The sequence below is a fragment of the Vibrio sp. 1731 genome, assembly GCF_033339955.1.
Lineage (GTDB): Bacteria > Pseudomonadota > Gammaproteobacteria > Enterobacterales > Vibrionaceae > Vibrio > Vibrio alginolyticus.
Window position 1 is genome coordinate 461,371 of the sequence record NZ_JAWOVO010000001.1, and the last position, 115,343, is coordinate 576,713.

The window sequence follows — 115,343 nt, forward strand, 5'->3', positions numbered from 1 at the left end:
AGATCGGGAGTCGCGAAAAAGGCTATTACTTTGCCAACATCTTGTGGCGTACACGTGAATGGCTCGATATCTTTTTTGGTGGCGGAAAACCGATTCGCGTTTCTCCTCCTGGACCAGAGCTTAAAGTCAGTGATTTTATTGACTCTTGGAAAGTGATTCGCTGCGATAATAATCAGTTTCTTTCACTGTTTTTTGGTATGAAAGGCCCAGGCCTTGGGCGTTTAGAAATTACCATCAAAGATCTCGGTGACGAACGAGAGCTGGATATTACCGCCTGGTGGCACCCGCAAGGGTTTCTTGGGCTGCTTTATTGGTTTGCAATGATGCCAGCCCATCTCTTCATATTTAAAGGCATGGTCAAAGCCATCGCGAAAGAAGCAAACCGTTTAGAAAACAAAAAGCCCCAATAACAGGGGCTTCTAAAAACTCAAAATGTCACTTTAGTCAGCTTTGAACGAGAGTGGAATTTCGGCTAACTGGTTGCCTTCGTTTGCTGGAAAAATAAGGTACTCGCCATGGTATTTCACCATCGATTTGTAGTCTGTTACCTTATGTACCATAAAGCCCGCTTGCGCTGCTTTCTCAACAAACTCAGCATGATTGCCACGTACAAACCAACTCATTGGCTTTACGAGCAACTCGCCATCAAAACAGCTTTCGCATTGGTCTGCACATAACGCTAAAGAGTTTTGACCTTCAGTGAAGATTTGTACTTTGCCGCACCCAATCAGTTGCTCAGACGTCGAGACTTCCCAGCCTGCTTGCTCCATCAAATCAAGAAAAGACTCAATATCTGAATCTTTGAACACTCTGGAGTCTTCACCTTCAGGGAAGAATTGCGCATAAAAAGCAGAAATACGCTTGAAGATAAACAACAAACCAGCATCGTTCCCCTTTGAGCGACCTGCTTTTTGCCAACGCGTTAAGTCATCGCCTACCGTACGTCCGAAACGTTGTGATTTTAGCGCCTTTGTTACCCAACGCACTAAATAATGGTTATTCGCAACAGGGGCATTGGCTAACTTACCTGAGCGATGCTCTTGATCTAACTCTTCAAGTGCTGAGTTAACCAAGTTTTGAATTTCTTTGGTGTAATTCGACATTACGCCTTTCTTCCTAAAGTCCAATAAAACAGTGCTGAAAGCACAGAACAAGCAAACATTACGATGATCATCGGCCAAGCAACATTCCCGGGCAGTGATGCCACCAGCGCACCAACCAATGAACCGATACCGAATCTTAATGTCCCCGCTAGAGACGACGCCGTACCCGCCATTGATGGGTAACCACTTAAAAGCAGCGCCATCGCGTTACTACCTATCGTCGACAATGTACCGATAAACAGCACAACAAAAGGTACAATGCCCCATAATCCGAAGTCCATTAACCAACTTACGAATAAACCAATCCCCGCCAAAAGTTGCACGAACAACCCAAAACGAAGCATGGCATGGGAACCAACTTTCTTCACCAAGCGACCATTAATACTGGTCATGATGATCATCGCCACAATGTTCAAACCAAATAGGTAACCAAAGTGGTCTGGTCGAACACCATATAAATCAATATAAACAAACGAACCCGCCGTCAAAAATGCAAACATTCCGGAAAATGAAAACGCACCTGAGAGCATCAAACCGATCGCTTCAGGATTGGAGCATAATCTGGCGTAGTTTCTCAGCGTCGTGCGGAAACGAAGAGGCTGACGATTTTCAGGCTGTAACGTTTCAGGGATTTTCCAAAGTACGAGAAAAATCACAACTACAGCGAAAATAGCTAGTACCCAAAAAATGGAACGCCAACCAAACCAAATCGCGAGATGGCCACCGATCATCGGTGCCACCAAGGGTGCCATTGTGATCACCAAGGTGACGAAAGACATTGCACGGGCAAAGTCTTCACGGTCAAACATGTCACGCACCACTGCTTGGATAATGACCGCCGCTGCCGCGCCAGCAAAACCTTGTGCCGTACGTACATAGGTCAGCGCATCAATGCCATTTGTTGTCGCACTCACAACAGCAGCCAAGCCGAAGAAAAGTACGCCTAAAATCAACACAGGTCTGCGACCAAAGCTATCGGCAAGCGGCCCGTGAATTAACTGGCCGATCGCAAAACCCGCGGTATAAGCCGTCAACGTAATCTGAACCGCGCCAGGCGCGACCCCCAAATCTTTCGCAATTGTCGGCATCGCAGGCAAATACATATCGATCGCCAAAGGCGTCAAAGCACCAATCGCTCCTAGTACCAGAAACAATAGAAAACTGATTTGGGATTGCGGAGCACTTTGAGCTTTTTCTGTCATTCTTTTACCTCTTGTTGGAGCCCTACCGTCAATACTTGCAGAACAAAGTGAAAATAACGGAAGTTCTCATATCGCTGAATGTAGAAGCCAAAAACCTGTTCTATCCAACGTTCGAGAATCATAAGGGCAAATATGTACCAAGGTGTGACCTTGACGAACTCGACATAGAAAAGCATGTGAAAGCGAAATGTGTTTATGGGAAACAAACACAATGCAGTAAAAATGATGGCGTTGACACCATCATTCCATTCACCGTAGCCGAAGGCTTTGCAATAAGAGTATGCATGCATCAGCTAAATGCAAAGGCATATCACTGAGATGAGTAAGCACACCGGAATTGTCTAGGCACTAATTTTGGTAGGAAAATTTATTTTGAGCCAATTCCTACCAAAAGACTAGTTCCTATTAGGAACTAAAGAATTTCCCATGCCGACAACTAATTCCAAATAGAATCAATTTCTTCTTGCGTGAGGTAGCGATAATCACCTGGTTCTAGTGCCTCATCAAGTTCGATAGAACCAATACGCTCACGATGTAAGTACTCAACTTTATTTCCTAACGCCGCGAACATACGTTTCACTTGGTGATACTTACCTTCCACGATAGTTAACAATACTTCATTCTCGGCCTCGTTCACGATTTCCAAACGAGCGGGCAATGTTGCTTCTGATTCATTGCGCAAAATGATGCCTTGTTCGAGCTTTTCCGCGTAATCTGGCTGAATAGCATCGACGAGCCAAACACGGTACGTTTTCTCACACTTATGCTTAGGTGAGGTAATACGGTGAGACCACTTACCATCATCCGTAATCAACACTAAACCAGTTGTGTCGACATCTAATCGGCCCGCAAAGTGAAGGTTTTCAATTTTAGGCTCATCAAGCAATGCGAATGCAGTTTGGTTGTAGCCATCTTCATGTGAACAAACAAAGTCAGCAGGCTTATACAACATAATGTAACGAGGACCAGGAGCACCAATAACACGGTCTTCCCACATCACTTCCGCACCTTTGGGTACTTTAAATGCACCACTTTTTTGAACCTCACCGTCAACGGTGATGTCTCCACTTTTGATGATCTTTGTTGCCTGTTTGCGTGTTGCACCCAGAGCGTCACACAAATATTTATCTAAACGCATGAATACCTCATTGAATTATACCCAAGTGATCTCTAAATCTTGGTTTAAAGGTCACTTGGGTATAAAAGTCAGGTATTATAGCGTTCCTCGTTCGAATAGTTGAGCAATTTCACATATTTTCATGTACACACTTCGTCCTTATCAAGCCGACTCGGTTAAAGCCGTTATTCATTACTTTCGTAAACACTCGACACCAGCAGTGATCGTGCTGCCAACCGGTGCCGGGAAAAGCTTGGTGATCGCAGAACTTGCTCGCCTTGCGAAAGGACGAGTGTTAGTCCTCGCCCACGTAAAAGAACTGGTCGAGCAAAACCACGCGAAGTATGAAGGTTATGGTTTAAAAGGTTCTATCTTCTCAGCAGGATTGGGACGAAAAGAAACTGACCAGCAAGTCGTGTTTGCTTCGGTTCAATCGGTCGTACGTAACTTAGATTCGTTCAAAAACCAGTTTTCTCTGCTCGTTATTGATGAGTGCCATCGTGTGCCAGATGACAAAAACAGCAGCTACCAAAAAGTTATTACTCACTTACGAGAACTGAACCCTGGTATTAAGGTGCTGGGACTAACTGCAACGCCCTATCGTTTAGGAATGGGCTGGATTTATCAGTATCACACCCGAGGTCAAGTGCGAACCGAAGAGCCTCGATTCTTCCGCGATTGTATTTTCGAACTGCCGATCCGTTACTTGCTCGACGAAAACTTCCTCACTCCAGCCCGCATGATGGATGCGCCCGTTTTGTCTTACGACTTCTCTCAGCTGAAGCCCGCTAACACCGGACGCTACAAAGAAGCAGAAATGGACATGGTGATCGATAAAGCCAAACGTGCGACTCCACAAATTGTTGAGCAAATCATGCAATATGCGAAAGAGCGTCAAGGTGTCATGATCTTCGCTGCAACTGTCCGACACGCACAGGAGATCCACAGTTTATTGCCAGAAGGCGAAACTGAAATCGTCATTGGTGATACACCTACGCCGGAGCGCGATGCGATCATCCAAGCGTTCAAGAATCGCCAAATAAAATACTTGGTCAATGTTTCGGTACTGACAACCGGTTTTGATGCGCCGCATGTCGATTTAATCGCGATTTTGCGACCAACAGAGTCAGTCAGTCTGTACCAACAGATAGTAGGACGAGGATTACGCTTATCAGACGGAAAATCAGAATGTTTAGTGCTTGATTACGCAGGCAACAGCTACGATTTATACCAACCTGAAGTCGGTGATCCCAAACCAGACTCTGACAGTGAAATTATCACGATTCCTTGCCCGGCTTGCGGATTCAATAACAACTTCTGGGGTAAGTTGGATAGTAACGGTTTCTTGGTTGAACATTTTGGCAGACGTTGCCAAGGTTACTTTGAAGATGAAGACACAGGCGAACGTGAACACTGTGGCTACCGTTTTCGTGCCAAATACTGCGGTGAATGTGGTGCGGACAACGATATCGCTGCACGAATTTGTCATGAGTGTGATGCGACGCTCGTAGACCCAGATAAAAAGCTAAAAGAAGCCCTTAATCTCAAAGATGCATTAATCTTTGAATGCACAGAAATGGACCTATCTGTATTTAAGTCCAGTGATGGTAAATCTCAGCTAAAGGTGACGTATTCTGGTGAACCATACCAAGGCGAAGGCAATGCGTTAGTTCATGAGTTTTGGTCATTGAGTACCAAAAAACAAAAACAAACGTTTAAAGATCAGTTCGTACGCCCCCACTTAGCAGACAAGCATCGCCCTTTTGAAGAGGCTTCACCGACACGCGTTGTCGCTAATCAACATCGTTTCCGTTTGCCTCAGTTTGTTATTGCTAGAAAATCTGGTCGCTTTTGGAAGCTGCGAGATAAAATTTTTGAAGATGAGTTGAAATAACATCCACAACACATGGCAAAACTTAATTAGCTGATTCACTCTCTGTTCATCTATATCCGATATACTGCGGCTAACGCTCCAGAAAAGGTTTGACTATGTATAAAGCAACGACTTCTCTACATTCTGCGTTACTTTTCGGCCTTATTGCGACATTCATTTGTGCACCAAGTTTTGCCAAGCATGACAACGAGTACACATCACAAAATGGCCACGCCATCGTGCAAGATGTCGAAAAGCCAGGAACACGCATCGAATTCGATGAAGATCAAGATGAGGTCTATCGCGCGGTTCAACAAGGATATATACGACCATTTTCGGAACTTTACGCCGCAGTAGAAAACGACTTATACGGCCGCATCATCAAGGTCGAGCTTGAAGAAGATGATGATGCTTGGGTGTATGAATTGAAAATTCTGTACAACAATAGCGTCCTGAAAGTTGAGTACGACGCCGCCACGCTGGAAATGCTTGAGATCAAAGGTCGCAGCTTTAACAAAGCGTTAAAGCCGCAAAACAACTAAACTTGTCTAATGCGTAATCCAGACGCGATGCGTAGCTTACTTCGATAAAAATCCAAACATAATAAGAATCATCAATATGAAAATACTTGTTGTTGAAGATGATCCTCGTTTAGGCGAGCAAATCATCGAAACATTAGAAAGTACCGGCTGGGTACCAGAATTGTCCCAAGATGGCATAGACGCTCTGTATCGCGCGACTTCGGAAGAATGGGACGCCATTGTTCTTGACCTCGGCTTGCCAAAACTGGATGGTCTTACCGTCCTAAAAGGCATCAGAGATGAAAACATTAATACTCCTGTCGTGATTCTAAGCGCTCGCGACACCCTAACGCAGCGAGTTGAAGGCTTAAACGCAGGTGCAGACGATTACCTAACTAAACCATTTGAAATGGTTGAGCTTATCGCTCGTATTCGTGCACAGCTTCGAAGAGCCTCTGGTAATGCCTCTCCTGTGATGCAAATTGGCGACTTGAGCTTGGATACACGCACTTCTAAAGTCATGTGGCAAGGTCAAGCGGTAAGCTTGACGGCGCTAGAGTATAAAGTGGTCGCTTACTTTATGCATAACCCGGAAAAAGTGATTTCTCGAACCGAACTAGTCGAGCACATTTACAAACAAGACTTTGATCGTGACTCCAACACAATCGAAGTTTTTATCGGCCGAATTCGCAAAAAAATCGCACCAAAGATCATCAAAACTGTCCGAGGGTTAGGATACCAATTAAATGCCGAATAGAAACAGGCTACCGTTGAACGCAATAAAACGACTGAGTATCAAAAGTCGCCTCGTTTTAGCGGCGATCGTTTGGTTAACGGCAATGATCCTCGCCGCTGGTGTGACGATACCGACGCAGGTCTACAACTATATGGTTGATGACACTCGCTCACAGCTCAGCATTTTTATGGATGAAGTCGCAGCACAGTTAGAAGTCGATAACACCGGGCATCTTTCACTCGCAGCTCAGCTATCAGACCCTCGATTTAACCGACCTTACAGTGGTTTGTATTGGAGTGCCTCTACAGAGGCAAGCCTCGAACGTTCTCGTTCGTTGTGGGACAAAAAAATCGAATACAAAGGTTTGGATAAAGATGCGTATGGAGCAAGAGGCGAAAAACTAATTACGCTAGAAAAAGCACTGTATCTTCCTGATTACGATGGTCCTATTCACATTATTATTGGTATTGACGAAGAGCCCATTAAAAATACCCTTCAAACGTTAATCGGCCAACTTTGGCTTATTTTGGGTTTATTATTCGCGGGCGTACTTACCGTCATTTTACTGCAAATTGCTTGGTCATTGAGTCCGCTTACAAAGCTACAAAAAGAATTAGCCGAGCTGAAGTCTGGTAATAAAAAGAGTCTAGAAGAAACCTACCCAAAAGAGATTTCTCCTCTAATCTTCGACCTCAACGCTCTGCTGTTCCATTACCAAGAATTACTAGAGAGAGCTCGCAATCATGCAGGTAACCTATCTCATGCACTTAAAACGCCACTTTCTGTTCTAAAAAATGAAGTTCAGACGTTAGAACCTGAGGCACAATCCCGTCTACGAGCTCCAATCAATCAAATACAAGACCATATCGATTACCATTTGGGTCGTGCCCGTATGGCCGGATCGATGAACATATTATCAGTGAAGTCGAACCCAGCAGATCGTGTGGATGCTATCTCAATGGCGTTTGATAAAGTGTATGCGAGCCGAAGCATTACCTTAATTAATGAACTTGATTCAGAGCTGAATGTAGCAGTAGAGCAGACCGATCTCGATGAAATGCTAGGTAACTTGCTAGAAAATGGCTATAAGTGGGCCAACAGCATGATTCGTGTGCACTCCTCTCAGGATAAGGAAAATATACACATCATTATTGAAGATGATGGGCCAGGCATCCCTAAAGAGAAACTGAGTCAAGTAATCAAGAGAGGAGTTAGATTGGATGAAACAACCCCTGGCTCAGGTCTTGGTCTAAACATAGTCAGTGAAATGGCACACAGTTACCGAGGTCAATTAACATTGGATACAAGCGCTTTAGGTGGATTAAAAGCATCTTTAGTCTTACATCTCAGCCGAACATAAAGCATATAACACATAAACTTTGTTTTTCGGACCATGATCAGTAAACCGATGAAAATGAAGTCGATGTGAACAAAATCCAAGCAAAGCGTTAAAAGGGATAGCCTTCCACCCCGCTAAATCATACCTTTTTGTTGATTTGGATACGATTTGGGTTGCCCATTTATAAGTGGAATGATAGTATCCGCGCTCGCTTGAACAGTTCCTGTTTCAAGCTTTACCACGAACAACAAGGTCGCATTGTTGATTGTGAACATTTGATTTTTACTAATTTGAGAGTAAATACTATGAAATTCGAAGCAGTAGTACGTACTGAACTAGGTAAAGGTGCGAGCCGCCGCCTACGTCACGCTGGCAAATTCCCTGCAGTTGTATACGGCGGTGAAGAAGCAGCAGTAGCTATCGTTCTTAACCACGACGACATCGTAAACCAAATGGACAAGCCTGAATTCTACGAAGGCATCGTTCTAGTTATCGATGGCAAAGAAGTTAAAGTTAAGCCACAAGACGTTCAACGTCACGCGTTCAAGCCAAAAGTTGAACACATGGACTTCATCCGTATCTAATTCCCTACCAAGGAATTAATCGGATTAAATCCAAACCTTTTGCATAAAAGATAATCGGACTTACCAACCGAGACATCTAAAAAATTTCAAAACCCCGGAGTCTTACCACCTCCGGGGTTTTACTATATTTGGCATATAGCATTTGATTTATGAGCGGGTAATATACTTCACTAAAGTGAGATCGGTCAGCGTCATACTCTCAATCACTTCCGACTCTTCCTCTCCAGTACGCACAAAACCACACTTCTTGTAAAAGTTAAGCCCCTGTTGATTAGTATCCAGTGCTTTCAAACTGATCTGCATAACTGACGTAGAGAGCAAACGTGTCTCTAACTCATCTAACAGTGCACTTCCTGCTCCTTGCCCATAATCATAATGTAGCGGCGTAACGTAGCAACATGTCACTAATGCCGTTTTATCTTCGCTGGTGTGGTTAGGTAACTCGTAACTTAAAAAGCCAACAATTTCTCCTTGCCTCTCAACTACGATCAATTGGGCCAGTTGCTCCGTCATCACTCGTGCCCACATCCTTTCTCGACGCTCAATCGTAAACTGCTCTATGTAGCTCTTTGGCATTAATCCTTTATACGCCACCTGCCAAGAATCAACGTGTATCTTGGCGATTTGGGCTGCTTCCTTTTTGAGTGCGTCCCTTACTGTGTATCTCATAAGCATCCTTTATTAGCGTTCACCACTTACAAATTCTTTTAACCCTACCCTTTAAACCAAAGCTCAAAGATAACGGCTACAGTCGCAACGCTTTACATTAATCTATTTCATTTTCATTAATTAAATGATAGTTCACATCATAATATTCGAAGAAGAACGATCCATTATTTACTTTTCATTTTGACTCATTAGGTTGAATCTATTTGTTTAAACACTCGAGTGTCAAATGCGGAATAAGCACGATAAGGTATCGGATGAGGATAAATAAACGATGCCTAAAGCATAAGGTTTCTAAACGATCGCAATTATAGTAAAGAGATAAATACAATTTTTGATAGAGTTTGGCAGAATAAAGCCATGATCAAATGAGTTTAAGCTCTGTGCTGTTCATTATGCATACAAACCGAACCCCTCATCATTAGAGCGAAAATTTATAACGATTTGTGTCATACCTATTAGGAAAAACATAAACTTGGCAAAATAATCACCAAAATCAGCGTAATACTTCGCAAAAATGCGCATTGATTCACACAAACAACACACATTCAATTAACTACCTCACAAAAAATAGAGCTAGCGATACAAAATAAATACTAAATACCAATTCTGTTTATTTATAGACGTAGTTTGCAGGCTTATTAATTCATTTCTCCGATAGAAGTATAAATAAGAGATAGATCACTAAAGTTTCACATTAATTCCGTATATTTCACGCCGTAACAATAACAAAATCACAAAGAAAGGATCCCTTATGAAGTTTTCCAAATCTCTTTTGGTAGTGGCAGTAGGCGCTGCGCTAGCAGGATGCGGCTCAGACAGCGACAATTCTCCAGTAACCTGCGAGACTGCAGATTCTTGTACTAAGTTCACCGTTCTCCACACTAACGATAACCATGGTCGCTTTTGGCATAACAGCGACGGCGAATACGGCATGGCTGCGCGTCACACTTTAATCGAATCTATCCGCGCAGAAGTCGAAGCAAAAGGCGGTGAAACCATTCTGCTATCTGGCGGTGATATTAATACCGGCGTACCAGAATCAGACATGCAAGATGCGGTTCCAGACTTCGTAGGGATGAACCTACTTGGTTACGATGCAATGGCTGTCGGTAACCACGAATTTGATAACTCACTAGATATTCTCGATATGCAAGCCGAGCTAGCTGACTTCCCTATGCTGGCTGCGAATATCTATAAAAAAGATACAAACGAGCGTTACTTCGACCCTTACAAAGTATTTACTATCAACGGCCTTAAGATCGCTGTTATTGGTCTAACAACGCAAGACACTGCGAAGCTAGTCAATCCAGACAACGTATCAAACATCCACTTCGAAGACCCTCAAGTAGAAATCAAAAAGGTACTGAAAGAAATCGAAGAGAACGAAAAGGTAGACCTAGTATTTGCAACGACGCACATGGGTCACTACGAAGATGGCAAAAACGGTAGTGAAGCACCAGGTGACGTTAAACTCGCTCGCTCTCTTGAAGAAGGACAGCTAAACGCTATCATCGGTGGTCACTCACAAAACCCTGTATGTATGGAACCAGGTACCAATGAGTATGCTGATTTCAAACCTGGGGATGATTGTGCCCCAGACCAACAAAAAGGCACTTGGATTATGCAAGCGCATGAGTGGGGTAAATATGTGGGTCGTGCAGACTTCGAATACTACGACGGCAAGCTTCACTTAGCGAATTACGCACTGATTCCTGTAAACCTTCTAGACGAAAACGATGAAGTTATCGGTGAACGAATTCAACAAGATGCAACGGTAAAAGCGTTACTACTGCCATACCAACAACAAGGTCAAGAGTTATTAGATGAGAAGATTTCTAATACGACGGGTAAGTTAGAAGGTGATCGTAACGTAGTTCGCTCTCAACAAACTAACCTAGGTCACCTACTCGGCGAGGCATACCGTACTTACAAAACGGTAAATGCTGACTTTGGTGTGATGAACTCTGGCGGCGTGCGTGATTCAATCCAAGATGGTGATATCACTTACCGTGACGTACTAACGGTTCAGCCATTTGGTAACTTCGTGACTAAAGCAACTATGACAGGTAAAGAAGTTAAAGAATACTTAGATGTGGTTGCGACGAAATCTGCAGGCTCTGGTGCTTACGCTCAACTAGATAACATCACTTTAGATGTAAATTGTGATGCTGGCTCAGTAACCATTACCGATATTAACAATAAAGGCTTCGATCTAGACGCAACGTACACATTCTCTGTAATCAGCTTCAGTGCTGCTGGTGGCGATAACTATCCAATCATCGATGTTCAATCTACACAGCTAACCGATGCATACGTTTTGCGCGAGTTCTTCGTAAACAACCCACAAATCTCTGCGGATAACTACAACAAGAACTTAGAGAACATCAAGTACTTCAGTAATGGCCAACCAGTAAAAGGCTGTCCTGCATCTGGTAGCTAATACTCAACACCTTACCCCTGGCACTAAGAGCTTTTACAAGCAATTTCGTCAGGGCTTTCCTCAAAACCGAAGCTTTGTGCTTCGGTTTTTTATTTTCGATAAATTACTGAAAACTCTCCACCTTCACAATATGTTCAAAAATTGTTCATTTGTGTTATTGACGCCCCTGTGTTGGGCTTCTATGTTTGATAAGGTCTTTTAAATATGCAGGTTCATCGGCTAAATTTCGCGAAACATTTTTAATCGCTTAGTCAATGATTCTGAGAAAGATGTGAATGGCGTTACAAACACTGCTCTCAAACAATTTGTCTTTGGACTTCAAACGATGGTGATGTGCCTCCACGCGCACACTAATGAGCAGCGATCTGGACGTCAATGTGTTCAAACTGCTGCCATCGAGTTCTGGAGGTCAAAAATGAAACGAGCCAGCAATAGCTACAGACTCCAAATGATCAAAGAAGTAGTTACCCGTAGAGAGCGTGAAGCTTGTACGGATCCTATGGCGAGATACATTCATCAACTCATGGATGAACGCCCAACAAGTAAATTAGATGTTGAATTCAATCATCGATTTTCAGGAAATCACTTCGACGAACAAGCGGGAGGCTGGGTTAGCGACCGTTGGTCGATGAAATAACGCCAATTACCGCTTTATAGGGAAAATGGATAGGAGATTCCCGGTTCTTAAAGGACACCTTGCCGGACCGGGAATATGTAAAAGCCTAATCAGAACCGAAAGCGAAGGCGTAACCCCACAGACTGAACAAGAGTTCTAGAATAAGTCTTGTTGAGGCGATGACTCATCTTGAAGCTGTTCTGGCTTCGTCTTCCCTGCCAACATCTTTCTTCTGTACCTTTGACGACACAACTTAATAACGTGCAACTGCTGAGCGGGGGTTAAGTTAAGCCAATTAAACCTTTCCTCTCTCTTTCTCATACACCCCTTGCAATACCCTTTTTCATCGGAGGTACATACTCCAACACAAGGGCTTGGGACAGTAAAAAACTCCAGTTGCTCCATACTAAAACCGCTCTTTCCATATTAGGGCGTATTGGCCTAGTTTAAATAATGAGAAGATTAGTCAGCAACAAAACTTGCTATATACTTCGTTATGTCAAAAACATACGAAACCATAACCTTATGCTGACAAAAACAGTGTTTTATTACTTATACTTACCGCGTTTATAAAAACGGAGTCTATAAAATGAAGCTTAGCCTAAAAACGTTAGTTACAGCAATCTCTCTCCCTGTTCTTATGACTGCTTGTGCTAGCAACGGTGATGATGTGAAAGAAATAACGGCTCAAGATTTGCAGCACCACAACTGGGAACTTGTTCAAGTTGATGGCAAAAATATCGTTCTAGACGAACACCAAAAAGCGGCTCGCCTAGAAATTGGTGAAAATCTAACCGCAAACGGCAACGCAGGTTGCAACAACTTCTTCGGTCAAGCCGAGCTGAAAAACAACCAACTACGCATCGAAAAAATGGGCATGACCATGAAGATGTGTATGGAAGATCAAATGAAGATCGAAAACGCAATGACACAAACACTATCTAACTGGAGCGATATCACGCTAACTAAAGATGGTCTTGTTCTGAAAAGTGCCGATCACGAATTGACGTTTACACTACGTGACTGGGTAAACAATCCCAACTAAGTAAACCAGATAGTATTTTGAAAGCAGCCAGACGGCTGCTTTTTTTATGTCCACGAGTCATTGGTCGTGCATGCCAAAGTCATTTAAGTGACAAACTTTCTTTCTCTTTTGCCCTCAATTCCATGCTTTAAACATCAATTTTGCTCTGTAAAACAACCTATTCATATCTCTGGGGACAATAATTTTCAATTACTTGAAAGAATATCCTCAAACAAACGGTCCGCTCCTAAAATGACACCAAATTTGTCCTTTCTTCGTTTTGCTTCACATTGAGAGTAATTCTTTGAATCAATGAGTGATTCCGTTTGGGATTGGCATTGATAATAGAGAGAGATGAATTACTATCCTTGTAACAGAGCGGAACGACTTGCGAAAACGTCAATAGAAACGAAAGCAAGAACCAAAAGACATAACACGGAATAGATATGAAAAAGCTACTCAGCAGCATTGGCATTTTAGCCACGACTTTTGCGACACCTTCTTTTGCCGATTCATCAGTGAATAGCGAATGGCAAAAAATCGAACATCAAGCCGACGGGCAATCCGTCTACTTTCATGCTTGGGGCGGAAGCCAAGAAATTAATCGCTACATACAGTGGGCGAGTAGAGAGCTAAAATCACGTTATAACGTGACGCTAAACCACGTTAAAGTAACTGATATTTCTGAGACCACTACTCGACTTATCGCAGAAAAAGCGGCAGGCAAAAACAGCGGTGGCAGTGTTGATATGGTTTGGATCAATGGCGAAAACTTCAAATCAATGAAGGATAACCAATTGCTATTTGGTCCTTTTGTCGAAGGTTTGCCAAGCTGGCAATATGTGGATAAATCTCTACCAATTGATGTGGACTTCTCCGAGCCAACAGAAGGTCTAGAAGCACCTTGGGGAGTAGGACAATTAGTGTTTATCCATGACGAGCAAACCCTCCATAACCCTCCAAAATCATTCGCAGAAATGCTGAGCTATGCAAAAGCGTTCCCGAATCGCCTGACTTACCCTCGACCACCAGAGTTTCATGGCACAAGCTTTATCAAAGCATTACTCATTGAACTGTCTAACAACGCCCCTGAGCTGCAACAACCAGTTACCGATAACACGTTTGAGCAAGTCACTCAACCGCTGTGGTCTTATCTAGATGAGTTCCATAAAGTCGCTTGGCGCGGTGGTAAGCAGTTTCCAGGTGGTACAGCAGAAACCCTTCAGCTACTAGATGATGGTCAGACTGACCTGGCGATTACCTTTAACCCGAACGCGGTTTTCTCTGCGCAGTCGAGCGGTAATCTTGCAGAGAGCACCAAAGCGTACGCAATGGACGCAGGAGCACTCTCAAATATCCACTTTTTAGCGATTCCTTGGAACGCAAATGCCAGTGCTGGTGCACAAGTTGCGATAAACTTTTTATTGAGCCCTGAAGCACAGTCTCGCAAAGGTAACCTAAACATCTGGGGCGACCCTTCGGTACTAAGCAACCAATACCTAACTGGTTCGGCCAAAAACACTCAACAATTCAAATCTATCGCTGAGCCACATCCAAGTTGGCAAGCGGCGTTAGAAAAAGAATGGTTGAAACGCTACGGGAATTAGTAAGAATCCATGTTAAGAGCGCTGTATTTAGTCATTATCGCAGTTTGTATTTTGCCTACCATTCCGGGACTACTTGGAGTGGTGGTCTCTGCGCTCGGTTATGTGCCTCCTATCGGCTTGCACCACTTTTCTTTAGATGGCTTTAACGCTGTTTTTGATTGGGAGGGTGTTTGGACATCCATCGGGCTTACTTTCTACTCTGCCATTTTCAGTAGCTACTTGGCTTGCTTGATCACATTTGCGATTTTGCAAGCCTCTTGGGGCAGTAAGTTTTGGCGAAAAATTGAAGTAAGCCTCTCGCCACTTCTTGCCATGCCGCACGTAGCGTTTGCGATTGGCTTTGCGTTCTTGTTTGCCCCAACTGGTATGGGCGTTAGGGTTCTCAACCAACTGTTTGGTTACGACCCGAATGCACAAACGGTGAATGACTTAGCATTGCTGATTAAAGATCCGCACGCACTCGGTTTGATCATCATGCTTGCGATTAAAGAAGTGCCGTTTTTATTGTTGATGAGTATTCCAATTCTTCAGCAATTGAAAGTCGATAAGATTGAAAAAGTCAGTCATTCGATGGGCTACAGTTCGGCGCAAGCGTGGTGGAAATGCGTGTTCCCACAGTGGATAGCAAAACTGCGCTTTCCAATGCTGGCGGTATTGGCTTACAGTTTGTCCGTTGTCGATGTCGCCCTGATTATTGGCCCCACCAACCCGCCGACGTTTGCGGTTTTGGTATGGCAATGGTTTAACGATCCAGATTTATCGCTCCTACCAAGAGCGGCCGCTGGCGCAGTAATACTGTTTGCGATCGCAAGCCTTTTGATTGGATTTGCACGCTTAATGGAATGGTGTATTACCAAAGGCTTCAAACGCTGGCAGTACTCTGGTCGAAACGGGTTTCGTTTACCCGGTAAAACCCTATTTTCACTGGTCGCGCTACTTGCACTTCTAATGATTCCACTCATGGTGCTGTGGAGCTTTGCCCAACGTTGGCGCTTTCCAGATTTGCTCCCAAGCCGTTACAGCCTGCGTTTTTGGGAATACGAATGGCACAGTATTCTAGGGACTCTAGAACAAAGTATGTCAATCGCCCTAATCAGCGCGACTGTCGCGCTAGTTCTTGCTTTAATAGCACATGAGTATCGTCTCCGTTATCGCTGGCAGGTGCCCGGTTACATCATCGCCATCCCAATGCTGATTCCTCAGCTATCCGTGCTATTCGGTATGCAAGTAGTGACGCTGTACTTAAACAGTAATGCGTATTTCTTTTGGGTATGTTGGGCGCATATATTCTTTGCGTTCCCATTTATTTACCTCTCGCTAGACGGTCCGTGGCGCAGCTTCGATAACGGCTTAACTCGCGTCGCACTCAGCTTGGGTAAATCACCGATGCAAGCTTGGTTAAAAGTGAAACTGCCAATCCTCCTGCCTGCAATTGCATTCGCGTGGGCTGTCGGTATTAGTGTCAGCCTGGCGCAATACCTACCAACATTGGTGCTAGGGGCTGGGCGCATTAGCACCATCACAACCGAAGCCGTTGCACTATCCAGTGGTTTTGACCGACGTGTCACCGCTATTTACGCCATTTGGCAAGCTCTGCTGCCATTCTTGTTCTTTTCTTTTGCGATACTGCTTAGCCACTTGCACAGGAAGTATCGCCGCTTGTCTATAAAAGGTTTACTACTGAATGAGTCTTTGTCTCGAAAACCTCGCCATCCGTAAAACCAATGGCGACGCGCTTTTTTCAGCGTTCAACATGACCGTAGAAAAAGGTGAAATCGTTACCCTGATGGGGCCTAGCGGTTGTGGTAAATCCACTTTGTTGGATGCCATTGCCGGGCACCTATCCGCCGAGTTCAACTACTCTGGATCCATTACGCTTGATAACGAAAAGTTGGATGCCCTCCCTGCCCATAAGCGTCAGGTCGGTATTCTATTCCAAGAAGATTTGCTCTTCCCTCATTTAACGGTGTGGGAGAACCTTGCCTTCGCGCTACCAAACTCAATCAAAGGTGAAGAGCGTAAAGCTCACGCTATGCAAGCACTGAAGAACATTTCATTGACCAAACTAGCAGAGTCCTTTCCTGACCAAATTTCGGGAGGGCAACGTGCCCGTATCTCATTGACTCGTATGCTGCTAGCAAAGCCAAAAGTTGCGCTACTTGATGAGCCCTATAGCAAGCTGGATAAAGACCTGCGCGTGCAATTTCGCAATTGGGTGGTCGAACAATTGCAGCAAGCGAACATCCCTACTTTGATGGTAACGCACGATGAAGACGATATTCCTGATGGCAGCAGCTGCCTAAACTGGCCGTGGGAGACAAATCATGCTTGATAGCCTGAGTATAAAGCTCATCCGCAAACCGCTGGCACTCAGTGCGAAATATCTCGATAAATGTGGTATCACTGCAAATCAGACGACAGTGTTTGGTTTTGTACTTGGCTGTTTTGCCCTGCCGGCTTTGATCACCGAACAGTACTTGTTGGCGTTGCTGTTTATTTTGCTGAACAGAATCTGTGATGGGTTAGACGGTGCACTGGCGAGGATTCAAGGCATTACCGATGCGGGTGGTTTTCTTGATATCAGCTTAGATTTTTTGTTCTATTCGTTGATTCCTTTTGGCTTTGTGCTTGCCAACCCAGAGCACAATGCCGTTGCAGGCGCATTTTTGATTTTTTCCTTCATCGGCACTGGTAGTAGCTTTTTGGCTTTTGCCATCATGGCAGGAAAACAAGGCATCGATAATCCGGTATATAAAAACAAATCGCTTTACTACATGAGCGGCTTAACCGAAGGTACAGAAACCATTGGCTGCTTGGTTTTATTTTGTTTGCTACCGCAACACTTTGCCGTCATCGCGTATATCTTTGGCGCGGCATGCTGGTTTACTACTTTTACACGTATTTATTCAGGGTTTCATACGCTTAACGATCATTAATACTGCTTAGACAATCGCGTTTCCTTAAGGGACAGGCCGCTAAGCCACTGTTTTATAAAGCACCAAAACGCAGGTTAAATTGGGGTATATACTCTTTGAATGAAGAAACCATTCGGAGGCTATATGAAAAAACAGATCAATTTAGGCATGTTGCTCACCATTACTTGTGCGCTCGTGCTTGGCGGCTGTAGCTCACCTAACCCGTACGGAGATGCATACGGCTCATCCGACACTCGCAAAGTTCAGCAGGTTTACTACGGCACAGTAGAAAAAGTAGAACCCGTAACCATTGATGCCTCTACCCAATCCAATGCCATTGGCACCATCGCTGGTGCTGCCGTGGGCGGGATCTTAGGCTCAAAAGTTGGGGGCGGTTCTGGCTCGGATATCGCTGCCATTGGTGGTGGTCTATTGGGTGGCTATGCAGGCAGCAAAGCGGCTGAAGCAACCGCGAAAAGAAATGGCGTGAATCTGACCATTCGTTTAGAGGACGGAAAGATTATCTCTATTGTTCAAGAAGCAAATCCAAACATGATTTTCCAACCAGGCCAAGCGGTCCAAATCAATGTTTCTGGTAATGACGCCAGAGTCGTTCCTCGTTAATTCGGACGAACCAAACCTTTGGCCTGCTTTAATTCAAACACCTAATCCGCGCAAGCTTACATCACTGGCTTGTTAACTTGCGCGTTTCTTTTCGTATCAAACTTGATCGTCGTCAATGGAACATCAATCTCCCACACCTTTCGATGTTCAAATGACATCAAGTTGCTAGCATGAGCCCATTCCAGATAACTTTGGGCTTGTTATGACTCCGACTATTGACCACGTACTCCTTAATATCGCGCTAAACCTCAGCTCAAATCGCTCTCACGAGCAGCAATATCAAAACCTCATTGATGGGGTCGCGCAAGTATTCCCATGTGATGCGAGCTGCCTGTTTATCTTCGATGAGGATGGGTTTCTAACTCCTGTCGCGGTAAAAGGCTTATCCAGCTCAGTCTTAGGTCGTCGCTATTTCCCCAAGGCGCACCCTCGCTTAGATGCCATTATTCATAGCCGTGAACCGGTGCGTTTCGATGCCGATTGTTCACTGCCGGATCCTTTCGACGGCACACTATTAACTGAAGACCAATGCATTGATGTTCACGATTGCATGGGCTTTAGCTTGTATGTCGAAGGCCAACTTGTTGGCGCACTAACGATGGATGCACTAACGGTGGGCGCGTTTGATGACATTGACCCTGTCGCTATCGAAACCTTTGCGGCTTTGACCGCTGCGACATTGCGTAACATTGCTCAGTTAAAAGCGCTCAAAGCGCAAAACCAGAAGCAAAAAAGCGTCACTCAAACCCTTATCCAACAAGCCCGTTCTCAACATGGCGAAATGGTGGGTTTAAGTCCGCAGATCAACCAGTTACGAAACAACATTGCGACCGTTGCTCAATCAGATTACGCGGTACTTATCACAGGAGAGACCGGTACTGGTAAAGAACTGGTCGCGCACTCGGTGCACGCGCAATCTCATCGTAGCGATAAGCCGATGATTTACGTCAACTGTGCGGCTTTACCAGAAGGTCTGGCTGAGAGTGAACTGTTTGGCCATGTCAAAGGCGCATTTACAGGTGCTAATAGCCACCGTGCCGGTAAGTTTGAACTGGCAGACGGTGGAACGATTTTCCTTGATGAAGTGGGCGAACTACCTTTGATTTTGCAAGCAAAATTGCTGCGCGTAATTCAGCAAGGCGAGCTGCAACGTGTAGGTAGCGATCAGCATTTGATGGTCAATGTGCGCATCATCGCCGCGACCAATCGACAATTAGAAAAAGAGGTCGAAGCTGGCACGTTTCGAGCAGACCTTTTCCACCGTTTGAACGTGTTCCCAATCCAAGTCCCCCCACTGCGTGCCCGTGACGGGGATATTCCCGTTTTAGCAGGATATTTGTTGGAAAAAGTACGCCAACAATTCAATGCACCCAATCTGCACGTTCATCCTAAAGTGTTGACCCAATTGGAATCTTTACCTTGGTACGGAAACGTGCGCGAGCTCGAACATGCTTTAACTCGCGCGGCTTTGCACGTCATTCAACAAGGCGCAAGCACGATCATGCTTAACCATTTCGACACCTCATTGGCTCTCGATGATGTAAAAAACACATCACATTATTTACCCAAAGAAAGCCAACCAATGCGAGAGCTAATAGAAAGCTATCAGCGTGATTTAATTGAACATGCTTTGAGCCAAACTGGTGGCGTTTGGGCAAAAGCAGCGGAGTTTTTGCAAATGGATCGCGGGAACTTATATCGGATGGGTAAAAAACTTGGGATCAATAAATAAACAACCGCAAGAAGCCGATGTAATTAAGACATCATTTGCGTTGTCTTAATTACATCACCTCCTCTATCAAAAACAAACAAAGCCATTAAAAATCAACAAGATAATAATTGGCACGCATTCTGCTCTCTAGTGGTCAACATCACGACTATTAAAACAATCACTGGAGAACCCAATATGTTCTGTATTCAATGTGAACAGACAATTCAAACCCCTGCTGTCAAAGGTTGTTCTTTTGCACAAGGCATGTGTGGCAAAACTTCTGAAGTATCAGACCTACAAGACGTGTTGGTTTACACACTGCAAGGGGTTTCTTTTTGGGCATCAAAAGCACTTGAATTCAACATTATTAACGATGAAGTCAACCAATGGGCACCCAAGGCATTTTTCTCTACATTGACGAACGTTAACTTCGACCCTGAACGCATCCTGGAGTTAACTTCTCAAGCTGCAACGTACAAAGCATTGTTAAAAGAGCAAGTGATGTCTGCAGCAACGCTTGCCGATACCGAAGTCGCTGACATTCCTGCGGTTGCTCACTTTGAGCTACCAGACAGCGCAGAAGCAATCTTAACTTTTGCTCCGCAAGTCGCGGTTAACCGTGGTAAGGACCAAGTACATGAAGATGTTATTGGCCTACGCCTACTTTGCCTATACGGCCTTAAAGGTGCAGCCGCGTACATGGAGCACGCACGCGTTCTTGAGCAAACCAACAACGATATCTATGCCGAATACCATGAAATCATGGCGTGGTTAGGTACTGATCCTGAAGATCTCGGTGAACTACTTGATTGCTCAATGCGCATTGGCCTGATGAACTACAAAGTGATGGAAATGCTCGACCAAGGCGAAACAACGACCTTCGGCCATCCAGAACCAACAACGGTGAACGTCAAGCCAGTAAAAGGTAAATGTATTCTTGTTTCTGGTCATGATTTGCATGACCTAGAAAAAATCCTGCAACAGACCGAAGGCAAAGGCATCAACGTTTACACCAATGGTGAAATGCTGCCTGCACACGGCTACCCAGAGCTGAAGAAATACCCTCATCTCGTCGGTAACTACGGCAGCGCATGGCAAAACCAACAGAAAGAATTCGCAAACTTCCCTGGTGCAATCGTAATGACGTCAAACTGCTTGCTGAATCCAAATGTGGGTCAATACGCAGACCGTCTATTCACCCGTAGCATTGTTGGCTGGCCTGGTGTTGCACATATCGAAGGCGATGATTTCAGCCAAGTGATCGAATGTGCTCTGGCGCAAGACGGTTTCCAACACGATGAAATCGAACACCACATCACGGTTGGTTTTGGTCGCAATGCACTGATGAACGCCGCCCCTGTGGTTATCGACCAAGTGAAGCAAGGCAACATCAAACACTTCTTCCTAGTCGGCGGTTGTGATGGTGATAAAGCGGAACGCAGCTACTACACCGATTTTACGGCTGAAGCGCCAGAAGACACGCTAATCCTGACCTTGGCGTGTGGTAAGTTCCGCTTCAACAAGAATACGTTTGGCGATATCAACGGCATCCCTCGCCTATTGGATGTGGGCCAATGTAACGATGCTTACTCTGCAATCCAGCTTGCACTTGCACTGGCGAAAGAGTTTGACTGTGACATCAATGAACTACCACTCACGCTTGTGCTTTCTTGGTTCGAGCAAAAAGCGATCGTTATCTTGCTAACGCTATTTGCATTGGGCGTGAAAGGCATTTACACAGGCCCTACTGCACCGGCATTCCTAACGCCAAACCTAATCGCCATCATCCAAGAGAAGTTCGATATGCGCAGTATTGGCAATGTTCAGGATGATCTAAAAGCCATCCTAGCAGCTTAATAAACTTGCTTGTTCGCGCCTCCTTACGCGGAGGCGCTCTCTATTTCGAACTAAAAATAGCCACAACCAAAGAGATTGTTATGTTTTTTGAATGGCAAGGTAACCAACCCGTCACACTCCGTTGCATCGACAAATACTTCGAAACACACGACACCGTCAGCATCAAATTGGCCGAACTAACCGAATCACTTCTGTTTCAGTTTAAACCTGGCCAGTTTATTAACTTGGGCGTCGAAATTGATGGAAAAATGGAGTTTCGTGCCTATTCAATCAGCTCGATCAATGAAGACGATCACCTTCAACTCACCATCAAACGAGTATCTGGCGGTAAAGTATCGAACTACATCGTTGACTCGCTGCTGCTCGGTGATACCGTTCAAGCATTACCACCAACGGGCGAATTTAACTGCATCGACCATCCACCCGTGTTACGTGATGGCGAAACAAAAGCCTTGCTTATCAGTGCAGGTTGCGGCGTCACGCCCGTATTTTCGATGGCAAAGCACTGGCTGAGTAATCAAGATGAAAACGAAAACGATGTGGACATCGCATTTCTTCATATCGCACGCAGCCCAGAAGAGACGATTTACTACGATCAGCTAGAAACGTTAGACGCCGTATATCCCAACTTCCATTTAAAGCTGTTGCTGAAAAACCGCGAAGGAACGTCACACCCACAAGGTCGTTTGAATGCCGACTGGATTAAAGAGCTTGTTCCTGATTTCAAGCAACGCACCGTTTACCTGTGTGGTCCAAGCCAGTTTATGCAAGATGTTCACGGCTATTTGAATGATCTTGGTTTTGAAATGACGAACTTCTACCAAGAGAGTTTTACGCCAGCGACTGGCGCAGAATCATCGGTCTCCGATGAGACGGTTAACGTTTCTGTTCCTGATTTTGCTCAAAGCATCGATGCGCAAAAAGGTCAGGTACTGGCCGATGTGCTCGAAGGCGCAGGTTTACCATTAATCGTCGCTTGTCGAAGCGGGATTTGTGGCTCGTGTAAATGCAAGGTTCGTAAAGGCAACGTCTCTTCCACCAGCCTAGAAACATTGACGCAAGAAGAAATTGAACAAGGCTATGTGCTCGCCTGCTCATCAACCATCGAAGCGGATCTTGAAGTGCAGATCGGTTAATGCTGCTGGTATCGATCTTTTATTGTTTCCCGTCATTCCGACGAGCCTAGGCGAGATCAGGAATCTAATATCAGCGTGTTAGGAATAACTCACTCTGATAATAGACTCTGAATCACACTCGCGTCTCGCTATTCAGATTAACGGGGTATCGTGGAAATGCCAGCCGTACTCAAACGGCTGGTATTATAGATAGGCACAACTTTCGTTTCGTCGCCATTGCTTCTCGCTAAACAGCAACACTTTCAATGCTGCTTCGCTGTCTACGTCTATAAACTCTGGTGGGTTATCCAGACGCTCACGGAATGTCAACTCTGGCGCTTCTTCTTTCATGCTCTCAATCAAGAAGTCGCTTGTCACAGATGGTGAGTTCACACATGCCATCACTTGACCGCCTTCTGCCAACAAATCCGGCAATCGACGTAGAATCTTTTTGTAGTCTTTAGTCAGCGCAAAGCTGCCTTTCTGGAATGAAGGCGGATCGATAATGATCAAGTCATACTGACCAGATTTCTTAATCTTACCCCAAGATTTAAAGATATCGTGTCCCATAAAGCTTACCTGGTTGATGTTATGACCATTTAGCTTGTGGTTCTCACGACCTTTAGACAGCGACGCTTTCGCCATGTCGACGTTAACCACTTTATCTGCGCCACCTGCAATGGCAGCGACAGAAAAGCCACAGGTGTAAGCAAACAAGTTAAGCACGTTCTTATGCTTCGCATTTTCGCGTACCCAATCACGACCGTAGCGCATGTCCAAAAACAGACCGAAGTTTTGGTTGCGGCCAATATCCAATTGGTATTTCAAACCACTTTCTTCAACGACAGGGCGAGCGTCTAATTCACCGACAAGCACTTCTGAAGGCGCACCATCGGCATAACGGTGCTGAAGAACCATAGTGCGACCTTGCTTGTCTGCCCACAGTGGTGATAGTGCCAACGCATTGAGGCCGCTTTTCAGCTCAGCGAGAAACGCGTCGTCGACTTCTTTAAACAAGTTGATGATCAACTGACCTTGTAACCAGTCACAGGTGATTTGCTCTAGGCCCTCAAAACGACGACCACGACCATGAAACAGTCGACGAATTTCATTCGGAGCTTGCGCGAGCTCGGTTTCTAGATGCTGAAAAAACAGCGAAAGTTGTGATGCTTGCATCGAGTTCTCTTATTAGTTTTCTTTGTGACGGTTATTTGATCGTAGGCCAGTTCAGTTCCCAGGGGGAAAGCCAAGTATCCAAACCCTGAGAGACGGTTTCACTGTGCCATTTGTTACCAAGCACTTTGTATTCTCGTGGATCGCAAACAAAGCGATATTGCTCATCTCGGTATTGGAAGCAAAGTGAAAATGCGTGCAGATAACCGCGATCAGCCTCATTGCCTGCATTGTAAATCGGGTCGCCAACAATACCTGAGCCAACCGATTTTAATGCCACGCGGATTTGATGCGTTTTACCAGTGTGTGGCTTACATAAAAATAGGCGCTCTCCGGGCTCTGCCGCAAGAGAGAAAAACTGGGTAACGGCTGGGTTATTTTTGCTGTTGACCAGCTTCCATGATGAACGGCGCGAACGCTCCATATCACCAACGACCAAACCTTGTTTCTTTTTCGGCTTTTTAGAGCCAATCGCCAGATAGAACTTTTCCACTTGGCGGTCAGCAAAAGCTTGCGATAACGCACTGGCCGCTTTGGCGTTGCGTCCGAGGAGCAGAATACCCGATGTCATTTTATCCAAGCGATGGATAAGATAGAGCTGCTGCTCACCACTCTGCTTAGCCACTTCTTGCAGCAGCATTGTGTCGCCATCGTCTTTATGAACAGAGACGTTGGGATGCTTATTGATGATCAGAAAATCGGGATGGGTATGTAGAATATCGAACATAAAAAACTGGCTCCACGTTTGGAGCCAGCAGTATACATAAGTTACCGGACAAAGCTATCGAGGCTTGCCCCCAAGGTCTTTGCTAAAGCTTCTTCGAGAAAATGCCAGCAAGACCAATGATTGCGATACCCAGCAGCATGATTTCACCTTTGCCACTATCAAAGCCAGACTTAATCCCCATGAAGGCAACAATAGCAATCGCAACAGGAATCAGGTATTTAACTAGGTTGTACCACAATCCAAATAACGGGAAGGATACTTCGCCGTCATTAGTGATCTCTTTTTCTAGCTCAGCACGGCTTAGGCGCCATCCAGCAAAGATACAAACCAACATACCACCAACCGCTAAGAAGATTTTGTCCGTTAGTAAGTCAAAGATATCAAAGGCACCGGTACCAAACAGCGTTGGTCCCATTCCACCTAACGATAGTGACGCAAAAATACATAATGCCGCCATAACTGCACTTGCAGACAGAACAGCGTTAGAGCGCTTCATGCCTTTCTCGTCGATTAGGTAAGACACGACAACTTCCAATAATGATACTGAAGAAGTTAATGCCGCCACCGTCAAACCGATGAAAAATAGCAACGCGAATAGCAACCCAATTACTCCGCCCATTTCAGCAAATAGCTGAGGAACGACAACAAATACAAGACCAGGGCCTGCCGCAGGCTCCATGCCAAAGGCAAACATAGCTGGGAACATAGCAACACCAGCAAGAATCGCGACACCAGTATCCATCGCTGTAACCATACCGGTTGTTTGAACTAGGTTCTCTTTCTTCTTCAGGTAAGAACCGTACGTCATCATACAACCCATACCTAAGCTAAGTGAGAAGAACGCTTGCCCTAGTGCAGCAAGAACCACGTTGCTGTCGACTTTAGAAAAGTCGGGCATGAATAAGAACTCAAGGCCAGCCATTGCACCTGGCAGCATTAAGCCCTTAACAGAAACAACGATTAGGATTAAGAACAGAAGCGGCATCAGAACCTTACCGGCTTTCTCAATACCACCCGAAATCCCTTTCATCACAATCATGACGTTAAGGAACAGGTAAACACCCATCCACATTAAAGGTTGAATCGGATCTGAGATGAAACCGCCAAAGCTGTCGCCAATTGCTTCTGGCGCGCTGAGTAGACCACCGCCCACTTTAAAGATGTAGGCCAATGCCCAACCACCAACCACTGGGTAGAAGCCCATGATCAAAAGACCACTGAAGACTCCCATAACGCCAGTGAACGTCCAGCGTCGGTCAGTTGTTTTGAATGCACCTACGGCAGAAAGACCTGTCTTACGACCAATAGCGAACTCTGTCAGCATCACGCTAAAGCCGATAAAAATAACAAAGATAAGGTAGATAGCAACGAATGCACCGCCGCCACTCTCACCCGCTGTGTAAGGGAATTTCCATATATTGCCTAAACCGACAGCGGAACCCGCTGCTGCCATTACGAAGCCTAGTTTAGACCCCCACGTATCACGTGGTGCTGCTGTATTAGTTGTAGCCACGCTTTTTCTCCAAAATTAGTTTGTTGTGTATGCATAGAGATAGGCGTCTAAAAAGTTTATGTAAAAATTATTGTACACTTATAAAATAAGCGTTCGACGCACTATGTCTAGAAAGTAAAGCAGCTCCCCTTTAAAATTGGAACCCCAAAAAAGTACATTTATCGCACAAGTGTCGAGTTACGCAGGTTAAATGCTGCTTTTTTATTCAAAAGTTAAAGAATGACCTTATTTTTCACATTAAAATAACAGAATCAGCTGTTATGAAATTTGTTCCTCATATAAGGTCAATCCCACGTCTAAATGGGAAATCTATTCCCCCAACCCACTTTTATGCTTAATATCCTAGAAGGGCATATTACTCTGAGCGTATATGGACAAGTTTTATCACTTTCTTACTTTAGCTGGCATCGGGCTATATTGGTTACTGGTCGCAGGTGTGACCATTCGTGTCGTTTTAAAGCGCCGTGCAGTGAGCGTGTCTTTAGCTTGGCTAATGATCATTTATATCCTTCCCGTTCTGGGTGTCGCGTGTTATTTCCTCTTCGGTGAACTGAACTTAGGCAGAAAACGGGCCGAACGCGCAAAAGAGATGTTTACACCATTCGAGAAGTGGTTCAGTCAGCTTAACGACTGTAACGCGCACAACCCAGAAACGATGGGAAGGCACATCTACCGAATTGATGAACTTTGTAACAACCGCCTTGGTCTTCCCGCATTGAGCGGTAATACATTGTCGCTGCAACAGTCACCTAATGAGATTTTGCATTCCATTATTGAAGACATCGAAAACGCGCAGAGCAGTATTCGAATGGTATTCTACATTTGGCATCCAGGTGGTTTGGCTGACTCTGTCGCTTCTGCGCTTATTCAAGCGGCTAAACGCGGCGTAGATGTCAAGCTATTGCTCGATTCAGCAGGTAGTCCACGTTTTTTCAGAAGTCCTTGGTATCGAATGATGCAGGATGCTGGAATTGAAGTTATTCAAGCGCTAGAAGTGAAGATGTGGCGTATTTTCTTACGTCGTCTTGATCTTCGCCAACATCGCAAGATCATCGTAATTGATGATGAAATTGCTTATACAGGTTCAATGAACTTGGTTGACCCGGCTTACTTCAAGCAAAATAGTGGCGTTGGGCATTGGGTGGATATCATGGTTCGCATTACAGGACCAACGGTAAACGTATTGAGTGCCATCCACTGTTGGGATTGGGAAGTCGAAACTGGCGAACGTCATTTACCAAGACTACCTGAATGCAAGATCGATGAGAGTGAATTCCAACACCCTATTCAGGTTGTGCCTTCTGGCCCAGGTATGCCGGAATATCTGATCTATCAAGTATTAACATTGGCAATAAACCAAGCCAATCGCTCGGTACGAATCACAACACCATATTTCGTGCCCAATGCTGATTTACTCGAAACGTTAAAGATGACAGCACAACGAGGCATTAACGTTGAACTCATTATTCCCCATAAAAATGACTCTATGATGGTGCAATGGGCTTCACGCGCTTTTTATAGTGAGCTCTTGAGTTCAGGGGTCAAGATTTATGAGTTTTATGGTGGTTTGCTGCATACAAAATCTGTCGTAATTGACGACCAATTCTGTTTAGTTGGCACCGTAAACATGGATATGCGCAGCTTGTGGCTGAACTTCGAAGTGACCCTCGCCGTTGATGACGAAGAGTTCACCAAGCAAATGTCTTGGTTACAAGATAGCTATATTAAGCAATCTCACACTGTTGTATTGGAAGAATGGGAGAAAAGGAGCCTATTTTCTCGGTTCTTAGAGCGAGTGTTCTATCTCTTCAACCCACTCCTCTAATACCTCAAATACACAGGCTAAAAAACCTCCAGCGCTACATGCATCCTGCTGGAGGTTTGTTCTTTTAGCTCCCTATCTACACGATACCTCTCGACATCATTACCTGTTCATCTTGGCTGTTATTGGCTGATAGTTGACTTTTCCCTTGCATAACCTACGTCGTCCATGTTTTAAATATTCAAAACCGCAATATTTAAGACAGGGAACTTTTATGTCAGAGGGAAAAAAAACCAAACTCATTACCGCTGGCCGCGATAAAAAGTGGACAAATGGTGTTGTAAACCCACCCGTTCAACGCGCTTCAACCGTGGTATTCAATACCGTTGCAGAAAAGAACCAAGCCACCATTAATCGTGCAAACAAAACATTGTTTTATGGTCGCCGAGGCACCAACACGCACTTTGCTTTCCAAGACGCAATGGTTGAGATTGAAGGTGGAGCTGGTTGCGCGCTTTACCCTTGTGGAACGGCAGCAATTTCAAACGCCATCCTCTCTTTCGTTGAAACTGGCGATCACATTCTAATGGTGGACACTTGTTACGAACCAACTCGTGACTTTTGTAACACCATAATGAAGAAAATGGGCATCGAAACCACCTATTATGACCCAATGAGCGGTGAAGGTATCCGAGACTTGATTCAGCCGAATACCAAAGTCCTTTTCTTGGAGTCTCCTGGTTCAATAACCATGGAAGTCCAAGATGTACCTACATTAGCGCGCATTGCCCACGAGCAAGATATCATCGTGATGCTTGACAACACATGGGGAGCAGGCGTGAACTTCTCTCCTTTCGAGCATGGCGTAGACATTTCCATTCAAGCGGCAACTAAGTATATTGTTGGACATTCAGATGTCATGCTAGGTACTGCTGTGGCTTCTGAAAAGTATTGGGATCAGCTTCGTGAACAAAGCTACCTGATGGGTCAGTGCGTTTCTCCTGACGACGCATACCTAGGTCTTCGAGGTATTCGCACGTTGGATGTTCGCCTAAGACAGCACGCAGAAAGCAGTTTAAAAGTCGCTCAGTGGCTCGCTTCTCGCCCAGAAGTTGATCATGTCCGCCATCCAGCTTTAGAAACAAGCCCTGGCCATGAGTTTTTCAAACGAGACTTCACAGGTGGAAACGGCTTGTTTTCATTTGTTCTCAAAACGTCTTATCCAAAAGCGACGACGGCTCTGCTTGATGGTATGAAACACTTCAGTATGGGTTACTCTTGGGGCGGTTATGAAAGCCTCATTCTAGCTAACGAACCTAAGAGCTTTAACAGCCTGAGAACCGTAGCTCACCCACACTTTGAAGGTACTTTGGTTCGTATTCATATTGGCTTAGAAGACGTAAATGACTTGATCGCTGATTTAGAGGCTGGTTTTGCGCGTTATAATGCCTTAATGCTTGAAAAAGAAGCCTCCCTATAACAATGATTGAATCGCCCTGCATTGCGGGGCGTTTTTATAACCCTATGACTTAATTAGAATTAACTAACATTCTCCCGAACCATTAATTAATGTTAATCATTTGTGTTGTTTTTCAATTGAGCAGTCACAGAATGAAATAATGTGCCATAAATAGGCTTTTCAAATTTAGAGTTTCTCTCCTACTTTTTATCATTCATAAGAGGTCATACCACAAGGAGATAGTTTTGAAACTCAAATTTATAGCGCTAATGCTTTTTACCTTAGTTACCGTCCCAATAACCTCCGTATACGCTGCAACAGGTTATACCCAAACCAAGTATCCGATTGTCTTGGTTCACGGCTTGTTTGGTTTTGATACCCTGGCAGGCGTTGATTACTTTTTCGGAATACCACATTCCTTAACAAAAGATGGTGCTAAAGTTTATGTTGCACAGGTATCCGCGACCAATAGCAGCGAAGTTCGAGGGGAGCAACTGCTTGCTCAAGTAGAAACCTTACTTGCAGCTACAGGCGCAGAGAAAGTCAATCTCATTGGTCACAGTCATGGTGGTCCAACAACGCGCTATGTTGCCTCTGTCCGTCCTGACCTAGTCGCATCAGTTACGAGTATAGGAGGCGTTAATAAAGGGTCTAAAGTAGCCGATTTAGTTCGTGGCACCGTATCTGAGGGTTCGGGGAGTGAGCAGCTCGCGGTAAAACTGGCGCAAGGTTTAACCACTCTTATTAATCTTCTATCAGGTGGTTCTGATCTCGACCAAGACCCTTTAGCCTCATTAGCAGCCTTGACCACGGAAGGATCATTGGCGTTTAACCAGCACTACCCAGAGGGAGTCCCTACCAGTGAATGTGGTAATGGCGACTTGCTAGCTTCAAATGGCGTTTATTACTACTCATGGACCGGATCATCCACTTTTACAAACGTTTTCGATCCGACTGACGCTGCCATGATGGTACTTGGCTTAGCCTTTGATGGGCCGAATGATGGCTTAGTTGGTGCGTGCAGCACACATTTAGGCAAAGTCATACGTGATGATTATCAAATGAACCATTTGGATGAAATTAACGGTCTACTCGGTATTCATCATCTTTTTGAAACCGATCCAGTCACGCTTTATCGCCAACATGCAAATCGTCTCAAACTTCAAGGTTTATAAGAGGTCATCACAATGAAGAAAGTCGCTCTCACCACTTTTATCCTGCTCTCGATATTTGGCGTGGGAGCGCTTTCTCTGTTGCAAAGCGACAAACAACAAGAGATAACCTCTAACCATTCGCCATCTCAGCAAGATATAGCCGCCGATGTCTCTTCCCCAAAAGATTTCTTCGAATATTCTCTTAGCCGGCTGGGCGAAGAAGATCTCGATACGATCAAAGCGGAAGTTAATGATGACACTTTAGCAAAGCAAACTCTGAATATTGATGCCCAACTTTTTCAAACCTACCTTTCCTACAAGCAAGCACTCTCTGCATTAGAGCCTTTTCAGCACAACCACCTAACGCTTGAACAGTTAACCATGCTGAATGAAGCAATACTGAACTTACAGCTTCAATACTTTAACGAGGTGCAGATAACCCTATTGTTTGACGAAGAAAACCGACTTCGCCAACTTGCTTTAGAAAAGCTGACGATTAAAACACAGGCATCGGATATCGAGAGTCAAACACACCTTCTTAATCAAGCGTTATCAGAACAACCGGATTACATACGAGAAAGTGAACGCAATAACGCATTAGCAAAGCAGCTCGAGCAAGCTTCTCAGCTTGGTTCACAAGACAAGTACATCGCCCGTGTTGCTCTGGTAGGAGATGCCGGAGCGCAGAGGCTGCAAAAGCTTGATGAGAAAAGAGCATCATTTGAGACTCAACTCGCCACTTACTTAAAGCAGCGTCAAAATATTCTGAATAGAGATTTTCTAGGGCAAGACGAAAAACAGGCAGAAATCATTGCTTTAAGAAAACAAAGCTTCGATGCCACTCAATGGCGTCGAATCGAAGCTTTGGAACGTATTCATGATAGCCAGAACTAACAACATTAGCTTAATAGCCAAACGTTACTTATTCTGCTTTTTAGGACATCCAACGATATGGTCATCCACCATGCCGACGGCTTGCATGAAAGCATAACAGATGGTTTCACCGACAAACTTGAAGCCTTTCTTTTTTAGGAATTTACTCATGGCTTTGGATTGCTCTGTCGAAGCTGGTACGTCACTCATATGTTGCCATTGATTGACGATTGGTTCGCCATCCACGAACTGCCACAACGCGTCTGATAAACTCCCGTATTCAGCAATTAACGCTTTGGCCGCTTTGGCATTACTGAATACCGAGTTAATCTTTCCGCGATGTCTCACAACATCGAAGTTTTCCACGATGTATTCAGCGCGTTCTTCATTTCTTTGTTCCAACGCATCTAGATCGTAATTCTCGAACGCTTCTCTGTAACCTTCGCGCTTTTTAAGGATGGTGATCCAACTAAGGCCAGCTTGCGCACCTTCCAACGTAATAAATTCAAACAGGACTTGGTCGTCATATACTGGCACGCCCCATTCGGAATCATGATATTCGCGCTCTAATGGGTGATTCATCGCCCACGCACACGTTTTTTGTTCTGTCATTATTCTTCCTTAAAAAGCGCCTCTAACTGATGAGCTAGAGGCGCGATATTTTTCATCGTTATATCAGTAGCACTAAGCCTGTTTCGGTACTGCCACTTTATGGAACAAACGATACAACACTGGCACGACAATCAGTGTCAGGACTGTCGCAAAACCCAAACCAAACATAATCGTAACCGCCATTGGTTTGAAGAAAATATCTGGCAACAGTGGGATCATACCAAGGATCGTCGTGATAGCAGCCATACAAACGGGACGGACGCGACTTACCGCAGCATCAACGACCGCGTCATAAGCCTCTTTACCGGACTTCATTTCAATTTCAATTTGGTCCAGTAATACGATGCCATTTTTGAGCACCATTCCCGATAAGCTTAAGAAGCCGAGCAATGCCATAAAACCAAACGGCGTGTTGAGTGCCAACAAACCAGTGGTGACGCCAATTAACGCCAGCGGCACGGTAAGCCAAACAATGAGTGGCTCTTTGATAGAGTTAAATAGGAATACAGTGATCAAGAACATGAACAAGTACCCCATTGGCATGGTAGTAAACAGCGACTCTTGAGCATCACCAGAAGATTCGTATTCACCACCCCACTCTAGTGAATAGCCAGGAGGCATTTGAATCGCTTCGATTTGGGGCTGTAAACGTTTTTGCAACGTCGATGCGGTTTCTTCACCTAGAATATCAGGGTCTGCCATCACAGTGAGCATACGCTTACGGTTCTTACGTACGATGATAGGATCCTCCCAACGCATGTCGTAACCCATTGTGACTTGTTGAAGTGGGATAAACTCACTCTGTGCTGGACTCCATATTTTCATGCCTTCGATGTTACGAATATCAATGCGCTCATCTTCTGGTAAACGAGCCACGATAGGCATGAGCGTCGTGCCGTCTCGGTAAAGGCCTATCGTCATTCCAGAGAATGACATGGACAAGAAGTCATCGACATCTGATTTTGTAATGCCATAGCGACGTGCCTGACTCTCGTTAAACTGAGGTTCAAGAACTTGGGTTCGTTCACGCCAATCATGCCTGATATTTGTTGCCTGAGGGTCGGCGTACATGATGTCCTTGACCTGAGCGGCTATCGTGCGAAGGACGGTTGGATCTGAGCCAATAATGCGAGCTTCAATTTTTGCACCACCACCAGGGCCTAACTCAATCTGTTTGAGCTTGTAATTGATTTCTGGGTAGTTGGCTTTTAAATACTCTCGAAACTTCGCCATTAATGGTTTTAACGCTTCGTAATTTTCCATACGAGTGGTTATCTCACCATAAGCCGCATAACTTTTCTCTGGCGCGTACGTTAACATGAAGCGCTGTAAGCCTTTACCCGCGGTCGTCGTGATATGGTCAACATGCTCTTGCTTAGCTAACCAACTTTCTAACTCTTTAAGCGTTGTGTTAGTTGCTCGAATATCAGTTCCTTCTGGCATCCATACATCTAACTGAAAAATCGGCGTTGTCGAAGATGGGAAAAACGCTTGCTTCACAAAGGTGAACCCGTAAACACTTGCCGCTAATCCCGCAATCAGCACCACAACGGTAAACCAAGCACGACGCATACAAAACTGAAGAAACTTTTTATAAATAACGAAAATAACCCCGTTATATGGATCATTTTCTTCCCCTTCACCTTGTTTAATCTTCTGGCCTTTAAAGAAGATGTCAGCAAAGAATGGTGTCAACGAGATAGCGGTAAACCAGCTCAACATTAAAGAGATCAGCAGAACCGTAAATAAAGTGCCACAGTATTCGCCCGTCGAGTCTTCAGACAGTCCAATTGGCGCAAATGCAGTTACCGCAATCACTGTTGCCCCAAGTAATGGCCACTTTGTTTGGGTAACAATGTCGGTCGCTGCTTGGAGTCGAGTTCGCCCTTTTTGAGTACCAATCAAAATCCCCTCAACCACGACGATTGCATTGTCCACCAGCATACCCAACGCGATAACCAAGGCACCTAATGAAATCCGCTGTAAATCTATCGCGAGATACTTCATGAAAATGAACGTACCCAACACCGTCAGCAGTAAAATTAAACCGATAAGCAGACCTGAACGTAGCCCCATAAAGAACAGAAGTACGATAATGACGATACCGACAGCTTGAGCCAAGCTGACAACAAAACCGCTAACCGATTTATCCACCTCTTTAGGCTGACTGTAAATTTCCGAGATTTCGATACCGACAGGTTGTTGATACTTTAGCTCGGCAAGGCGATGATCAAACGCTTTTCCGACTTCAACCACATTGACGCCTTCAGCAAAAGAAACACCCACGTTCAGTGCAAGGCTGCCGTTAAAATTAATAACATTACTCGGTACTTCTACATACCCGCGTTTTATTTCCGCCACATCTTTCAAGAAAATGAGCCCCTGAGCGCCCGACTCAGTAATTAACAAATCACCCAGCTCCTCCACACTCTGGAACTCGCCAGTCGGCTGAATTCTGATGTACTCGTCACCAATTCTGATCGCTCCTGCGTCAGAAACCACGTTTTGCGTCGAAAGAAGATTAAACACGGTATCCGGAGCAAGACCTATACTGCTCAGCTTTTTCATCGATACTTCGATGAAAACTTGTTCTTGTTGTTGCCCGGATACCGAAACTTTACTCACGCCATCAACCAGTTCGAGCTCTCGGCGTAAGTAATCGACGTAATCCAGTAGCTCTTTATAGCTATAACCGTCGCCAGTCACCGCTAACAAAATCCCGTAAACATCACCAAAATCATCGATCACTTGAGGTTCATTCACACCTGGAGGCAACGTCCCTTTAAGGTCGTTCACTTTACGGCGCAACTCATCCCAAATTTGTGGTAGATCATCAGGGCCATAATTGTTCTTCATCGTGACCGTGATTTGAGATAATCCCCGGCTAGAAATCGAATTTACTTCATCAACATAAGTAAGCTGCTGAATCGCTTTTTCGATTGGGTACGTCACTTCTTCTTCGACTTGTTGCGGTGTCGCACCAGGGTAAGAGGTCACTACCATCGCATCTTTAATAGTAAAAGCAGGGTCCTCAAGACGCCCTAAACCAAAGAATGCGGCGATACCACCAATCAAAAATATCAGTGCGACCATCCAACTGATGACGCGATTTCGGATGAAGTACGCAGCAATACCGGTCACATCATCATCACTTTGAGGCACTGATTTATTAAGATCGCTCATAGACCGACCTCCTGCGTAGCCATTTCCTGTATCACTTCCACTTTCATGCCATCCCTTAATCGAGAAACACCGGCAATCACGACTTTGTCTTTGAGCATGAGACCATCAAGGATTTGAATGGACGTTTTAGATGCCTTACCTGCTCGCACCTGTTTGCGCGATACCGTATTGTCGTCATTCAGTACCCAAACAAATTTGTTTTCGCGCCCCAGCTCGTCACCATCCGCATTAAAAATGGCTTCGATAGGAACATTAATTCCTAGGTTGAGATCAAGCCCAACATTCTCGTCTTTAGAAGTTACCTCAACAGCCATACCATCTAGGATGTACTCTTCTTCCGGCATAGGAAGCGACAGTGTGACAGTAAACGTACCTGTTGTTGGATCGGGCTCAGTCGTAAATTCTTTTACCGTCGCGTTATATTCGTTACCACTGGGCACGCGCACTAATGCTTTGATCGCGGTAAGCCTTTCTTCCGTTGGCGGTTGGTTCACATAGAGGCGGTCAGGAAGCTGAATCAACACTTCGACTCGCTCCAAGCTGTGAATATTAACGATATGCTGTCCGACTTGAACATTTTCGAATTGGTCGATATTAACTCGCGAAATAATCCCATCCACGGGCGCTTTTAAGGCAGTAAATGATAGACGAAGTTTGGCTAACTGAAGCTCAGCTAAGGCGATTTGTCGTTGTGCTGCAATTTCATCAAACTGAGACTTAGCTAATAGGCCTTTATCAACCAAAGGGCGTGAGCGGCGATACTGACTGTCGACAACAGAAAAACGCGCACTCGCATTATCTACATCCAACTCATAGTCAGTGGGATCTAGCGTTGCAATAACATCACCCTTCGTGACTTTGTCGCCCTCTTTTACCATGATGCGGCTGACTTCTCCTGCGACTCTGAAGCTCAAATGAGAGCGATCCGCTGCATTCGCAACCGCAGGGAAGTACAAGTTGTCGTCCACCTTGTTTCCCGCTAATGACGTAACCCTAACTCGTGGCGTTTCGAGCTCTTTTTCTGGCGCCTTATCCCCACAGCCGACGAGAAAAAGCGTTGAAAGTATAGTCGCTAGAGAGATGATTCCTTTCATATTACAGCCCTCTTTCCTTAATCCACGCTCTTACCTTAATTCCGGGTTCAATTACACTGACACCCGAGATAATGATTTGGTCGCCATCGCTAAGCCCGGCTAACACTTGATTTTTGTCATTCATCTCAATTGCGGCTTTGGACACAATGCCTTGCTCATCGACACGCCAAACGTATGTTTTGCCGTTCTCTTCTAGCAACGCGGAGTTAGGAATCTTTGTCGCTCCTGCACTTTTGGACAGGAGGTAAGCATTGCCAGACATTCCCGGCAAAAGGCCTATTTCTGCTGGTCGCTCCATGACCATCGTGACTTTGTAACTGCCCGTTTTAGGATCGGCCTCTGTATCGATTTCCTGAAAGGTTAAGTCAAAGGCTTGCTCGGGGAACGCATCAAATATCATTCTGGCAGAGACATCGCTCCCCTGCGTGTAACGATTTAGAAGATAGTCTGGGATTTGGAATATCACTTTGAGGAGTTGGTTGGACTGAATATTCATCACCCCTTCTTTCGCGGCAACATATTCATGGTTTTCTGCTGGAATGTACGAAATGGTGCCATCATATGGCGCGACAAGTTTGGTATACCTTAAGTTTGCCTTTGCTTGATTCCATTGAGCTTTTGCCGAGTTGTGATTCGCTTTTGCCTCATCAAAATCTTGCTCAGATACTACTTGGTCTTTACGTAGCTTTTGGTATCGCTTGTATTGCACATCTGCGAGCAAAAAATTTGCCCGAGCTTGCTGTTCGAGCAGAGAATATTCATCTGGTTTTAATGACGCCAAAACATCACCTTTACTAACGACTTGACCTTCATTCACTTCTATCGTTTGAAGAAGCCCAGGAACTCGAAATGTCAGTACTGCTCTATCGCCAGCTTCCGTCGTGGCAGGAAAATGTCGCTCAAACTGGGCATTGCCAACAGATACTGTAAATAGCTTAGCAGGGCGTGATTCAGGTTCAGGAACAGGAGGAAGTTCTTTACCGCACCCCGACAAGACAGCCGAGATGGCAATAGGAATGAGCAATTTTCTCATTACATTCATCCATAAAAATTGGGGGATTATTTTTAAAGTAGATGAATTTTGAACGAACTTCCAGAGCAGAAAAGATTAATAGTGCTTTAAAATTAGTAATTTGTGATAAAAAAGCAGGCTTTATGCCTGCTTCAGTTAAATCTTCTTTGGATACAAAATGCCTAGAGCTTACTGAATTCTCTGTTCACCCTATATGTATCAGACGTAACATAAGCTTCCATGTTACGAATTTTGCCATCAAGACGGTCAAAATCCCTTTCCAACACACTGAGCAGTTGATCAGGGCTTTGCCCTTTCTGCCAAGGCTTACTTTTGAGCGTATGCTCTTGCTGCGCTCTGATATTTTCAGAATACGTTACTGGTTGCTTTTCTAACATAAACGCCATCGCGATGTACGCTAACAATACCAAAAACGTACCACCTAACAGCGCTGCAGAAATCACTACAATACGAATCAACCAAACTTCTGCACCAAAGTAGTTGGCAATTCCGGCGCAAACACCGGAGATTTTGCCATTTACTGGATCACGATACAGTTCTCGATTATTCATACTTTCGTCTCCATGTTGGTGACTCAGCATCCAAGATGCGCTCCAATGTATCAACTCGGGACTGCATCGCTTCCGCTTTTTCAGATAGTACCTGAAGGCGCTCTAAATCTTGGCTCGACAGTGCACTATCTGTTTTGCGTTTGCTGCGATAGTGTAAGAAGAGCCATAGTGGAGCGACAAAGATTAAAAAGACAATCACTGGTCCTGCTATAAAAAATGCCGACATAAATGGCTCCTTTCTTATTTATCTTTCGATGACATCTGTTCTTTCAGTTTTGCCAACTCTTTTTCAATTTCGTCTTGTGCCTGCAACTCTGCAAACTCTTGTTCTAGCGATTTAGCATTACCAGTTTGAGCATATAGGTCTGCTTCCGCTTCCATTTCATCCACTTTACGTGAGTACTGCTCAAATTTCGCCATCGCTTCATTAGTACGGCTAGTGTGCAGGTGTTTTTGTACATCACGACGGTTAGATGCAGTTTGGTTACGAATTGCTAGTGCTTGCTGTTTTGCGCGCGTTTCAGCAATTTTGCTTTCCAACTTACCAATCTCGCCAGTAAGCTTATCGATCGTTTCTTCCACTAAGGTTTGCTCAGTGTGGAGGCCTTTAATTACTTGCTCTAGCTTTTGCTTTTCAATTAATGCTGCACGAGCTAGATCTTCGCGCTCTTTAACTAATGCTAAGCTCGCTTTTTGACCCCATTCGCCAATTTGCTCTTCTAACGTTTCAACCTTACGAGCCAACTCTTTCTTGTCTGCAATCGCTTTAGCCGAGTTAGTACGCACTTCAACAAGTGTGTCTTCCATTTCTTGAATGATAAGACGGATCATTTTTTCAGGATCTTCCGCCTTGTCCAGTAATGCACTGATGTTTGAGTTAACGATATCTGCAAATCGAGAAAAAATACCCATAACGGAACTCCTCTTTTTTCCTATTAAAACTCGACAAGGTGGTGATTAACCTTGTGTCTCCCTGAATATATAACAAGTAACGTGCCAACTTATAATTTTCTTTTAAATCAGAGCGTTATTCATTTTGTTGTCGTTACACACTATTGTGCTATGATGTTTTTCACCAACTGTTGGTGAAATTTACCAACTCTATCTCTAAATCATGGCTCGGCTGTTAAATAAGAAGGACTTTATGAAGCAAAACCTGATTGGTGAATCACCTGCTTTTCTCGCTGTACTAGATAAAGTATCACAACTTGCACCCATTGAGCGCCCTGTCCTCATCATTGGTGAACGAGGTACGGGTAAAGAACTCATCGCTCAGCGTTTGCATTATTTATCAAGACGTTGGGATAAACCACTACTATCACTCAACTGTGCGACATTAAGCGAAGGGCTAATAGATTCCGAATTGTTTGGACATGAATCCGGCTCCTTCACGGGCTCTAAAGGTAAGCATAAAGGGCGTTTCGAGCGTGCCGAGGGCGGTACTTTGTTTCTTGACGAACTGGCAACCGCACCACTTTTAGTTCAAGAAAAGCTATTACGTGTCATTGAATATGGTGAATATGAGCGAGTTGGCGGTCATACCGCTCTCAATGCGGATGTTCGACTTGTTTGTGCAACCAATGCCGACCTACCAAAATTAGCAGAGCAAGGTGATTTTCGTGCAGATCTGCTCGACAGGCTAGCCTTCGATGTCATTATGTTACCGCCTCTTCGCGAGCGCAAAGAAGACATTCTCTCTTTAGCAGAGCACTACGCGATGAAAATGTGTCGTGAACTGCAACTGGAATACTTTGTCGGTTTTACCCCAAAAGCGCAGCAGTCGCTTATTGAATATGAATGGCCCGGTAACGTCCGCGAACTAAAAAACGTGATTGAACGTGCGATTTACCAACATGGTCTGAATGCTCACCCAATTGATGAACTGGTTTTCAATCCTTTTGAAACGGTTTGGCACAGCGCGCTTGGCCATAGTGCAAAACAAGCAGAGCAACAAGAAGAGGAAGCATCAAGCAACACCATCCAATTCCCTCTAGACTATAAACAATGGCAAGAGGAACAAGATATCCATTTACTCAATCGTGCATTGGAAGAAGCCAAGTTTAATCAACGACAAGCAGCCGAGCTACTTGGCTTGAGCTATCACCAATTACGAGGGATGGTTAGAAAATATGGTTTGGTCGGACAAAGCTAACTTGACCGAGAGTACTCAATCAATACACGAGCTCGTGACTGCGCTCTAATTCGCATGCATTTATGGCATAACACCTTACAGTGTATGGATTTTATGTTTGGAGCGAGTTCACAAAGGTGATAAATTAGCGAGATCATTTTCGCTTGTTAGCTTTGAAAGAGTAAGATCAAACGAAACGAGCAAGATCCAATGAACATTTCATATTATGAATACTTTTATAAGATTATCGCTGAGCCTTATTGGGATTAGCCTACTGACCGCTTGTGGCGATGAAATTGACCACAATGATATTCGCAAAGCTGGCTTTGTGTTTTGCGGGCAAGGTAAGCCGACCACGTTTAACCCTCAGCTTATTGATAGCGGTATTACCGCAGAGGCTCTGAGCCCGCAGCTGTACGATACGCTGCTCACGCTCGATCCTAAATCACATCAGCCCGTGGCAAGCATCGCCGAGAGTTGGTCAGTAAATGAATCAGGGACGGAATACACGTTTAAGCTTAAACGTGGTGTTAAATTCCAAACCACGCCTTGGTTCACACCCACTCGCCCATTGAATGCAAAAGATGTGGTATTTAGCTTCAAGCGAATCATCGATGTAGACCATCCTTTTCACCAAGTAGGTGGTGGTTTTTATCCATGGTTTGCAGGGTTAGATTTTCAAAACCTACTCCAAGACGTGGTTGCAATAGATGAGCATACGGTAAGGTTTACGTTATCTCAGCCAAACTTTTCTTTCTTGGCCAATATTGCCACCAGCCATGCGGTTATCTTGTCTGCGGAGTACGGACAGCAATTGGCTGCAAAAGATCATAAAGAAGAAATCGACCAACTTCCTATCGGTACCGGCCCTTATCAATTAAAAGAGTACCAAGTGAACGATTTGATTCGATTAGAGCGTCATTCTAATTACTGGAAGTCACCAGCAAAAATGGAACAAGTGGTGTTCGATATCTCTCACAGAGGCACGGGTACATTAGCTAAACTTTTAAGAAACGAGTGTGACGTACTCTCTTCACCTATTTCGAGCCAAATACCTGTCATTCAAGAAAATGACAACCTTGAGCTGACGGCTACACCAGCTAACAACGTTTCCTTTATTGCGATAAACACAGAAACCACCGCGCTGAGTGATGCTCGAGTTCGCCAAGCACTTAACTTAGCGATCAACCGTCAAAATATTTTAGATTCGGTTTACTACGGAACTGGCTCCCAAGCTTATACCTTGCTACCACCAAATTCATGGGCTTATCAAAAAGACAGCGTAAAAATTCGTTATGACCGGAATTATGCATTGGCACTACTTCGAGATGCAGGCTACGAAGACGGCCTAGAATTGACCATGTGGGTACCACTTGAACCACGTGCTTTTAACCCAAGCCCTCGCAAGACCGCAGAGCTAATCCAAGCGAATTTTGCCGATATTGGGGTTAAATTAACGCTACTGACCGATGATAGGTTTGAACGTGTGGATTTGGAGAACATCAACGATATCGATTTACTTTTAACAGGTTGGATTGGTGATACCGGGGATCCTGACAACTTTTTCCGCCCTTTATTATCTTGCGAGTCTGACCGCGTTGGCCTTAACGTGTCCATGTGGTGTAACGATGACTTCGATTTCTTGCTCGATTTGGCGTTAGAAACTCAAGAACCGCGTTACCGTTTGAACCTATATCGCCAAGCACAGAACATTTTGAATCAAGAGTTCCCGGTTATTCCTCTGGCGCATGGCGTGCAGTTCCGTGTGCACGACAAATCGCTGACAGGCTTCAAATCAAGCCCTTTCAATGCCCAACCGTTTGATAGAGTTGAGAGAATTCACTGATGTTTTGGTATACCGTTCGACGCTTTAACCTATTTATCATCACTTTGATGATCCTTACATTAGTGGGTTTTTCTCTGCTTCGCCTTGACCCTCTCTCGCACTGGGCAAACGTTGATTTTTGGTCTGGTTGGCAAACTTACTTAATCAACCTTTCTCAGCTTGATTTTGGCATAAGTAAAAACGGCAACGCGATTTATGACGAGCTCGCCGTCGTATTCCCTGCCACTTTGGAACTGTGCTTTTTTGCCTTTTTGGTGTCCCTTTTGATCGGTATTCCACTTGGAACCGTGGCTGGGATGAAGCAAGGTAAATGGCTCGACACCAGCATTTCATTCATGTCGATGTCTGGTTATTCCGCCCCAATTTTTTGGGTAGCTCTGCTACTTATCATGGTCTTTTCATTGGAATACCAACTCTTTCCCGTTGCGGGACGGTATGATTTACTTTACGAAATTGATCATGTAACCGGGTTTGCCATTATCGACGCATTCATGGCGAAAGGCGAATACCGCGCTCACGCACTGCAAAGCGTTATTGAGCATATGGTACTGCCATGTTTGGTGCTCGCTTTGGCTCCAACCACCCAGGTTGTCGGACTAATGCGCTCCTCGGTAGCGGAAGTGATGAGCCAAAACTACATCCGTGCAGCGAGAATCAAAGGTCTTTCGAACCGCGAAATCGTAACTCAACATGTATTGCGGAATGCGATACCGCCTATCATTCCCAAAGTTGGTGTTCAACTTTCGAGTATGATTACCTTAGCTATCATCACGGAGTCTATTTTTAACTGGCCAGGTATTGGTCGTTGGCTTTTAGATGCGCTAGCAAGCCAAGACTATGCATCTATCCAAGCTGGCGTGATGGTACTTGCGACTTTGGTTCTTACCGCTAACATTCTCTCGGATTTGATTGGCGCGATGATTAACCCTTTAGTTCGAAAGGAATGGTATGCTAACAAATAACGTTTATCAGGAAGAACGCATTCCAACACAGTTTGAGCGTTTTTGGCGAAGCTACCGTGCCAACGGACTAGCCATGTTTGGCTTGTGGTGCTTGGTGTTTATCGTCCTTATTACCATTTTTGCCCCCCTACTTGCACCATTTGACGCCCAAGCACAGTCAGGTGAGTTGCTTGTGCCGCCATCATGGGCCCCAGCAGGAACGGTTGATTACTTTTTGGGGACCGATGACTTAGGTAGAGATATTCTTTCGCGCCTGATTATGGGCTCTCAGCTAACATTTGGCGCTGCTGTCGCCATCACCGCAATTGCTGCCGTTGTAGGCTGTTTAATTGGCGTATTGGCAGGTATGACGAAAGGCTTACTTTCGAGTACTCTCAACCACTTGCTCGATACCGTCATGTCGATCCCGTCGCTCTTATTAGCAATCATTTTTGTGGCATTTCTAGGCTTTGGTGGGTTCAATATTTTACTCGCAATCTGCTTGGCTTTGATTCCGCGTTTTATTCGCTCCGTTTATATCGCAGTCCACACCGAAGTTGAAAAAGACTACATAATGGCAGCACGCCTTGATGGCGCTAATGATTTCTACTTACTGTGGAGTTCAATTCTTCCTAACATTCTGACGGTCATTGCCGCTGAAATCACACTCGCGCTCTCTGCTGCGATTTTAGATATTACGGCACTGGGTTTTCTTGGCCTAGGCGCACAGGCCCCAAGCACCGAGTGGGGAGCAATATTAGGTGACTCTGTCGAGCTTATTTATATTGCACCTTGGACAGTGACCCTACCCGGCCTGACCATCATGTTTACTGTTATTACCCTAAACTTAGTAGGTGAAGGTGTACGTCAAGCGCTTAATGCGGGGATCGAATAATGCCGTTGTTAGATATTCGACATTTGACCATTGAGATCGAAACACCTCAAGGGTTGGTCAAAGCCGTTGACCGAATGAGCCTAACTTTGAACGAAGGCGAAATTCGTGGTCTTGTAGGTGAGTCTGGTTCAGGGAAAAGCTTAGTTGCAAAAGCGATTGTCGGGGTAAGTAAAGATAACTGGCGCATCACCGCAGACCGTATGCGCCTTGGCAATATTGACTTGCTTCAGCTTACACCAAAAGAGCGTCGGCGCGTCATTGCTCGTGATATTGCGATGATTTTCCAAGAACCTTCAACTTGTCTTGACCCTTCAGAGGAAGTCGGGCGTCAATTGATTGAATCCATTCCATCTCGCGCATTTGAAGGGAAATGGTGGGAGCGATTTAAATGGCGTAAAAAACAGGCCATCGCGCTTTTGCATAAAGTGGGTATTAAAGATCACAAGCGTTTAATGGGTAGCTACCCTTATGAACTGACTGATGGTGAGTGTCAAAAAGTCATGATTGCCATGGCGATAGCGACCAAACCAAAGTTGCTGATCGCAGATGAGCCAACCAACGACTTAGACCCGATTACCCAATCGCAAATTTTGCGTCTGTTGAGCCGCATGAACCAACTTAATAACACAACCATTCTGCTTATCGGCCACGACTTAGCGACCATAACACAGTGGGCAGGACGTATTACGGTAATGTATTGTGGTCAGTCGGTGGAGTCTGCCGATACCAGTAAAATCATTGCGGCACCCAAGCACCCGTACACCGATGCCTTGCTTAAAGCGATGCCTGACTTTAATGATTGGGTACCACACAAGCAAAAACTCCAATCCCTACCGGGCTCGATTCCGCCATTGCAGCATCTACCTATCGGTTGTCGCCTCGGACCACGTTGCCCATATGCGCAGAAACAATGTGTAGAAATTCCACACACCAGACGAATTAAGAATCATAAATTTAACTGCCACTTTCCATTGAACACGGAGAAAAAGTCATGAGTGCGTTACTTGAAGTCGATAATTTATCGAAGCAATTTGTTACGCGCTCCCGTCTGTTCAAACGCCAGGTTAATGAGGCAGTAAAACCGGTAAGCTTTACTTTAGAGCCAGGGCAAACTATTGGTTTTATTGGTCAAAACGGGTCAGGAAAATCCACACTAGCTCGTATGCTTGCTGGCGTTGTTGAACCAAGCTCCGGAGAGATCCGTGTGAATGGCGAACGATTGGAGCACAAAGATTACGCGACACGCTGCAAGCTCATCCGCATGATTTTCCAAGATCCAAACACATCGTTAAACCCACGTATCCAGATTGGTCGTATTTTAGAAGGTCCGCTAAAGCGAAATACCAACATGCCGCCAGATGCGCGCATGCAGCGTGTAAAGAACACCCTGCTCCGCGTAGGATTGCTGCCTGAGCACGCCTATTTTTATCCACAAATGCTAGCTGCCGGTCAAAAACAGCGCGTATGTTTGGCTCGTGCACTTATTCTTCAACCTTCCATCATTGTCGCTGATGAGGCGTTAAACGGTTTGGATATGGCAATGCGCTCGCAGATCATTAACTTATTCCTCGAGTTGCAAGAAGAGATGGGATTGTCATTTGTGTACGTGTCTCAGCACATTGGCATTGTTAAGCATATTACTGATAAAGTGATGGTGATGCATGAAGGTGAAGTGGTCGAGTTTGGCGAGACCAACCAAGTACTGACTCATCCCGAGCATCCTATTACTCAAAGACTAGTCGAAAGCCACTTTTATAAAGCGCCAAGCCATCAAACAAAATAGCTTATCAAAAATGTAATCGTGCAAATGTAAAGAAGCCTGCTTTAACGCAGGCTTCTTTATTGCATGGGGACTAATCAAAAAACTAACGGCGGCTCGCTTGTTTGCGTAGTTCAAAATCAAACTCGTCAGGAAACAATACGACCCCTTCTTCATTTTGATTTGGGAATACAACAATCGATAGCTCGTCATCCTCTAGACCAGAGGTCCAACGGCTGTGCCACTTGTTTAAAGAGATCGCTTCTGGCTCGCAATCTTCCCAATCACCATTCGCCCATTGCAAAGCAAACTCTTCGTTTGGCCATACTGGTACACAATCATCATCTTCTGTATTTAACATGACACAGCCATGTTCGTCTTTCAGAATCCAAACCTTACGATTCGCCACAATCTCTTTTACGCAGTACTTTAAACGTTGCTCTTCGTTGTAGCGATTAATGGTATCCATCTGCTCTTGGGTCAGTTGCTCAGACATATTCGTCTCCTATTTCCCATAGAAAAATGCCCGCAGCTAAGCGGGCATTTAAAGTATATGCTAGAAAATTAAGCTAGTTCAGTTTGAAGCCAAGGCCAACCTTGCTTCTTACGACTTAGCGTGTTTTCCATCATTAGCATGCCGTCTTTTTCGTGCTTAACAAGCTTCTCAGCCCACTCACCTTTGTATAGAAGACGAGTTTGAGCAGTCGTGATGTCTGTTAGCATTACAGCAGCGAACGCTAGGTTATCTTTCTCACAACGAGATTCTAGGTCTGCTTCTAGTGCTTCGATCATACCGTCAACTTGCTCAAGAGTTGCAAGTTCAACTTGACCAACCACTACGTCACGACCGTTGAATGGGTAACCTTTAAGGTCTTTCTCAACAAGCTCAGCCGCTGATAGACCTTCGATGTTTGTTTTAGCAATTAGAAGATCTTTAGTGAACGCGTCAACATCTTGTACGTCTGCGATTGCCGCTAGTTCAGCAACGGCATCTTTGTCTTTTTGTGTACAAGTTGGAGAAGCAAAACCTACTGTGTCAGATAGAATTGCTGACATCATTAGCTTAGCAATTTGTGGAGTAATCGCGTGACCTTCAATCTTGAACATGTTGAATAGAACAGTGTTGGTACAACCAACAGGCCAGATCCATGCTTCCATTGGGTTTACTGTCATCACGTCACCTAGACGGTGGTGGTCAACAATACCCGCAATTTCAGCTTCTGCGATATCGTCTGGTGCTTGTGCTAGATCTGAGTAATCTACTAGCCAAACGGTCTCACCCGCAACTGATGTGCGAAGCTCAGGAACTTCAGCGCCAGCAACTTCTAGGATGTGCTGAGTTTCACGGTTGATTTCGCCTTGGCGAATTGGCATAGCTTCAACGCCACGCGCTTTTAGAAGTTCAGTTGCAACGAGTGCACTACAAATACTGTCACTGTCTGGGTTCTTATGACCTACAACTAGAATCATGTTTCTTCCTATTCAAGTCAATTTTATACGCCGCCTAATACAGTTAATTAGGGCGTGTTTGCTCACAAAGGCCGATACTTTACCTGATTTCAGAGAGTTTGACACGAAGAAAAGTTCACAATGCTATTGCGAATAAATCTCATTTACATATAATGATAATTATTCCTATTTGCATTTGAGTAAACGATGAACGCGACCCAATTTTTACACTCTGCACAACAGTTGTTTCAGCCTACTCAGTTTCGTTTAGCTTATAAGCGATTGCTGATCCCTATCGTCATGCTCATTTTGCTAGGCAATGAAAATACACGTGACGTTGCCGTACAGACGCTATCCGACTCATTCTGGGCAGTGTCATGCTATGTTGCTGCCACATTGGCTATTTATCATTATCTTTCAAACTTTATGTCGAAAACCAATCGAATTACCGAGCTATACCATCGCTCGCGTAATCATCAGGTTTTCTTTGCTTCTTTATTGGGTGCTTTGCCTGGCTGTGGTGGCGCTATTGTTGTGACAACGCAATTTATTAGTGGCCGAGTGGGATTTGGTGCGATTGTCGCGGTACTTACTTCAACAATGGGTGACGCTGCCTTTTTACTTCTGGCCGCCAAACCAAGTGTTGGATTAGGCGTGGTTGGATTAGGCATTATCGTGGGTACTCTTTCAGGGTTAGTCGTTAATGCTTTTCATGCTGATAACTTTCTGCGACCAGAACCAAAAGAAGCACCTCAGACACATGCTTGTTGCCAACACCAGACAGACCGACATACACCCCTTGAACAACGTGCAATCAATCTACAAGGCGCATTTTGGAAATGGCTTATTGTGCCTGCTAGTGTCGTTGCTGTGTTAATGTCTTTCCAAATCGATATTAATCAGTTGCTATCTTTGAAAGCCAACACCATTGAATGGCTGGGCGCTATCTTTGCAGTGATCACAATGTCGTTGTGGGCGATGACAAAAGAGCTCGGCGATTATCAGTCAACAGTCTCTGAAGATGAAAAAATTGTGGACTCGCACCCAATTCAAAAAGCGGCTCAAGACACAAACTTCGTCAGTGCTTGGGTGATCGTGGCGTTTCTGGCGTTTGAACTGACGACCTATTTTTCTGGACTCGACCTTGTAGAAACCTTTTCTCATTGGGGGATATGGATGCCATTAGCTGGCTTAGCCATTGGTATGCTACCTGGTTGTGGTCCGCAAATTTTAGTCACTAGCCTGTACATCTCTGGTGCAGCGCCACTTTCTTCGCAACTGGCCAATGCGATTTCTAACGATGGTGACGCCCTATTCCCCGCCATTGCAATGGCACCGAAAGCTGCTTTGGTCGCGACTATTTACTCGTCCATTCCTGCGTTTATTGTTGGATACGGGTATTACTTTTTATTCGAGTTCTAACGCCCAGAGCATCAAAACGAGAAAGGAGCCGCAATAGGCTCCTTTCTTGATCTTGGTATTGGGCGATTTACTTCACGTTATGCTGTAACGATCGCTTTCGCATTGAGCCCTTTATCAACGCTCACCATTAACAACTGGCAAGGTTCTTGGTTTAGCTTTTCCCCTGTCCAGTAATCATACCAGTCCACCGGTTGATCAGACGTCAGCGTAAATTCCATCGCTCCGTAACTCGCATAATTAAACAAACAATGGAGGTCATTCTTCGTCGTTAGTTTTAAAAACGCGTGATTTAAACTCAAAGCGGTAAACTTTGCAGATTGTTGGTTACGTTGTTGACGTAACATGAGCTTAGACAGTGTCTTCTTAGCAAACGGCGTAATCTCAGGGAGCGGGTCACCAGACAGCAGCAAACCACCACTCGCTAATAACACCGTGCGATGAAATTCATACTCTTCTCTGGATGCAGATTGATTAGCTAATGAAGTGAACGTGGCGCAATCCGGGTCAATTTGCCACAATTTTCGATGCTGCCAACTACGGTAAAAGGTTTCTTTGGCTATCTGCTCGAATCGACGACTATGACGCTCTACATCATCAGAAACACGCATTGCATCCACAAGTCCCAGAGATGGCCACATTGGCGCGTTACAGCCTAACAGCCATGCATCCCCTGCCCCTTTAGCGATCGCTTCCATACCCATGCGGTAGGCTTCTACACCGGTGACACCCGATTGGCTTCGTTTACCTTTTAACGTGCCCCAGTAGTTTGCGTCTAATTTGAATAGCTCAACGCCCCACTCTTGACGCATAACAGAGACTACATTCGTCAGATGGTCTTGTACTTCTGGGTTTGAGGTATCGAGTATGTACCAAGGCGTGCATCGCCAACCACCGTATGTGACATCTTCTGCTTTAAGTAAGCCACCATCCTTGTGGCGAACAAACCACTCTGGATGCTGTTTGAAGATCTCCGACTCAGGCTGTGCAATGAAAGGCGCCATCCAAATTGCCGGCTTTTTTCCTTTTGCACGGATGTTATGAATGAGCTCTTTTACGCCACCAGAAAACTTATCTGATGGGGTTAACCAATCGCCCATAAAGGCTTGATAGCCATCATCCAGAAGTACCCACTCTAGGTCTTCGAGCTTATCTTGCATACAATCTACGTTCTGCATGATGTTTTGCTCTGTCACGTCTGCGTAGTACGCGTACCACGAACACCAACCAACAGGCGCATCTTGTGTCACACCTTGGCGAACAGGATGATGCTCTGCAATCATCTCGCCATAGGTTTGATAAAGCTCGGACAGTGATTGACCGCAGAGTACCGCCACGGACTCAAGTTGATTACTTTCCCAATCCGCCACTTGAGTCAACTCACCATCAATTGCGGCTGATAAAACCCAATGCCCATCACGCAGCACAACATCAAAATAGCCTGCAAAGCGATGACATGATGTGAAGCCAAATAATGTGTAGCCCGCTGAACCTTCCACCACTAAATAGTTGTAATAACGCTTAGGGGCATCTTTAGGGTAGATTCGATAAGAAGGATTATTGTCTGGGCAGCGACCAATATCAACGGGGTGATTGATCGTTCCCGCCGTTTGCGCCAACATTTGAAAACCATCCCCAATTACGTTGGCCTCGTGCTCGTACAAAAACGGCATTTCGAATAACACTTCACGGTCGGTAAAGGTTTTATTGTGAAGACCGGCAAAAGAAAAATGTAATTGATTACCCTTGACTTCAACTTGGAAGTCATTGTTATTCACAGTGATCTCAGTGTGATTTGCTAATTGAATGCTCTGAGCCATAAAGAGTCTACTCACTTAATTATTATTGTTTAGCTTGGCGCATTATCTCCTGCTTGTCTCACCCAATTCGTTACCATCATCACGAATACCAGTCTTGTTTAACGTTATGAAGTTACTATTGAGACAACGCTCACTGAAATTTTGATAAAAAAATACCAGCCCTGAGGCTGGTATTTCGATTTATGCAAACTGCACTAATTAAGCAACTTCGATCGGACCACCAAATGAAGTGACTGGCGGCACTTTACCTGTGAACTTCTCGAAGTCTACGATACATGTGTTCGCAGAAGTCGCCTGCGCAAGCTCAGAAGAACCGATGTCTTGCGTTAGCGTGTTAGGATCACCGTAGGTACAGATTGCGCCCTCTTTCTCGTTTAGAGGACCGTACCATGCACCTTCTTCGATACGAATAACGCCACGTGGGTAGCTGTCAGTCAAAACAGCACCAGCTAACAGCTGACCACGACCGTTGAATACACGTACCAAATCACCATCTTTGATGCCTTTTGCTTTGGCATCCGCTGGGTTGATGTAAACCGGCTCACGACCTTGTACCGCGTAAGTCGCGCGGAACTCTTCAGACTCACACATTTGAGAGTGAAGACGCTTATCAGGGTGGCAAGACTGCAACCAGAATGGATATTTATCTGAACCAGGACCACCGTGTGAACGCTCTGATTTTTCGAACCACATTGGGTGCTCTTGACAGTGTTCGTAACCGTAACGGCCGATCTTGCGTGATGTAATCTCGATGAAGCCAGACGGTGTACCTAGTGGGTTAAGCTCAGGATCTTTACGGAAGTCCGCATGACGAACCCAAGGTTTACCTTCACCGAAGTCTAGTACGCTCTTCTCCCAGAACTCGTTGAATTCTGGCATTTCAAACTTACCTTCGTTCGCTTTTTTACAATCGTTGTAAAGGCTTTCGATCCATTCCATCTCACTCATACCACGAGTGTATTCTTCGCGGCGACCAAAACGCTGAGTTAGTTCACTCATGATTTGGAAATCAGGCTTAGATTGGAACAATGGATCAACGAGGCGATGCATCGCAATCAGACCTTTGTTCGAGTATGAACCGTATACGTCGATGTCGTTACGTTCCCATTGCGTACACGCCGGTAGAACGATATCTGAGAAACGACATGTCGCAGTCCAAGCAAACTCGATCGTTACAACCGTTTGAAGTTTGCGGAACGCTTTCTTCATGCGGTTACGATCTTGATGGTGGTGCCATGGGTTACAACCCGAGATCACCATCATCTTGAAGTCTGGCAGTTTCACTTTACCGCCGTTGTAGTTGATCTCTTTGCCTGGCTCAAGCAGACAGTCGATCCAACGTGCAACTGGGATAGTACGGCTGTAACCGTTAAAGTCGTTGTTGTCCCACTTCGGCTTCATACCTTGGTCAAGGTTGCGAGGGAAACCACCAGGGCCCGCGAAACCAGTTGAAGGTACACCGATACTTGAGTAGTGGTGACCGTAAGAGATACCACCGCCAGGTAGACCGATTTGACCAACCATTGCAGCAACCACAGCCGCTGCCCAGTATGGCTGCTCACCGTGCTCTTGACGCTGGATACACCAACCCATCAGGATCTGTGTACGACCACTTACTAGCATACGCGCGAATTCGCGAATCTTGTCCGCTTTCACGCCACAGATAGCCGCAGCCCACTCTGGTGTTTTCTCTACTTTATCTTTTGTCTTACCTTGAACGTATTGAATGAACTCTTCAAAGCCTAGACAGTAAGTATCAATGAACTTCTTATCGTACAAATCTTCGTTGTACAACACGTGCGCCACAGCGAGCATGAACGCTACGTCTGTCAGCGGGTTGATGTACAAGTGATCGTTCTCTAAGTAGCGCTGAGTTTTGTTCTTCACTGGGTCTACAGATAGAACGTTGATCTCACCTTTCGCCACTTTTTCTTTTAGTTGTGCAAGGTACTTAAACGACTCATGCGTTTCACAGTTCCAACCTACTTGAAGGTTTTTCACTGGGTCGTTAGCCCAAAGAACGATGTTGTCAGAGTTTTCTAGGATCTCAGACCAAGACGTACCTTGTGCATAAACTTCGGTTGAGCCTAGCACGTACGGCATAATGGTTTGACCTGCACCCGTCGAGTAGTCACCTACTTTAGTGATGAAGTTGCCATGCATACCTACTGCACGTTGCATGTGCGCAGTACAGTTGTTAAATGAACCCGTTTGGTTCCAACCTGTTTGACCTGCATGCAGCGCCCATGGGCCGTAGTCTTTTTGAATACGTTCTAGTTCGCGATAAAACAAATCTAGCGCTTCATCCCAAGTTACTCGGATGAAACGGTTGTTACCGCGAGTATCTGCGCTGTATTTATGTTTCTTCAACCAATCTAGACGAACCATTGGGTAACGAACACGTGAAGGGCTGTAGATAATACCCTTAATGCCGTTCAACATTTCTGTTGGGTTTTTGTCTAGCTCTAGCGGCTTGATCTCTTGAACTTTACCCGCGTAGATGTGGGCGCGGAACGCGCCCCAGTGAGAACCGGTTACTTTCCAAGTACCTGTCGTCTCAACGGCATTTGCAGAGGCGGACGCCAATAAGCTAGGACCAATTACTGACGCTGCACTTGTGGTTGCTACACCCTTAAGAAAACTTCTTCGTGTAATAGCCATTTAAAATTACTCCAATCCGACGCTTATTAGTGGTGACCTTCAGCATAATCTGAAGAGTGTTTCTGTAGATACTTCAAGATCAGTGCTTCACTGTCTGTATCTAGGTTAACGAACGCCAACATACCGTCGAACATACCTGGCCAGGTGTTCGCGTCGAAGTGCGCTTCCGCAGGTTGAGTGTGACATACAGAACAATTGGTCTTGTAGGCTTCACGAGATTTTTCCCAAACAGGATTGATGTCGTTCAGCATAGACTCTTTCTTAATCCATACTTTCGCCGCTACTTTTTCCCAAGGAAGGCCTGTTAACTCATCCACTTTTTTCTCACCAGTCGTCACAATGTTGCTGTCTGTTGCTGCTTCTTTCATCAGAGACGCAGTCGCAATGTTCTTACCGAAGTCTTCTTGAATTACACGACCAAAACCTTTTGCTTTGCGCCAACCGTCAATTTCGATCTCAACAAACTCGCCTTTGTCTTCAAGAACTTTAACGGTCGATGCAGGATTAAGAAGACCAGCTTCTTTACTGCCTTGCGCATCAAAGTAAATTGGTAGGTGACGAACGCTCACGAGTTGCTGACCAACGCCGTAATCCGTGTTAGAAGTCATACCCTCTAGATCACCCACGATACCGCCAATGCTGTCCATGCCTGCTGGTAGGTTGTGCGCAATACCCTTGTGACAGTCAACACAGCTTTGATCTTTCTCAGCGGCTTGCTTCATTTGGATACGAGCGGTTGGAGACATTTGCTCGAAATCCATCGATTCGTAGTTGTGACAGTTTTTACACTCCAGAGATTTGTTTGCCGAGAAACGATCCCATTCGTGTTTAGCAAGTTCGATACGACGCTCTTCGAACACACCCGGTTCGTCGTAGTTGCCAAATACTTGTGCAAATACTTCTTTAGAAGCTTGCATCTTACGAGCGATCTTATCTGTCCAGTTATGTGGAACGTGACAATCAGGGCAGGTAGCACGAACACCAGAGTGGTTTTTCCAGTGCACCGTTTCTTGTAGCTCAACGTATACGTTGTCACGCATTGTGTGACAACTAATACAGAATTCTTCTGTGTTGGTTGCTTCTAGAGCGGTGTTAAAGCCACCCCAAAAGATAACACCAGCAATAAAGCCGCCCATAGTCAGCACACCTAGGCTGATATGTACAGCTGGGCGCGTCATGGTACGCCACAGTTTAATGATTAATGATTTCATTATTTGCTCTCTTAAAATCTTTTCAAAAGTGTGGTTATGAGCTCACTGGCTTACATGCCGTGTGCGCCTGGAGGCCCAAAGAAGAAGACTTGCAACATCCAAACGATGAACCCGTAGCCGCCAACAAAGGCCACACTCAGAATTGGGAAGAGAACAACTGCAATGAAGAGGAACGACTTCCACTCCAGGGAGCGTTTTTCACCACTCTCAATTTTATTAACATCACTCATACATTTGCCTATTTTGTATCTAGTGTTATTGAAAAGCCCGCGTAACCAAGCTTAAGTTTTTTACAATCTCTAATGGAAAATGTTAGACCATACTAATAGTAGGGTTCAATCAAATAAGCGACCTCAGACCTTGTAATTCAACACTTTTTTGAGCTCATCCAGAGATATGATGGATTGATGTTATTTATTAAAAAACATGAACAGATGTGACAAAATAAGTCTTTTAAGGAGTTGTTAAATAACCAACATTTAAGAAACATCGATCACATTTAAATCGTAATTACCATGCCATAAATCGACTTAAAAACTCCGAAAAAGATAACCGTTTGTAAACAAAATGCTGCGTATTAATGTCGAAAATAGCACTCAAGATTTACTTTAAGAACAGCAAAAAGTGCACGTAGTGGTTCATATAAAGGAGAGGCTTAGATACAATTATTCGCGTACTTTCAAGGAGCGATTATGGATAACGTGGTGGATATAAGCTGGGTCAAACTGGCACTGTTTGGTTTGATTTTATTGGTCCCCTTCTTTATCAATGCCCGCTACAAATTAGGGATAGCAAAAGACACCATAATCAGTGTTATCCGAATGACACTTCAGCTCATATTGATTGGCGTGTATTTAGAATATCTTTTTCAATTAAACAGCTTACTTGTCAATATACTTTGGCTTGCCATCATGCTACTGATTGGTGCCAGCTCAATTGCGGGAAAAGCTCGCTTACCTAAAAAGCCACTTATGCTTCCTCTACTAACGGGCCTTACCTGTGGTCTAATACCACTTCTGATAGCAATTACAGCAGGCTTAGTGCAACCATCCCCTATTTACAATGCGCAGTACATGATCCCACTTGCTGGTATGTTATTGGGTAACAGCTTGAGTAGTAATATCATCGCTCTTCAGAATTTGTTTACGGCTTTTGAGCAGAGACAAACAGAATATGAGGCTGCAATCTCACTTGGAGCCTCTCCTCGCTACGCATCCTTCCCCTTCATTCAGGAGGCTCTTAGAAAGTCCCTTGCCCCGACTTTAGCTTCTATGGCCACTACAGGGCTGGTTACCTTACCGGGTATGATGACCGGTCAAATTCTAGGTGGCGCGAGCCCGATGGTTGCGATTAAATACCAGTTAGTAATTATGCTGGCTATTTTCGTCATGTTGAGTGCCTCCGTAACCATAACGTTAGAAATGACATTGCGCTGGGTACAAACCAAAGAAGGCCGAATAAAGATAAAAATCGAGCAACCCGAATCGACCAAAACTCACGGTTAGTTGGCGCTTGTGGGTAAAGCCCGTTAAACAACTCATGTTGCCAAGTCGAACGTACTTATAACTGAATAACTCAACTATTCTTCGAGCACTCATCAAGACGCTTTCAGATGAAAAGTCAGGCAGAATTCTTTTTGATATAAGCCTCTAATTTTATGAAATTTTCTTTGCAAGTTTAGATACGCACGACCTTTGATACAGGTTATCCACAGAAAATGTGGATAAGCCCCCAAAACCCATACGCAACCAGAAACATAGCAACATAAGTGATCAATCGAATCGTCATGCATTGATCACGTGACTGACATGTTCTAATTTTAAAGTAAAGGCAGTGACCACAAACTTGGAGAGACGTACATGGATGTCTTAATGATCAAAGAAAATTACGATGAACTCCTGTCCGATGCACCTCTGGATTGGCTCGTTCAAGAACCAAAGGAAGTAACTTCTCATTGGCTCCCAACCGATTTTGGCATCAACGAAGAGTTGATTTAGCATGACTCGACTTATTTGACACTTGCAGAGACAAGTAAAAAGAAAGGCGAACCATCTGGTTCGCCTTTCTTGTGATCTTCTAAACTTATCGCAAATGGTTATCTTCATCGCGTAGATAAATCATCCAATACCACATGCCAACAAATACGCCACCACCAATAATGTTTCCTATCGTAACAGGAATTAGGTTGTTTACGATGAACCCCATCATGTTTAAGTCCGCGTAGTTTGCAATATCTGCCCCTGTCATTTGCCAAAACGCTTCTGGCGCAAAGTACTTAATACCAATCGCCATAGGTACTTGGAACATGTTCGCAATACAGTGCTCAAAACCTGCCGACACGAACATAGCCACAGGCAAAATCATGACCGCTATTTTATCTGTCAATGTTCGCCCACTAAACGTCATCCAAACTGCAATACAAACTAATACGTTACACATGATGCCAAGCGCAACAGCGGCAAAGAAACCATGATGTAATTTGTGTTGGGAGATCGCCATCGCGTTGAGACCAACTTGGCCATGATCAAACATATATTGCTTGGTAACTAGCATACAGGCCACGAGCAAAATAGCCCCAACCATATTGCCAAAGTAAACCACCAACCAGTTTTTGATAAGTGCTTGCCAAGAGATTTTTCCACTCGCACGCGCAACTAGTGTTAGCACAGAGCTAGTGAAAAGCTCGCCGCCAGTAACCACCACCAAAATCAAACCAAGGCTAAATGCCAGACCACCAATGAGTCGTGTAATGCCCCAAGGCAGCTCGCCTGCGCCTGTCGTCACTGTGGTATAGAAGATGAAAGCAATACCAATATGAAGCCCCGCAGAAATGGCGAGCAGAAAAGATTTGATTGGAGCTTTCGTTGCTTTGCCTACCCCCACTTCAGCCGCGAGTTCCGCAGCTTGTGGCGGTAATAGTGAGTCAAACTGATTAAAGTTCATTCTGGTGTAACATTTAGAAACATTTAAAGAGGCGCGGATAATCGCTCTATTTCCCTATTTTTTCAAGTGCTATTTGGCGTGTTTACTAAAATCGTTGTTATTGGGAGATCAAGCAATAAATAGCGCCTATCATTCGCTACCGTAAGTATCATTGATACTTAACAAGTATTCGACCTTTCGAACAAAGATCCTGCGTTATATCAGCCTGATAGCGCCATACTTAACACTTCTTGTCGTTGAATGTTGCCCAACGCTACTTTTCAGACTAGCTTGGTAAAAAAAGCGCAAAGGAATCATTTATGAAATATTCAGCTGAACATATCGCCGAATTGAATCTACTTCTTCAGTTCGACCTAAGTAGTGCTGCAACTGGTATTAAAGTTCATACAGACGCGTCAGAAGAAATGCAGGCAGCCGTTGCTCGTCTATATAAGAAGCAACTTTGTACACAGCCTGACGGTGGTTATCTAACAGACGAAGGCATTGAAGTTGCAGAACATGCAGATAAGATTTTAAGAGTTCTGTCTGTGTAATTTGAACAAAAAACGCCACCGAACTCGGTGGCGTTTTTTAGTCCTATATTTTTCCTGTCGATGCCTGTGGCAATAATCGCTTTTTCATTTTGCTAAATGGTTGAACCTTGTCATACAACCAGTTAAAACCAGTGGCATAAAATAGGAAGAAAACGAGGAAGCCGGCTTCCAGCATCAGAGCTTGAAGAAGTGTAATTTCTAAGAACCAGGCAATCACAGGTAGAGAGATAAAGATCAATCCTCCCTCGAAACCAACAGTGTGTCCAAGCCGCATCGCTAAACTTCGCTCAGCTCGATTGTCACCAAACCACTTATCAAAATACAAGTTGTAGATGTAGTTCCATATCACGGTATACATGCTCAACCCGACCCCAACCAACGCGAGATCACTAGAACCCTTTCCAGTGATCAATGAAGCCGCTGGTACAATAATCGCGAGTGCGATTAACTCAAAAAGTACTGCATGAAAAATTCGTTCGTTACGAGTCATATTTCTCTGTCCAAATAGTTCTACTCAATGCTTAGAATTTTATCTACTATTTAGATAACAAAAAGTTAGATACCATCGGTTTAAGCGATATGTTTACCATCGAACAACTGCAAGCTTTCATTGCTACATCAGAAGCAGGATCATTTTCAGGAGCAGCTAGAAAACTGGGGCGAGCTCAATCTGTAGTGAGCCAGCACATCATGAATATGGAGATCGACTGTGGCGTTGAGCTTTTCGATCGATCAGGCAGGTACCCTAAATTAACTGAGAATGGCCTCGCGCTCATACCTTATGCACAAGCAACAATCAGCCAACTCGACCGCCTAAACAATAGGGCATCACAGCTCTTTTCCACGCCAACGAACAAATTAGTCTTAGCTATTGATGAAGGGATTCCTCTGACTCGCTTGCCGGATGTGCTAAAGAAGTTAGAGCAACGCTTTCCACACTTACAAGTTGAATGCTTAACGGCATCAAGCCCTGATATCATTGAATTGGTTAAGTCGGAACGCGCCACGACTGGGATTATTTTGAGTGATTTACAAATGCCAAGACACATCGATTTCACCAATCTTGGCAATATTGCATTTGATGTCTATGTCTCTTCAACACATCCTTTAGCAAAGCAGCAAATCACTCACATTGATCAACTAAAACAACATCGTCAATTGGTCATACGATCCAAAAGTGCAGAGCCATGTGGTCTCAATCAAGCATTTAGCCCAGATATCTGGTACGCTGATAACTACTATATTTTGTTGGAATTGGCGAATAAAGGGTTTGGTTGGTGCTTTCTACCACAGCATTTAGTCGCGTATTCACCTAATACATTAAAAAAGGTTGGGGATGATTTCACAAAACTGGCTTGGCAAGTCAATGTTGACCTTATTCAGCACCAGAAATGGCATTCAGATCCCCTCCATCAACAAGCCAAAGCAGAACTGCTCAACCTATTCGGGCAGACATAAGTAAGTAGGAAGACCCAAATGGCAAATACATTGATCGTAGGTGCAGGCTGGCTCGGAACTCCGCTAGCAGAAACATTGATGAAAGATGGACACTATGTTGTCGTCACTCGTCGTAGCCAAACTCGATTAAAAGAGTTACCCACCTCATTAACTCACTCCGCATTGTTCGATTTCAATCAATTGAACGCCACAGCACGGCTAGATGAGCTGCTCAAACAGCATCAAATTACGCACGTTATCGGTGCTTTTCCTCCAGGATTTCGTAAAGGACGCGGTCAAGAATATGCACAGCAATGGCAAATACTTGCCAACGCAGCTAAGCAAAACAACGTTGAAAAACTTCTCATGATCAGCTCTACCACGGTTTACCCTAACCTTGCTTCCGATATGGAAGAAGCTGACGCGTCACTCTCTTTAGCAGCCGAAAGCCCTTATTTCTCTGACAATGCACGTATTATGCTTCAAGCAGAGCAGCATGTTATCGACTCGAATATTAACTTTGTTATTCTACGTTGTAGCGGATTAATCGGGCCAGATAGACACCCATCTCGCTTTGCAGCAAGGCTTCAACAAGTTAGTCGTAAAGCACCAGCTAATATGCTTCATCAAGATGATGCTGTCTCGGCTGCGAAATTTGCCTTAGGCAATTTAAGCAACCAAGTCATTAACGTTACGACACCTCATACTGTCAGCAAGGCTGAGTTCTACCAAGCTGCCATAAACAAAATCGGAAGTGAGATACCTCTTCCACCCGTCACAGAGCAAGCTGACAAGCGTATTCTTGCTGACAAACTACTCTCACTTGGTTATCGATTTCACTTCAATTCAACTTTGGATGCGCTATGAGACTCTATAGACATATAGAAACGCTTTGGGATTACATGCAACTCAAACATGAACTGAAACCTGCGGACTGTTTGTTTGTGATGTGCAGTAATGATGTGCGTGTAGCGGAGCACGCTGCCAAGCTCTACCACCAAAAGTTGGCACCTTTGATTGTATTTTCAGGGGGGGAAGGTCGCTTCACAGATGGACTGTTTGAAAAAAGCGAGGCAGAAACCTTTGCCGAGATTGCAAAGTTGTCGGGCGTTCCAAGTGAAGCAATTTTGCTCGAGACTAAATCCACAAACAGTGGAGAAAACGTTCGCTTTACTGAGCAACGATTAAAAGAGGAAGGAAAACAGTGTTCCTCGTTTATTCTGGTACAAAAACCGTTTATGGAGCGTAGAGCAATCGCGACATTTGAAAAACAGTGGCAGTCACCCTACACTCAGCTCCAAGTAAGCTCTGCGGCTCTTCCATTTTTTGAATACATTAATGAAGACATGCCATTAATGATGGTGCTAAAAGCACTAATGGAAGATTTCTCTCGCGTAAAAAGCTATCCAGAGAAAGGATTTCAAACCGAGCAGAATATCCCTCAGCAAGTCGAATCTTCTTACCAGGCTTTACTCGAGCGATTTGGTTTTGACTTAGTCTAGCTTTTTCTAACCGACAACAAAAAGCCACCAAGTACGGTGGCTTTTCTGTATCAATACGGCTTATTTACCGAGCGCTTCTTTGTAATGTTGGCGGCATACGGAGACATACTTATCGTTACCGCCGATCGCAACTTGATCGCCTTCTTTAATTGCCACGCCGTGTTCATCGGTACGAATAACCATATTCGCTTTGCGGCCGCAATGGCAGATTGTTTTGAGCTCAACCAGCTTGTCTGCCCAAGATAATAGATACTTACTGCCTTCAAAAAGTTCGCCTAGAAAATCGGTGCGAAGGCCGTAACACAATACTGGAATATGCAACTTATCAACGACTTCAGTAAGTTGATAAACTTGTTCTTTCGACAAGAACTGACACTCATCAACAAGAATACAGTGACGTTTTTCAACCTCATTCAGAGCTGCGATCTCCTGATACAAATTGGTATCCTGACGAAATAAATGTGCGTCAGATTGAAGACCAATACGAGAGCTCACTTTACCGACACCAAAACGATCATCTAGCGCAGCCGTAAAAATAACTGGCGTCATGCCGCGTTCTTGATAGTTGAAAGAGGATTGAAGAAGCGTTGTTGATTTACCCGCATTCATTGCTGAGTAATAGAAATACATCTGAGCCACAGAGCATTACCTAAAGTTAAAGTTTTAATTTATGGAAATGGAAAATAAAAGGGCTGAATTATCAGCCCTTTAAAAATGAAAATTCAATTACTTACGACGCCACGTTGTGCCTTCTGGACCATCTTCCAGCACAATGCCCATTTCGGTCAGCTTGTCACGAGCCATATCTGCATTCGCCCAATCTTTCGCAGCACGAGAGTCGTTACGCAGCTTGATCAGAGCTTCGATTTCAGCCACTTCATCATCGTTACCTGCATCACCTTTTAGGAAGGCTTCTGGATCTTGGTGAAGAATACCGATCACATCTGCTAGTTCACGCATTAGCGCACCTAGCTCGCTCGCTTTCTCTAGGTTTTCTGTCTTCAGACGGTTAACTTCGCGCGCCATGTCGAACAGAACTGAGTACGCTTCTGGTGTATTGAAGTCATCGTTCATCGCTGCTGTAAAGCGAGATACGTACTCTTCACCACCAGCAGGCGCAGCGTTTAGGTCTAAACCACGTAGAGATGTGTACAGGCGCTCAAGCGAAGCACGTGCTTGGTTTAGGTTATCTTCGCTGTAGTTTAACTGGCTACGGTAGTGACCAGACATTAGGAAGTAACGCACTGTTTCAGCATCGTAGTGACCAAGAACGTCACGGATAGTAAAGAAGTTACCTAGAGATTTAGACATCTTCTCACGGTCTACCATTACCATGCCGCTGTGCATCCATGTGTTCACGTATTGTGTATCGTGTGCACAGCATGATTGCGCGATTTCATTTTCATGGTGTGGGAACTGAAGGTCAGAACCGCCGCCGTGAATGTCGAAGTGGTTACCTAGGATTGAAGAGTTCATTGCTGAACACTCAATGTGCCAACCTGGACGACCAGGACCCCATGGTGACTCCCACGTTGGTTCACCCGGCTTAGACATCTTCCAAAGTACAAAGTCTAGAGGGCTGCGTTTTGCTGTTTCGATATCAACGCGCGCGCCAGCTTGAAGCTGATCAAGGTCTTGCTTAGAAAGCTTGCCGTATTCGTTGAACTTACCCACTTCAAACATTACGTCACCGTTATCTGCAACGTATGCAAAACCGCGCTCGATTAGCTTCTCAACCAATTCGATGATTTCAGCAATAAACTGTGTCGCACGAGGTTCAACGTCCGGGCGTTTCATGTTCAGCGCATCAAAATCAGCGTGCATTTCACCAATTAAACGCTCAGTCAATGAATCGCAAGACTCACCATTTTCTGCGGCACGTTTGATGATCTTATCGTCGATATCTGTGATGTTACGTACAAACGTCAGATCATAGCCCAAGTAGCGAAGGTAACGTGATACAACGTCAAAAGAGACGAAAGTACGACCGTGACCAATGTGACAGAGATCGTAGATGGTAACTCCACAGACATACATACCGACTTTGCCAGCTGTAATTGGTTTGAATTCCTCTTTCTGTCTTGTGAGTGTGTTATATATCTTTAACATGATCTCTATCTATGATTGTGAATGAATAAAAGAAGATGAGTATATCAACTCCAACCTAGTTAGGTAATAGCAATTAACCGATAAAACGATAATCGGCTAAACTTCAAGCACAAAACGAAGAATTTCCTCTTCCTGAGTTTTTAAAGCACTAGAACTTAGGCTAGAATCTCGGGCTCAACACAACACAGTAAAGGAAAGTAGCATGATCACCCTTCACACTAATTTTGGTGACATCAAGATTCAACTAAACGAAGAGAAAGCGCCAGAGACAAGCGCAAACTTCCTTCAGTACTGCCGCGACGGTTTCTACGACAACACGCTTTTCCACCGTGTTATTGACGGCTTCATGATCCAAGGTGGTGGTATGGAGTCTGGTCTACGTGAAAAAGCGACTCGTGCACCTATCAAGAACGAAGCAAACAACGGCCTTAGCAACAAAGTGGGTACACTTGCTATGGCACGTACTATGGAGCCGCATTCAGCAAGCTCTCAGTTCTTCATCAACGTAAACAACAACACGTTCCTAGACTTCCGTAGCGAAAGCCTAGACGGTTGGGGTTACTGTGTGTTCGGTGAAGTAATCGAAGGCATGGACATCGTAAATAAGATCAAAGGCGTTAGCACTGGTTCTTACGGCATGCACCAAGACGTACCTCTAGAAGACGTAGTAATCACTGGTACAACAATTGAAGAGTAATTCTTAGGAATTATTTTTAAAAGATAAGTTAATGGGGAGGCATAGCTTCCCCTTATTTCTATGACGACATTATTTATTTCCGATCTTCACCTTACCCCATCACGTCCTGATATCACGGAATGTTTTGTGACGTTCATGCGAACAGAAGCAACAAAAGCTGATGCACTTTATGTACTCGGCGATCTGTTTGAGTTCTGGATTGGTGACGATGACAACACCCCTTTTGCAGACCAAATCCGTGCAGAATTTAAAGCACTGACGGATGCGGGTGTGCCAACTTTTTTCATCCAAGGCAATCGAGATTTTTTACTCGGCAAACGCTTTTGCAAAGAAACCGGTATGACATTACTCGACGATGTCTGCACGATTGATCTTTATGGTCAAAAAGCCGTAATCCTACATGGCGATACGCTCTGCATTGACGATGTGAAATACCAAGAGTTTAGAAAAACCGTTCACAAGCCATGGCTACAATGGTTGTTTAACCGTATTCCTTGGTTTATTAAGAAGAAAATTGTCTCAAAAGTTCAATCCGATATTCGTGATGATAAAATGAGCAAGTCATTAGATATCATGGACGTTAACCAAAATGAGGTCGAGAAAGTGATGTCTCAGAACTGCGTCAACTTAATGATTCATGGTCACACGCATCGCCCGAACACACATTTTTTTGACGTCGATGGCGTTAAAAAGACCCGAATTGTTTTAGGGGATTGGTATACGCAAGGCTCAGTTTTAAAAGTAAATTCTGATAGTTTTGACCTACAAACGAGACCGTTCATACAGAATTTGCGTTAAGCATGTAGAGCGTGTAGAAGATTCACGCTCAAGTCGTAGATATTTTGTAAAAAATCGCTATTATCATAATACTAAGTTAAACAGAACGAAGTACCTAATTGAAGTATTCTTACGTAGCTCGCCAACCGATTCTGGATAGAGAAAAACGAACCATAGGTTACGAACTCCTCTTTCGAGACGGCCCTAAAAATACCTTCCCTGAAGTAGAACCAGAGCTGGCTACTAGTCGACTGCTATCCGATCATTTTTTGTCGACGCATTACAACACATTAGGAAACAAACTTGGCTTTGTTAACTTTCCGCATCAAAGCTTGGTGAACTTGGTCCCAACTTTGTTCCCTAAAGAATCTCTCGTCATTGAAGTCCTTGAAGACTGCGAACCGACAGAAGAACTGTTAGAAGCCATCAAGCACCTTCATGAGTGCGGATACAAAATTGCTCTGGATGATTTTGTTCCGACGAAAGCTTGGAAGCGTTTTCTTCCATACGTTTCCATGATCAAGTTTGATATTAGACTTGTGCCGATCAAGAAAGCTGCCATTTTTATTCAGGCGTTGAGCCCATTTAAAATCGACTTTCTAGCGGAAAAGGTAGAGACCTATGAAGAGTTTGAGCAAGCTCTAGAAGCCGGTTTTAACTATTTTCAAGGGTATTTTTTTAGCAAACCTGAGATGATCCAGAAAAAACGGTTGAACCCCGCGTTTCTTACCGTCATCCAGCTTTGTAAAGAGATTGCAGATAAGCCCATCGACTTCAATGAGGTTGAACGTCTGTTTTCGATTGATGTGACGCTGTCATACAAGCTGCTTACTTACGTAAATTCAGGATATACATTAACGACTAAGATCAAATCGTTCAGACAGGCGCTTATTTATCTGGGTGAAGAGCGACTACGACGCTTTATTTCCTTAGTTGCAATTGCCTCCGTTCAAGAAGATAAACCTGACTCTCTTTACTCTTTAGCGATTCAGCGTGCACGAATGTGTGAACTGCTACTTAGTCAAATGAACACTAGGTATGACCCTGGGCAGGCTTTTTTGACAGGCATGTTTTCTTTGCTCGGATCTTTGCTCGATCAACCGCTCTCGGATGTCATTGAAGATATCCCCGTTGACGAAGATATAAAACTCGCATTAACCAGTCGAAAAGGCGTACTTGGTCACTTACTTTCGATGACGATCGCCTACGAACAAGCGGACTGGGAGTTAGCCGAGCGATATTGCACCGTTCTTAAATTAACCGAACCTCAATTAGCAGACGCTTTTAATCAATCGACGGAATGGGCTCAAGAACTGCTGTCTCAAACGCCCTAAACGGCTATAATGCCCCAAAGAATACCTGCGACCTCACTTATGTGGGGTTGTTTGTTTTTACCGCTTAATTAATCGAGATTTCATTTTATGGCTTCTTCTTGTCCTTGCGGCTCTAACCGCACCTACCAACAGTGTTGTGAAATTGCCCACAATAACCACGCTGACGTCACCACTCCGGAGCAGCTAATGCGCTCTCGTTACAGCGCGCATGTGTTAGGTCTAGTGGATTACGTGGTGAACACATACCACCCAAGCTGTAATGCAGAAGAGCAACGTGAAGGCATTGCCCAATCTATCGACAGCGATTGGTGCAAGCTTGAAGTTGTAAAAACAGAAGCTGGCAGTAATGACAATGAAGGCTTTGTAGAGTTTAGCGCTTATTTTGATGAAGACGGCAAACGCTACTGTATGACAGAGCGTTCTCGTTTCGTGAAAGAAAATGGGCTTTGGTACTACATTGACGGCACGTTTCCAGAAGAAGAGCTAGAAGAAGAACCAGAACAAGATCCTCGCCTAAACCAACCAGTGAGTAGCCTAAAAGTAGGTCGTAACGACCCGTGTATCTGTGGAAGCGGTAAGAAATTTAAGAAGTGTTGTGGGTAAGATCATCCACTCCTAGCTTATTGAGCTCGATTTAATTGGATTCTTGACTTCGCCTAGGTTCGTTGGAGTGACGTGAATATATGTACCTATTTGAAGTAAATAACTCTACTGCAAGTACCATTAGAAAATATACCGTCATTCTGAACAGCGAGGGACGAGCGTGATTCAGAATCTAATCGCCACCAGCACTGTTGCCGGTTTTTGCCCCGAATCAAGAACACTAAAGTAAAAAGCCCCTAGGCTCGAGAGCATAGGGGCTTTCACTTATCGCAAGCTTACTTATGACGCTCTTTCAGTTTGTTCACTACGTCATTCATCGATAAGCCTTGGTCTTGAAGCAATACCATTAAGTGATAAATCAAATCTGCAGATTCACACACTAACTCCGCCTTATCGCCCGACGTCGCCGCAAGCGCGACTTCAACGCCTTCTTCGCCCACTTTTTGCGAAATACGCTTGGTGCCACGGGCATAAAGACTGGCAGTATAAGAGGAATCTGGGTCGGCACTCTTGCGGGCAGCCAATAGCTGCTCAAGTTGATGAAGCCACACCATTTGTGACTCCTCTTGAGGGTCCACATCCCAGCAAGTTGTGTTACCCAAGTGACACGTAGGACCAATGGGATTCACTTTCACCAGTAGCGTATCGTTGTCGCAATCGAGCTGAATGTTCACTAGTTGCAATACGTTGCCGGAGGTCTCACCTTTCGTCCAAAGACGCTGCTTGGTACGAGAGAAAAACGTCACTTGACCTGTTTCGCCCGTTTTTGCCAACGCATCTTGGTTCATATAACCCATCATCAGCACTTGGCTTGATTGGAAATCTTGTACGATAGCAGGTACCAGACCATCCACCTTTTCCCAGTTGATTCGCTCAACTAGCGAACTTACTTCGGCGGCTTTCACACTCATAGTCGTACCTCAATGCCTTGTTGTTTCAAATACTGCTTTAGTTCACCAATATTGATGACTTGTTTGTGGAATACCGATGCGGCAAGCGCGCCATCCACATTTGCTTTTTGGTATGCTTCCGCAAAGTGCTCCATAGCACCTGCCCCACCCGATGCAATCAATGGCACGTTACACACTTCACGCACCATGTTAAGTTGTTCAATATCGTAACCGTTACGTACGCCGTCTTGGTTCATCATGTTCAGTACGATTTCACCAGCGCCACGCTTTTGTACTTCTTGCACCCAATCACGTGTTTCCCATTGAGTTGCTTTGGTGCGTTCTTCATCGCCAGTAAACTGGTAAACCTGATACTTGCCTGTCTCTTTGTCGTAGTATGAATCGATACCAACGACGATACATTGCACACCAAACTTATCAGCAAGGTCAGTAATCAGTTGCGGGTTAGCCAATGCAGGTGAGTTAATAGACACTTTGTCTGCACCAAACTCAAGAATGCGCGCTGCATCTTCCGCTGATTTAATACCACCAGCGACACAGAAGGGAATATCAATCACTTCAGCAACGCGAGCGACCCAACTTTTGTCAACGACACGCCCATCACTTGAAGCGGTAATATCGTAGAACACAAGCTCGTCAGCGCCTTCTTCCGCATAACGCTGCGCCAGAGGAACGATGTCGCCAATGATTTCGTGGTTGCGGAACTGGACGCCCTTCACCACTTGTCCATCACGAACATCAAGACATGGAATTATTCGCTTTGCCAGCATGCAAATGCCTCCTCTGCTGTGAATTTACCATCTAACAGCGCACGACCAACAATCACACCAGCCACACCGCTGCCTTTTAGCGCTTCGATATCTGCTAATGAGCCAATGCCACCTGAAGATTGAAACTGCACTTGTGGGTACTGTTTACATAGGTCGACATAAAGCTCTACGTTTGAGCCTTCTAGCGTACCGTCACGAGAAATGTCCGTACAAAGCACGTGCTGCAAACCTACCGTCAGGTAATCGTTGATCAGAGCTTCGATAGTCACGCCTGAATCTTCTTGCCAACCAGAAATCGCTACTTTACGTGTGCCGTCTTGATCGATGTTGATGTCTAGCGCGAGAACGATTTTCTCTGCGCCGTATTTTTCCATCCAACCTTTCACAAGCTCTGGCTGTTTTACTGCTGTAGAACCAACAACAACACGCTGAGCACCGGCTTCTAACAGATCAATAACGTCTTGCTCTGTACGCACACCACCACCGATTTGGATGTTTGCTGGTGTACTTGCTAGTAGCTTTGCAATCAAATCAAGCTGGCGTGCTGTCGTGTCTTTCGCGCCAGTTAAATCCACCAAGTGCAGCCAGTTAGCACCCGCTTGGTGGTACAAGTTGAACTGCTCTGCTGGGTCGACTTTGTACTCGGTTACTTGGCCGTAATCACCTTGATAAAGGCGAACCACCTGTCCTTCAATTAAATCAAGAGCTGGAATAATCACACTAAATCCCTTTTATAATTCTAAGAAGTTTTGAATAAGCTTCGCGCCCGCTTTTGAAGAACGCTCAGGGTGGAATTGCACGCCGTAATAGTTACCGCTTTGTACTGCTGCTGTGAACGGGTTGCCGTATTCACATTCCGCAATCGTGTAATCCCCAACTGGCATCGCAAAGCTGTGCACGAAGTAGAAATACTCTCCTTCTTCAATACCTTTGAAAAGTGGGTTACCTGCTTTTGCAGAGACCGTGTTCCACCCCATATGCGGCAGCGGCAAATCGCCAGTTTGTAGTAGCTTCACTTCGCCATCACAAAGTCCAAGACACTCGACCAACTCGTCGGCTTTCTGCCCTTTCTCTTGAGACACTTTGCCCAGCAGTTGCATGCCTAAACAGATACCTAACAGCGGCTTTTCTACCTGTTTTACCAAGCTGATAAGATCGCGCTCTTCTAGGTTCTTCATCGCTTCGCTGGCAGTTCCCACACCTGGCAGGAATAGCTTATCTGCCGATAACACAACTTGCGGATCTTTTGAAATCGTTACGTCATAGCCTAGGCGTTCAATAGCAAACTTCACCGAAGAGACGTTGGCACAGCCAGTATCGATAATGACAACTTTCTGTTCTGTCACTGTTTTTCTCCTTGCTAAGGTTAGCCTTAAAGCACGCCTTTACTACTTGGTAGCTCAGTGCCTTCTACTTTGATTGCTTGGCGCAAAGTACGACCAAACGCTTTAAACAAGCTTTCAATGATGTGGTGATCATTGTTGCCCGCTGAAGACAGGTGCAGCGTACACGCTAATGTGTCAGTCAGAGAGCGGAAGAAGTGAACCACCATCTCTGTTGAAAGATCACCCACTTGCTCACGGCTGAATTGCGCGTCGAACTTAAGGTAAGGACGACCTGATAGGTCTAGTGCGCATTGCGCCAAACACTCATCCATTGGCAAGCTAAAGCCAAAGCGACCAATACCACGTTTGTCACCCAGTGCTTCTTTCAAGGCTTGACCTAACGCAAGAGCGGTATCTTCTACTGTGTGGTGATCGTCAATGTGCAGGTCACCTTCCACTTTGCACACCATTTGGAATCCACCGTGCGTCGCAATTTGATCCAGCATGTGGTCAAAGAAGCCAAGACCTGTAGAAATGTCGTTACCACCTTGCTCATCAAGATTAACGAATACTTTAATGTCTGTTTCTTTTGTGGTGCGAACCACTTCAGCAACGCGAGCCTTCACCGTTAGATCTTTCAGGATCTGTTTCCAACCCATGGTTTCTGGGTTGTATTGAATGCCACGAATTGCCATGTTTTCTGCAAGTTGAAGATCGGTTTGACGATCGCCAATCACAACAGAGTTTTGGAAATCCACTTTGCCACCTTGAAGGTACTCTTTTACCAAGCCCAATTTAGGCTTACGGCAAGAGCAGTTGTCTTCATCAAAGTGAGGACAAATCAGTACGTCATCGAACTTCACACCTTGAGACTCAAAGATCTCCATCATCATGTTGTGCGGTGCATCAAAATCAGCTTGTGGGTAGCTGTCTGTACCCAAACCATCTTGGTTCGTGACCATCACTAGGCGGTATCCTGCATCCTGCAACGACAACAGGCTTGGGATAACAAATGGTTCCAGTTTTAGTTTATCTAAACGGTCTACTTGAAAATCAATCGGCGGCTCGACAATTAAGGTGCCATCACGATCAATAAAAAGGATTTTTTGTTGTTTGCTCACTCGAACTTCCTTATTGCTATTCTTTTGGCGCCCCCGCTATTGAGCGAGAGCGATAAATTCTGTCTCTATTTATGCGTAGTAGTTTCTGATAAATCCAAGCGTTTTTTCGCACTCGTCACGGTTACCCACACTGATACGCACACAGTTTTCAATTGGCGAGTTACGCAAAATAATGCCCGTATCCCAAGCCGCTTTGAAAAGGTCATCGCCATCTGGGAATTTCACCAATAGGTAGTTCCCCCACCCTTCAAACACTTCCAAACCCGGAATCATTGAAAGGCCAACTTGCAAGTAAGCACGGTTTGCATTCAAATCGAGAACTTGAAACTTCGCTCGTGCTAAACCCGCTTCCGAAAGCGCCTGAGTCGCAATTTCTGCCACTGGAACTGGGACTGGGTAAGGTGCGATAACTTTAAGAAGTACATTAATAAGCTCTTCGTTCGCAAGCGTAAATCCACAACGCAGACCTGCAAGCGCAAAAGCTTTCGACAGAGTACGCAGAATCGCAAGATTCGGGTATTGCGCCAGTAGGTCTACCGTTGACGCTTCTGGACAAAAATCGATGTACGCTTCATCCATCACCACGATTACACGGTCTTTTGTCATCTCAAGCAGAGACACAATGTCCTCACGCTTAACCAAGTTACCCGTTGGGTTGTTTGGCGAACATACAAAAACCAGTTTCACGTTATCCAGATTAGCTTCGATGCCTGCAAGGTCTAGTTGCCAATCTGACGTTAGCGGCACGGTTTTGCGCTCTACACCGATGGTTTCTGCACTGATGGCGTACATACCGTAAGTTGGTGGGCAGTAAAGAATCGCATCTTCACCCGGCTCACAGAATGCACGAATTAATAACTCAATACCTTCGTCTGCGCCGCGAGAAGTCAGTGTTTGTTCTGGTTTCACACCCGCATAGGCTGCGTAAGCAGAAATCAGTTCTTTCGGTTGGCATTCGCTGTAACGATTAAGACGAGCAAAGTCTGTTTTGTATTCATTGTTAAATGGTGATTCGTTGGCATTTAGCCATACGTCACCCGTACCACCGATTCGGCGAGCCGACATATAAGGGGTAAGCTGTTGGACTTGTTTACGCGCTAGCTTTTCCATCTCATTACTCTCTTATTCTTACTTACTTGCTAATTTTTCTACGCGGATAGTAACAGCACGTTTGTGAGCGTCCAGACCTTCCGCTTCAGCCATCGTGACTACCGTTGGTGCAAGGTTCTTTAAACCATCAGCAGAAAGCTCCTGAACCGTCATTCGTTTAGAGAAATCCGCCAAACCTAAGCTTGAATAAGTACGTGTGTAACCGTAAGTAGGAAGGACGTGGTTAGTCCCCGATGCGTAATCTCCCGCAGATTCAGGCGACCAATCCCCAAGGAAGATAGAACCTGCGTTATCTAATAGAGGTAGAAGCTCACGAGGGTTCTTAGTCTGAACAATCAAGTGCTCAGGACCGTAGTAATTGGAAATAGAAACTGACTGCGTCATCGACTCGGAAATAATGATCAAGCTTGATGCCAGAGCCTTTTCTGCGATGTCTGCACGAGATAGCTCCTTAAGCTGACGTTGAACCGCATCCGTCACTTGATCAGCAATCACAGGAGAAGGAGTCACCAATACCACTTGAGAATCAGGACCGTGTTCCGCTTGGCTCAAAAGATCCGCAGCGATAAAGTCTGCATCTGCGGTTTCATCTGCAATCACTAACACTTCTGATGGCCCTGCTGGCATATCAATCGCAGCACCGCGGAAATCATTGCTAACCTGTCGTTTTGCTTCGGTCACGTAAGCGTTGCCCGGACCAAAGATCTTATCTACTTTCGATACCGTCTCGGTGCCATAAGCCATTGCAGCAACTGCTTGGCCACCACCGACGTTGTACACTTCATCAATGCCACACAGTTTCGCGACATAAAGGATCTCATCAGCGATTGGCGGTGGAGAACAAAGAACGACTTTACGACAACCTGCAATTTTTGCAGGAACGCCGAGCATCAAAACAGTCGATGGCAAAGGCGCACTTCCACCAGGAATGTACAAACCCACTTTTTGAATTGGACGTGTTACTTGTTCACAAAGAACACCTGGCTGCGTTTCCACCTTGATCGGTTGCGGCTTTTGCGCTTTGTGGAACTTAGAAATATTGGCGTAAGCTTGCTCTAGTGCGCTCTTCATTGACTCTGACAAACGCTCTGACGCTGCCTTAATTTCCTGAGAAGAAACACGAATGGATTCAGGCTTAACACGGTCAAACTTTTCTGTCAGCTCAATAAGAGCAGAGTCACCTTCTTCTCGAACTTTAGCAATAACTTCGGCCACAGCAGTGGTGATATTGGCACCTTCTGCAATAGCAGGGCGCTCCAAAATAGAGTCTTGCTGATTCTCACTTAATGATTGCCAAACGACTGTTCTCATGATGCTTACTCCATCATTTTTTCAATTGGTAGAACGAGAATTGAACTTGCGCCCAACTCTTTCAGCTGTTCCATTGTTTCCCAGAATAGGTTTTCAGAACTCACTAAGTGAACAGCCATTTTCTGCTTATCTGCAGAAAGAGGAAGAACAGTTGGGTCTTCAGCACCTGGCAGTAGTGCTTTAATTTGATCTAACTTCTCTGCTGGGGCGTGAAGCATAATGTACTTAGATTCTTTCGCTTGCTGCACGCCTTGCATGCGAGTTAACAGCTTTTCGATTAGCGCCACTTTGTCTGCGTCGAACTCACCTGTGCGTTGAATCAATGTCGCTTTTGATTTGAAGATAATTTCAGCTTCTTTAAGGCCGTTCGCTTCCAGTGTTGCACCTGTAGAAACCAAATCAGCGATAGCATCAGCGAGACCCGCGCGAGGCGCAACTTCTACAGAGCCTGTCAGCATACATGTAGAGAATGGAACGCCGGCTTCATCCATGTACGCTTTTAGAAGTTGAGGATACGTTGTAGCAATACGCTTGCCAGCTAAGTCTTGTGGACCGTTGTACTCTTCGTCCTTGTCGATTGCGATAGATAAACGACAGCCACCAAAATCAAGTCGACGAAGCTGAACAAACTCGCAGGGTTCACCTAATGCTTTGCGGTCAAGGCGAACTTCTTCTAGTTCATTTTCGCCAATAAAGCCAAGGTCAACCACGCCATCCATAATTAAACCTGGGATGTCGTCGTCACGAACCAAGAGTAAATCAATTGGCATATTTTCAGAATGGACAACTAAACGCTCGCCCATTACGTTGAACTTTACGCCGCACTGTTTTAGTAGAGCTTGACTCTCTTTGCTAAGACGACCTTTTTTCTGAATTGCGATTCTTAAACGTTGTGTTTGCATTGCTTTGTCCCTATGCAAGATTTTGATATCTAAGTATTTTTCAAACTAATAAAACTAAAAAACCCTCGGGAGATTGAAGTCTCCCGAGGGTTTAAAATCTGCTTTTACTTTGATTTTACCTCCGGGAGTTTCCTGCCTCCCGGGTATGCGTACATCGCCCGAAAGACTAGATTGGGTGATGATGGTGATGAATGTTCATTACAAAATTACGCATACTTATTTCAAGGCTCTTCTCATTTGCTTTGTTACCAACCACACTAACCAAGCTGATTACTTTTTTCAACCCTTAATTTTAAAAAAATTCGAATTGTATAATACAAATAAAAAAGGAGGCCGAAGCCTCCTACAATTTCACCTTTTAAATCAGTGAATTACGCACTCTGGCAAGACGCTATTTTAGACTTTGAAAGCCATGACAAAATAGCGCAAACGATAACGAATGTTATCGACGCTGCAATAAACGAAAACGCAATTGAAGCAGTCATACCAAGGGCAATAAAGCCCACGCATGAAACAAGCGCGACTGATAATGCATAAGGTAGCTGTGTTGATACGTGATCAATGTGGTTACAACGTGCACCCGTCGATGACAAGATAGTCGTATCTGAGATTGGTGAACAATGGTCACCGAATACCGCACCAGCTAAAACCGCACTCAGCATCGGTAGCATTAGCGCTACGTCTGTTGCGCCAGCCATGTCACCCGCGATTGGTAGCATAATGCCGAACGTACCCCATGAAGTACCTGTTGAGAACGCCATTAGGCCAGACAACAAGAATAGGATAACTGGTAGCCAGTGTGGGTTAATGTTGCCCTGCGCCATTGTCGAAAGGTAAGTACCAGTCTTCATATCACCGATAACAGAACCAATGGTCCAGGCAAATACTAAGATTAGAATCGCACCAAACATAGACTTAGCACCAATCCAAAGTGTACGTGCGATCTCAGCCATTGGTAGACCTTGCTTCACAACAGTAAACAGTGCAACAGCTAAGCCAAGCAAGCTACCGTAGATTAGTGATGTACCTACATCTGTATTTTCAAAAGCACCAAGAAGCGCAAACTCCTTACCATCAGCAGCCAATGCTTGGCCACCCGTGTAAAGCATTGAAGCGATAGTCGCGATAATCAGCGTTACGATAGGAAGTATCAAATCTGACACTTTACCCTTTTCACTTTCACGGATATCTAGCTCTTCGTTTAGGTCATGCGCTTCTTGCGAGTCATTTTCTTTGTCTTTATCAAAGCCACGACCTTGCGATGCAGAGATTTCATGCTCACGCATTTTACCAATATCAAGACCAAACCACGCAACAGCGAACACCATTAGCAGCGCAAAAACGGCGTAGAAGTTCATTGGGATAAGACGAACATATGCGCCAAGAGCCGAATACTCTGTGATCCCATGTGAGACTAAGATCCCGCCAATAATAGTAATAATGTAAGCACCCCAGCTAGAAGCAGGCATAATTACACACATTGGAGCGGCGGTTGAGTCTAGAATGTACGCAAGCTTAGCGCGAGACACATAAAAGCGATCGGTTACTGGGCGAGAGATCGCACCAACAGCAAGGCTATTAAAGTAATCATCGACAAAAATGAATACGCCTAAAAAGGCGGCAAGAAGTTTGGAGCCGCGTTTACTCTTCACTCGAGATTGTGCCCATTCAGCAAAAGCACGAGTACCGCCAGATAGCGTTAATAAAGCTGTTGTCATACCTAATAAGATTAGGAAACCAACAATGCTCATGTTCCAAGTGTTAATTCCGCCATCTTCAATAAAGACAGAAGAAACTTGAGAACTGACGTAACCTGCGGTGTCGCTGATAGACCAGCTATTAAGTAGCACCGCACCTAGCACGATACCTACACCCAAGGAAACTAATACACGTCGAGTCAAAATCGCCAAAGTCAAAGCGACAATAGGTGGCAATAATGAAACAGGAGAACTAGAAAAATCTATTAAATTCATGATCTTCAAAAACCAAAGTTTGGCTAGAGATCTACTGCAGACAAGTCACGTAGCATACGATACGTGCTCATGTTGAACTTAGCGACAGGGAAGCGAACACTCCACCCAACCCTACAGTAGCGCTCCATAGTTTAATGTGAATATATACTATGGCAGTGTTGTTCCTTTCAGATACAACCCCAGCAAGTAACTTTGATGAGTTACTTACTTCGGCAATCTTCGCCTTCCACTATTATTCATTGGCATCACCCCAATAATAGCTACTCTTCGAGACCGCGCCTCTACGGCAACAACAAACAATTAACCACTAACTGTACAAATTAACAACAAATTGTCTGCAATATTGCATCAGGTGGCAGCCATTGTACTTATGATGAGAGTCAATGCAACACATCAAACTAAATTAAACAAATAAATAATGACTGAGATAATTTATAAACCTTGCCTACTTCCATAAGTTTTGTGCAACTGAAATCACATCAATCATGTTATTTATGAAACATTATTACTACCTTAGAAATATCATGGTTTATCTTATATCAATAAATTAAGGATATATGACACAGCATTAAAGATGGATGCTTCATATTTTTAAGTAATAACTCAAATTTTTTTATAAAAAACCAAGCTATCACTCTCTCTATACAATAATGATTGTTGATTTTAGTTCTCATCTAATAATGATTTATTTCGAGTGTAATAATATTAATTGCTTTAAAAAATAGTCAAATTTAAACAAAATCTTGATTTAGCATTTGCACATAAGGAAAAGATAAAGTTAAATATAAGGACTCTTTGTTTATTTATAGATTGGCATTATTTAATCGTAACGATAAAAAGTGCCCAACACATTAACCTTTTAATAGGAATCGTTATGTCAGAGCTGACTAAAACCCTTCTAAATATCCGTAGCCTTCGTGCATTTTCTCGTGAGCTGACTCTAGAACAATTGGAAGAAGCTCTAGATAAACTCACTACTGTCGTAGATGAGCGTCGTGAAGCAGAAGAAGCAGAACGCGCAGCACAAGCAGAGCAAGAAGCTAAGCTTGCAGAGATTGCTGAGAAAATCGCTCAAGACGGTATTGACGTAGAAGCACTTATTACTGCGCTATCTGGCGAAACTAAGACGAAAGGCAAAGCGAAGCGCGCACCTCGCCCTGCTAAATACAAATACACAGATTCAAACGGTAATGAGAAAACTTGGACTGGCCAAGGTCGTACACCTTCGGCGATTCAAGAGCAACTTGATGCAGGTAAATCTCTGGATGAGTTCCTAATCTAGATCCGTGCTATTTTTTAAAAGGCTCCCATAGGGAGCCTTTTTTATTTAAACCATTACAAATAAAAAGGCACATTTCTTAATGTGCCTTTTACTTTAGTTACAGAATAGTTAATTAAATCGCTTCGTATTAACGTTCCCAGTATGCTTCTTCTAGGCTATCTTCTCGCTCAGGAAGTCCGCGCGACAATCGTGGTGAATGTTGCACGAGAACTTCGTAGCTAGCACGGTTTGCGTATTTGCAGACTTGAGAAAAAGAAGAGTAAGTTAAATACTCGTTACTGTGCTTGCTTGAATTAGGCACATTTTCTTTATGGTATTTATTTGCTGCCATATCATGAAGAACAGCAGATAACGCAGCATCACCTGCGCCATTTGTATTCTTAATTTTTTCTGGGCCACCCATATATGGCGAGATATGCGAGTACACTTTTATTGGCGTCTCGCATGAGTCTTTTTTCGCCGGACGACTGAATTCATAACGATTAAATTCAGCAATTGACCCTGGAAGTAATGGCAAAGAAGTTTCGCGCTTCGCGCTATCCTCCGTATACCCAGCCATAAATAGACCTACAGGACCCGCCGTGCACAATACTAGATCAGCCCACTCCAATGTTTTATCAGACGCAGCAAGTGGATCAGATTCCCCCGTCAGTGCTTCTGCTTCATCTTCATTCATCGCAACGACTGAAACGTTATCTCGAATGAATTCTTGCCAATATTTAGGGTCATCTTGAATAACAAACTTTGTGCCTAAAGTCAGAACAACAGGCACATCATTCTTTTTCGCGTACTCAATTGCTTTCATTGTTGCTTCCGGCATTGGGTCGCCGTCTTTGCAACGTACTAGATATGACGTCAGTACAAGTGCTGATGCATTTTTAAAGATTTTCTCTGGAATGCTATCAGGATGGAGTTGGTTCATTTGCCCTTCGCTGATAGCAAAAGTACGTTCACCGTCTTCTGTGATAAGAGCAAAACAACGGCCAATTGCACCATCTACACCTTGTAGGTAGTTCAAGTCCATGCGGCTTGATGTATTACAAAGATAACGGTAACCGTAGCTGCCAATCTTAATATCCTGGCTCATCACTCCAAGTAGTGTGGAGCGGTCATCCGCTAGCACGGAGTAGTTATGTAGCGTGTTACCAATTGTACCGCCCGCATACTCATTGGTAATCAAGTTCTCTTCTTTCAGTTGCTGGTATAACTCTTCTGCTCTTTCGTCATCGATAACCAGAGAGTGACCTTTACTCAGACCGTACTTTTCAATCACATCCGTTGTAACTTTTGCTTCAATATCAACCAAGGTTTGGTCAATACCAATGATGTGAGTGCGCGTCATCTTCTTGCTTTCTTGTGCTTGGCTCACCAGCGGGTCACGAGCATGAACAGGAAAATAGTGCTTCGATTTGCGTTGTCCAGGAAATTTCATATTGTCAGTCTGAGTAAGGGGATGAAAAGGAGAGCGGATTCTATACCGCTAATAATAAAGCAGCAATAAAAGCGATTATAGCAAACGTTTGCTGACTACTTTTTTCTTTTAGGTGGCTTATTCACCTTCCATAAAGCTGAGATCTGGTAGTTGCTCAAGGTGCTCGCTATAACGCTTTAGGTTGAACTCACCCTCATTCTTCATTACATCAAAAATCTCAATTGACATCGCACATGCCATCATCGCAACCGCATCTTCACGTGGTGTGCCAGTCATCATTAAACGCATAAGGGTTTCTTTTACTTTAAGCGGGTTACCATCTTCGAGCTGATTTTCAACAATTTCAATCAACTCACTTTCTTGCATAAATTGGTTTTCTTCTGTCATTTGGTGTTTCCTCTTGGATTTTGGCCAACTATGCCATATATACCTCTTCTATACTTGCGAAATTACTCGTTCGAATCTTTGTTGAAGAAAAATCCAGCGAAACGAATTGTGATTTCGATCTCGGATCTGTCACCGGTCTGTGGATTCTGATAGAATCTGCATCCCGTTTATTTAAGTGGTGTTTAGTAATGTCTGATAACAGTCAAAAGAAAGTCATCGTCGGTATGTCCGGCGGCGTTGATTCATCTGTTTCCGCGTATCTTCTAAAGCAGCAAGGCTACCAAGTAGAAGGCCTTTTCATGAAGAACTGGGAAGAAGATGACAACGAAGAATATTGTACAGCGGCAGAAGATCTTGCTGACGCTCAGGCAGTATGTGACAAGCTAGGCATCCACCTACACACTATCAACTTTGCTGCCGAATACTGGGATAACGTATTTGAGTACTTCCTTGCTGAATACAAAGCTGGCCGTACTCCGAACCCTGACATTCTTTGTAACAAAGAAATCAAGTTCAAAGCATTCCTAGAATTCGCTGATGAAGTACTTGATGCTGATTACATTGCAATGGGCCACTATGTGCGTCGCTCTTTCCCAGAAAACGGTGAAAAAACACAAATGTTACGTGGTCTAGATGGCAACAAAGATCAAAGCTACTTCCTGTACACATTAAGCAACGAGCAAATCGCACGTAGCCTATTCCCTGTTGGTGACCTAGAGAAGCCAGAAGTACGCCGCATCGCGGAAGAGCAAGATCTAATCACGGCGAAGAAGAAAGACTCTACGGGTATTTGTTTCATCGGCGAACGCAAGTTTACTGAATTCCTAGGTCGCTACCTTCCAGCTCAACCAGGCAACATCGAAACACCTGAAGGCGAAGTGATTGGTCAACATCAAGGCCTGATGTACCACACGCTTGGTCAGCGTAAAGGTCTACACATCGGTGGCCGTAAAGGCGGCGGTGGTAACGAGGACCCATGGTTCGTTGGTGAGAAAGATCTAGAACGTAACGTTTTGATTGCCGTTCAAGGTAAAGACCATCCAATGTTAAAATCAGAAGGTCTACTTGCATCACAACTTCACTGGGTAGATCGTGAGCCAATTCGCGATGTTATGAAGTGCACAGTGAAAACTCGTTACCGTCAGGAAGATATTCCTTGTACAATCATCCCTATCGATGATGAAAACATTAAAGTTATCTTTGACGAGCCACAAATTGCTGTAACTCCAGGTCAATCAGCAGTGTTCTACAAAGGTGACGTGTGCCTAGGTGGCGGCATCATCGAGCAACGCATTAAATATTCTCAAGCTTAGGAGTCGTTACGTGGCGAATACACTTTATGACCGTACTATCGCTTTCGCTGGGATTTGCCAAGCTGTTGCTTTAGTTCAACAGGTAGCGAGAAACGGACATTGTGATCAAGATGCTTTTGAAACATCAATCAACGCTATTTTGAGCACGAACCCTGCTAACACAGTTGGCGTATTCGGTCGCGAAGCCGATCTAAAGCTCGGCCTAGAATGCTTGGTTAAAGGGATTGATAGCACACCATCAGGCAGTGAAATTACTCGTTACATTATTAGTTTAATGGCGTTAGAACGTAAGTTAAGCTCTCGTAACGATGCTATGTCTCAGCTTGGCGATCGTATTCAAATGGCCAAGCGTCAGTCAGAGCACTTTGAGCTACTAGACGATCAAATGATCAGCAATTTAGCGAGCATCTATCTGGATGTCGTTAGCCCTATTGGCCCACGCATTCAAGTAACGGGCACGCCATCTGTACTGCAGCAGACGGCAAGCCAACACAAAGTTCGTGCGCTGTTGTTATCTGGCATTCGTAGTGCAGTTCTTTGGCGTCAAGTTGGTGGTAAGCGTCGCCACCTAATCTTCGGGCGCAAGAAGATGGTAGAGCAAGCACAAATCCTTCTTGCTCGTCTGTAGTAAAATATCAAATAAGCAGCTCGCGTTTATCGCGAGCTCATTTTTTTCGACTAAAACAAATCTCGCGCAAACGTTTGCGCAATATTCGTGACAATTGCCACAGTTATTGGTATAAAGCTCACGAAATTTAGAAACCCAATTCAGGAGAACATCATGGAACTGTCAGCATTGACTGCTGTTTCACCAGTAGACGGCCGTTACGGAAGCAAGACAATTGCGTTACGCGAAATTTTCAGTGAATACGGTCTACTAAAGTACCGTACTATCGTTGAAATCCGCTGGCTACAAAAGCTTGCTGCTACTGCTGAAATTGCAGAAGTGCCAGCGTTTAGCGCAGAAGCAAACCAATTCCTAGACGACCTTGCTGCAAACTTCTCTGAAGAAGATGCACGCCGTATCAAAGAGATCGAGCGTACAACTAACCACGACGTAAAAGCGGTTGAGTACTTCCTAAAAGAGAAAGTAGCAGACGTTCCTGAACTGCACGCAGTAAACGAGTTCTTCCACTTCGCATGTACTTCTGAAGACATCAACAACACATCACACGCTCTAATGCTTAAAGAAGCGCGTGAGAACGTGATTCTTCCAGAAATCCGTAACCTAATCGACGCTATCAAAGCACTAGCAGTGGAATACCGCGACATTCCTCTTCTATCTCGTACACACGGTCAGCCTGCTTCTCCATCTACTATGGGTAAAGAAATGGCAAACGTGGCGTACCGTATGGAGCGTCAATTCAAGCAAATCGAAAACGTTGAGATCCTAGCGAAAATCAACGGTGCAGTAGGTAACTACAACGCACACCTTTCTGCTTACCCAGAGCTAGATTGGCACAAGTTCTCTGAAGAGTTCATCACAGAGTCTCTAGGCGTAACTTGGAACCCTTACACAACTCAAATCGAACCGCACGATTACATCGCTGAGCTGTTCGACGCTATCGCTCGTTTCAACACTATCCTGATTGACTTCGACCGTGACGTTTGGGGTTACATTGCACTAGGCCACTTCAAGCAAAAAACTATTGCTGGTGAGATCGGTTCTTCAACAATGCCTCACAAAGTTAACCCAATCGACTTTGAAAACTCAGAAGGTAACCTAGGTCTTGCGAACGCTGTATTCGGCCACCTAGCACAGAAACTGCCTATCTCTCGTTGGCAACGTGACCTAACTGACTCAACGGTTCTACGTAACCTTGGTGTTGGTGTTGGCTACGCTATCATCGCTTACACTTCGACACTTAAAGGCATCAGCAAGCTAGAAGTAAACCGTGAAGCGCTTCTTGCTGAACTAGACAAGAACTGGGAAGTACTAGCTGAGCCAGTACAAACCGTTATGCGTCGTTACGGCATCGAGAAGCCATACGAGAAGCTGAAAGAGCTAACTCGTGGTAAGCGTGTAGACGGCGAAGCAATGCGTAACTTCATCGACGGTCTTGAGCTTCCTGAGCACGAGAAAGCACGTCTGAAAGAGATGACACCAGCGAACTATATCGGTCAAGCAATCGAGCTGACAGATAAGCTGTAATACTCCTGTAACGACCAGATACTTAAAAGGTTGACGCGAAAGCGTCAACCTTTTTTAGTTAGGAGAGTTAGGTCGGGAGAAAATAATTTTAGTTATATGGAATGGATTATTAATTGAAGATCAGCCCCATTTGTTATGGCTGCTTTTGGAAGAACAAGGTTATTGTTCCTACTTCCACACCAAACTTTTTTATTTTCGTTAGATTGAAAACGTGTCTGTCATCCTGACGATAAAGCCAATCATCAAAAGCAACCGTCACTGATGAATCCTCCATTTGTAGCTCAAAGTCATATTGCCACTGTAGCGCATTGCCCTGCTCTTCCCCTGTTGCTACACCTATAATATCGTCTGCCTTACCTTCATAACGACCGTCTTCTAATCTAGTGATAACCCAAACTCGCTGGTCCACCTCTCCGTCATCAAACACGAAGTCTTCCACCAGCGTCAGCGTATCACCCGCTACAGTACCCGCTATATCGACCTCAAAGCGACGCGTTTGCTGTCCGGTATAATCTTGCACCATCCCCCACGCCTTTATGTCGCCTTCGAAATAACCGAATACGTCAAAAGTCGGTGTAGAAGAGCGGTAATTATCAATGTCTGCGGAACATGCCGAAAGAAAAACAGCTGCCACTAAAGTCGCTGCTTTAAAAATTCGTTTAAACACTATCTAACCTGCCCTATCAATTGTTTTCGGAGTTTCGGAAATTCTGTGTTGGGTGATAACCATATAGCCAAAAATGCATCGTTCATTCGTTCGTCTTCAATGATGCCAACGTTCTTTACTTGCACGTCCCCAACCTGCTTATAAAAAAGCTGACCAGATTTTCCATCTGTTAGATAAGTAAGCTCGTCACCTTTTTGAATATCAGGAAACATACGATCGAGCTCGCTGATCCAAGCTTTTCGATATGAGTCCGTAAAACCCAATTTCGCCCACTGCTCATCCGTCACATCAAGCAGCTGTTGCTTACTGATGTCTCTCTTGTAATTAATTTCCAACGCAAGGGGATGTGGCGATACGTCATCGCTTACGATGAACTTTCCATCAGGCGCTTTTAATCTTGAGTGATAAATATCGAAGATGAACCAAGTAAGTTGGGCTTCTCCAACAGTTTTCCATCCCTTCCAATTCGCAATGTTGCTGGCAGCTTCGCTATTTCCAACAGGTTGAGCTTGCAGAGCAAAAGAGCCAGTTACTATTACCAACGCAAGCAGCCTAGTCAGTCTCTGAGTTAAGTCTCTCTTCAAGCTTTTCATTTCCGTACACCTTGAGTATCAAGAGCATCATGACGCACCATTCGACAAACAACATTGCCAGTGTAGCGCCAGTGCTAAATCCAAATTCAACGGCTTGGAGCTTATAGCCAGCAAAGTAGCTCGCTGTTCCTCCGAGTCCGCCTACTATTGATACGTAGGTTTTTGGGAAACGGTACAAAATTGACTTGAGTTGATAGGCATACCAGGCGAACAGAATCCAAAGGCACAAAAGCCAAAGGGGTAACCATTGAGTGGCAAACATGAAAATTGAAAATTGCTGATTTAATGTATCAAGCACGAGACCAATCGTGGCGATAACACCAATACTTTTGAGCGAAGATGCGTCAGTTTTCAAACAATATAGTAGGGTTGCCAAAGTAAGGAATAACGTCACCCATTGCCATTGATAGGTTCCAAGCACCGCTGCAAACCAGCAGAGTTGGAACCATGTCGAAGCAAGAAACACCTTCATAACGAACTACGGGCGTTGAAACGTCATGTGAACGGCACTGATCGTGCGAGCCAAAAAGCCACCTTCACAGTAGCTCAAATAGTAGCGCCACATACGCACAAAGCGGTCGTCGTAGCCAAACGAGCGCACTTCATTCTCTGCTCGATTAAAACGTAAGTGCCATTCGTTCAGCGTCTTGGCGTAGTCCAAACCAATATCGAACAAGTCTCGCGTCACTAAGTCACTGTACTTTGTTGTTGCTTGGGTTAGTGAGGTTACCGACGGTAAAAAACCACCCGGGAAAATGTACTTTTGGATAAAGTCGACGTTGTTACTGTAGTAATCGTAACGCTGATCGGCAATCGTAATCGCTTGAATCGCCATCAAGCCACCAGTCTTCAATAAAGACTCACAGACCTTAATGTACGAAGGCAGGAATTGTTTGCCCACAGCTTCAATCATTTCAATAGAAACGAGCTTGTCATAAGTGCCAGTTAAGTTACGGTAATCTTCTTTGAGTAGTGTGATTTTATCTTCTAAGCCACGCTCTTTGATTTTTTGCTCCGCATACGCGTGTTGCTCTTCAGATATCGTTGTTGTGGTGACCTGACAGCCGTATTGTTCGGCCATGTAAATCGCCATAGCGCCCCACCCTGTGCCAATTTCAACAACATGATCAGTGGGCTTCAGCTCAAGTTGCTGACATAGACGATCCATTTTGTTGATTTGAGCCTGCTCTAGAGAGTCATCCGCATGATTGTAAAGCGCCGAAGAGTACAGCATATTGGTATCAAGGAACGCTTCGTATAGGTTGTTACCCAAGTCGTAATGCGCATGGATATTTTTACGTGAGTTCTCTTCAGAGTTTCTGTTTGACCAATGACTGAACTTGTACAGTATTTTAGTCAACCAACTGCCTTGCTCTTCGAGTTTATCTAGAGCACGCATGTTAAGGGCCATCAGTTTCATTAATGAGGTTAAATCGGGGCTATCCCACCACCCATCCATATAAGCCTCACCAGCAGCAATACTGCCGCCCTGCAAGATCCGTGAATAAAAGCCTGGATGTTTTACCTCTATAGTAGCGACAACAGGTTGACCACTGTACTCCCCATTTGGCGCACTAAAACGCTCGCTTCGCTCTGTCGTTTCCGTCTTAAAACTTTCAATAACTGTTAAGCAGCCGATTTCCATTTTTTGCAGACATTGAAAAATAACTCCGCGAGCCGCTTTTTGCGTTGTCGTCAATTTACGCGGCAATGTCATAGAACTAGTATTTAACATGCAGAATTCTCCTTGTGCTTTTTATTTTTTTTGTCTGTTTTTTCAGTATCGGCTTCTATTTCTTCATGCGTTGAATATTTAGGATGAGAATAAAAAGGTGCGCCTTTCACCCAAAGTTTTAATGCGTGCCAATAAATACCAACCATTACTTTTACCGTTTGTATTGGTGTAACGATCAAACACCTCAATAAGGTTTTGCTTGAAAGTGGCTTGGCTTTCATAACCATGGTGGCATCAAAGTGTTTCTCTCCTTTGTGACATTCAAGATGAATATTCAACTTGTCTGTCAAAGGTTTAATTCTCCAGCGGTAGAGTTGGTCAATCGGGTTGAATGGTGAAACATGGAATGCTTTAACTTGTTCCCAACCAAACTTTTCTTCTTCTTTATCTGCTGACACCACGTAGTAATGTCGTTCATTCCAAGGAGTGTTACTCACCTCTGCGAGGAGATACTTCCATTCTCCTTCCGTGTTATAAACGTAGTAGAAATTAACGGGACTGAAATAAAGCCCTAGATAACGCAAGTGACAGACTGCGATTACCTTGCCGGTACAGCGAACACCTGTCAGTTCTTCAATTTTGCTGTGCACTGCCGACTTGACGCTGCCTTCACCAATGTAATCACTGCGCTTGAAGCGAGCCCAATGCCACCAACGCGAACCAAAACCCCATACTTTTTTCTCTAAAGCATCGAGCTCGTCTACATCGATGGCGGGCATAAATAAAGAGTAGTTCAACTCATGATTCACAGGCGTGAATCGACGGTGACGAACGTTGCCTATAAACAATCGGCTGTTCATTTGGCTATCCATATCACGCTGCGCCTTTTTCGAAAGGAACCACATTTTGTTCGCGGTACTTTTCTTCTAGTTCTTTCACAACATCAAGCGCGCTACGCACGCCATCTTCATGAAAACCGTTGTACCAATAAGCGCCGCAGAACCAGGTACTTTGTTTGCCCTGTATCTCATCTTTGCGCTGCTGCGCTGCAATAGACTCAGTGGTGAATACTGGATGATGATAAGTGAACGAACGCAAGACTTTATTTGAGTTAATTTGCTCAGTACTGTTCAACGTTACACAAAACGTATGTTCTGATTGAATATGCTGAAGAATGTTCATGTTATAAGTGAGCGAAGGGAGGCGTTGCTGTTCCTCTTCACTGCCTTCCAATAGGTAGTTCCATGATGCCCATGCTGCCTTACGTTTTGGTAGTACGGCAGAGTCGGTATGAAGAACAACTTCATTTGCTTGGTATGTCATATCCCCCAAGATTTCCTGCTCAATTGGGCTGATATCCTCTAGCATTCTCATTGCTTGATCACTGTGACAAGCAAAGATAACGTCATCAAACCAATGCGTTTCTCCGCGAACTTGAACGCCAACCCCTTTTTCGTTGCGAACCACTTTTTCGACAGGACTATTAAGACGAATACTCTCGGCAAAGCCTTTGGTCAATGGTGGAATGTATGATCGTGAACCACCTTTAATCACATACCATTGTGGCCGGTTAGTCACATCTAGCAGACCGTGGTTGAGGAAGAAACGTAAGAAGAACATAAGAGGGAATGCGCGCATGTCAGCTAAAGTCGACGACCAAATCGCAGCACCCATCGGTAATATGTAGTTATCGGTAAAGAAAGCACTGAATTTGTGTTCATCAAGGAACTCACCTAACGTCTGAGAGTGCGAGGATTGCTCGCTAGCGAAGCGCTTGGCAAGTTTATTGAAACGAAGTATCTCGAAGATAAATCGATAAAATTTAGGGTTTGCCCAGTTGCGTTTTTGAGCGAACAATGTCGACACTGTGTGGCCGTTGTACTCTAGTCCGTTCCCATCGTTTCTGACACTGAAGCTCATTTGAGTCGGCAGACCTTCAACGCCAATCTCGCTCATCATTTTAATGAAATTAGGGTACGTACGGTCGTTATAGACGATGAACCCAGTATCTATCGCGTATTCTTTACCATCAAGGCTCACATCAACGGTTGCAGTATGGCCACCGATGTAATCGTTCGCTTCAAACAGCGTTACATCATGTTCTTTATGCAAGTAATAACCACAAGTAAGGCCAGAGATTCCCGTTCCCACAATCGCTATCTTCTTTCTTCCTGCTGTTTTCATTCTTATTCCTTCTTATGCTACGAGTTTAGCAGTTAGGCGAGCTTGCCAACTGTATGGAAGTAACGAGATAAAACGTAAAATACTGGTAAATCTCGCTGGGAAATAGATATAGGTCTTGTTGGCGGCTAACTGCTTCCTGATAGAGTCCGACGCTTGCTGAGTAGAAATGATCATTGGCATTTCGAAGTCGTTTTTGTCAGTCAACGGCGTTTCAACAAAACCAGGAAACACCGTTACCACATTGATCCCTTTCTTTTTCAAGTCGACGGCGAGCGTGCGTGCAAAATAACTGACTGCCGCTTTGGATGCGCCGTAAGCTTCAGCACGAGGCAGTGCCACTTCTGATGCGATAGAGCCAACAATAACAATGCGGTGCCCTCTCTCTAAATGCACTTGGCAGCCTTCAACGCAGTTGGCAACACCGACAACATTTACGTTCATCACACGCGCCATGAGTTTCGCGTCGACCACTCCCTCATCCATGTACTCACAATCGCCTGCGTTAAAAACCCATGTGTTTGGCGTAAAGGGCAAATTAGAGAGCGCCTGCTGAGTTTCCTCATAATTTGTCACATCAAACTGCAATGTATGAATTTTGGAGGAAACTGCCTCCAGTTCTGCAAGAACATCTTGATTCCGACCACAAGCAATCACATTCCATTCTGAGTTCGCGTAATCTAGGGCAAGCTGCCTTCCTATTCCGGAGGTGGCGCCTGTGATTAAGATGGTGTTGTTCATTGTCCTAACCTCTGCTTGATGGTTTTAACGACTGAACCAAGTAACGGTAAATGCTCATAGAGCATCTCTCCGAGATCAAAATAGTCTCGGTGATAAATGACCTGACCTTCGCTAAATTTGAGGTGCGAAACACCATTGACGAGAATAGGCGCACCCTTCTGAAGTTTGGGATGCTGAAGGTCCATTGTCCAAGTTAGGAAGCCTGTATCTCCGACTTGTTGATGCTCATGGATTACAAAATCACAACTGATGACGTTGGCATATAATGAGGTGAAATAATCCGAAAGTGCTGGCCATCCTTCTAAACGATGCGCTGCGTCCTCAAATACTACATCTTGGTGATATATATCCTTAAGCAGATGTAAGTTCGCTTTGTTGAGCTTTTGATAGATATTGCCAACAGACTGTATGTCCATTTTTTACTCCTACACGCCCATTAAGTTGTACAAAATTATTATATGTACAAGATAGTTCATTCCACCAAAGTTGTACAAAAATAATTTTGTATAACTTTATTTCTGTAAGTAGTACGTGATGAAGTTCGCACGCGATCAATCGGCGAAAAAAAAGGCTTGGTCAAAACCAAGCCTTTTCAGCAGATTAACAATTATTTAAGTAGGAACAATTAGTATTGCTGGCCTCGCAACGCTGCAATACGTTTATCTAGCGGAGGGTGGCTCATTAGTAGCTCAGTCAGCGACTGCTTGCCATTGATACCAAACGCCATCATGGTGCCATCCAGTTGAGATTCATGACTCACCTTCAAACGCTCTAGAGCCGCAATCATTTTTTCTTTGCCAACGAGGCGCGCAGCACCTGCGTCCGCGTGGAATTCGCGATGACGGCTGTACCACATAGTCAAGAAGCTAGCTAGGAAACCAAATACCAGTTCAAGCACCATGGATACGCCAAAGTAAACCATCATATTTGTACCTTGGCCTTCTTCATCATCGTTCGATGCCACGATATTGGCAATAAAGCGTGATAGGAAGATAACAAACGTGTTCACGACACCTTGCATCAACGTCATCGTGACCATATCACCATTTGCAATATGGCTCACTTCGTGTGCAAGTACTGCCTCTGCCTCATCACGAGTCATATTGTGTAAAAGACCAGTAGAAACGGCGACAAGAGAGTCATCTCGTTTTGCACCTGTCGCAAATGCATTGATATCTGGTGAATCATAAATAGCCACCGTTGGCATACCAATACCCACTTGTTGAGCTTGACGACCCACAGTTTCGACTAACCAATGCTCCGTTTCGTTGCGCGGGCTTTCAATGACCATACCACCAACCGAGCGTAGCGCCATACCCTTTGACATCATCAACGAAATAAATGCGCCACCAAAACCAAATACAGCAGCCATTACAAGTAAACCTGACAGACTGCCTGGTTGCATTCCAGTTACAGCGTAAACAATATTCAGAACAACACTAAGCACTAGCACGACAGCTAGGTTAGTTGCTAGGAATAACATAATTCGCTTCATTACTTTTCTCCGAGGAAGCTTATCGTTTTTTTAAAACGGATTGTTATAAGGAACAAATGGTAATCGCTATAAAAGCCAATTCCGTTGATTTTCATGTTCCGTGCGTTATAGATATAGTCTATCCGCGATAAAAACAAGGTTAAGCAATAAATTGCAACATTTGTTTTCGGGACTGAAATATTTAATTCAAGCGATTTCAAAACATGCTTTGGTAGGAGCCGGAACCTCCGTTCATATACATTTATCAAAATGATAAAATAAGCTCTGAGCTACCCATCATCTATTGATAGATGATCTTGGTGTTAAATCTATCACCTCTTAGCAACTTAGCTAGAAATTTTTTAATAGACCAAAAACAGTACGTTAGCTCTGCTATAGACTTTGGTCTTATTGTGCGGCTACATGGACATGCTAAATTCGAATGAGATGAACAAAACAGAGCCACTCTAAGTACATTGCAAAAAGTGCATTGGGTGAGCTCAAAAACTCCATGTATTGAGGGAAAAACCATGGTAGAAACTAACGACTATCAAATGGCTATTGATTTACTGCGTTGTCACCTAGGCATCTCAGAGGACGAGGCAAAGCAACAACTTGGTATTTCAACCGATCATCATATGTCTCAGCGTGTTGCAGAAACACAACAAGCATTGATGGGGCTCAGCCAAGATAAGTAATCTGACTTTTTAGCCTACACCAACAAGAAAGGGCTGCATTGCGCAGCCCTTTGGTTTTTTAGTCTTTTATCCTAAACACCATTAGTCAGTGTTTAGCAACGGCTCTACATTAATGTACTTGCCTAGCTCTTTGCGTTTAGCACTTGGAATATATGGAATTTCCCCAAGCTTAGGTGCATCGATACGTGCTTCTAGCATCTCGATAATGTCAGCGTAGTGCTCTGTGCCAGGGTTGACGCGGTTTGCCACCCAGCCAACAAGATTCAAACCATCCGCTTTAATACTCTCCGCTGTGAGTAAAGCGTGGCTCAAACAGCCTAATTTAATGCCAACCACCAGTACAACAGGTAACTGCTCTTCTTTTACCCATGTAGATAAACAGTCCGTATCGGATACTGGCACACGCCAGCCTCCAGCACCTTCAACGAGAACAACATCGGCTTGCTGCTTATGTTGAGCCAGTTTTTGACTCAGAACATCGTAACTTATTTCGACATGTTCATGCTTCGCTGCAATGTGGGGAGAAGCAGGCAACTCTAAAGCGTATGGGTTCACATCATCATAGGCCACATCGAGTGTTGCGGCGTCTTGTAAGTGTAAAGCATCAGAGTTACGCCATCCCGCTTCAGTCTTGTCACTCCCTGCTGCCACTGGCTTATAACCAATAGTATTTAGTCCTTTTGCTGCAATCGCTTGCAAAATGGCTTTAGACGCTACCGTCTTTCCAACATCAGTATCCGTACCAGCAATAAAAAAAGCATCAATCATAGATGTATTACTCCAAAACAAACCTGATAACTTGCAGGTAGAAGACCTTGATCGTTTTTAAACGCTTGGTACGCATGCTCAACTTGCAACAAAGTCTCGCGACTAGTTAAACCGTGTGAGCGCCCGCTTACGTGATTTGCACCTATACCTTTGAGGTCACGCATAACTGAAAATGCAGAGTCGTACCAAACTGTGATGGTGGTCAAGTCTAGTTGATGGCTGTCACATCGAGATTGCGCTAACGCAATTTTTACCTGATTGAGCGTTAGAAAGTTATTGACGTGTTGATATGCATCAATTTTTTCCCATGATGCACGCAGCTCATACAGTGATCCATCAACCAGTGTAGAGAACCACGCTTTCCCACCATTTTTTAGCACGCGGCGCACTTCTTTTAGTGGGTAACTTAAATCTGTACACCATTGCAGCGCTAAACTTGAAAACACGTAATCGAAGCTATCATCGTCAAATGGTAAGTTTTCAGCATCAGCAACTTGGTAGTGCATTCGTACTGCACCACAACGCTGCTCTGCTTTATCTAACATGGCTTGAGAGATATCGCCGCAGACTACTTCCGCACCGCGTTGTTGAAGTAGTTGGGAGAAATAACCCGTGCCACAACCTAAATCCAATACACGTTTTCCCGTCAAGTTTTCAGGAAGTTTATCAAGCAGCTGATGCCCGACATCACGTTGAAAAGCCGCATGTTTATCGTATGTTTCTGCTGCTTTACCAAACGAAGAGGCAATCGCGTCTTTATCTTGATGGAAACTCTCTAACGCGAGCGTTTGCGCTAATGCGGTAGTTGCATTATCCATTACAGCGCTCCTAATGCTTGCTTCAATGCCATTGAAAGCGTTTTAACTTGTTCGTTGGTGTGATTGGCAGTGAGTGTGATTCGAAGGCGAGACGTCCCTTTAGGCACCGTCGGTGGTCGAATAGCGGTAACCCAAATGCCGTTTTGGCGACAAGCGCTCGCAACCTGCAAAGCCAGTTCAGATTCACCAATCACAAACGGCTTAATCGAAGTCTGAGTCTCAACAAAGCCCTCCAGATCGCTGAGGCAGTCTCGATACACTTCACTAAGCTCTGAAAGCTTTTCACGTCGCCAAGACTGCTCTTGAACGATAGAAACCGCATGCGTTAGCGCATAGGCTTGTGCCGGAGGCATCGCTGTGGAATACACATGGTGACGAGCAAACTGAGTTAAAAAGTCCCCCGTTGCGTGGTCACATAAAATAGCCGCGCCAGACATACCAAACGCTTTGCCGAAAGTAACGATCAGTATCTCGGGTTTAACCGTTGCCAACTCACAAGAACCACCACCGGATTGACCAAGAACGCCAATACCATGAGCGTCATCGACAGCAAACCATGCATTGTGGCTATCAACGACAGCAGCGATATCGCTAAGCGGCGCACAGTCGCCGTCCATGCTGAATACCCCTTCAGTCACAACTAGATGGTTGTCTTCGCTATTAATCAGCGACTTTAGGTGCTCGATGTCATTGTGTTTGAAGCGCTTCATCTTAGCTGGTGACAACGCCCCCGCTTCCATCAGTGAGGCATGGTTCAAACGGTCTTGGATCAATACGTCTGATTTTTCCAACAAGGTGAACAACAAGGCTTGATTAGCACTGAATCCAGAACCAAACAGAATTGCTCTGTCGTAACCCAACCATTCGGTCAGTGCGGCTTCTAAATTGCTGTGCGCGGCACTAAAGCCAGTCACCATCGGTGATGCTCCACTGCCACTACCATATACGCTTAAACCTTGCTGCCAAGCCCGAACAAGCGCTTGGTCATTAGCCAATCCCAAATAATCATTACTTGAGAAATTAATGTAGCGTCTACCTTCGTGTTCCAAAACGGACTGGTTACCGGCAAACACCACATTCATAGAACGATTCAACCCTTGCGTTTTACGCTCAGCAAGGGCGGACTCGATACGAGATTTAAACGCTGGCATCGTAGAAAAGGTCGTCTTTTGTCGGACGGGCAGCAACGCGCTCTACGACGCGATCGAGTAACTCGTTTTCTTCGATTTCATCAGGCTTTTGAGACACCTCTTGGCTGTTAATACCGAGCTTGTTGAACAGCATCATGTCTTTGTCTTCTGAAGGGTTTGGCGTGGTCAGAAGTTTGCAGCCATAGAAGACGGAGTTTGCACCCGCCATAAAGCACAGCGCTTGCATTTGTTCGTTCATGTTTTCACGACCAGCGGATAAACGAACGGCTGATTGAGGCATCATGATTCGTGCAATCGCAATCAGGCGAATGAAATCGAATGGCTCAACATCATCCACTTCTTCCAGTGGTGTGCCCTTCACCTTCACGAGCATGTTGATTGGAACGCTTTCAGGGTGTACCGGTAAGTTCGCCAATTCAACCAATAAACCAGCTCGGTCGTTAGCACTTTCACCCATGCCGATGATGCCACCAGAACAGATCTTCATGCCAGCATCACGCACGTGAGACAAAGTATCTAAACGGTCTTGGTAAGTACGTGTGGTAATGATGTTGCCGTAAAACTCAGGAGAGGTATCTAGGTTGTGGTTGTAGTAATCCAGACCTGCGGTTGCCAATTGCTTTGCTTGATCTGGCGTCAGCATGCCTAATGTCATACACGTTTCTAAACCCATGCCCTTCACGCCTTTGATCATGTCGGTCAAATGCGGCATATCACGCTCTTTCGGGTTTTTCCATGCGGCGCCCATACAGAATCGAGTAGAACCAGCATTTTTGGCTTTTTGCGCAGCATCGAGTACGCGTTCTACTTCCATCAGGCGCTCTTTTTCGATGTCTGTGGTGTAACGAGCACTCTGAGGACAGTATTTACAATCTTCTGGACAAGCACCTGTCTTAATCGACAGAAGCGTGCTTACTTGAACATGGTTGGTTTGTTGATATTGACGATGTACAAGCTGCGCTTCGAATAGGAGATCCATGAATGGTTTTTCCATGAGATCGCGCACTTCAGCATGCGTCCAGTTATGACGAACTTCCACGTGTATTCCTTTAGTCACTTTTGTTGTTGTGTTGACAGTCTACTGAGTCTCGATAAACTGTCAACACAACACAAAAAACAAAGTTTACATCTGTTTATTTTTTAATCTTAATTGTTATTGGAATCGCACATGGATCTCGCCTTCGACCGCCAGCATATCTGGCATCCTTATACTTCGACATTGACACCTCTGACCTGCTACCCAGTGGCATCGGCAAATGGTGTTCACATTAAATTGGAAGACGGTACTGAGCTGGTCGACGGCATGTCTTCTTGGTGGTCGACGATCCACGGCTACAACCACCCGCATTTAAATCAAGCCGCTCACCAGCAAATCGATCAGGTCTCTCACGTGATGTTTGGCGGGATTACCCACCAGCCAGCAATCAGTTTGTGTAAGAAGTTGCTATCCCTAACCCCAAGTAATCTTGAACATGTATTCCTTGCCGATTCAGGCTCCGTTGCCGTAGAAGTCAGCTTAAAAATGGCACTGCAATATTGGCATGCAAAAGGCGAACGCCGATCAAAGTTTCTTACTTTGCGACACGGTTATCACGGCGATACGTTTGCGGCGATGTCGGTTACCGATCCTGACAACTCCATGCACTCTCTCTACAAAGGCTTTTTGCCTGAGCATATCTTTGCGGAGTCACCAACTTGTGGTTATTGGGATGAATGGAAGCCAGAAGACCTCACCGACTTCGAGCACAAGATTGAGACTCACCATAAAGAACTTGCTGCGGTGATCCTAGAGCCTATCGTTCAAGGCGCTGGCGGCATGCGAATCTACCATCCAGAATTTCTCAAAGGCGTGCGTAGGCTTTGCGACAAATACGGCTTGTTATTGATTGCAGATGAGATCGCTACCGGATTTGGTCGTACCGGTAAGTTGTTTGCCTGCGAACATGCAGACATTCAACCAGACATTCTGTGTGTCGGGAAAGCACTCACTGGCGGCTACATGACCCTCTCTGCGACCCTGGCGAGCAAACACGTAGCAGACACCGTTTGTGGTGGTGATGCAGGCTGTTTTATGCACGGTCCAACCTTTATGGGGAATCCACTCGCCTGTGCTGTTGCCACCGCAAGTTTGGAATTGATTGAGCGAGGTAATTGGCAGCAACAAACCCAACAAATTGAAACGCTGTTTTCTGAGTTACTACCAAAACTTGAAGAATACGAGTTGGTGAAGAACACCCGTTGGCTAGGTGCCATTGGCGTAGTGGAGACGCATCGCCCTGTGAATATGGAAACCATCCAAGCCTTGTTTGTTGAACACGGAGTTTGGATTCGTCCATTTGGCAAACTGATTTATATGATGCCGCCGTTCATCAGCAAGCCGGAAGATATTGAGAAGCTAGTTAACGCGATTGATGCTGCGTTGCAACGTAAAGACTGCTTCGCTTCATAGTCCAATTCAATACGAAAACGGTTTGAGTATGAGACTCAAACCGTCTCATTATTTATTAGAACAGTAAAGTTATCGGAGTTGACTGTCTTTACTCGCTCGTCGATTGAACAATGCTTGGCGTTGAGACACCAATTCGATTGTTGACTGACATTCGATACACAAACGAACGCCTTTCATAGCAAAACGACGTGCTTCTGGGATCTCATCACCACACTCATCGCAATAATGGGCGCTTTCACCCCTTGTGATACTGCCACGAACACGGGAAATCTCGTCGTCTATTGTGTTTTGAATTTGTTGGCTGACGCTATCGTCATTTGCCCACCCTACGGCCATAAGCCCTCCTCGTTACTTGAATGAGAAAATCTACTTACCGTGGTAAGGTGGATGATTATATCGATTACAAATAACAAGATAATTAGGATAAATTCGAAAACACTATTACGTTTTAGTAATAATTACTCTGTAATCGATTATTCGGCACTCTCATGGAAAAGCAATGCAAGGTTACTCATACTCCCTTCCTCACATTCAAAGTACTGCGTTTGCTCAGGCTCTCTCAAAGTAACACTGAGTATTTTCTCTACCTCACCAAACTCCTCGCTAAAGTACTCACTGACTAATATGACGCGCTCACCAATACTAAATTCCAGTGACTTCTCATCTACCAACGCTCGATGATACTGGTCTAATTTAAAGTCCTTTACAGCTATGGTTCTTTCAATACTGCTCCCCCCTAAGTTAAGCTCCGACAGTAGAACCTGACTGTTTATATTTTCTATTGATATTTCTAGACGGTTAGGATGTGAAGCATCACACTTAAATAGCGCAGTATTAGTGTGGCTGGAAGCACAAGCAGATGAACTAAAAATAAGTCCAAGCAAAGAAATGTTACGCAGCATTTTTAATCGAAGCATATTTTTTGTAAGCCTTTTCTAATTTGACGTCGTATTGATTTTTCTGATACTCAGAACCATTGTAACCACGAGCAAAGGCAGCCCAATTTTTATCTCTTATATGTTCACCTAAGCCAGACTTTTGGATAAACGTAACAAAAGCCTCAAGTTGTTTCTTCTCTGACTCGAATACAGCTTTAACAAAGGATTCAGCGGTAACATGACCAGCTAACTTGAAATTAAAGCCCATAATTTGGAAACGTCCCCAAGATGCGGAGCGGATTGCTGCATTTGAATTCAGTTCAATCGCTTTATTTAAACGTACGTATTCTGAGATACCACCAACATACAGACTTCGATTCCAATGCCGACTTGAAATACTTGGATGACTGTTATCGTAGGCTCTTGAAGTGAGTCTCGAAAATATATGAGCCTCAAACAAAATCTTTGGCTTACCATTGCTAAAGTAGGCTTCTCCTCGGCTCTCAACTTCCGCTACAGCTTTAATAGCAGCGACTTCGCATTCAAGGGTTTCAGCTACTTTGCGATAATCCAAGTCCGTCAACGCATCTCTTGAGCCAACCAAAGGTAACGTATATGCCACCGCAGTCTCAGGTGTTCGTTTTAAATAATCATTCAGCTTACGATGGCTTCTTCCATTCACATCTATCCTTCCATCTGGACGAACCATCCCAACAAGGCTTTTCTGAAAAGCTTTAATTGCGGCGACAGTCTTGGAGTTTTCCGGTCTAGAGCCTAGTTTCCCATCCACTTTAAGTTCCTTTACTCCCTTTAAAGAACCAAGCAATTGGTTAATAGACCTTTGTACCGTACGAATATCAGCATCCACATTTTTACCACCCAAGCCAACAGAGCCGCTTATTCTCATTGAAGCCATGAAAGTACCTCCTCTTTATCTTTTGGAGGAGCTTGTCACGCTCAATGAAGCTTAGAAAAATATCATTAGGGGCTGGTTTTAATAATTTAGGCTAACTATGCAATACCTCACCCTACATTTACATAACAACGTATTTTCACTCGACGCAGATAACAAAAAACCCAGCACTAAGGCTGGGTTTTGGTGTTCTAGTGGTTAATGAATTAACCGATGTGCGTTGCGCCCGCCATGTACTTCTGAAGTACTGTAGGGATTGCAATGCGGCCGTCTGCTTCTTGGTTGTTTTCTAGGATAGCAACCATTGTACGACCTACAGCAAGACCAGAACCGTTTAGCGTGTGTACAAGCTCAGGTTTCTTCTCGCCTTTACGACGGAAACGTGCTTGCATACGACGAGCTTGGAAATCCCACATGTTAGAACATGAAGAAATTTCACGGTAAGTTTCTTGAGCAGGAACCCAAACTTCTAGGTCGTAAGTCTTACGAGCGCCGAAGCCCATGTCACCTGTACATAGAACCACTTTACGGTAAGGAAGCTCTAGAAGTTGTAGAACTTTCTCAGCGTGACCTGTTAGCTCTTCTAGTGCGTTCATTGAATCTTCTGGCTTAGTGATTTGTACTAGCTCAACTTTGTCGAACTGGTGCATACGAATCAAACCACGAGTATCACGACCGTAAGAACCTGCTTCTGAACGGAAACATGGCGTGTGAGCTGTCATCTTAATTGGTAGATCCGCTTCGTCAGAAATCGTGTCACGAACTAGGTTCGTTACAGGTACTTCTGCAGTAGGGATTAGAGACAGTTTACGTGGCTCTTCGTCGTTTACTTTTTCTACTAGCGGCTCAGTGTGGAAAAGATCTTTACCAAACTTAGGAAGCTGACCAGTACCGAATAGGCTGTCAGAGTTTACTAGGTAAGGTACGTACATTTCTGTGTAGCCGTGCTCTTCAGTGTGAAGATCCAGCATGAACTGAGCGATTGCACGGTGTAGACGAGCAAATTGGCCTTTCATCACGATGAAACGTGCGCCAGTGATCTTAACTGCACTTGCGAAGTCTAGACCGTCGCCCATTTCGCCTAGGTCAACGTGATCTTTCAGTTCGAAGTCGTAAGACTTTGGCTCACCCCAACGAGAGATTTCAACGTTGTCGTTTTCATCTTTGCCATCTGGCACTTCATCTGCTGGGATGTTTGGTACAGAAAGCGTGAATTCGTCTAGTTGAGCCATTACTTGCTCAAGTTCAACTTTCTTCGCATCAAGATCGCTACCTAGCGTACCGATTTGTTTCTTGATCTCTTCTGCGCCTTCTTTGTCGCCAGCCGCCATTTTTTGGCCGATTTGCTTGGAGATGGAGTTACGCGTGGATTGTAAATTTTCTACTTCTACTTGAATGGACTTACGTTGTTCTTCAAGTTTACGAATAGTATCTACGTCTAGCTTAAAGCCACGACGCGCCAGTTTAGCAGCTGTTTCATCCAGCTCTGTACGAAGTAATTTAGAATCCAGCATTGTTAATCCTATGCTTTTTGTTGTGAAATCACGCGCACTTTCCAAGCGTACGCGTTAAAAAAATTTACTGAACAAATGTATCCAAAAACGCCTACTTTTCATAGCGCTTTTGTGGGCTATTTGCGTCTAAAGTAGCCAAGTAATCTAACTTTTCGCCGATTTTGGTCTCCAGACCACGATTTGTCGGCTGATAGTACCTACGATCGCCCATTTCAGGCGGCAAATATTGCTCACCGGCTGCGTAAGCACCAGGCTCATCGTGAGCATAACGATACTCAGCCCCATAACCCATGTCTTTCATCAAACTGGTTGGCGCATTTCGAAGGTGATGCGGCACTTCATATTCAGGTAAGTTATGAGCGTCCGTTAGCGCTTGTTTCCAAGCAACGTAAACGGCATTGCTCTTTGGAGCGCACGCGAGATAAACAATAGCTTGAGCAATCGCACGTTCACCTTCTGCTGGACCAACGCGTGTAAAACAGTCCCACGCGGAGAGTGCCACTTGCATGGCTCTAGGGTCCGCATTGCCGACATCTTCCGATGCTATCGCAAGTAATCGACGGGCAATATAAAGAGGATCACATCCCGCTGCAATCATACGTGCAGCCCAGTAAAGCGCCGCATCTGGGTTAGAACCACGAATGGATTTGTGGACCGCAGAGATTAAGTCGTACCAGATATCACCTTTGTTATCGAAGCGAGAGACTTTCTCCCCTGCCACTTCAGCCAGCAACTTAAGCGTGATCTCTTTTTCACCTTGCGCATTGTCTTCTGCCATGTCGTAGAGCAGCTCAAGATAATTGAGAGACATGCGAGCATCACCGTTTACCAGTTCTGCTAGGCGGTCTAATACGTTATCAGCGAAGTGTGCAGGTGTATTGCCCAAGCCACGTTCTTTATCGCTGATCGCTTGGTTCAGCGCCAGTGAGATTTCATCTTTATCAAGGGACGTCAGCTTGTAGACACGTGCACGTGACAGCAATGCGTTGTTTAACTCAAACGATGGGTTTTCTGTCGTCGCACCAATAAAGGTAACCGTGCCATCTTCAATATGCGGCAAAAACGCGTCTTGTTGAGATTTGTTGAAGCGATGCACCTCATCCACAAATAAGATGGTGCGGCGACCCGCCATTTTGTTCTCACGTGCTTTCTCAATTGCTGCACGAATTTCCTTCACACCAGACGTCACGGCAGACACGCGCTCTACTTCAGCATTGGCATAGTTTGCAGCCACTTCCGCTAATGTCGTTTTGCCTGTGCCCGGTGGTCCCCAAAGGATCATCGAGTGAATGTGACCCGCCTCTAGCGCACGGCGCAGTGGCTTACCGGGACCTAAAATGTGTTGCTGTCCGATGTATTGATCGATCGTTTCCGGTCTCATACGAGCAGCAAGGGGACGAAAATCTTCGTCCCCCGAGAAATCTAATGTGTAATTGCTCACTACCAATTAATTCCTTTGGTCATCCACTTCCACACCTTTTGGAATTGTGAACGTGAATCTGTCTGCTTTTGGTTTACCCAGCTTCACGTTGTTAAAGGTGAACAAACCTTTTTGACCGTCTTGCTCAACCACGTTGAAGCCTTTCACCACACCTTTGGCATCAATATTAATCTGGAATTGACCTTGTGTGGAGTCTACTGCGGTAGGAATGAGAGTGAACTGGTCACCTTTTTGAGATATTTTGTAGTTATTCCAATCACTTGCTCGGTTACGCGTTAGCAAAACAAATGGCGTTTGCTCTGTTGCTTGCTCTTGCCAGTAGATGCTCACTTGCTCGATGAATGGGCTGTAGTACCACAATGTCTTACCGTCAGAGACCAATAGGTTCTCATCGGGGAATGTTGTACTCCAACGGAACAGGCTTGGGCGAGCGATTTCAACCGTACCTTCTCCTTCCATCACCGTTTCGCCTTCAGGGCTGATAACCTGCTGAGAGAAATCCGCACTGAAGCCATCATTCATAGAAAGGCGTTTGTTTAATTCATCTTTAGGAGATGCTGCGTGTGCGGTAGAAAAGAGGGAAAAGCTTAAAACAAGCGCAGAGAAAAGTTTCGCTGAAAATAGTTTTTTCATTCAGATACCTATTATTAGAACCACTCACCTCAGTTGGACTGAGGTGAGTAACACAAGTTCATTAATCTTTTGGTGGCGCAGGTGCCAGTACTTCACGGTTACCGTTATGGCCCGGAGCACTTACGATGCCCTGTGCTTCAAGCTGCTCTACAATACGGGCGGCACGGTTGTAACCTATCTTAAATCGGCGCTGAACACCGGAAACCGAACCTCGACGTGATTGAACCACGTGCTCAACAACTTGATCGAAGAGCGGGTCTACATCTTCATCCGCTTCCATTTGCTCACCTGGCAATAGACTTTCTGGAGTTTGATCTCCACTGATGATCTCTTCAATGTAGTTCGGTTTACCACGCGCTTTCCAGTTGTTTACAACAGCATGAACATCATCATCTGATGCAAATGCACCGTGAACACGAGTTGTATGACTTGATCCCGGCGGTAGATACAACATATCACCCATACCAAGTAGTGATTCTGCGCCGCCTTGATCTAGGATTGTACGAGAGTCCGTTTTAGTCGATACCGTAAACGCAACACGAGTTGGAATGTTCGCTTTAATTAGACCGGTAATAACATCAACCGATGGACGCTGAGTCGCAAGAATTAAGTGAATACCTGCCGCGCGCGCTTTTTGCGCCAAGCGAGCAATCAGTTCTTCGACTTTCTTACCTACCACCATCATCAGGTCAGCAAATTCGTCAACAACAACGACGATGTAAGGCAGCTTTTCTAGCAATGGCGGTTCAGTATCCATGCTGTCGCCTTCCTGCCAGAACGGGTCATGGATTGGGTGGCCCGCTTCTGCTGCCATCTTCAATTTTTCGTTGAAGCCCTTCACATTACGTACACCTAATGCCGACATCAATTTGTAACGACGTTCCATCTCGCCCACACACCAACGTAGAGCATTTGATGCGTCTTTCATATCAGTCACAACTTCAGAAAGAAGATGAGGGATACCTTCATAAATAGAAAGCTCTAGCATTTTCGGGTCAATCATGATGAAGCGTACATCTTCTGGACCTGCTTTATACAGCATGCTCAAAATCATCACGTTCACACCCACCGACTTACCAGAACCTGTTGTACCTGCTACTAACACGTGAGGCATCTTCGCAAGATCGGCCACCACAGCTTCGCCCGCAATGTCTTGACCTAACACAACCGTTGTTGGTGACGTTGCTTGCTCAAACTGAGGGCTACTGATGACATCAGATAAATAGACCGTCTGACGACTCATGTTTGGCAGTTCCAAACCGATGTAAGGCTTGCCAGGGATTACTTCCACGACACGTACCGCCATCGCAGACAATGCACGCGCTAAGTCAGTTGAAAGACCAGAAATACGACTTACTTTCACCCCCGGCGCCAAATCAAGCTCAAAACGAGTGATCACTGGACCAGGATAAATACCAACCACATCGGCTTTGATTTTGTAGTCAGCGAGTTTGCTCTCTACCAATCGAGCGACCTGCTCTAACGCATCACGGTCGATAAAGTTTTCACGTTTTTCTGGATGATAAAGCAACTCGAGCGTTGGGAGTGGCTCTTCCGGAACTGGCAAGTTTTCTTCTTTCTGTACCAAAAATGGGTTCTGTGTTGCAGCGACTTTGGCTTGCGCATTGGAAACCATATCTTGGAATGCGGTAACGTCTTGGTCGTTGTCTTGGACCTCTTCTACCTCCACTTTTTGAGGTGCAGGTTCAAATGTTGTTGAAGGTGTTGCAACTTGCTGATGAGGCGTTGTTGGCTGTGCTTGCTGTGCAGGCTGAGACTCCACTTCGTCTTCATCATCTAACACATCAAAGTCAGAGATCGTAGGCTCAATATGTTGGCTCGACTCTGTTTGCGCCGTGATGCTATCTAATACAGCAGAATCAATTGCAGGCTCTTCATGTACAGGATGCTCAATACTTGGCTGCTGTACTTGCTCTGCTTCAAATTGTTCGTACTCCGCATAATCTGGTTCAACACTGATCGGTTCTTCTGTAGCTGTATGTTGCTCGACATAGGAAGAATAAGTGTCTGCAAATGATGGGGCTGCCTGTTCTTCAGTTCCCCAGTCATCTGCTTGTTGCGCCGCTGCTTCAAGCTCTTCTATCGTAACATTCAGTTGCTTGGTGCGTTCCAAGAGCGGATCAACGTTATCAGTGTTAACCGTATGGATAGGTTGTATTTGAGGCTCAGGTTCAGAATAAACTGGCGCAGCATTAACCGTAGCCTTGCGTTGTGGTGGAGTCGGTTCTACCATCGCCTGTTCCGCAGGCTTATCAGGTTTAGCTTGCGGCATATAAATAGGGTACTCATGCGCTGGCGCCGACTCTTTCGGTTCATCGACATCGTACGCCGTTAAATGAGGAAGCGGCTCATCATCAATTTCATAGTCTACATTATGTTTAGGCGTAGAGACTTTATCTTCTACAAACTCATCAAGCTGAGGTTCTAAAACTTCCTGCTCTGAACCTCTTGCCTTATTTGCAAGCGCGGCAATTAGTGCTAATGCACGATCACCAAGCCATTCCACGATGTTAAGCCATGAGATGCCAGTGAAGAGCGTAAAGCCCGCTCCCCACAAGAACAGCAGTACCAATGTGGTACCGAGTACATTTAATGTAGGTAAAGCGAGGCTAGACAACACATCCCCGACCACACCTCCGGATGAAAAATACCAAATGTCATCAAAATTAATATCGGCAAGACCGCAACTGGTCATAATAAGGACGACAAGACCGAGCAGCCTTGTACCCCATAGCATGAAATCAATGGGCTCATCTTCTCCTCGTTTACGGCAAATCACCCATGCAGCCGCCGCTAGCAAGAAAGGGATTGGGTAAGCGAGAGAGCCAAATGTGAAGAATAGAGTATCGGCTAGCCAAGCGCCGAAAAGGCCACCAGCATTATCGATATCCCCTCCCCATGCGGTTTGGGACCAAGAAGGATCGGCCGGACTGAAGGTAAATAGTGCAACCGCAAGCAATACCGAGCTAAGAACGCCAACGATAAAGCAGCACTCTTTTAAGCGTTGGAAGCCATTTAAGCGTGAAGACTGGGGCTCTTCACTGGTTTTGATAATGGTTTCGACTTTCTTTGCGTTCTCTTTGAACATAAATCAACTTGAATATGGAAATGAAATAGGAAATTGCAAAACATTCCGAGCGGCATCAAGCCGCTCGGTAAATTGATTTAACCATATCAAGGAGAAAAACCCAATTACTCTCTGGCGAAAGCGGAAGCATATACCGCTTTCTTTGCAAGAAATTAACGAGTTTTGATCACAAGCTGGTTAGATTGTTTCACTTCTTCCATAACAACGTATGTGCGAGTGTCATTTACGCCAGGTAGACGTAGTAACGTATCGCCCAATAGTCGGCGGTAAGCACCCATATCTGATACACGGGTTTTAAGAAGATAGTCAAAGTCACCTGAAACAAGATGACACTCTTGTATGTCGTCTAGCTTTTGAACAGCTGAGTTAAACTGCTCAAACACATCCGGCGCACCACGGTTTAGCGTAATCTCAACAAATACTAATAGTGATGCATCCAGGAACTGCGGATTCAATAATGCAGTATACCCTGTGATATAACCCTGACGCTCTAAGCGACGTACACGCTCCAAACATGGCGTTGGAGAAAGTCCCACACGTTTTGAAAGCTCAACGTTTGAAATACGACCGTCTTTCTGCAGCTCATTAAGAATGTTGCGGTCGATACGGTCTAGTTCCTTGGACGGCTTTTTATAGTTGTCTGCCATTTTTTATTCCACCTTATTACTTCCTTGCAAAAAAATATACTACAACTTTTTAATATTTGGTGCCAAATTTTACAAATCTATAACTATACTAGTTATTAATTCGACAATAACACCCTACTAACAGTTAATACAACCATTATAGAAAGAGGATACAGGATGATCATTGGCGTACCTAAGGAAATCAAGAATCACGAATATCGTGTTGGTATGATCCCAGCTAGCGTGAGAGAACTCATCTCACATGGTCACCAAGTTTTAGTTGAGACCAATGCAGGTGCCGGCATTGGTTTTTCAGACGATGATTACATCGCTGTCGGCGCATCCATTCTCCCTCATGCTGCTGACGTATTTGCGCAAGCAGACATGATTGTAAAAGTAAAAGAACCCCAAGCAGTAGAGAGAGCAATGCTCCGCGAAGGGCAAATTTTATTTACTTATTTACACCTAGCACCAGATTTTCCACAAACTGATGAGCTAATCAAGAGCAAAGCTGTCTGTATAGCCTATGAGACTGTAACAGATAATATGGGTCGTTTGCCACTGTTAGCACCAATGTCAGAAGTGGCAGGTCGGATGTCTATCCAAGCTGGCGCGCAAACGTTGGAAAAATCGCACGGCGGTCGTGGTCTACTCCTAGGCGGCGTACCTGGTGTTGAACCTGCAAAAGTCGTTATCGTTGGTGGTGGCGTTGTTGGTGCAAACGCTGCTCGTATGGCGGTTGGCCTTCGCGCTGACGTCACTATTCTAGACCGTAACGTAGACACACTTCGTAAGCTTGACGAAGAATTCCAAGGTCGCGCAAAAGTGGTTTATTCTACTGAAGACGCTATCGAGAAGCATGTTCTAGAAGCGGACCTTGTTATCGGTGCCGTTCTAATTCCTGGCGCAGCAGCACCTAAACTGGTCACTAAAGAGCACATTGCTAAGATGAAGCCTGGTGCGGCAGTGGTTGACGTGGCAATTGACCAAGGCGGTTGTTTCGAAACTTCGCACGCGACAACTCACGCAGATCCAACTTACATCGTTGATGAAGTGGTTCACTACTGTGTAGCAAATATGCCTGGCGCAGTTGCTCGCACTTCAACATTTGCACTCAACAACGCTACACTTCCATACATCGTGAAGTTAGCAAATAAAGGCTACCGCGAAGCACTTCTAGAAGATAAAGGCTTCCTTGAAGGTCTAAACGTTATTCACGGAAAAGTAACGTGTAAAGAAGTAGCAGAAAGCTTTGACTTGGAATACGTTGAACCAACTCAAGCTATCGCTATGTTTAATTAATGACAAAATAAAACATAACTTGTCACGTTTTGTTTACAAAAGCCCACTCATAAGTGGGCTTTTTCATATAGAGCGTTTGGCTATAAAGAATAACTAAATCTTATATGCACAAATTAAAATATTTCTAGGCGTGACCGATTTAGGGCAAAACTCTGACAATCTAACACGGTAACCACGTTCTTCAAGATAAAGCACTTTATCTAATGCGAGCCAGATCTCCAACGGACGTTGAAAAACAAGTTGCACTAAGCTCATTCTCTCCATTTGCCAGAAGCGTTGTTCGCTTAACTTTTCAAAATGAGAGAAATCGATTTCTTGAGGAAGAACAATGCCTTTTTGCTCCGCTGCCCAGCGACAGAACGATTCAAAACCATCACTTAATTGCGACTTACGGATACTCGGCACAGGCTGATACTCTGCCATTCCCAAAGCTTGTCGCGTGATCAAATCAAACCCAAGACGAAACATCATTTCCTGCTGACGATGACGACGCACGCGCTCTCCTCCCGTCACCGTTTGTTGTAATGGGATACGCAGTTCTTGCTTAGACAATGAGAGAGAAGAAGCCCTACCCGATTCCGACATCGGCTGGTATTGTTCCGACTGAATCAAGTGGTAACAACAAGGTGATATGGTCATCGCAGCAATCCCATTTTCACTGCCGTACTGCATTAGACGAACGTGAAGGTCACCGCATGCATGCAGTGCTACTGCGTGTTGCGTTGGCTTAAACACGGCTTTCGCTTTGCTATCAAACGCGTCGCCTTGAATAAACGTCATCTTCCAATGATGTTCATTGGCTGCTTGTTGCCCCGAATCGCACAGTGCTTGTTGGTATTCAAAGCTGGTTACAGGCTGATCGGTTTGCGTTGTCAGGATTCGCCCCAAGTAACCTTTACCTGAGCACCATTCTAGCCATTCTTCGCCACAGTGTTGTTGAATTGCAGCTTCACCCATCGAGCTAATTTGCTCCAACTTACGTCCCGGAATACCGTTATCTAAACCACGAGCGAGTTCCAAGCCGTTTAACGACAAAAGCTCTAAATGAGTCAGTTCTGCGAGTTGTTCAAGCTCAGGCAAAAACGGACTAAGTGCTTTTAACGCGAGTTCTGGTGCTGCTTTGTATTCTTCGATTTGAGAGGGAGTAAGAGACGCTAGCCATTGGCACAGTCGAGGATGTTGCTCCTGCCAAGGTAATGATGTGTGAATGCTGCTTTTAAAAGGCTCGAATCGCCACAAAGATTGGTTTTCGATTAAGCAGTCATTAATAAATTGAAATTGCGTTTTCATAACTCCCCCTACAACGAGCGCATTGTAGAGGGAATCGAAACATCAATGAAGTGTTATCTCACCGGAAGCTCGATGTCTTTAAACATCTCTTCGATTTCTGCATTAGACTTCAACGAAATCGCCTGCTCAACCACTGGACGCGTTAAGTGCGGTGCAAAACGCTCCATAAAATCGAACATGTAAGAGCGTAAGAATGTACCACGGCGGAAGCCGATGCTCGTGGTGCTCGCGCCAAACAAATGGCTCGCATCTATTGCAACCAAGTCACCGTCCTGCTCTTCATCCACAGCCATGCTTGCAATCACACCCACACCAATACCCATACGAACGTAAGTTTTAATGACGTCTGCATCAGTTGCCGTGAACACCACTCGCGGGGTTAAACCTTCGCGGTTGAATGCTGTATCCAGCTCTGAACGACCAGTAAAACCGAACACGTAAGTGACTAATGGGTAAGCGGCAAGATCACTGATCGTTACTTTGTCTTTCTTCGCTAGTGGGTGGTCTTTAGGCACAACTATTGAACGATTCCAGTGATAACAAGGCAGCATGATGGCATCTTGATATAAGTGAAGAGCTTCTGTCGCAATCGCAAAATTCGCAGTGCCTTTAGCTATCGCCTCAGACATTTGTGACGGTGTACCTTGGTGCATGTGTAACGACACTTTTGGATAACGAGAAGTAAAACCTTTGATGACATCTGGCAGTGCATAACGAGCCTGCGTATGTGTCGTGGTGATATTCAGCGTCCCCATTTCTGGATGGGTGTGCTCTCCAGCCACCGCTTTGATACTTTCTACACGAGCGAGAATTTCTTGAGAGATACGTACAATTTCTTCTCCAGCTGGCGTCACTTGCGTTAAGTGCTTACCGCTACGTTCAAAAATCTGAATACCTAACTCATCTTCCAGCAACCGAACCTGTTTACTAATACCTGGCTGAGAGGTATATAAGCTTTCCGCCGTTGCAGATACATTCAGATTATGGTTTACAACCTCAACAATATACTTCAGCTGCTGCAGTTTCATCGTAATCCCTTACTTATTCATGAGAGAGTTTATTGGCCACTCAAGCGAGCGATATAATAATTAGTTATAACGCGTTCAAATCGAAATGAACAGCAATTTCTAACTTATACCTCAATCACATACTAATAATCTTCAAGCAAGAAACAATATGCACAAAGTTGAGCCAATAAATGACCGAAGTTCTATGATGTGACTTCTATCAGTAACTAAAACGTGGGAGAGACAAAATAATCAAACAAATAAGGTGCCGAGTAAGATAAGATTCATGTATTCTTTAACGCTAGCCGCAGAAAAGTAAAGCAGACGCAAAGATATGAATATTGGTTTAATAATCGCTTTGGTAGCCATCCTACTGGTGTTAATCCTAGGCTATAACATTATGTTGCAATATAAGGTTAAAGTTGAAACCGCAAAAAGGCAGGAATCAGCGCGATATGTAGCCTTGATAGATGGTACTGAAGAGTTGATTGGTCATGCGCACCATATCCCTTTTAGTAAAGAGCTGTTGCTGTGTCTAAACAATCGTATTCTTGACGCGCTAGAGAGCATGCATGAGCTGGACCCGAAGAACAAGCAACTTGCTCAACGTATCGAAAATATGAAGCAGCAGATTACGCAGCTAAAAGAGAATGGTCCTACTGGCGAGAGTACCACTTTCAAGATGCCGAGTAGTGATAAACAAGCTATCGTCATGCTTAAGCTGGTTAAACGACTTCGCGACACTATCCGTAACGAGCACAACAAAGGCCGATTGGATACCCAGACTTACGTCACCGAAAATGCGCGCTTGGAAACGATGCAAATTCGCATCAACATTGAAAATGTCATCAAAAGAGCAAACGACTCTATCGCTCGTGGCCAACCAGGCACCGCGCTTCAACTGCTGCGTAAAGGTATCGATGCTTTGAGCACTAAGAGCGATCCTTATTCTATTCAAGCGAAACAAAAGCTTGAAGAGATGTTGGGTGACTTAGATAAAAAGCGCCAAGATAAAAGCGATGCCGAAATGCAGCAGATTGCTGACAAAGAGCGTGACAATGACATGGAAGCACTCTTCGGCGAGAAGAAAAAGTGGTAACATTCACTTCAGGTCAAGAAAGGCTGCAATTGCAGCCTTTTTTCTATCCGCAAGACAACGGATATGCCCAATAAAAATGTGAAGTACTAAAACTAAAATGATGAATCTAGACGCCTATCAAGATCTTCTTGCTCCCATTAACCAATTTCTGCAATGCAGTACACCTGATGAATGGGTAGAGGAAGCAAAGAAACCAGAGAACCTTCAAACCATTTTGTTAGACCACCTACTGTGCGAACTAAAAGCTGGCCAATCTGCCATGTTTTTAATTCGTAAGTATGCCGTTGACCAATCCAGTTCACATGCTCTACTTGACTGGTTTAAGCCCTACGAAGATTTTGCTTACCGTAACGTAGGCTCATTGGAAACTTTAAAAGGCAAGAGCAATATTTCGAAGTCAATCATGGCTAAGTCCGACTCACCATACAGCCAAGATTTGATCGATAAGATGGTGCTTTTGATAAAAGAGGAGTTACACCACTTTTATCAAGTTTTAGAGATCATGGAAAGTCGTGGAATTGAGTATAAAAATATTCCAGCAAGTCGCTATGCTAAAGGACTGATTTCGCATATGAAGACTCATGAGCCGGAAACGCTGATCGATAAACTCATCATTGGTGCGTACATCGAAGCCCGATCTTGTGAGCGTTTTGCCAAACTAGCACCACATATGGATGACGATATCGCAAAGTTCTACATTTCTTTATTACGTTCTGAAGCACGCCATTACCAGGATTATCTTGTATTAGCGGAGCAAATCGCAGGCAAAGATATCAGCGAGCGCATCGCCTACTTTGGACGTATAGAGGCAGATTTAATTTCTACGCCAGATACAGATTTTAAGTTTCACAGTGGTATTCCAGCCTAGCGAGCATATTCTCCCAAGGTTGAGCATACTCTGAACTTATATAGACAGAGAATAAATAAGCCGGACATTTCGTCCGGCTTATTTATTGTAGCAATGAGGTTAGGAATAAAGCTGAAACACAACAGCTAGAGCTGGAATGAACCCATTCGAGTTTTCAAGTTGTGCGCTAGGCTACTAATCTGCTGACAAGCCACAGCCGTTTGTGAAGCTCCCTCAGCCATCTCTGTTGAAGCACTATTAATATGCTCCACACTGCGATTCAGCTCTTCGGATACAGAATTCTGCTCACTGCACGCCGTTGCGATTTGTGTGCTCATTTGCGCTATGTTATCGACAGAATGTTCAATTTCTTTTATCTGGCTATCAGCATCATTAACTTGCTCAACACACTGAGAAATACCCTCCTGACAATCACGGCTTGAATGCCCTATTTTACTGCTGCTCTCTTGTAGCTGATTAACAATTTCCACAATTTGTGAAGTGGAGTCTTGAGTGCGTTGCGCCAGAGAACGAACCTCATCTGCCACAACAGCAAACCCACGTCCTTGTTCACCAGCCCGAGCGGCTTCAATTGCGGCGTTCAGTGCTAACAAGTTTGTTTGCTCCGCAATCCCGCGGATCACATCGACGACCACATTGATATTGTTTGAGCTCGATTCAAGCTCACGTGCCAGTTCATCTGATTCTTGGATCGTATGTGATACACGCTCAATTACTGCGATAGTTTGTTGTAACGTCGCCGTTCCTTGCTTTGCCACTTCCGCAGCCGAATAAGCAGAGGTTGCGCCAACTTCGGTATTTTGTGCCACTTCACTTACAGCAGCTTGCATCTCTGTCATCGCAGAAGCCACCGAGCTAAGTTCAATTTGTTGATTTTGCATACCAGAGGCGGTCTGAGAAGAAATAGCACTCACTTCCTCTACTGCTGCCGTTAGCTGAATCGTTGAGTCATTAATCTCAGAAACCAGCGAATGTAAGTTTGTTTGCATACCGACAAGCTCTTTAAGCAACGTTCCTAACTCGTCTTTGCTCAATTCACTTTCGTCGATTTGATTATTCAATTGACCCTTGGCGATTTTGGAAGCGAATTCCAATGCTCGATCAACAGGCCCGCAAATGACTCGAGAAAGCAACATGGCAGACATTACCATGACCAATGCGACGACGAGCGCACCAACAGCAGCGCTGTATTGTGTAAATGCCGCTTCACTTTGTACTTCTTCACCAATCAAATTCACCAACTCATCGTTCAACGCGAGGGTATCATCCAAGCTGCTCAACGCTTTTGAGTAGGTATCGAAACTTGATAAAATTACATCATTTGCACTTTCAGCATCACCTTGGCTTAGCAGTGCGTTGTAAGTCTTCGTTTCTTTGATGTATTGATTCCAAGTTTCTTTAAAAACGCTAAAAGACTGCGTTTCACGCTTATTAAGGTCGAGCTTTTCGTATTCTGCAATACCAGCCTGCACATCAGAACGCCATTGGTCGAGGCCTTTTAACCACTCACCAATTTTGGGGTGATTTGCGTTTGGCAATAAAGAGAACTCATCTTTACGCACTTTAGTAATATCAACTTGGATACCTTTCAAAATCGCAACAGAAGGTAAACTTTTATCTGTTAACACTGAGATGTCTTTATTCAGTGTTAACAAACCTTGCACCAACATTACTGACACTAAACCAAACACGGCAAAAACGGTTAAATAACTAACCGATATTTTCTTTACGACACTTAAGTCTTTAATACGCATGCACTTTCTCCCCGCAGCCTTTCCAAACCTCTCACTTAAGTGAAAGCTTAACCTCTAAAACACACTGTTTTTTGCGCTCGATATCATTGAACGCTCTTATATACATCGGCTTGAGAGATCAAATCTTGACCAGTAATTGATAGTTTTATCACAAGCTATTTTAGAGATAGGCTCGTATGCTCCGTATTGTGTCTACATCTTTTCATGAGCGCTTCTCGGCGCAGATCCAAGATCTCATCGATGAGCTTTTCTTTCGCATTTATCCCAAAATGCTGGGCATAATTTTTTACTTTTGCTATCTCATTAGGCTGCAAGCGGTACACCTCTTTCTTTAAACGCGCTTCTGCTTCACTTCTAATCAGACCTTGCTCTTGTAACAATTTAATGATGGTTTCATCGGTTGGATTTACTGCTCTAGCCATGGTGCTCCATCTATCAATTTGAGTTCTAGCCATATGGCTAGATGAATGACGCCGCACAACTTATAGAGCAAAGATGACAGCTTGATTGCAGTGAATGCAATTCGTTGACTGTTGGTATTATTTTCCACCGCTTCAACGGCAACACACTCAATACCTCCACCCTCACCATTGAATAAAGATCACATTCTGATAACAATTTTCAGCACTGACTTAGATGTCATCCATATTTAACGTGCAAGTAACATTTATAAACAAGAATGATTACTCTAGTTCAAATGATGGAAAAATAAGATGAAATTTTCGCAGTGGAGCCTTTTATTAAGTAGCTTGATAGCGTTACCCAGCATTGCAGATACCGACGTTTACCTAACGAATAACTCTGAGCAACCGTTAACTATTCAAGTAAAACATGAAGGCAGTGATTTGCTTCAATACGGAGAAGAATGGCAACAACATGTGCAGGTACTTGGTCCGTGGGAAACTAAATCTGTATTAAGCTTCAACCGCTGGGAGGGCGTGAAATCAAATCAAACTTACCGTTTTGAAACGGTGGTTTCTAGCCCCGAAGGTGAAAGCATAACACTCAATCAAATAATGGAAGGCCATTGGTACAATTCGACCATTGAATACGGCTTGTCCGCAGCCGATGTCGAGTTATCTCTCAAAGATGATCGTAACATTCATCGTGCCAACACTAACGCTTTTGGTACGAGAGAAACCGAACTGGCATTTAAGTCAGACAGTACCGCTCGATATGATGATCTTTACTACACCATCACGCCAAGCAAGGTAGCGGAGTCTGTCGACAACGAAGAACAAAACCTTAAGTTGATGACTTATAACATCTGGGCGTTGACGGCTATTGCATCGCACATTGGAGATCGTTACGAACTGATTCCTCAACATGTAAAAGGTTACGATGTTTTGGCGCTGCAAGAGGTGTTTGCCAGCGGTCGTGAAGCATTCTTACGTGAGTTAGCCAAGGAATATCCTTACCAAACAAAGATGTTAGATAAAGAAGGCGTTAATATTCATGATGGTGGCGTAATCATAGTTAGTCGCTACCCTATCGTGAACGAAGCGCAATATGTCTTTCCCGATTGCTCTGGTACAGACTGCTTTGCCGATAAAGGCGTAAATTATGCGGAAATAATTAAAGGTGGTCAGGCTTACCATGTGTTTGCTACCCATACCGCATCTTTCGATACAGACACCGCCCGTGAGTATCGTCAGCGCCAGTTCAAACAAATCCGCACACTCGCCCAATCTCTTAACATTCCTTCAAGCGAAACTGTGGTATACAGCGGCGACTTTAACGTAAACAAAAGAAAGTTCCCTGGTGACTACCAACAAATGATCGCTAACTTAAGTGCCATAGAGCCTCACTACTCTGGTTACACGGAGTCAACCTTTGATCCCCGTATCAATAACTTCGCAGGTGAAGCGTTATCAGGTGGCGAAAACGTGGAATACCTTGACTATGTTATGGTGAGTAGTGAGTACGGGGTGAAATCATTCAATGACAACCGTGTAGACGTGCCCCGCACAACCGCAGAGAGTTTATGGAAACACTACAACCTTTCTGACCATTTCCCAGTAAGCGCAACAATCAAGCCATGAAGAAAATCGCTTTGATAATCATGTCCGCCATTATGGCGGGCATGATATTTTTAACTTTCAATCACGATGTTCAAAAAAAAGAGCTCGCTTCCTCTCCTTCCCCTAAGACAAAAAATCAGAGTGTCTCCAGTACCTCACCACAAACAAGCAGCATCGTGCCCGATACAGATACTTCACCACAAACAACTAAGCTCCCTTCCACAGTTCAAATAACGACTGAGCGATTAACTCAACTCAAAGGCAGGAAACTTGTCGCTGAACTTGAGACGTTTTGGCAAGAGTGTATGTTGGACCGTAGTTGTGAAGAGCAGGTCGCCTTGTTTGAGGCGCATTTATCTTCAGCTCGATTCCAGCTTTTGGCGAACTACCCTCAGCTCAGCAGCCAATGGCAAGAGAGTGTAGGAAATTTGTTATTTGATGAGCAGCAATCACTGGCGTCGCGTATTGCACAGCTGAAGAATGAAGCAAGACGCATCTGGGGAGAATTGGCTGATGTTGTTTTCGCGGATGAGTTCGCGCTGTACGATTTCAACTTAGAAGCCCAAAAGCTGGACACTCAAAGCCCAGATAACTTTTTGCGAGCTTTCGAGCAACTCACCATTGACTGGCAAGAACATGCAGGTGCTATCGGGCTAACAAGCGACCAGGAAAAATATGAGCGTGCGGTCACCCTGATTCCTAATAGTATAAGCCTACCAGATCGCTTGGCGCTCATCGCAGAGCTAGAACGAACTTACTTAACGAAAGAAGAAAGTAAAAACATTCATGCTCGTCAGCAGCAAATTACAGAGCAAAAAAAACGAGTCAAAGATTATCAACAAGCATTACAGCAACTTGAGTCCAAACTAAGAACGCAAAGAGCCTCTAGCCATTCACATTTGTCAGAACCGGAATGGCAAAGCTATTACCAACAAGAAGTCGCGGATTTTCGTCGTGAATTTTTTTCTTCTTAATAATGCGCTTTGACTGACTGGGAACTTAAAAAGGCACGTTGCTAACCAGCCGTCGTGCCTTATGTTCAACTCTCTACTTTTAATTCAGAACAAATTTAAACCAAATACATCTTTCACATCAAATAGCACTTTTTCGGTTTTCTCGCGAGAACGCTCACTACCTTGTTTTAAAATATCAATCAGCTGCGCTTTATCATTCAAATACATAGCGCGCTTTTCTCGAATAGGGCGAAGCATCTCTTGTAAGCATTCTTCTAACACTTTCTTGGTCAAACCATCACCTAATCCACCTCGTCGATAATGGTCTTTTAGCTGTTCGACATAATTTTTATCAGGATGAAAAGCATCGAGGTAGATGAATACAATATTCCCTTCGACTTGGCCAGGGTCCTCAATTTTCAGATGATTGGGATCGGTATACATAGATTTCACTGCCGCGGAAATCTCCTTTTCGGA

111 protein-coding genes, 1 riboswitch and 1 other annotated feature (2 of these 113 only partly in view) are annotated in these 115,343 nt (G+C 44.6%); of the genes, 49 read left to right on the plus strand and 62 right to left on the minus strand.

What is annotated here, in order from left to right; translation table 11 throughout:
• Positions 1-410: the 3' end of a DUF2867 domain-containing protein gene (locus R7035_RS01935; protein ID WP_225472785.1), read on the plus strand. It extends 1,042 nt beyond the left edge of the window; 410 of the gene's 1,452 nt are visible here — the last part of the coding sequence; its start codon lies beyond the left edge, outside the window; the stop codon is at positions 408-410.
• 30 nt (positions 411-440) lie between these two features.
• Here the strand turns inward: R7035_RS01935 and R7035_RS01940 are convergent, their stop codons facing one another.
• The 3 genes from R7035_RS01940 to rsuA all read right to left on the minus strand — a co-directional run bounded on the left by R7035_RS01940 (position 441) and on the right by rsuA (position 3,443).
• On the minus strand, positions 441-1,103 hold the full coding sequence (locus R7035_RS01940) for a DUF2913 family protein (RefSeq protein ID WP_225472784.1): 663 nt from the start codon (positions 1,101-1,103) through the stop codon (positions 441-443).
• A complete protein-coding gene (locus tag R7035_RS01945) occupies positions 1,103-2,305 on the minus strand; it encodes a Bcr/CflA family multidrug efflux MFS transporter (protein ID WP_225472783.1) in 1,203 nt (400 codons plus the stop codon). The genes R7035_RS01940 and R7035_RS01945 overlap by 1 nt, the downstream gene beginning before the upstream one ends.
• Before the next feature lie 436 nt (positions 2,306-2,741).
• On the minus strand, positions 2,742-3,443 hold the full coding sequence (rsuA, locus tag R7035_RS01950) for a 16S rRNA pseudouridine(516) synthase RsuA (RefSeq protein WP_005388670.1): 702 nt from the start codon (positions 3,441-3,443) through the stop codon (positions 2,742-2,744).
• A gap of 121 nt (positions 3,444-3,564) precedes the next feature.
• On the opposite strand from rsuA, the gene R7035_RS01955 reads away from it, so the two are divergent.
• The 5 genes from R7035_RS01955 (at position 3,565) to rplY (ending at position 8,475) form a co-directional block, all read left to right on the plus strand.
• Entirely contained in the window at positions 3,565-5,316 is a 1,752-nt protein-coding gene (locus R7035_RS01955; RefSeq protein ID WP_021707635.1) for a DEAD/DEAH box helicase, read from the plus strand.
• A gap of 95 nt (positions 5,317-5,411) precedes the next feature.
• Entirely contained in the window at positions 5,412-5,837 is a 426-nt protein-coding gene (locus R7035_RS01960; RefSeq protein WP_132936578.1) for a PepSY domain-containing protein, read from the plus strand.
• A 76-nt stretch (positions 5,838-5,913) separates the two neighbouring features.
• Positions 5,914-6,573: a response regulator transcription factor gene (locus tag R7035_RS01965; RefSeq protein WP_005378073.1), complete on the plus strand. Its 660-nt coding sequence runs from the start codon at positions 5,914-5,916 to the stop codon at positions 6,571-6,573.
• Positions 6,563-7,912 (plus strand): ATP-binding protein, encoded by a 1,350-nt coding sequence (locus R7035_RS01970; protein ID WP_005378071.1) that lies wholly within the window; start codon positions 6,563-6,565, stop codon positions 7,910-7,912. Before R7035_RS01965 ends, R7035_RS01970 begins: the two co-directional genes overlap by 11 nt.
• A 284-nt stretch (positions 7,913-8,196) precedes the next feature.
• On the plus strand, positions 8,197-8,475 hold the full coding sequence (rplY, locus tag R7035_RS01975) for a 50S ribosomal protein L25 (RefSeq protein WP_005378066.1): 279 nt from the start codon (positions 8,197-8,199) through the stop codon (positions 8,473-8,475).
• Positions 8,476-8,622: 147 nt separating this feature from the next.
• On the opposite strand, the gene R7035_RS01980 is transcribed toward rplY, so the two are convergent.
• Positions 8,623-9,144, minus strand: coding sequence for a GNAT family N-acetyltransferase (locus R7035_RS01980; protein WP_132936577.1), 522 nt, complete (start codon positions 9,142-9,144; stop codon positions 8,623-8,625).
• Positions 9,145-9,895: 751 nt separating this feature from the next.
• On the opposite strand from R7035_RS01980, the gene ushA reads away from it, so the two are divergent.
• Together ushA and R7035_RS01990 are read left to right on the plus strand one after the other, a co-directional pair.
• A complete protein-coding gene (gene ushA / locus R7035_RS01985) occupies positions 9,896-11,584 on the plus strand; it encodes a bifunctional UDP-sugar hydrolase/5'-nucleotidase UshA (protein ID WP_017634888.1) in 1,689 nt (562 codons plus the stop codon).
• A 415-nt stretch (positions 11,585-11,999) separates the two neighbouring features.
• Positions 12,000-12,221 (plus strand): hypothetical protein, encoded by a 222-nt coding sequence (locus tag R7035_RS01990; protein WP_005386686.1) that lies wholly within the window; start codon positions 12,000-12,002, stop codon positions 12,219-12,221.
• A 135-nt stretch (positions 12,222-12,356) separates the two neighbouring features.
• Here the strand turns inward: R7035_RS01990 and R7035_RS01995 are convergent, their stop codons facing one another.
• A complete protein-coding gene (locus R7035_RS01995; RefSeq protein WP_005378062.1) occupies positions 12,357-12,605 on the minus strand; it encodes a DUF1289 domain-containing protein in 249 nt (82 codons plus the stop codon).
• Positions 12,606-12,789: 184 nt separating this feature from the next.
• Between R7035_RS01995 and R7035_RS02000 the strand changes: the two genes are divergently transcribed.
• The 9 genes from R7035_RS02000 to R7035_RS02040 all read left to right on the plus strand — a co-directional run bounded on the left by R7035_RS02000 (position 12,790) and on the right by R7035_RS02040 (position 23,074).
• Positions 12,790-13,245 carry an META domain-containing protein gene (locus tag R7035_RS02000; RefSeq protein ID WP_318145943.1) on the plus strand — a complete coding sequence of 152 codons (456 nt, stop codon included), beginning with the start codon at positions 12,790-12,792 and terminating at the stop codon, positions 13,243-13,245.
• A gap of 425 nt (positions 13,246-13,670) precedes the next feature.
• The gene (locus R7035_RS02005) at positions 13,671-14,831 is read left to right on the plus strand and encodes an ABC transporter substrate-binding protein (protein WP_064353819.1); all 1,161 of its coding nucleotides are present in this window, start codon (positions 13,671-13,673) and stop codon (positions 14,829-14,831) included.
• Between the two features lie 9 nt (positions 14,832-14,840).
• On the plus strand, positions 14,841-16,550 hold the full coding sequence (locus tag R7035_RS02010; protein ID WP_213907842.1) for an ABC transporter permease: 1,710 nt from the start codon (positions 14,841-14,843) through the stop codon (positions 16,548-16,550).
• Positions 16,516-17,163: an ATP-binding cassette domain-containing protein gene (locus R7035_RS02015; RefSeq protein ID WP_065274385.1), complete on the plus strand. Its 648-nt coding sequence runs from the start codon at positions 16,516-16,518 to the stop codon at positions 17,161-17,163. The genes R7035_RS02010 and R7035_RS02015 overlap by 35 nt, the downstream gene beginning before the upstream one ends.
• Entirely contained in the window at positions 17,156-17,767 is a 612-nt protein-coding gene (locus R7035_RS02020) for a CDP-alcohol phosphatidyltransferase family protein (RefSeq protein WP_042522015.1), read from the plus strand. The genes R7035_RS02015 and R7035_RS02020 overlap by 8 nt, the downstream gene beginning before the upstream one ends.
• A gap of 123 nt (positions 17,768-17,890) precedes the next feature.
• The gene (locus R7035_RS02025; protein ID WP_005386695.1) at positions 17,891-18,370 is read left to right on the plus strand and encodes a glycine zipper 2TM domain-containing protein; all 480 of its coding nucleotides are present in this window, start codon (positions 17,891-17,893) and stop codon (positions 18,368-18,370) included.
• A gap of 202 nt (positions 18,371-18,572) precedes the next feature.
• Positions 18,573-20,102 carry a nitric oxide reductase transcriptional regulator NorR gene (gene norR / locus R7035_RS02030; protein ID WP_318145944.1) on the plus strand — a complete coding sequence of 510 codons (1,530 nt, stop codon included), beginning with the start codon at positions 18,573-18,575 and terminating at the stop codon, positions 20,100-20,102.
• Positions 20,103-20,276: 174 nt separating this feature from the next.
• On the plus strand, positions 20,277-21,938 hold the full coding sequence (gene hcp, locus R7035_RS02035) for a hydroxylamine reductase (RefSeq protein ID WP_256901054.1): 1,662 nt from the start codon (positions 20,277-20,279) through the stop codon (positions 21,936-21,938).
• Between the two features lie 80 nt (positions 21,939-22,018).
• Complete coding sequence (locus R7035_RS02040) at positions 22,019-23,074, plus strand: hybrid-cluster NAD(P)-dependent oxidoreductase (protein ID WP_256901052.1); 1,056 nt, start codon at positions 22,019-22,021, stop codon at positions 23,072-23,074.
• A 183-nt stretch (positions 23,075-23,257) separates the two neighbouring features.
• On the opposite strand, the gene R7035_RS02045 is transcribed toward R7035_RS02040, so the two are convergent.
• From R7035_RS02045 to R7035_RS02055, 3 genes are all read right to left on the minus strand, one after another.
• Positions 23,258-24,229, minus strand: a complete 972-nt coding sequence (locus tag R7035_RS02045; RefSeq protein ID WP_256901051.1) for a class I SAM-dependent methyltransferase — start codon at positions 24,227-24,229, stop codon at positions 23,258-23,260.
• Between the two features lie 31 nt (positions 24,230-24,260).
• A complete protein-coding gene (locus R7035_RS02050; protein WP_017634666.1) occupies positions 24,261-24,953 on the minus strand; it encodes a TIGR01621 family pseudouridine synthase in 693 nt (230 codons plus the stop codon).
• An 82-nt stretch (positions 24,954-25,035) separates the two neighbouring features.
• The gene (locus R7035_RS02055; protein WP_042522154.1) at positions 25,036-26,406 is read right to left on the minus strand and encodes a sodium-dependent transporter; all 1,371 of its coding nucleotides are present in this window, start codon (positions 26,404-26,406) and stop codon (positions 25,036-25,038) included.
• A 430-nt stretch (positions 26,407-26,836) separates the two neighbouring features.
• Between R7035_RS02055 and cls the strand changes: the two genes are divergently transcribed.
• The 4 genes from cls (at position 26,837) to R7035_RS02075 (ending at position 31,735) form a co-directional block, all read left to right on the plus strand.
• Complete coding sequence (gene cls / locus R7035_RS02060; protein WP_017634667.1) at positions 26,837-28,291, plus strand: cardiolipin synthase; 1,455 nt, start codon at positions 26,837-26,839, stop codon at positions 28,289-28,291.
• Between the two features lie 211 nt (positions 28,292-28,502).
• Complete coding sequence (locus tag R7035_RS02065) at positions 28,503-29,708, plus strand: cystathionine beta-lyase (RefSeq protein ID WP_318145945.1); 1,206 nt, start codon at positions 28,503-28,505, stop codon at positions 29,706-29,708.
• Between the two features lie 248 nt (positions 29,709-29,956).
• Positions 29,957-30,862, plus strand: a complete 906-nt coding sequence (locus R7035_RS02070; RefSeq protein WP_005378107.1) for an esterase/lipase family protein — start codon at positions 29,957-29,959, stop codon at positions 30,860-30,862.
• 12 nt (positions 30,863-30,874) lie between these two features.
• Positions 30,875-31,735: a lipase secretion chaperone gene (locus R7035_RS02075; RefSeq protein ID WP_025766863.1), complete on the plus strand. Its 861-nt coding sequence runs from the start codon at positions 30,875-30,877 to the stop codon at positions 31,733-31,735.
• A 24-nt stretch (positions 31,736-31,759) separates the two neighbouring features.
• Here the strand turns inward: R7035_RS02075 and R7035_RS02080 are convergent, their stop codons facing one another.
• From R7035_RS02080 to pspA, 7 genes are all read right to left on the minus strand, one after another.
• Positions 31,760-32,326 carry a DNA-3-methyladenine glycosylase I gene (locus R7035_RS02080; RefSeq protein ID WP_005378109.1) on the minus strand — a complete coding sequence of 189 codons (567 nt, stop codon included), beginning with the start codon at positions 32,324-32,326 and terminating at the stop codon, positions 31,760-31,762.
• A 72-nt stretch (positions 32,327-32,398) separates the two neighbouring features.
• Positions 32,399-35,509 carry an efflux RND transporter permease subunit VmeI gene (vmeI, locus tag R7035_RS02085; RefSeq protein WP_132936570.1) on the minus strand — a complete coding sequence of 1,037 codons (3,111 nt, stop codon included), beginning with the start codon at positions 35,507-35,509 and terminating at the stop codon, positions 32,399-32,401.
• Positions 35,506-36,603 carry an efflux RND transporter periplasmic adaptor subunit gene (locus R7035_RS02090; protein WP_025766865.1) on the minus strand — a complete coding sequence of 366 codons (1,098 nt, stop codon included), beginning with the start codon at positions 36,601-36,603 and terminating at the stop codon, positions 35,506-35,508. Before R7035_RS02090 ends, vmeI begins: the two co-directional genes overlap by 4 nt.
• A gap of 1 nt (position 36,604) precedes the next feature.
• Entirely contained in the window at positions 36,605-37,636 is a 1,032-nt protein-coding gene (locus tag R7035_RS02095) for an efflux RND transporter periplasmic adaptor subunit (RefSeq protein WP_025766866.1), read from the minus strand.
• A 161-nt stretch (positions 37,637-37,797) separates the two neighbouring features.
• Entirely contained in the window at positions 37,798-38,187 is a 390-nt protein-coding gene (gene pspC / locus R7035_RS02100; RefSeq protein ID WP_025766867.1) for an envelope stress response membrane protein PspC, read from the minus strand.
• The gene (gene pspB, locus R7035_RS02105; protein ID WP_005378117.1) at positions 38,180-38,413 is read right to left on the minus strand and encodes an envelope stress response membrane protein PspB; all 234 of its coding nucleotides are present in this window, start codon (positions 38,411-38,413) and stop codon (positions 38,180-38,182) included. The genes pspC and pspB overlap by 8 nt, the downstream gene beginning before the upstream one ends.
• 14 nt (positions 38,414-38,427) lie before the next feature.
• Entirely contained in the window at positions 38,428-39,099 is a 672-nt protein-coding gene (gene pspA, locus R7035_RS02110; protein ID WP_005378119.1) for a phage shock protein PspA, read from the minus strand.
• A gap of 232 nt (positions 39,100-39,331) precedes the next feature.
• On the opposite strand from pspA, the gene pspF reads away from it, so the two are divergent.
• From pspF to R7035_RS02140, 6 genes are all read left to right on the plus strand, one after another.
• The gene (gene pspF / locus R7035_RS02115; RefSeq protein ID WP_017820869.1) at positions 39,332-40,339 is read left to right on the plus strand and encodes a phage shock protein operon transcriptional activator; all 1,008 of its coding nucleotides are present in this window, start codon (positions 39,332-39,334) and stop codon (positions 40,337-40,339) included.
• Between the two features lie 205 nt (positions 40,340-40,544).
• On the plus strand, positions 40,545-42,164 hold the full coding sequence (gene sapA, locus R7035_RS02120; protein ID WP_262651836.1) for an ABC transporter substrate-binding protein SapA: 1,620 nt from the start codon (positions 40,545-40,547) through the stop codon (positions 42,162-42,164).
• Positions 42,164-43,126, plus strand: a complete 963-nt coding sequence (locus R7035_RS02125) for an ABC transporter permease (RefSeq protein ID WP_005378122.1) — start codon at positions 42,164-42,166, stop codon at positions 43,124-43,126. The genes sapA and R7035_RS02125 overlap by 1 nt, the downstream gene beginning before the upstream one ends.
• Complete coding sequence (locus tag R7035_RS02130; RefSeq protein ID WP_005378123.1) at positions 43,113-44,000, plus strand: ABC transporter permease subunit; 888 nt, start codon at positions 43,113-43,115, stop codon at positions 43,998-44,000. The genes R7035_RS02125 and R7035_RS02130 overlap by 14 nt, the downstream gene beginning before the upstream one ends.
• Positions 44,000-44,995, plus strand: a complete 996-nt coding sequence (locus tag R7035_RS02135; protein ID WP_005378126.1) for an oligopeptide/dipeptide ABC transporter ATP-binding protein — start codon at positions 44,000-44,002, stop codon at positions 44,993-44,995. Before R7035_RS02130 ends, R7035_RS02135 begins: the two co-directional genes overlap by 1 nt.
• On the plus strand, positions 44,992-45,783 hold the full coding sequence (locus tag R7035_RS02140) for an ATP-binding cassette domain-containing protein (protein WP_005393308.1): 792 nt from the start codon (positions 44,992-44,994) through the stop codon (positions 45,781-45,783). The genes R7035_RS02135 and R7035_RS02140 overlap by 4 nt, the downstream gene beginning before the upstream one ends.
• An 82-nt stretch (positions 45,784-45,865) precedes the next feature.
• Here R7035_RS02140 and R7035_RS02145 read toward each other — a convergent pair whose 3' ends face one another.
• Positions 45,866-46,255 carry a DUF2750 domain-containing protein gene (locus R7035_RS02145; protein WP_005378129.1) on the minus strand — a complete coding sequence of 130 codons (390 nt, stop codon included), beginning with the start codon at positions 46,253-46,255 and terminating at the stop codon, positions 45,866-45,868.
• A 68-nt stretch (positions 46,256-46,323) separates the two neighbouring features.
• On the minus strand, positions 46,324-47,229 hold the full coding sequence (locus R7035_RS02150; RefSeq protein WP_017634678.1) for a manganese-dependent inorganic pyrophosphatase: 906 nt from the start codon (positions 47,227-47,229) through the stop codon (positions 46,324-46,326).
• Positions 47,230-47,415: 186 nt separating this feature from the next.
• On the opposite strand from R7035_RS02150, the gene R7035_RS02155 reads away from it, so the two are divergent.
• Entirely contained in the window at positions 47,416-48,630 is a 1,215-nt protein-coding gene (locus R7035_RS02155) for a putative manganese transporter (RefSeq protein WP_256900329.1), read from the plus strand.
• Between the two features lie 77 nt (positions 48,631-48,707).
• Here R7035_RS02155 and R7035_RS02160 read toward each other — a convergent pair whose 3' ends face one another.
• The 4 genes from R7035_RS02160 to torE form a co-directional block, all read right to left on the minus strand.
• Complete coding sequence (locus R7035_RS02160; RefSeq protein ID WP_262651834.1) at positions 48,708-50,447, minus strand: glycoside hydrolase family 36 protein; 1,740 nt, start codon at positions 50,445-50,447, stop codon at positions 48,708-48,710.
• Between the two features lie 198 nt (positions 50,448-50,645).
• Complete coding sequence (gene torA, locus R7035_RS02165) at positions 50,646-53,108, minus strand: trimethylamine-N-oxide reductase TorA (protein WP_041156583.1); 2,463 nt, start codon at positions 53,106-53,108, stop codon at positions 50,646-50,648.
• 26 nt (positions 53,109-53,134) lie between these two features.
• The gene (gene torC, locus R7035_RS02170; RefSeq protein WP_005378139.1) at positions 53,135-54,319 is read right to left on the minus strand and encodes a pentaheme c-type cytochrome TorC; all 1,185 of its coding nucleotides are present in this window, start codon (positions 54,317-54,319) and stop codon (positions 53,135-53,137) included.
• Between the two features lie 50 nt (positions 54,320-54,369).
• A complete protein-coding gene (gene torE, locus R7035_RS02175; RefSeq protein WP_005378141.1) occupies positions 54,370-54,549 on the minus strand; it encodes a trimethylamine N-oxide reductase system protein TorE in 180 nt (59 codons plus the stop codon).
• A gap of 462 nt (positions 54,550-55,011) precedes the next feature.
• Between torE and R7035_RS02180 the strand changes: the two genes are divergently transcribed.
• Positions 55,012-55,824: an ABC transporter permease gene (locus R7035_RS02180; protein WP_256901045.1), complete on the plus strand. Its 813-nt coding sequence runs from the start codon at positions 55,012-55,014 to the stop codon at positions 55,822-55,824.
• Between the two features lie 354 nt (positions 55,825-56,178).
• Positions 56,179-56,316, plus strand: coding sequence for a hypothetical protein (locus tag R7035_RS02185; RefSeq protein WP_005378145.1), 138 nt, complete (start codon positions 56,179-56,181; stop codon positions 56,314-56,316).
• A gap of 85 nt (positions 56,317-56,401) precedes the next feature.
• Here the strand turns inward: R7035_RS02185 and focA are convergent, their stop codons facing one another.
• Positions 56,402-57,262: a formate transporter FocA gene (focA, locus tag R7035_RS02190; protein WP_213893739.1), complete on the minus strand. Its 861-nt coding sequence runs from the start codon at positions 57,260-57,262 to the stop codon at positions 56,402-56,404.
• Positions 57,263-57,561: 299 nt separating this feature from the next.
• Between focA and R7035_RS02195 the strand changes: the two genes are divergently transcribed.
• Entirely contained in the window at positions 57,562-57,795 is a 234-nt protein-coding gene (locus R7035_RS02195) for a TIGR02647 family protein (protein ID WP_005387662.1), read from the plus strand.
• A gap of 43 nt (positions 57,796-57,838) precedes the next feature.
• Here R7035_RS02195 and R7035_RS02200 read toward each other — a convergent pair whose 3' ends face one another.
• On the minus strand, positions 57,839-58,285 hold the full coding sequence (locus R7035_RS02200; RefSeq protein ID WP_154204695.1) for a PACE efflux transporter: 447 nt from the start codon (positions 58,283-58,285) through the stop codon (positions 57,839-57,841).
• 89 nt (positions 58,286-58,374) lie between these two features.
• Between R7035_RS02200 and R7035_RS02205 the strand changes: the two genes are divergently transcribed.
• From R7035_RS02205 to R7035_RS02215, 3 genes are read left to right on the plus strand one after another with little or no spacing between them, the layout of a single operon-like run.
• Positions 58,375-59,253, plus strand: a complete 879-nt coding sequence (locus tag R7035_RS02205) for a LysR family transcriptional regulator (protein WP_256901043.1) — start codon at positions 58,375-58,377, stop codon at positions 59,251-59,253.
• An 18-nt stretch (positions 59,254-59,271) separates the two neighbouring features.
• Positions 59,272-60,099, plus strand: coding sequence for an NAD-dependent epimerase/dehydratase family protein (locus R7035_RS02210; RefSeq protein ID WP_025766873.1), 828 nt, complete (start codon positions 59,272-59,274; stop codon positions 60,097-60,099).
• Positions 60,096-60,734 carry a YdcF family protein gene (locus tag R7035_RS02215; RefSeq protein WP_256901042.1) on the plus strand — a complete coding sequence of 213 codons (639 nt, stop codon included), beginning with the start codon at positions 60,096-60,098 and terminating at the stop codon, positions 60,732-60,734. The genes R7035_RS02210 and R7035_RS02215 overlap by 4 nt, the downstream gene beginning before the upstream one ends.
• 60 nt (positions 60,735-60,794) lie before the next feature.
• Here R7035_RS02215 and R7035_RS02220 read toward each other — a convergent pair whose 3' ends face one another.
• Entirely contained in the window at positions 60,795-61,373 is a 579-nt protein-coding gene (locus tag R7035_RS02220; RefSeq protein ID WP_005378154.1) for a thymidine kinase, read from the minus strand.
• Between the two features lie 87 nt (positions 61,374-61,460).
• Positions 61,461-62,843 carry a cysteine--tRNA ligase gene (cysS, locus tag R7035_RS02225; RefSeq protein ID WP_005378155.1) on the minus strand — a complete coding sequence of 461 codons (1,383 nt, stop codon included), beginning with the start codon at positions 62,841-62,843 and terminating at the stop codon, positions 61,461-61,463.
• A 202-nt stretch (positions 62,844-63,045) separates the two neighbouring features.
• On the opposite strand from cysS, the gene R7035_RS02230 reads away from it, so the two are divergent.
• From R7035_RS02230 to R7035_RS02245, 4 genes are all read left to right on the plus strand, one after another.
• The gene (locus R7035_RS02230) at positions 63,046-63,540 is read left to right on the plus strand and encodes a peptidylprolyl isomerase (RefSeq protein WP_005378156.1); all 495 of its coding nucleotides are present in this window, start codon (positions 63,046-63,048) and stop codon (positions 63,538-63,540) included.
• Positions 63,541-63,600: 60 nt separating this feature from the next.
• Entirely contained in the window at positions 63,601-64,338 is a 738-nt protein-coding gene (gene lpxH, locus R7035_RS02235) for a UDP-2,3-diacylglucosamine diphosphatase (RefSeq protein ID WP_005389817.1), read from the plus strand.
• Between the two features lie 98 nt (positions 64,339-64,436).
• The gene (locus R7035_RS02240) at positions 64,437-65,651 is read left to right on the plus strand and encodes an EAL and HDOD domain-containing protein (protein WP_005378158.1); all 1,215 of its coding nucleotides are present in this window, start codon (positions 64,437-64,439) and stop codon (positions 65,649-65,651) included.
• Positions 65,652-65,738: 87 nt separating this feature from the next.
• Positions 65,739-66,254, plus strand: coding sequence for a YchJ family protein (locus R7035_RS02245; protein ID WP_031812834.1), 516 nt, complete (start codon positions 65,739-65,741; stop codon positions 66,252-66,254).
• Positions 66,255-66,529: 275 nt separating this feature from the next.
• On the opposite strand, the gene hisIE is transcribed toward R7035_RS02245, so the two are convergent.
• The 9 genes from hisIE to tet(35) form a co-directional block, all read right to left on the minus strand.
• The gene (hisIE, locus tag R7035_RS02250; protein WP_053307441.1) at positions 66,530-67,165 is read right to left on the minus strand and encodes a bifunctional phosphoribosyl-AMP cyclohydrolase/phosphoribosyl-ATP diphosphatase HisIE; all 636 of its coding nucleotides are present in this window, start codon (positions 67,163-67,165) and stop codon (positions 66,530-66,532) included.
• Positions 67,162-67,935, minus strand: coding sequence for an imidazole glycerol phosphate synthase subunit HisF (gene hisF, locus R7035_RS02255; protein WP_004749837.1), 774 nt, complete (start codon positions 67,933-67,935; stop codon positions 67,162-67,164). The genes hisIE and hisF overlap by 4 nt, the downstream gene beginning before the upstream one ends.
• Positions 67,917-68,654, minus strand: coding sequence for a 1-(5-phosphoribosyl)-5-[(5-phosphoribosylamino)methylideneamino]imidazole-4-carboxamide isomerase (gene hisA, locus R7035_RS02260; RefSeq protein ID WP_005390889.1), 738 nt, complete (start codon positions 68,652-68,654; stop codon positions 67,917-67,919). The genes hisF and hisA overlap by 19 nt, the downstream gene beginning before the upstream one ends.
• Before the next feature lie 12 nt (positions 68,655-68,666).
• The gene (gene hisH / locus R7035_RS02265; protein WP_005389830.1) at positions 68,667-69,281 is read right to left on the minus strand and encodes an imidazole glycerol phosphate synthase subunit HisH; all 615 of its coding nucleotides are present in this window, start codon (positions 69,279-69,281) and stop codon (positions 68,667-68,669) included.
• A 26-nt stretch (positions 69,282-69,307) separates the two neighbouring features.
• Complete coding sequence (gene hisB / locus R7035_RS02270) at positions 69,308-70,381, minus strand: bifunctional histidinol-phosphatase/imidazoleglycerol-phosphate dehydratase HisB (protein ID WP_005389832.1); 1,074 nt, start codon at positions 70,379-70,381, stop codon at positions 69,308-69,310.
• 69 nt (positions 70,382-70,450) lie between these two features.
• Entirely contained in the window at positions 70,451-71,491 is a 1,041-nt protein-coding gene (gene hisC / locus R7035_RS02275) for a histidinol-phosphate transaminase (RefSeq protein ID WP_213909881.1), read from the minus strand.
• A gap of 18 nt (positions 71,492-71,509) precedes the next feature.
• A complete protein-coding gene (gene hisD / locus R7035_RS02280) occupies positions 71,510-72,802 on the minus strand; it encodes a histidinol dehydrogenase (protein WP_033905089.1) in 1,293 nt (430 codons plus the stop codon).
• Between the two features lie 5 nt (positions 72,803-72,807).
• Positions 72,808-73,704 carry an ATP phosphoribosyltransferase gene (gene hisG, locus R7035_RS02285; RefSeq protein ID WP_005378180.1) on the minus strand — a complete coding sequence of 299 codons (897 nt, stop codon included), beginning with the start codon at positions 73,702-73,704 and terminating at the stop codon, positions 72,808-72,810.
• Between the two features lie 53 nt (positions 73,705-73,757).
• Positions 73,758-73,895: a sequence feature (His leader region), on the minus strand.
• A gap of 180 nt (positions 73,896-74,075) precedes the next feature.
• Positions 74,076-75,677, minus strand: a complete 1,602-nt coding sequence (gene tet(35), locus R7035_RS02290; protein ID WP_005378182.1) for a tetracycline efflux Na+/H+ antiporter family transporter Tet(35) — start codon at positions 75,675-75,677, stop codon at positions 74,076-74,078.
• Between the two features lie 109 nt (positions 75,678-75,786).
• Positions 75,787-75,969: riboswitch (Lysine riboswitch) on the minus strand.
• Between the two features lie 582 nt (positions 75,970-76,551).
• On the opposite strand from tet(35), the gene R7035_RS02295 reads away from it, so the two are divergent.
• Positions 76,552-76,959, plus strand: a complete 408-nt coding sequence (locus R7035_RS02295) for an H-NS family nucleoid-associated regulatory protein (protein WP_005378185.1) — start codon at positions 76,552-76,554, stop codon at positions 76,957-76,959.
• A 127-nt stretch (positions 76,960-77,086) separates the two neighbouring features.
• On the opposite strand, the gene R7035_RS02300 is transcribed toward R7035_RS02295, so the two are convergent.
• Positions 77,087-78,391 carry an inosine/guanosine kinase gene (locus tag R7035_RS02300; protein WP_005378187.1) on the minus strand — a complete coding sequence of 435 codons (1,305 nt, stop codon included), beginning with the start codon at positions 78,389-78,391 and terminating at the stop codon, positions 77,087-77,089.
• 117 nt (positions 78,392-78,508) lie between these two features.
• Positions 78,509-78,778 carry a hypothetical protein gene (locus R7035_RS02305; protein ID WP_005378190.1) on the minus strand — a complete coding sequence of 90 codons (270 nt, stop codon included), beginning with the start codon at positions 78,776-78,778 and terminating at the stop codon, positions 78,509-78,511.
• Between the two features lie 188 nt (positions 78,779-78,966).
• Between R7035_RS02305 and mnmA the strand changes: the two genes are divergently transcribed.
• The 3 genes from mnmA (at position 78,967) to purB (ending at position 82,243) form a co-directional block, all read left to right on the plus strand.
• Positions 78,967-80,091, plus strand: a complete 1,125-nt coding sequence (gene mnmA, locus R7035_RS02310) for a tRNA 2-thiouridine(34) synthase MnmA (protein ID WP_054576398.1) — start codon at positions 78,967-78,969, stop codon at positions 80,089-80,091.
• A gap of 10 nt (positions 80,092-80,101) precedes the next feature.
• Positions 80,102-80,719 (plus strand): high frequency lysogenization protein HflD, encoded by a 618-nt coding sequence (gene hflD / locus R7035_RS02315; protein WP_005378194.1) that lies wholly within the window; start codon positions 80,102-80,104, stop codon positions 80,717-80,719.
• Between the two features lie 153 nt (positions 80,720-80,872).
• Entirely contained in the window at positions 80,873-82,243 is a 1,371-nt protein-coding gene (purB, locus tag R7035_RS02320; protein ID WP_005378198.1) for an adenylosuccinate lyase, read from the plus strand.
• A 133-nt stretch (positions 82,244-82,376) separates the two neighbouring features.
• Here purB and R7035_RS02325 read toward each other — a convergent pair whose 3' ends face one another.
• The 9 genes from R7035_RS02325 to htpX form a co-directional block, all read right to left on the minus strand.
• Positions 82,377-82,910 (minus strand): DUF3833 domain-containing protein, encoded by a 534-nt coding sequence (locus tag R7035_RS02325; RefSeq protein ID WP_139832019.1) that lies wholly within the window; start codon positions 82,908-82,910, stop codon positions 82,377-82,379.
• The gene (locus R7035_RS02330) at positions 82,910-83,503 is read right to left on the minus strand and encodes a chalcone isomerase family protein (protein WP_017821712.1); all 594 of its coding nucleotides are present in this window, start codon (positions 83,501-83,503) and stop codon (positions 82,910-82,912) included. The genes R7035_RS02325 and R7035_RS02330 overlap by 1 nt, the downstream gene beginning before the upstream one ends.
• The gene (locus R7035_RS02335; protein ID WP_042522066.1) at positions 83,463-83,975 is read right to left on the minus strand and encodes a DUF2878 domain-containing protein; all 513 of its coding nucleotides are present in this window, start codon (positions 83,973-83,975) and stop codon (positions 83,463-83,465) included. The genes R7035_RS02330 and R7035_RS02335 overlap by 41 nt, the downstream gene beginning before the upstream one ends.
• Before the next feature lie 6 nt (positions 83,976-83,981).
• Positions 83,982-85,238, minus strand: coding sequence for an SAM-dependent methyltransferase (locus R7035_RS02340; RefSeq protein ID WP_042522068.1), 1,257 nt, complete (start codon positions 85,236-85,238; stop codon positions 83,982-83,984).
• On the minus strand, positions 85,232-86,050 hold the full coding sequence (locus tag R7035_RS02345; RefSeq protein ID WP_005378205.1) for a DUF1365 domain-containing protein: 819 nt from the start codon (positions 86,048-86,050) through the stop codon (positions 85,232-85,234). The genes R7035_RS02340 and R7035_RS02345 overlap by 7 nt, the downstream gene beginning before the upstream one ends.
• A gap of 1 nt (position 86,051) precedes the next feature.
• Complete coding sequence (locus R7035_RS02350; protein ID WP_054575130.1) at positions 86,052-87,362, minus strand: NAD(P)/FAD-dependent oxidoreductase; 1,311 nt, start codon at positions 87,360-87,362, stop codon at positions 86,052-86,054.
• A gap of 12 nt (positions 87,363-87,374) precedes the next feature.
• Entirely contained in the window at positions 87,375-88,100 is a 726-nt protein-coding gene (locus R7035_RS02355) for an SDR family oxidoreductase (protein WP_033905083.1), read from the minus strand.
• Positions 88,097-88,516, minus strand: a complete 420-nt coding sequence (locus R7035_RS02360; protein ID WP_005378211.1) for a nuclear transport factor 2 family protein — start codon at positions 88,514-88,516, stop codon at positions 88,097-88,099. Before R7035_RS02360 ends, R7035_RS02355 begins: the two co-directional genes overlap by 4 nt.
• A 209-nt stretch (positions 88,517-88,725) precedes the next feature.
• Positions 88,726-89,595: a protease HtpX gene (gene htpX / locus R7035_RS02365; RefSeq protein ID WP_005388085.1), complete on the minus strand. Its 870-nt coding sequence runs from the start codon at positions 89,593-89,595 to the stop codon at positions 88,726-88,728.
• A gap of 509 nt (positions 89,596-90,104) precedes the next feature.
• Between htpX and R7035_RS02370 the strand changes: the two genes are divergently transcribed.
• On the plus strand, positions 90,105-90,272 hold the full coding sequence (locus R7035_RS02370; RefSeq protein WP_005378215.1) for a hypothetical protein: 168 nt from the start codon (positions 90,105-90,107) through the stop codon (positions 90,270-90,272).
• Between the two features lie 81 nt (positions 90,273-90,353).
• Here R7035_RS02370 and bioD read toward each other — a convergent pair whose 3' ends face one another.
• From bioD to bioB, 4 genes are read right to left on the minus strand one after another with little or no spacing between them, the layout of a single operon-like run.
• Complete coding sequence (gene bioD / locus R7035_RS02375) at positions 90,354-91,040, minus strand: dethiobiotin synthase (RefSeq protein WP_005378217.1); 687 nt, start codon at positions 91,038-91,040, stop codon at positions 90,354-90,356.
• On the minus strand, positions 91,037-91,858 hold the full coding sequence (bioC, locus tag R7035_RS02380) for a malonyl-ACP O-methyltransferase BioC (protein ID WP_054866301.1): 822 nt from the start codon (positions 91,856-91,858) through the stop codon (positions 91,037-91,039). The genes bioD and bioC overlap by 4 nt, the downstream gene beginning before the upstream one ends.
• On the minus strand, positions 91,858-93,009 hold the full coding sequence (gene bioF / locus R7035_RS02385; RefSeq protein ID WP_165935340.1) for an 8-amino-7-oxononanoate synthase: 1,152 nt from the start codon (positions 93,007-93,009) through the stop codon (positions 91,858-91,860). Before bioF ends, bioC begins: the two co-directional genes overlap by 1 nt.
• Positions 92,996-94,048 carry a biotin synthase BioB gene (gene bioB, locus R7035_RS02390; RefSeq protein ID WP_005378222.1) on the minus strand — a complete coding sequence of 351 codons (1,053 nt, stop codon included), beginning with the start codon at positions 94,046-94,048 and terminating at the stop codon, positions 92,996-92,998. The genes bioF and bioB overlap by 14 nt, the downstream gene beginning before the upstream one ends.
• Before the next feature lie 129 nt (positions 94,049-94,177).
• Between bioB and bioA the strand changes: the two genes are divergently transcribed.
• Entirely contained in the window at positions 94,178-95,458 is a 1,281-nt protein-coding gene (bioA, locus tag R7035_RS02395; protein WP_132936555.1) for an adenosylmethionine--8-amino-7-oxononanoate transaminase, read from the plus strand.
• Positions 95,459-95,527: 69 nt separating this feature from the next.
• Here bioA and R7035_RS02400 read toward each other — a convergent pair whose 3' ends face one another.
• From R7035_RS02400 to lrp, 8 genes are all read right to left on the minus strand, one after another.
• A complete protein-coding gene (locus tag R7035_RS02400; RefSeq protein ID WP_132936554.1) occupies positions 95,528-95,794 on the minus strand; it encodes a DksA/TraR family C4-type zinc finger protein in 267 nt (88 codons plus the stop codon).
• Positions 95,795-95,931: 137 nt separating this feature from the next.
• On the minus strand, positions 95,932-96,360 hold the full coding sequence (locus tag R7035_RS02405; protein WP_132936665.1) for a hypothetical protein: 429 nt from the start codon (positions 96,358-96,360) through the stop codon (positions 95,932-95,934).
• A complete protein-coding gene (locus R7035_RS02410; protein ID WP_132936553.1) occupies positions 96,350-97,252 on the minus strand; it encodes an N-acetylmuramidase domain-containing protein in 903 nt (300 codons plus the stop codon). Before R7035_RS02410 ends, R7035_RS02405 begins: the two co-directional genes overlap by 11 nt.
• A 203-nt stretch (positions 97,253-97,455) precedes the next feature.
• The gene (gene serS, locus R7035_RS02415; RefSeq protein WP_005437179.1) at positions 97,456-98,763 is read right to left on the minus strand and encodes a serine--tRNA ligase; all 1,308 of its coding nucleotides are present in this window, start codon (positions 98,761-98,763) and stop codon (positions 97,456-97,458) included.
• 91 nt (positions 98,764-98,854) lie between these two features.
• Positions 98,855-100,210 (minus strand): replication-associated recombination protein A, encoded by a 1,356-nt coding sequence (locus R7035_RS02420; RefSeq protein ID WP_264302055.1) that lies wholly within the window; start codon positions 100,208-100,210, stop codon positions 98,855-98,857.
• A complete protein-coding gene (gene lolA, locus R7035_RS02425) occupies positions 100,211-100,837 on the minus strand; it encodes an outer membrane lipoprotein chaperone LolA (RefSeq protein WP_005388103.1) in 627 nt (208 codons plus the stop codon).
• 61 nt (positions 100,838-100,898) lie between these two features.
• Positions 100,899-103,946 (minus strand): DNA translocase FtsK 4TM domain-containing protein, encoded by a 3,048-nt coding sequence (locus R7035_RS02430; protein WP_132936551.1) that lies wholly within the window; start codon positions 103,944-103,946, stop codon positions 100,899-100,901.
• 152 nt (positions 103,947-104,098) lie between these two features.
• On the minus strand, positions 104,099-104,593 hold the full coding sequence (lrp, locus tag R7035_RS02435) for a leucine-responsive transcriptional regulator Lrp (protein ID WP_005378234.1): 495 nt from the start codon (positions 104,591-104,593) through the stop codon (positions 104,099-104,101).
• A 156-nt stretch (positions 104,594-104,749) separates the two neighbouring features.
• Between lrp and ald the strand changes: the two genes are divergently transcribed.
• Positions 104,750-105,874, plus strand: a complete 1,125-nt coding sequence (ald, locus tag R7035_RS02440; protein ID WP_005378241.1) for an alanine dehydrogenase — start codon at positions 104,750-104,752, stop codon at positions 105,872-105,874.
• Between the two features lie 93 nt (positions 105,875-105,967).
• Here ald and R7035_RS02445 read toward each other — a convergent pair whose 3' ends face one another.
• Positions 105,968-107,164 carry a methyltransferase gene (locus R7035_RS02445; protein WP_171342743.1) on the minus strand — a complete coding sequence of 399 codons (1,197 nt, stop codon included), beginning with the start codon at positions 107,162-107,164 and terminating at the stop codon, positions 105,968-105,970.
• A gap of 53 nt (positions 107,165-107,217) precedes the next feature.
• Positions 107,218-108,192, minus strand: a complete 975-nt coding sequence (gene cysB / locus R7035_RS02450; protein ID WP_005388967.1) for an HTH-type transcriptional regulator CysB — start codon at positions 108,190-108,192, stop codon at positions 107,218-107,220.
• A gap of 313 nt (positions 108,193-108,505) precedes the next feature.
• On the opposite strand from cysB, the gene R7035_RS02455 reads away from it, so the two are divergent.
• Positions 108,506-109,270: a hypothetical protein gene (locus R7035_RS02455; protein WP_005378247.1), complete on the plus strand. Its 765-nt coding sequence runs from the start codon at positions 108,506-108,508 to the stop codon at positions 109,268-109,270.
• Between the two features lie 97 nt (positions 109,271-109,367).
• Positions 109,368-110,138: a tRNA isopentenyl-2-thiomethyl-A-37 hydroxylase MiaE gene (gene miaE, locus R7035_RS02460; protein WP_005388968.1), complete on the plus strand. Its 771-nt coding sequence runs from the start codon at positions 109,368-109,370 to the stop codon at positions 110,136-110,138.
• A gap of 125 nt (positions 110,139-110,263) precedes the next feature.
• Here miaE and R7035_RS02465 read toward each other — a convergent pair whose 3' ends face one another.
• The gene (locus R7035_RS02465) at positions 110,264-111,892 is read right to left on the minus strand and encodes a methyl-accepting chemotaxis protein (protein WP_047100808.1); all 1,629 of its coding nucleotides are present in this window, start codon (positions 111,890-111,892) and stop codon (positions 110,264-110,266) included.
• 155 nt (positions 111,893-112,047) lie between these two features.
• A complete protein-coding gene (locus R7035_RS02470) occupies positions 112,048-112,314 on the minus strand; it encodes a hypothetical protein (RefSeq protein WP_005388970.1) in 267 nt (88 codons plus the stop codon).
• Positions 112,315-112,605: 291 nt separating this feature from the next.
• On the opposite strand from R7035_RS02470, the gene R7035_RS02475 reads away from it, so the two are divergent.
• Positions 112,606-113,934 (plus strand): sphingomyelin phosphodiesterase, encoded by a 1,329-nt coding sequence (locus R7035_RS02475; protein WP_171342745.1) that lies wholly within the window; start codon positions 112,606-112,608, stop codon positions 113,932-113,934.
• Positions 113,931-114,887: an ATP-dependent dsDNA exonuclease gene (locus R7035_RS02480; protein ID WP_171342746.1), complete on the plus strand. Its 957-nt coding sequence runs from the start codon at positions 113,931-113,933 to the stop codon at positions 114,885-114,887. The genes R7035_RS02475 and R7035_RS02480 overlap by 4 nt, the downstream gene beginning before the upstream one ends.
• A gap of 84 nt (positions 114,888-114,971) precedes the next feature.
• Here the strand turns inward: R7035_RS02480 and trpS are convergent, their stop codons facing one another.
• Positions 114,972-115,343 carry the 3' portion of a tryptophan--tRNA ligase gene (trpS, locus tag R7035_RS02485; protein WP_025766897.1) on the minus strand. It continues 651 nt past the right edge of the window, so 372 of the gene's 1,023 nt are visible here — the last part of the coding sequence; the start codon falls outside the window, past its right edge — the gene reads right to left on this strand; the stop codon is at positions 114,972-114,974.

Coding starts and splice junctions, on each gene's coding strand:
- R7035_RS01940 (WP_225472784.1), bottom strand. CDS start 1,103: ATGTCGAATTACACCAAAGAAATTCAAAACTTGGTTAACTCAGCACTT.
- R7035_RS01945 (WP_225472783.1), bottom strand. CDS start 2,305: ATGACAGAAAAAGCTCAAAGTGCTCCGCAATCCCAAATCAGTTTTCTA.
- rsuA (WP_005388670.1), bottom strand. CDS start 3,443: ATGCGTTTAGATAAATATTTGTGTGACGCTCTGGGTGCAACACGCAAA.
- R7035_RS01955 (WP_021707635.1), top strand. CDS start 3,565: ATGTACACACTTCGTCCTTATCAAGCCGACTCGGTTAAAGCCGTTATT.
- R7035_RS01960 (WP_132936578.1), top strand. CDS start 5,412: ATGTATAAAGCAACGACTTCTCTACATTCTGCGTTACTTTTCGGCCTT.
- R7035_RS01965 (WP_005378073.1), top strand. CDS start 5,914: ATGAAAATACTTGTTGTTGAAGATGATCCTCGTTTAGGCGAGCAAATC.
- R7035_RS01970 (WP_005378071.1), top strand. CDS start 6,563: ATGCCGAATAGAAACAGGCTACCGTTGAACGCAATAAAACGACTGAGT.
- rplY (WP_005378066.1), top strand. CDS start 8,197: ATGAAATTCGAAGCAGTAGTACGTACTGAACTAGGTAAAGGTGCGAGC.
- R7035_RS01980 (WP_132936577.1), bottom strand. CDS start 9,144: ATGAGATACACAGTAAGGGACGCACTCAAAAAGGAAGCAGCCCAAATC.
- ushA (WP_017634888.1), top strand. CDS start 9,896: ATGAAGTTTTCCAAATCTCTTTTGGTAGTGGCAGTAGGCGCTGCGCTA.
- R7035_RS01990 (WP_005386686.1), top strand. CDS start 12,000: ATGAAACGAGCCAGCAATAGCTACAGACTCCAAATGATCAAAGAAGTA.
- R7035_RS01995 (WP_005378062.1), bottom strand. CDS start 12,605: ATGGAGCAACTGGAGTTTTTTACTGTCCCAAGCCCTTGTGTTGGAGTA.
- R7035_RS02000 (WP_318145943.1), top strand. CDS start 12,790: ATGAAGCTTAGCCTAAAAACGTTAGTTACAGCAATCTCTCTCCCTGTT.
- R7035_RS02005 (WP_064353819.1), top strand. CDS start 13,671: ATGAAAAAGCTACTCAGCAGCATTGGCATTTTAGCCACGACTTTTGCG.
- R7035_RS02010 (WP_213907842.1), top strand. CDS start 14,841: ATGTTAAGAGCGCTGTATTTAGTCATTATCGCAGTTTGTATTTTGCCT.
- R7035_RS02015 (WP_065274385.1), top strand. CDS start 16,516: ATGAGTCTTTGTCTCGAAAACCTCGCCATCCGTAAAACCAATGGCGAC.
- R7035_RS02020 (WP_042522015.1), top strand. CDS start 17,156: ATGCTTGATAGCCTGAGTATAAAGCTCATCCGCAAACCGCTGGCACTC.
- R7035_RS02025 (WP_005386695.1), top strand. CDS start 17,891: ATGAAAAAACAGATCAATTTAGGCATGTTGCTCACCATTACTTGTGCG.
- norR (WP_318145944.1), top strand. CDS start 18,573: ATGACTCCGACTATTGACCACGTACTCCTTAATATCGCGCTAAACCTC.
- hcp (WP_256901054.1), top strand. CDS start 20,277: ATGTTCTGTATTCAATGTGAACAGACAATTCAAACCCCTGCTGTCAAA.
- R7035_RS02040 (WP_256901052.1), top strand. CDS start 22,019: ATGTTTTTTGAATGGCAAGGTAACCAACCCGTCACACTCCGTTGCATC.
- R7035_RS02045 (WP_256901051.1), bottom strand. CDS start 24,229: ATGCAAGCATCACAACTTTCGCTGTTTTTTCAGCATCTAGAAACCGAG.
- R7035_RS02050 (WP_017634666.1), bottom strand. CDS start 24,953: ATGTTCGATATTCTACATACCCATCCCGATTTTCTGATCATCAATAAG.
- R7035_RS02055 (WP_042522154.1), bottom strand. CDS start 26,406: ATGGCAGCAGCGGGTTCCGCTGTCGGTTTAGGCAATATATGGAAATTC.
- cls (WP_017634667.1), top strand. CDS start 26,837: ATGGACAAGTTTTATCACTTTCTTACTTTAGCTGGCATCGGGCTATAT.
- R7035_RS02065 (WP_318145945.1), top strand. CDS start 28,503: ATGTCAGAGGGAAAAAAAACCAAACTCATTACCGCTGGCCGCGATAAA.
- R7035_RS02070 (WP_005378107.1), top strand. CDS start 29,957: ATGCTTTTTACCTTAGTTACCGTCCCAATAACCTCCGTATACGCTGCA.
- R7035_RS02075 (WP_025766863.1), top strand. CDS start 30,875: ATGAAGAAAGTCGCTCTCACCACTTTTATCCTGCTCTCGATATTTGGC.
- R7035_RS02080 (WP_005378109.1), bottom strand. CDS start 32,326: ATGACAGAACAAAAAACGTGTGCGTGGGCGATGAATCACCCATTAGAG.
- vmeI (WP_132936570.1), bottom strand. CDS start 35,509: ATGAGCGATCTTAATAAATCAGTGCCTCAAAGTGATGATGATGTGACC.
- R7035_RS02090 (WP_025766865.1), bottom strand. CDS start 36,603: ATGAAAGGAATCATCTCTCTAGCGACTATACTTTCAACGCTTTTTCTC.
- R7035_RS02095 (WP_025766866.1), bottom strand. CDS start 37,636: ATGAGAAAATTGCTCATTCCTATTGCCATCTCGGCTGTCTTGTCGGGG.
- pspC (WP_025766867.1), bottom strand. CDS start 38,187: ATGAATAATCGAGAACTGTATCGTGATCCAGTAAATGGCAAAATCTCC.
- pspB (WP_005378117.1), bottom strand. CDS start 38,413: ATGTCGGCATTTTTTATAGCAGGACCAGTGATTGTCTTTTTAATCTTT.
- pspA (WP_005378119.1), bottom strand. CDS start 39,099: ATGGGTATTTTTTCTCGATTTGCAGATATCGTTAACTCAAACATCAGT.
- pspF (WP_017820869.1), top strand. CDS start 39,332: ATGAAGCAAAACCTGATTGGTGAATCACCTGCTTTTCTCGCTGTACTA.
- sapA (WP_262651836.1), top strand. CDS start 40,545: ATGAATACTTTTATAAGATTATCGCTGAGCCTTATTGGGATTAGCCTA.
- R7035_RS02125 (WP_005378122.1), top strand. CDS start 42,164: ATGTTTTGGTATACCGTTCGACGCTTTAACCTATTTATCATCACTTTG.
- R7035_RS02130 (WP_005378123.1), top strand. CDS start 43,113: ATGCTAACAAATAACGTTTATCAGGAAGAACGCATTCCAACACAGTTT.
- R7035_RS02135 (WP_005378126.1), top strand. CDS start 44,000: ATGCCGTTGTTAGATATTCGACATTTGACCATTGAGATCGAAACACCT.
- R7035_RS02140 (WP_005393308.1), top strand. CDS start 44,992: ATGAGTGCGTTACTTGAAGTCGATAATTTATCGAAGCAATTTGTTACG.
- R7035_RS02145 (WP_005378129.1), bottom strand. CDS start 46,255: ATGTCTGAGCAACTGACCCAAGAGCAGATGGATACCATTAATCGCTAC.
- R7035_RS02150 (WP_017634678.1), bottom strand. CDS start 47,229: ATGATTCTAGTTGTAGGTCATAAGAACCCAGACAGTGACAGTATTTGT.
- R7035_RS02155 (WP_256900329.1), top strand. CDS start 47,416: ATGAACGCGACCCAATTTTTACACTCTGCACAACAGTTGTTTCAGCCT.
- R7035_RS02160 (WP_262651834.1), bottom strand. CDS start 50,447: ATGGCTCAGAGCATTCAATTAGCAAATCACACTGAGATCACTGTGAAT.
- torA (WP_041156583.1), bottom strand. CDS start 53,108: ATGGCTATTACACGAAGAAGTTTTCTTAAGGGTGTAGCAACCACAAGT.
- torC (WP_005378139.1), bottom strand. CDS start 54,319: ATGAAATCATTAATCATTAAACTGTGGCGTACCATGACGCGCCCAGCT.
- torE (WP_005378141.1), bottom strand. CDS start 54,549: ATGAGTGATGTTAATAAAATTGAGAGTGGTGAAAAACGCTCCCTGGAG.
- R7035_RS02180 (WP_256901045.1), top strand. CDS start 55,012: ATGGATAACGTGGTGGATATAAGCTGGGTCAAACTGGCACTGTTTGGT.
- R7035_RS02185 (WP_005378145.1), top strand. CDS start 56,179: ATGGATGTCTTAATGATCAAAGAAAATTACGATGAACTCCTGTCCGAT.
- focA (WP_213893739.1), bottom strand. CDS start 57,262: ATGAACTTTAATCAGTTTGACTCACTATTACCGCCACAAGCTGCGGAA.
- R7035_RS02195 (WP_005387662.1), top strand. CDS start 57,562: ATGAAATATTCAGCTGAACATATCGCCGAATTGAATCTACTTCTTCAG.
- R7035_RS02200 (WP_154204695.1), bottom strand. CDS start 58,285: ATGACTCGTAACGAACGAATTTTTCATGCAGTACTTTTTGAGTTAATC.
- R7035_RS02205 (WP_256901043.1), top strand. CDS start 58,375: ATGTTTACCATCGAACAACTGCAAGCTTTCATTGCTACATCAGAAGCA.
- R7035_RS02210 (WP_025766873.1), top strand. CDS start 59,272: ATGGCAAATACATTGATCGTAGGTGCAGGCTGGCTCGGAACTCCGCTA.
- R7035_RS02215 (WP_256901042.1), top strand. CDS start 60,096: ATGAGACTCTATAGACATATAGAAACGCTTTGGGATTACATGCAACTC.
- cysS (WP_005378155.1), bottom strand. CDS start 62,843: ATGTTAAAGATATATAACACACTCACAAGACAGAAAGAGGAATTCAAA.
- R7035_RS02230 (WP_005378156.1), top strand. CDS start 63,046: ATGATCACCCTTCACACTAATTTTGGTGACATCAAGATTCAACTAAAC.
- lpxH (WP_005389817.1), top strand. CDS start 63,601: ATGACGACATTATTTATTTCCGATCTTCACCTTACCCCATCACGTCCT.
- R7035_RS02245 (WP_031812834.1), top strand. CDS start 65,739: ATGGCTTCTTCTTGTCCTTGCGGCTCTAACCGCACCTACCAACAGTGT.
- hisIE (WP_053307441.1), bottom strand. CDS start 67,165: ATGAGTGTGAAAGCCGCCGAAGTAAGTTCGCTAGTTGAGCGAATCAAC.
- hisF (WP_004749837.1), bottom strand. CDS start 67,935: ATGCTGGCAAAGCGAATAATTCCATGTCTTGATGTTCGTGATGGACAA.
- hisC (WP_213909881.1), bottom strand. CDS start 71,491: ATGGAAAAGCTAGCGCGTAAACAAGTCCAACAGCTTACCCCTTATATG.
- hisD (WP_033905089.1), bottom strand. CDS start 72,802: ATGAGAACAGTCGTTTGGCAATCATTAAGTGAGAATCAGCAAGACTCT.
- hisG (WP_005378180.1), bottom strand. CDS start 73,704: ATGCAAACACAACGTTTAAGAATCGCAATTCAGAAAAAAGGTCGTCTT.
- R7035_RS02295 (WP_005378185.1), top strand. CDS start 76,552: ATGTCAGAGCTGACTAAAACCCTTCTAAATATCCGTAGCCTTCGTGCA.
- R7035_RS02300 (WP_005378187.1), bottom strand. CDS start 78,391: ATGAAATTTCCTGGACAACGCAAATCGAAGCACTATTTTCCTGTTCAT.
- R7035_RS02305 (WP_005378190.1), bottom strand. CDS start 78,778: ATGACAGAAGAAAACCAATTTATGCAAGAAAGTGAGTTGATTGAAATT.
- mnmA (WP_054576398.1), top strand. CDS start 78,967: ATGTCTGATAACAGTCAAAAGAAAGTCATCGTCGGTATGTCCGGCGGC.
- purB (WP_005378198.1), top strand. CDS start 80,873: ATGGAACTGTCAGCATTGACTGCTGTTTCACCAGTAGACGGCCGTTAC.
- R7035_RS02330 (WP_017821712.1), bottom strand. CDS start 83,503: ATGAAAAGCTTGAAGAGAGACTTAACTCAGAGACTGACTAGGCTGCTT.
- R7035_RS02335 (WP_042522066.1), bottom strand. CDS start 83,975: ATGAAGGTGTTTCTTGCTTCGACATGGTTCCAACTCTGCTGGTTTGCA.
- R7035_RS02340 (WP_042522068.1), bottom strand. CDS start 85,238: ATGTTAAATACTAGTTCTATGACATTGCCGCGTAAATTGACGACAACG.
- R7035_RS02345 (WP_005378205.1), bottom strand. CDS start 86,050: ATGGATAGCCAAATGAACAGCCGATTGTTTATAGGCAACGTTCGTCAC.
- R7035_RS02350 (WP_054575130.1), bottom strand. CDS start 87,362: ATGAAAACAGCAGGAAGAAAGAAGATAGCGATTGTGGGAACGGGAATC.
- R7035_RS02355 (WP_033905083.1), bottom strand. CDS start 88,100: ATGAACAACACCATCTTAATCACAGGCGCCACCTCCGGAATAGGAAGG.
- R7035_RS02360 (WP_005378211.1), bottom strand. CDS start 88,516: ATGGACATACAGTCTGTTGGCAATATCTATCAAAAGCTCAACAAAGCG.
- htpX (WP_005388085.1), bottom strand. CDS start 89,595: ATGAAGCGAATTATGTTATTCCTAGCAACTAACCTAGCTGTCGTGCTA.
- R7035_RS02370 (WP_005378215.1), top strand. CDS start 90,105: ATGGTAGAAACTAACGACTATCAAATGGCTATTGATTTACTGCGTTGT.
- bioD (WP_005378217.1), bottom strand. CDS start 91,040: ATGATTGATGCTTTTTTTATTGCTGGTACGGATACTGATGTTGGAAAG.
- bioC (WP_054866301.1), bottom strand. CDS start 91,858: ATGGATAATGCAACTACCGCATTAGCGCAAACGCTCGCGTTAGAGAGT.
- bioF (WP_165935340.1), bottom strand. CDS start 93,009: ATGCCAGCGTTTAAATCTCGTATCGAGTCCGCCCTTGCTGAGCGTAAA.
- bioA (WP_132936555.1), top strand. CDS start 94,178: ATGGATCTCGCCTTCGACCGCCAGCATATCTGGCATCCTTATACTTCG.
- R7035_RS02400 (WP_132936554.1), bottom strand. CDS start 95,794: ATGGCCGTAGGGTGGGCAAATGACGATAGCGTCAGCCAACAAATTCAA.
- R7035_RS02405 (WP_132936665.1), bottom strand. CDS start 96,360: ATGCTGCGTAACATTTCTTTGCTTGGACTTATTTTTAGTTCATCTGCT.
- R7035_RS02410 (WP_132936553.1), bottom strand. CDS start 97,252: ATGGCTTCAATGAGAATAAGCGGCTCTGTTGGCTTGGGTGGTAAAAAT.
- serS (WP_005437179.1), bottom strand. CDS start 98,763: ATGCTGGATTCTAAATTACTTCGTACAGAGCTGGATGAAACAGCTGCT.
- lolA (WP_005388103.1), bottom strand. CDS start 100,837: ATGAAAAAACTATTTTCAGCGAAACTTTTCTCTGCGCTTGTTTTAAGC.
- R7035_RS02430 (WP_132936551.1), bottom strand. CDS start 103,946: ATGTTCAAAGAGAACGCAAAGAAAGTCGAAACCATTATCAAAACCAGT.
- lrp (WP_005378234.1), bottom strand. CDS start 104,593: ATGGCAGACAACTATAAAAAGCCGTCCAAGGAACTAGACCGTATCGAC.
- ald (WP_005378241.1), top strand. CDS start 104,750: ATGATCATTGGCGTACCTAAGGAAATCAAGAATCACGAATATCGTGTT.
- R7035_RS02445 (WP_171342743.1), bottom strand. CDS start 107,164: ATGAAAACGCAATTTCAATTTATTAATGACTGCTTAATCGAAAACCAA.
- cysB (WP_005388967.1), bottom strand. CDS start 108,192: ATGAAACTGCAGCAGCTGAAGTATATTGTTGAGGTTGTAAACCATAAT.
- R7035_RS02455 (WP_005378247.1), top strand. CDS start 108,506: ATGAATATTGGTTTAATAATCGCTTTGGTAGCCATCCTACTGGTGTTA.
- miaE (WP_005388968.1), top strand. CDS start 109,368: ATGATGAATCTAGACGCCTATCAAGATCTTCTTGCTCCCATTAACCAA.
- R7035_RS02465 (WP_047100808.1), bottom strand. CDS start 111,892: ATGCGTATTAAAGACTTAAGTGTCGTAAAGAAAATATCGGTTAGTTAT.
- R7035_RS02470 (WP_005388970.1), bottom strand. CDS start 112,314: ATGGCTAGAGCAGTAAATCCAACCGATGAAACCATCATTAAATTGTTA.
- R7035_RS02475 (WP_171342745.1), top strand. CDS start 112,606: ATGAAATTTTCGCAGTGGAGCCTTTTATTAAGTAGCTTGATAGCGTTA.
- R7035_RS02480 (WP_171342746.1), top strand. CDS start 113,931: ATGAAGAAAATCGCTTTGATAATCATGTCCGCCATTATGGCGGGCATG.